Below are 111,555 nucleotides of genomic sequence, written 5' to 3' on the forward strand. Positions count from 1 at the left end.
CGCAGCATCACGCCGAACACCAGGATGAGCAGCATGCCGATGAGAAAGGTGGGCAGCGAGATCCCGACGAGCGACAGGGCCATCAGCCCCTTGGAAATCACGCCACGGCGGCGCAGCGCGGTGTAGATGCCCATGGGGATGCCCACCACCAGCGCGATGATGGCCGAGACGATGGAAAGCTCCAGCGTGGCAGGCAGGCGCTCGGCCAGCAGTTCGCTGACCGGCCGGCGCTGGCGGTACGAGACGCCGAAATCGCCCATGGCAGCATGGGCGGCGAAGCGCGCGAACTGCACGACGAACGGATCGTTCAGGCCGAGGTCCTGGCGCAGCTGGGCGCGCTGCGCATCGGTGGTGTCCTGGCCCACCATGCCCGCGATGGGGTCGCCCACGTAGCGGAACATGGAGAAGGCGATCAGCGCGACCACCAGCATGACGAGCAGCGACTGCAGCAGCCGCCGTGCGACGAAGGAAAGCATGTGCGGTTGCCCTCGGCTGGCCAGCTCAGGCGGCGGGCCGGCCCTGGTTGATTGAACGAAGCAGCCGGCGCCGCGGCGCGGAACCGCCGCGGCTGGCCGGAGCGCAAGCCCCGGCCCGGATGCTTCAGGGCATGACCACGTTGCGCAGGTCCAGCACGTCGTCGGCACGCTGCACGACCTCGACGCCGTCCCTCACGCCCCAGGACATGGGCTGCTGGTGCAGCGGCAGGTAGCCCCAGTCCTGGCGCACCAGGGTGAAGGCCTGCTTGATCAGCTCGTTGCGCTTGGCCTGGTCGGTCTCGGCGCCGACGCGGGATTCGATCTCGTCGACTTCCTTGTTGCAGTAGCCGCCGAAGTTGAACTGGCCATAACCCTTGCCGTCGGGGCAGTGGACCAGGTTGATGAGCGCGTTGTGGGCGTCGATGGAGCTGGGGGTCCAGCCCAGGAGGTACATGCTGGTCATGTTGCCGGCCTGGGGCAGCACCTTGGCGAAGTACTTGGACTTGGTCTGGGCCAGCAGGTCGATCTTGATGCCGATGCGTGCCAGCATGCCCGCCACGGCCTGGCAGACCTTCTCGTCGTTCACGTAGCGATCGTTGGGGCAGTCGAGCGTGACGGTGAATCCCTGGGGATAGCCGGCTTCGGCCAGCAGTTCCTTGGCGCGCTTGGGGTCGGGCTTGATGGGGGCGCCGAAGGCGTCGTCGTAGCCGTTGATGGACGTGGCGATCAGCGAGCCCAGCGGCTGCGCGGCGCCGCGCATGATCTTCTGGTTGATGGCGTTGGTGTCGACGGCGAGCACGAAGGCCTCGCGGACCTTGGGATCCTTGAAGGGGTTCTTGCCCTTGACGCTGGAATACAGCAGTTCGTCGCGCTTCTGGTCGAAGCCCATGAAGATCGCGCGGGCCTCGGGCTTGTTCAGCACCTTCACGCCCGGCGATCCGCTCAGGCGCTCCCAGTCTTGCACGGGCACGGGCTGCACGATGTCCATCTCGCCGGAGATCAGCGCGGCCACGCGGGTGGATTCCTGCGTGATGGGCTGGAAGACGACCTCGGTGACGTTGGTCTTGAGGTCCTTGTTCCAGTAGTCGTCGAAGCGCTTGAGCGTGGTCTTCACGTCGGGCTGGCGCTCGACCAGCATGAAGGGGCCGGTGCCGTTGGCGTGCAGGTTGGCGTAGTTGCCCTGGCCGCCCTTGACGTTGGTGGCCTCGGTGGTGTTGTTCTTCTCGCTCCAGGACTTGCTCATGATGTAGAGCAACGACCACTCGCGCGGGAGGATGGGATTGGGCGTGGGGGTGATGATCTCGATCGTGTGGTCGTCGAGTTTCTTGATGTCGGAGGCCTTGGCGCCGTAGCCCTTCATGTCGGAGCCGGGCGTCATGCTGCGCTTCCACGAGAAGATGACGTCGTCGGCCGTGAAGGGCGAGCCGTCGTGGAACCTCACGCCCTGGCGCAGCTTGACCAGCCACTTGGTGGGTTCGGGATTGCTCCAGCTTTCGGCCAGCACCGGCACCAGCTTGAGGTCGCCGTCGTAGCCGAACAGCGTTTCGTAGATGTTGCCCTGGAAGCCCAGCGTGAAGGTCTCGTTCAGCGCATGAGGATCCATCGAGGTGGCATCGCCCTGGTAGGCCCAGCGCAGGGTCTTGGCGGCGGCCGGCGCCGACAGTGCCGAGGCGGCGATCGCCAGTGCGACTGCAGTGAATCTGAGGGTGGAGGAAATACGCATGGCCTCTGGCTCCGTGGGTGCGCGCGTGGCGCGGCAGAAGTGACGGGGCCCCGGCGTGCCGCGGCTGGCGGCAGCCAGGGTACGGCGTTACGGCTTCGATGCGGCGGGAGGGTGGTGCAGACTGCCTGCGGCGTGGGGAATGCCGCATGACATCGGGCGGCGGGGGAATGCGGTGCTGAAGTGGGGAATCACGATGAACCGACCTTCCGATGATGCGGAGGCACGGCAGGCCCCGCGCCAGTGCAGTGCATCTTATAGAGCCAGTCGTTTAAGCGTCAATCGTTTTGGATTGGGGTTATCACCCGGTTGCGCGGCTCATTTCGCGGCGACACGCGCAAGGTCGACGGCCAATGCGGCCACGCGCTGCTTGCGCCGCTCGTCGTCTTCGTGGCGTTCGCCCAGTGCCGACCATTCCGGGCGGCTGCGGGCCTCCGCCAGCGCATCGGGCAGCGGTCCGCTGCGCCATGCGGCATCGGCCGGCCGGTCCAGGTGCAGGGGGGCGCGCGCCGCGTGGCCACGGCGCTCCAGCGCCTGGATGAGCTGGCGCTGGCGCATGGCCAGCAGGCGCAGCACGGGATCATCCACGCTGAGTTCGCGGTAGCCGCGCAGCTTGCCCGCGACCCGCTTGCCGAAGCGTTCCACGCCCTGCCAGAGGCCGCCGGCCGCCGCACCGATCAGCATGCCCGTTCCCAGGCTCAGCCCGGCGCTGAGGAGGTCCACCGCTGCGCCGGCCATGGCGCCCGCGGCCGCGCCCATGCCCACCTGTATGCCCATGTCCTTCAGGGCCTGCGGATGGAAGAGATCCATGCCGAAGCGCTCGCCCTCGAGGGGCAGCTCGTCGGCGTCGTAGTCGTCGCGGCGGAAGTTGTACAGCGCAAGCAAGGCCTGGACGCAGGCCTGTTCGCGCTGGCGCACGCGATCGCGCAGCGTGGCCGCGGTGAGTTCCAGGGTGGCATCGTCGCTCGGGCTGGCAAGCCGCAGCGCGGCCACGTCGATCAGCAGGTCGGCCGCCAGGCGGTATGCCGCCGCGCGGCGCGCTTCGCGCTGCTGCGCCAGCGCCTGCGCCAGGCGCTGCAGCATGGGCGCATGCGCATCGAGGAGCACGGCCAGCCGGTCGTAGAGTTGCCGTTCGCCGTCCAGCGGCGGCGCGACGGTATCGAACTCCAGCACGGCATGCAGGCCCAGCCGCGACATGGCTTCGCGCCAGGCCTGGGCGCGGTGCGCGGGCGCCTGCACGAAGTTGAGCACGGGAAGCAGGGGCCGGCCGCAGGCGGCCAGTACGGCCAGTTCGTCGCGATGCTTGCCCAGTACGGGATCGCGCGCATCGATGACGTACAGCGCGGCGTCGCAGCGCAACATGCGCGTCAGCACGCGGGCTTCCTGCTCGAAGCGTCCGTGCGCCTCGGGCGAGTCCAGCAGGCGCTGTATGCGGGCCGGGCCGTCGAGCCGTTCGCCCGGCGCATCCATCCGTTCGAGGTACTCCAGCAACGCGATGCCGTCTTCCATGCCCGGCGTGTCGTACCACTCGATTGCCGCGTCGGTGCCCGCAGTCAGCCTGGTGCCTTCCACATGGCGGGTGGTGCCGGGGCTGTCGGCAACCTCGCCGAAGGACGGATCGCGCGTCAGCGTGCGCAGCAGCGAGGTCTTGCCCGTGTTGGTATGCCCCACCACCGCGATCTTCAGGACAGTCTCAGCCATGCTGCCTCTCCAGCCAGCGCAGGGGCTGGTCGGCATCGCGCACGATCGCCTCGGCGGGCAGTCCGGCTGCCTGCAGGCGCTGGCGCCACAGCGGGCTGCGGTCGCCGTCTCCTGCGCCAGCGCCATGCAGCCAGACGCGCGTCTGTGCGGCCAGCTGCGAAAGTTCGGCGATCAGCGCCAGGGATCCGCGGTCCGGCGTCTGGCTGGCGTCGCAGGCCAGCAGCAGGCGGGGCGCGGGCGTGCGCGTCAGCGCGTCGAGCAGCGCATGACGGGTTTCGCGGGTATCGAGATTGCCGGCGTCCACGGCGCCGGCGGGCAGCGGCGCGGGAGGCCATGGCAGGTCGGCCGGCAGCTCGAGCGCCGCCAGCACGGGCCGCTCGCCCAGGTCGGGCAGCATGCGCGTGGCCGATACGGGTGTCGCCGCCTCGGGGCCGGGCGCGCCGTCGGCGCCGAGGGTCCGGGCCGGCGGTTGCAGGCGGTCGTGCAGCGTGGCGTAGCCGGGCAGCGCGGGGTCGATGCGCAGTCCGCGCAGCGCGCGCCCCGTGCGCAGCAGGCAATACAGGCCCGCCGCCAGCCGCGGCAGCACGCCGTAGACCACCACCAGGCCCAGCAGCCAGACGGACCACTGCACCTGCGCCTGGGCAGGCAGGCTTGCGGCATCGCCGCTGGCCCGCACCACCGCGTCATCCGGCGTCGTGAAACCGACCAGCGAAGGCAGCCAGCCCAGGGCCGACGTCAGCCGCACGAAGGCATCGGGCTGCAGCAGCGTGGTGGCCCACACGAAGCGGTAGCTGGCCGTGGACAGCACGACCAGCAGGGTGGCGAGGGCTGCGCATAGTGCAGCGAGCCACAGCAGGTGGCTCACCGTGCCGAAGAGCCAGCGCAGCGCGCCGGCACGCGCCAGCAGGTTGAGCAGGGCCTGGGGAACGAGCGCGGCATCGGGCCCGCGCGCCAGCTTGCGGGTGGCCCATAGCCAGAGCCGCCCCAGGCCCGTGGCATGGCGCGCGCCGAGCGCAAAGCTGGCCAGCCAGCCGAGGAAAGTGAGCGCATGCAGGCCCAGCAGCGCGCCCAGGGCCCACAGCACGTTCACCGGCCGCGCGCCGTTGCCCAGCGCGCCCAGTGCCGTGGCGGTGCCTGCCAATACGGAAGCCAGGATCAGCAGCGCGAAAGTGAGTGCCGCACCCTGGCGCCAGCGCTCGATGAGCGTGTCCAGCCCCTCGCGGCGGCCCAGCAGCCGTGCGCGCACCAGGATGCGCTCGCTCAGGGTTCCTCCGGCCTGGCGCGCTTCGCGCACCGCAGCGGCGTCTTCGAGCGGGCCCCAGTGCTCCTCGCGCAACCGCAACGCTTCGGCCAGCCAGTGTGCGGCGGCGGCATCCGCCAGCGGTGGCGCCATGTCAGCCGGCGTCGGGCCTGGCGTCCGGCGCGCCGGACGCGTCGGGGAACCAGCGGGCCAGCCTGTTGCGCGACTTCGCCTTGACGTCGTCGCTGAGCGTGAATGCCACGGCGGCAAGGGCCGCAGCGAGTACGCCGAGGTCGTCCGTGTAGCCCACCAGGGGCGCCAGGTCGGGCAGCGCGTCGAGCGGCAGGATGAAGTAGCCCAGGGCGCCGTAGATGACCCGGCGGGCCCATTTGGGCGTGGCCGGGTCCTTCACGCCGTAGTAGAGCCACAGCGCTTTTTCCAGGACCTCGCGGCCCGCGCTGGAAGCGTGGCGCGAGACCTTGCGCCAGAAGCGGGGCTCGGAATAGGCCTGTTCATGGCCTTGTTCTGGGGTAGGCGTTGCGAGCGGCATAGGGCGGTTTCCGATGACGGAAGTGACACCCTATTGTAGTCGCCGCGGCGCGCGGCCCACGGGGGCTCTGCGGGCCGGGGGGAGCCCATGTGGACAGGCCCGGGCACCCTCCCGCGGCCGGACGACCTTCGGCGCCTCAAGGCGAAGATGGGCTGGGAACACATACCCTGGTACCCGCTGACCGGCGACCTCCACGCCGACTTCGAAGTGGACCAGAGGCACGGCACGAACGCGTTCATCCGGGATGGCCACCGAGCAGCAGGCAGAGGGGAAGCACGCCATGGATGTGGCGCGGACTACCGTGATCCGTGTCCGTCTTCCTCGGGATCGGTTGTCCTGTAGACAGCATAACGCTCGACGTCCGCGCCGAGGCAGCCGTTTCAGTTCAGATAATCAGCCGCCGTACCTTGTTCGACACCCACTCCGCCACGAACACCGTGACCAGGATCGCGGCGAAGATCACCGTGACCTGGGGCCACGCCAGCGTGTCGACCGAGGCGGCCAGGGGCAAGCCGATGCCGCCCGCGCCGACGATGCCAAGCACGGTGGACTCGCGGATGTTGATGTCCCAGCGGTACACAGCGGTGCCCACCAGCGCCGGCATGACTTGCGGCACGACCGCGTAAGCCAGTACCTGCGGCGGGGAGGCCCCGGTGGCGACGATGGCCTCGACCTGCTTGCGGTCGATTTCCTCTATGGCCTCGTACAGCAGCTTGCCGATGAAGCCTATGGAGCGCAGGGCGATGGCGATGATGCCGGCCAGCACGCCGGGCCCCACCACGGTCACCAGCAGCATGGCCCAGATCAGCGAATTGATGGAGCGCGACGCGACGATGATGCCCAGCGCCAGGGGCCGTACCAGCCAGCGGCTTGGCGTGGTGTTGTGCGCCGCCAGGAAGCCCACCGGAATGGCGACGGCGGCGCCCAGCACGGTGCCCAGGGTGGCGATGTTCAAGGTGTCCCACAAGGGCTGGGCCAGGTCGCCGAGATATTGCCAGCGCGGCGGCCACATGCGTGAGACCAGGTCCCAGCCTGCGGCCGGGGCGTCGCTTACGAAGGCCCATATCGTCGTGTCGCTGATGAGCTTCCAGCCCGCGCCGAACAGCAGCGCGCCAGCCATCCAGCCCAGGAAGGCCCAGCGCTGCGTGCCGGGCGGATGCCGGCGCCAGACGGGGCCCGCGCTCACAGGAACCTCCGCCGCACGTAGCCCGAGACATACTCGCAGGCCATGACGATGGTGATGATCAGCAGCAATATGGCGGCGGCTGTATCGAACTCGTACCGGTCGAAGGCGGTGTTCAGCGTGGCGCCTATGCCGCCCGCGCCCACGATGCCGATGATGGCGGCTTCGCGGAAATTGATGTCCAGCCGGTACATGGACAGGCCGATCAGCCGGGGCATGACCTGCGGCTGCACGGCATAGACGACCCATTGCGGCCAGGACGCGCCGGTGGCGCGCACGGCTTCGAGCTGGGCGCGGTCGGCGGTCTCGATTTCCTCGGCGAGCAGCTTGCCCAGGAAGCCCATGGTGGCGATGACCAGCGTCAGCATGCCGGCCAGTGGTCCGAAGCCGAACATCTTGACCAGCAGCACCGCAATAATGAGCTCCGGAAACGCCCGGGACACGGCGATGAAACCCCGGCACGCCAGGTACACCGGCGTCGGACTGATATTGCGGGCGGCGCCTAACCCGAACGGAATGCTCAGTGCCACGCCGAGCACAGTGGAGGTGATGGTCATGGCCAGGCTTTCCAGCAGGCCCTCGCTGATCTCGCGCCAGCGGTCCGTGAAATTGGGTTCGGCGAACGCCGCAACGAAACGCCAGCCGCGTACCAGGCCTTCGGAAACGCGCTGCCAGTCCACCGATATCGAATACAGCGCCGCGTACAGATAGGCCAGCGCGGCTGCCCAGAGCAGTCCCCGCAGCACGGGCGAGCGCACGAGGCCGGGCCGGCGCCAGGAAACCGCGCGGAATCTTGCGTCGCTCATGGTTCAGGCCGCCGCGGCAGCGCCGTCGAACGACATGTCGCCTGCGTCCTGCCGGGCCTGGGCACCCTGCTGGATCGCGCCGCTGGTATTCCAGTCTTCCTCGCCGTAGATGGCGGTCAGGACTGCCGAATCCAATCCGGCGGGCGAACCGTCATAGACGAGCTGCCCCTTGCGCAGCCCCACGATGCGGTCCGCGAACTGCGTGGCCAGGCCCACGTCGTGGATATTGATGATCGCCGACAGGCCGCGTTCGCGGCAGATCTCGCACACTAGCCGCATGATCTGGCGCGAGGTCTTGGGGTCCAGGCTGGCGGTGGGCTCGTCCACCAGCAGCAGCAAGGGGTCTTGCATCAGCGCGCGGGCAATACCCACGCGCTGGCGCTGCCCGCCCGAGAGCGCGTCGGCCCGCTTGTTCTCGAAACCCGTCAGCCCCACGCGCTCCAGCAAGTGAAATGCCCGCCCGACGTCGGCCGCCGGATAGCGCCGGGCCCAGCTGCGCCAGAAACTGACGTAGCCCAGCCGGCCCGACAGCACGTTCTCCATGACCGTCAGGCGTTCTATCAGTGCGTATTCCTGGAAGATCATGCCCAGTTGCCGGCGTGCATGGCGCAGCGCGCGCGTGCCCAGCGCGGGCAGGCTGCGCCCCTGCAGCAGCACGTCGCCCGACGAAGGCTCCACCAGGCGGTTGATGCAGCGTATCAGCGTGCTCTTGCCGGCGCCCGACGGTCCGATCAGGGCCAGTACCTGGCCCGGTGGCAGGTCCAGGTCGACGTGGTCCAGGGCCAGGTCACCAGTGGGGTAGCGTTTGGCCAGGCCGCGCAGCGACAGCAAGATGGAGTCGGCATCCCGGGCTGCGGGGCGCTCGGCGGTCATTTGCAGGTGTAGGAGATGTTCATGGCCTTGTCGATGTCGCGCACGACGGCCCAGTGTTCTTTGTACGTGATGGGAATGAAGGCTTCCTGCGGCGGCTGCGACTTGCCGAATTCCTTCAGCAGGGCCGAGCCTTCCCAGTTGAACGAGAAGAAGGCTTCCTTGACCTTGGCGGCCAGTTCGGGCTTCAGGTTGTACACGTAGCCGTAGCCCGTGGTCGGGAAGGACTGCGACTTGTAGATGGTGCGTATCTTCGAGCCGTCGACCGCATTGCGGGCCACCATGCGGTTCAGCACCGAATTGGCCACGGCCGCACCGTCGTAGTCCTTGTTGGCCACGCCGATGATGGAATTGTCGTGCTTGCCCGAGAAGGCGGCCTTGAAGTCTTTCCCCGCCTGCATGCCATAGGCGCTGGCCAGGAGGGCCGAAGGCGCCTTGTAGCCCGAGTTGGAGGTCTGCGAGGTGAAGGCAATGGTCTTGCCCTTGAGGTCTTCGACCTTCTGGACCGGGCTGTCGGCCGGCACGATGATCTCCATCTCGTAGCCGTAGACGCCTTTCTTGTCGGCCATCATGGCAAAGGGTACGAAGCCGGCGCAGTTGACCGCCAGCGGGTTGCTACCGGTATTGAATCCCGCCACGTGCAGGCGGCCCGCGCGCATGGCTTCGAGCTGCGCCGCATTCGACTGCACGGGGAAAAACTGCACCCGCTTGTCCGTGACCTTGGCCAAGTGATCCAGGAATTCCTGCCATACGCCGCGATACACCTCGGGGTCTTCTACCGGGGTGTAGGCAAAGATCAGCGTATCGGGGTCAATCCACTGCTTGGGGTCGGTGGGCGCATCGGCCACCATGTCGCCGTCGGCGTCGCAGAACTTCTTGTCGAGTTCGCCCGGCGTGCACGTTTGCGCATGGGCGGCAGCCCCCAGCGAAGAAGCCAGCCCGATCAGGGCAAAACCAAACAGTTTCTTGAGCATGTCGCCCCCCGTCCATCGTAACGGGAAAATTTTGCGACTGCAGCATGACAGTGCTATGACGCAGGGCGCCGGCCTCGCGCAGGCCGGTCCCTGGCGCAGGGCGGCGATGGCGACGTCATCGCCATTCCCAATGGCCGTGTCGCCCGGGCACAGGTGCGAAACTGCCGGCGCTGCCAGTATCGTCCTTCAGGCAGAAGACGTGCGGGTGATGGACGCTGCCTTTCCGCCGCCAGGCTTCATCATCAATGGCCAAGCCTGCGGACAGGATCTGCTGGGCTGGGCGCCGCAGCGCAGAAAAGAAGGTGGCTCCCCGAGCTGGGCTCGAACCAGCGACCTGCGGATTAACAGTCCGTCGCTCTACCGACTGAGCTATCGGGGAACGGGTAGAGGGCCGTGATTATGCACGAAAATTTCCCCGCGTGCAGGAGGAGTGCGGGAGGTGGCAGGCAGGCACAGCAAACCCCGATGCCGCAACAGGGTTTGCCGTTATTGACTTTGTGTCGAATGTAGTCTGGCTATACTTTTCGTCACACCGCGCCAGGTCTGACAGCCAGACTTGCCGTGCATAACCACGCCGGATCTTTCCGGCAAATCGATATATGGGCGATGCGATGCAGGATTCCTTGCCGAACGTATCGCCGCGCCGGGACCAGCCGCCAGCGGGGCGGATACTGGCTGCGATCAGCCGTCTGCTGCAGGCCCCTGCGCATCCCGCCTTCTTCCAGGACCTCGTCGAGTGCGCGGTCCTCGACATCGGTGCAGACTGTGCCTGGGTCGCCTTGAAGGCACCGGATGGAACGATGGCCGTGAGCGCGCTGCGGGCATGCGAGGCAATCCCGCCGGAGCAGGTTGCGCAGGCCGCCGCGGCGCTGCAGGCCGGCCTGGCTGCCGGCCTGGACGTGCTCTGCCCCGAGGGCGCGGCGCAGCGCTGGGCAGAAATCCCGTGGTTCGACGCATTCGGCGCCGTGGCGTGCGCCAGCACTGCCCTGCGGGGCACGGCTGGCGTGGTCGGCCAGGTCACTTTCGTGTTCCGGCATGGCGTGGGCACCGGCGAAGTCCACGCCGATGCGCTGCGCATACTCGGAGCGCATGCCAGCCACGCCCTGATCCGGACCGAGGAACTCGAGCGCCGCCTGGCGCAGGCGCAGGCCGCCGTGGCGCAGTACGAGTTCCTGTTCCACAAGGCGCCGGTCCTGATCAACGCCTACGGCGCTGACGGCAAGCTGCTGCTCTGGAACGAGGAGTGCGAGCGCACCTTCGGCTGGACCCTCCCCGAACTCAACCGGCACGACGATCCGCTGGCGCTGTTCTACCCCGACCCCGCCGCCAGGCAGGCGGCACGCGACAATGTGCGGGCCTCGCCGGTGCCGGCATTCCACGAGCGCAGCCTGGTCGCGCGCGACGGCACCGCCCTGTCGATCATGTGGGCCAACGTGCTGCTGCCAGACGGCATGGCCGTCAACATCGGGTTCGACGTCACCGCGCGCCGGCAGGCGGAGGCCGCGCTGCAGCGGCTTGCGCGGGTGGACAGCCTGACCGGCTGCTGGAACCGGGGCGAAGTCCTCAACCGCCTCGACGACATGGTGCGGCGCGTGCGCGAGGGCAGCCTCGGGCGGCTCGCGGCCATGATGATCGACCTGGACCTCTTCAAGCAGATCAACGACAACTACGGCCATCATGTCGGCGACGCGGCGCTGCGCCACTTCTGCGAATGCGTGCGCCGCTGCGTGCGCGATACCGACGTGGTGGGCCGCCTCGGCGGCGAGGAATTCGTGGTGCTGCTGCCGGAAGCCGACGAGGCCGGCGCGCGCGTGCTGTGGGACCGCCTGCGCACCACCCTGCGCGACACGCCGCTGCCGGTGGGAGAAGCCACGCTGGTGCTGTCGGCCAGTGCGGGCGTAGCCCGCCTTGCCGACGACGATGAGGATGCCTCGGACCTGCTGCGGCGCGCGGACGGCGCGCTCTACGACGCGAAGCGTGCCGGCCGCGACCGCATGGCCCAGGGTTGAGGCTGGCCGGGCCCTTAGCCGCCGAACCTGCGGCGCAGCCGCTGGGACTCGGCCCGGTTCAGGCGCGCCGCTTCCTCTTCGGCATAGTCTTCCTCGTCGGGCTCATAGGGGCCCTCGTACATGCAGCCGCTGCGGTTCCACGTGCATTCGTTGAAGAGCCGGCCGACGCCGCCTGAGCTCGGGCCGGAAGAGCAGCCGGAAGCAAGGGCGGCAAGAAACAGCGCCGCACCACAGCGGCTCAGCGTTCTGATGGACATTTTTTTCCCAGGGTCTGCACAAGTGCCACAGCCATGGTTATAGCAAGCTCCTGCGGCCAGGAGTGCCGTGCCGGCACGTTGCGTGCGCTGGCTGGGAGGGTGGACTGGTGCCGGTGAAAGGAATCGAACCCTCGACCTTCTCATTACAAGTGAGCTGCTCTACCAACTGAGCTACACCGGCGATCCGCCCGGGCGTTTTCGCCGGGGACTGCATTGTAAAGAAAGTCCGTACGGACGTCTTGCGGCCGGCCAAGCGGTTCCGGGCACGGTGCAGGCGCGGCCCATGCCCGGCCGGATCCCGGCGGGCCACGGGCCGCACAGGCGCGTGGCCTATTTGACGATGGTCAGGCGTGGCCGCTTGGGCTCTCCGCCGTCATCGGGCGGGGTGTCCGTGTCGGAGGGCGCTGGCGCTTCCGGGGCGGCGTCGGCTTCGCGGGCCGGCGGTTCATAGGGTTGCACCTCGAATCCCATGCCGGCGCCGGTCTCGCGCGCATAGATGGCGCTGACCGCACCCACGGGCACCACCACGTTCTCGGTGACGCCGTTGAAGCGCGCCTGGAACTCGATGAACTCGTTGCCCAGCGTGAGCTTGTTGGTGGCAAGAGTGCCCACGTTGAGCGTGATCTGGCCGTCGCGCACGTGCGCCGGCGGCACGAGGGTGTGCTCGTCCACCTGCACCGTGATGTAGGGCGTGTAGCCGTTGTCGGTGCACCACTCGTGCAGGGCACGGATCAGGTAGGGTTTGGTCGAGGTCTCACCCATGGTCAGCGGCGCATGACTTTTTCGGACGGCGTGAGCGCCTCGATGTAGGCGGGGCGCGAGAAGATGCGCTCGGCGTACTTCTGGATCGGCGCGGCGTTCTTGGGCAGTTCGATGCCGTAGTGGTCGAGGCGCCACAGCAGCGGCGCGACGGCGACGTCGAGCATGGAGAACTCGTCGCCCAGCATGTACTTGTTCTTGAGCAGCAGCGGGGCCAGCTGGGCCAGGCGGTCGCGGATGCTCTGGCGCGCGGCCACCATCTGCTTGTCGTCGGGCTTGGCCGAGCGGTCTTCGAGGGTGGAGACGTGGACGAACAGCTCTTTCTCGAAGTTGTACAGGAACAGGCGGGTGCGCGCGCGCATGACCGGGTCTGCCGGCATCAGCTGCGGATGCGGGAAGCGCTCGTCGATGTACTCGTTGATGATGTTCGACTCGTACAGCACCAGGTCGCGCTCAACCAGGATGGGCACCTGGCCATAGGGGTTCATGACCGAGATGTCCTCGGGCTTGTTGTACAGGTCGATGTCCCGGATCTCGAAATCCATGCCCTTTTCGAAAAGCACGAAGCGGCAGCGTTGCGAAAAGGGGCACGTGGTTCCGGAGTAGAGCACCATCATGGCGATATGTCCTTATGAAAAGCGAAAGGCCAGCGCCGCTAGTCTAGCGCGGCGCTGGCCCGGAATTCCAGGCTGGCGGCGGGGCGGAACCCGCCGCGTGGACCGGCGGGAGGCAAACTGGCCCCGGCCGGATGTTAACCCAGGAGCCTCAGGCTCCTAGCGTACGTGCTTCCAGTAGGCGGCGTTGAGGCGCCAGGCCACGAAGAGGAACAGCCCCAGGAACAGCAGCACCCACACCCCCAGCTGCTGGCGGAACTGCTGCACCGGCTCGGCCATCCAGGACATGAAGGCGGTCAGGTCGGCCATGTCGCGGTCGTAGGCGGCAGCCTGGGCCGGCGCCAGGGCCTTGAAGCGGTGCTCGACGCTGCCGTGCCCATGGTAGTTGGCCACGGGTTCGGTCTGGACGGTGGCGTAGCCCTGGGCGTCGTAGGTGGTGGTGACGCGTTCCCAGCTTTTGGCGCCGTCTTTCTCGACCTCGTGCAGGGCCACCGTGGTGAGTTCGCGCGGCCCCTGCTGTTCCCAGAGCACGTGCGGCATGCCCACGTTGGGGAAAACCAGGTTGTTCCAGCCGGTGGCCTTGCTCGTGTCGCGGTAGAACGTACGGAGATAAGTATAAATGTAGTCGGCGCCGGACGGTCCGGCGTTGATCGACTTGGCCCGGGCGATCACCGACAGGTCGGGCGGCGTGGTGCCGAACCAGCGCTTGGCATCGGCGGGTTTCATGGCGATGTGCATCATGTCGCCGACCTTCTCGCCGGTGAACAGCAGGTGGTCGCGGATCTGGTCGTCGGTGAGGCCGATCTCCGCCAGCTTGTTGTAGCGCATCGCGTTGGCGCTGTGGCAGTTCAGGCAGTGGTTGACGAACAGCTTGGCGCCGTTCTGCAGCGCGGCCAGGTCGTTGATGCGATGCGGGGCCTCGTCCAGCGGATAACCGCTCTCGGCGGCCTGCACGGCGGTACACGAGAGCAGCAATGCTACGGCACCGATCAGTTTCTTCATCATGGTCGTTCCGGTCAGTGGTAGGCTCAGTGGGCGTGATAGGTGACGCGATCGGGCACCGGCTTGAAGCTGCCGAGGCGGCTCCAGACGGGCATCAGGAAGAAGAAGCCCAGGTAGATCAGCGTGCCTATCTGCGAGGTGAGATTGAACGCATCGCTGGGCGGTTGCGTGCCCAGATAGCCCAGCACCAGGAAGTTGACGATGAAAATGCCGTAGAGCACCTTGTGCCACGTGGGGCGGTAGCGGATGGACTTGACCGGGGAGTGGTCGAGCCAGGGAAGGAAGAACAGGATCACCACGGCGCCGCCCATGGCCACCACGCCCCAGAACTTGGCGTCGATGCTGCGCAGCAGGATGGCCACGACGATCAGGATGGCCGGCACCACGATGCGCAGCAGGCCCCTGAGGCCGCCCTTGAGGAACAGGGCGATGGCGCCCAGCACGCAGGCGCCCGCCAGCACCCAGGTGAACTCGTCGGTGGTGGCGCGCAGCATGGAATAGAACGGCGTGAAGTACCACACCGGGGCGATGTGCGGAGGCGTCTTGAGCGCATCGGCCGGGATGAAGTTGTTGTACTCCAGGAAATAGCCGCCCATTTCGGGGGCGAAGAACACGATGGCGGCGAACACGATGAGGAAGCCCGCCACGCCCATGATGTCGTGCACCGTGTAGTACGGATGGAACGGAATGCCGTCCGCGGGGCGGCCGTAGCGGTCTTTGGGCCCATCCTTGATCTCGACGCCGTCGGGGTTGTTCGAGCCCACCTCGTGCAGCGCCACCAGGTGTGCGGCCACCAGCCCGATGAGGACCAGCGGGATGGCGATGACGTGGAACGAGAAGAAGCGGTTGAGCGTGGCGTCGGATACGACGTAGTCGCCGCGGATCCACACCGAGAGCTCGGGCCCGATGAAGGGGATGGCCGAGAACAGGTTGACGATGACCTGCGCGCCCCAATAGGACATCTGGCCCCACGGCAGCAGGTAGCCGAAGAACGCCTCGGCCATCAGGCAGAGGAAGATGGCCACGCCGAAGATCCAGACCAGTTCGCGCGGCTTGCGGTACGAGCCGTAGAACAGCCCGCGCAGCATGTGCAGGTAGACCACCACGAAGAACATCGAGGCGCCGGTGGAGTGCATGTAGCGCACCAGCCAGCCCCAGGGCACCTCGCGCATGATGTACTCGACCGACTCGAATGCCCGCTGGGCATCGGGCTTGTAGTGCATCACCAGGAAGATGCCGGTGAGGATCTGGATCACCAGCACCAGCAGCGCCAGGGATCCGAAGAAATACCAGAAGTTGAAGTTCTTCGGGGCGTAGTACTCCGACAGGTGCGCTTTCCAGGTGGAGGTCACCGGAAAGCGCCGGTCCAGCCAGCCCAGCAGTCCTGTTGTCTCGACAGTTTTCTCGCCAGCCATGTACGGCTCCTTTTTTATACGTGGCGTTGTGCTTGAGGTCGGTAGAGGCGGCGCCTGACGCTACGCCTTGTTGTCCTCGTCCACACCGACGATGATGCGGTTGTCGTTCAGGTATTGGTAGGGGGGGACTTCGAGGTTGTCGGGCGCGGGCTTGTTGCGGTAGACGCGGCCGGCCATGTCGAACGTGGAGCCGTGGCAGGGGCACAGGAAGCCGCCCTGCCAGTTGGCCGGCATGCCCGCTGCGCTGCCTGTTTCGAGATGCGGCGTGGGCGAGCAGCCCAGATGGGTACAGATGCCGACGCACACGAAGATATCGGGCTTGCGGGACCGGTATTCGTTCTTCGCGTATTCGGGCGTGAAGCCAGGGCGTTCGGACTGGGGATCGGCCACCAGGGGATCCTGGGCCTTGATGCCGGCGAGCTGTTCCTCGGTGCGGCGGAGGATCCAGACGGGCTTGCCGCGCCACTCGACGGTGCGCATCTGGCCGGGCGCCAGGTCGGCGATGTCGACCTCGACGGGGGCTCCGGCGGCACGGGCCCGCTCGGACGGGGCGAACGTGCTGACGAAGGGAACTGCAGTGGCGATCCCGGCGACGCCTCCGGCCGCACAGGCCGTCGTTACCCAGAAGCGCCGCGAGGGGTCGGGCGGCAAATGGGGATCTACTGCGCCATCGTCGTCATGCACCAACGTGTCCTGACTCATCTCTTCCCTTCCTTTGTGATGCGCCTGTTGATTGTTAAGAAGTGTTATCAGGCTTGCCGCATCGGTTTCGTGGAGATTTGTACAACACAGCAACCGCGTATTATAACGCTTGCCTAATCCAGGGCGAGACTTCTCGAGGAGCACGCATGAGCAAAGGGAAAGGATTCCTGCAGGAATTCCGCGAATTCGCGGTCAAGGGCAACGTCATTGACCTCGCGGTCGGCGTGATCATCGGCGCGGCGTTCGGCAAGATCGTCACCTCGATCGTCAACGACCTCGTCATGCCCATCGTCAATTTCCTGGTAGGCGGTTCGGTCGACTTCACCAACAAGTTCCTGGTGCTGTCGATGCCCGAAGGCTACACCGGCCCCATGACGTATGCCGACCTCACCAAGGCGGGCGCCAACGTGCTGGCCTGGGGCAGCTTCATCACCGTGCTCATCAATTTCGTGCTGCTGGCCTTCATCATCTTCTGGATGGTCAAGGCGGTGAATTCCGCGCGCCGCAAGCAGGAAGCCGAACCCGCTCCTGCCGAGCCCGCGCCCCCGCCCGAGGACGTGGCGCTGCTGCGCGAGATCCGCGACCTGCTGCGCAAGTAGGGAGAAGCCGGCTACACCGGGTTGTCGACGTCGACGAACTCCACGCGTATGCCGAAATGCGCCGCCACCGCCTCGCCCAGCGCGCGCACCCCATAGCGCTCGGTGGCATGGTGGCCGGCGCCGATGAAGCCGGTGTTGGTTTCCCGGGCCAGGTGCACCGTGGGCTCCGAGGCCTCGCCCGTGATGTAGGCCTGCGCGCCGGCGTCGATGGCATCGGCCAGCATGCCCTGGGCTGCGCCGGTGCACCAGGCCACCCGGCTTAGCGGCAGGTCCGGGTCGCCCACCACCAGCGGCGTGCGGCCCAGCCGCTGCGCGATCCGGTCAGCCAGCTGGCCCAGGGTGTGCAGGCCGGGGGCAGTGCCGAGCCACACCAGGCCGTCGGGCCCGCAGGTACAGGGCTGGCCGTCGCGCCACGCGGGCTCCAGGCCCAGCACGCGCGCCAGCTGTGCGTTGTTGCCGAGCCGGGGATGGGCATCCAGCGGCAGGTGGTAGGCGTACAGGTTCAGTTCGTGCGCCAGGGCCAGAGCGAGGCGCGTGCGCCGCGGGCCGCGTACGCGGGGGTCTTCGTTGCGCCAGAACCAGCCGTGGTGCACCAGCACCGTGTCCGCGCCGCGCTCGATGGCCGCGCGCAGCAGCGCCTCGGATGCGGTGACCCCGGTGATAATGTGGCCTGTGCGTGCCCGGCCCTCCACCTGCAATCCATTGGGGCAGTAGTCCTTGAACCGCGCCGCCTGCAGCGTGCCGTCCAGCCAGTCGGTGAGCTCGCGGGTGTCGATCGTCGTCATAGCTTGCCTTGTAGAAATCATGCGCCGCCTTTGGCTGATATTCGCCCAGGCCGTTACGGTCAGCCTGGCAATTTTATTCGTCGTGACCACGCTGCGCCCCGACTGGCTGCAGCGCGGCGCCAGCCCGCCCGCTGCCATCGCGCCGGCGCCGCCGCAGGCGCCCGCTGCGCCAGGGGGCGCTTCTTCCTATGCGGACGCCGTGGCACGCGCCGTGCCCTGGGTGGTCAATGTCTATACCACCAAGCACATCGACGTGCCCTTGATTCCGCTGCCCGATGACCCCATGCTGCGGCAGCTGTTCGGCCAGATGCCGGGCATGAGCCGGCGCCAGGCCGCTTCCAGCCTGGGTTCGGGCGTGATCGTGAGCACCGATGGCTACGTGCTCACCAACTACCACGTGGTCGAGGCCGCCGACGCCATCGAGGTGGCGCTTTCCGACGGGCGCCGCAGCGTGGCCAAGGTGGTGGGGGCAGACCCCGAGACCGATCTTGCGGTGCTCAGGCTGCGTGACGACCTGGGGCCGTTGCGCGCGGCCGAACTGGCCGATGGCGCGCCGCGCGTGGGCGACGTGGTGCTGGCCATCGGCAATCCCTTCGGCGTGGGCCAGACCACCACCCAGGGCATTGTGTCGGCGCTGGGGCGCAACGGCCTGGGCATCAACACCTATGAGAACTTCATCCAGACGGATGCCGCCATCAACCCGGGCAATTCCGGCGGCGCGCTGGTCGACGCCCAGGGACGGCTGGTGGGCATCAATACCGCAATCTACTCCGAGACGGGCGGCTCGCTGGGCATCGGCTTCGCCATTCCCATCGACTCGGCCCGGCGCGTGATGGACGAGATCATCCGCACCGGCACCGTGAAGCGCGGCTGGCTGGGCATCGAGCCGCAGGACGTCACGCCCGAACTGGCACGCGCCTTCGGCCTGCCGCGCGATATCCGCGGCGTGGTGATCGCCGGCGTGATGCGCGGCGGCCCGGCGGGGCGGGCCGGACTGCGGGTCGGCGATATCGTGCAGCGCGTGGACGATACGCCGATCAGCGACACCACTGCCATGCTGGCGCTGATCGCGGCGCTGCCGCCGGGCGAGGTGGTGACGCTGCACGTGCTGCGTGGCGGCAAGCCTGCCCAGGTGCGTGTGACGGTGGGGACGCGTCCGGCGCGGCCGCGCTAGGGCCTCTGCCCGGGGCGCGGCTGGCGCGGCACGGCCGCGCCGTCGGCGATGAGCCTCAGCACCGCCACGATCTTGCGCCGCGCATCGGCAGGCAGGCGCGCCAGCGCGGCCTGCAGCTCGGCATCATAGCCGTCGGCGGAGAGCGGAGGCGACCCGGACTCGGGCAATGCGTGCGCGGTGGCGGCTGGGCCCGGTTCGCCGTCGAGCAGCCAGGCCGTGGTGGTGCCGAGCGCCCGGGCCAGGCGCTGGATGGTATGCCAGGTGGGGGAATAGGCATCGCCGCGGGCGAGGATGCGGTGGATGCTGGACTGCGGCACGCCGGATATGCGGGCCAGCTGGTTCTGGCTTTTGATGCCGCGCCATCGCATCTGGGCGCGCAGGCGGTTCGCGAGCGTCATGCCCGCAATGTACCGGCGCCGACATGGCCCTACAAGGGTGAAAGCGTCCCGTTTGAACGGGCCTTATGGGGCCTTATGGGCCCTTATGGCTCTTATGGCTCTTACGGCTGTCGTTCGGTGAGCGCGCCTTCTTCTTCGCTGCGGCCGCCCTTGGGCGTGATGAGGCGCGCGCACAGCAGGCCGACTTCGTACAGCAGGCACAGCGGCACGGCCAGCATGAACTGGCTCACGACGTCGGGCGGCGTGACCACGGCCGCAACGACGAAGGCCCCGACCACCACGTAGCCGCGTGCGGCCCGCAGCTTGTCCAGCTCCACGATGCCGGTGCGCACCAGCAGCACCACGGCCACCGGCACCTCGAAGGTGATGCCGAAGGCCAGGAACATCGTCAGCACGAAGCTCAGGTACGCCTCGATGTCGGGGGCGGGCGTGATCGACTGCGGCGCGAACGTGGCGATGAAATGGAAGACCGTGCGGAACACGAAGAAATAACAGAACGCCATGCCCAGCAGGAACAGCAGGGTGCTGGAGAGAATCAGCGGCAGCGCCAGGCGCTTCTCGTGCTTGTACAGGCCCGGCGCCACGAAGGCCCAGGCCTGGTAGAGCACCACGGGCAGCGCGATCACGAAGGCGGCCATCATGGTGACCTTGACCGGCACCATGAACGGCGTGATGACGCCGGTGGCGATCATGCGCGTGCCCTGCGGCAGCGAGGCCAGCATGGGCTGGGCGAGCACGTCGTAGATGGCCGAGGCGCCGGGATACAGGAACAGCACGATGAACACCGCCAGCATCGCGCCGGCGGCGCGCAGCAGGCGGGTGCGCAGCTCGACCAGGTGCGAGATGAAGCTGTCCTGCTGGTCCTCGGTGTCGTTGAGGGGTTCCTGGCTCACGTTGTTTTACCGGTGGTCGGGGCGGGGGGAGGAGCCTGCGTGGCCGCGGGCGAGGCCGGGGCCTCGGGCGGGTTCGCGGGCGCGGCGGCATCGGAGGCGGCGCCGTCAGGAGCGGCGACGGCGCCGGGAGCCTGGCCGGGCGAGCCGGTCACGGCTGCGCGGGCTTCCCCGGCAGTGGCGTCGAGGTCGGCGCGCAGCGACTGGCCGGCGCTGCGCACGGTCTGTTCGGTGTCGCGCAGCGAGGTCTGCACTTCGCTGGCAGCCGCGTCCATTTCCTCCTTGAACTTGCGCAGCTCGTCGAGTTCGATCTCGCGCCGGATGTCGGACTTGACGTCGTTGACATAGCGCTGGGCCCGGCCCAGGAGGTGGCCGACCGTGCGCGCCACCTTGGGCAGCCGTTCGGGACCGATCACCACCAGCGCAACGACGCCGATGATCATCAGTTCGGTGAAGCTCACGTCAAACATGCGACCAGCCGATGGAAAGGGAAGCGGGAACGGCCGGACCTGCGTCCGGCCGGGAAGAGGGCCGCGCGGGCTCAGGAATTGGTCTTTTCCTTGGCCTGCACGTCGATGGTGTCGTCGGAGGAGCGGTTGGTGGTGACCTGGTCGGCGGGCTTGTCGCCATTGGCTTCCTTCATGCCGTCCTTGAAGCCCTTGACGGCGCCGCCGAGGTCGGTGCCGATATTGCGCAGTTTCTTGGTACCGAAAATCAGGGCAACGATGACCAGGACGATCAACCAATGCCAGATGCTGAAGCTACCCATGGAAATTCTCCGTGAAATTTAGGCGGCGGGGGCCACGCGGCCATGCCAGGGACGCGGACCGCCAATAATGTGGAAATGCAGGTGCGGGACTTCCTGGCCGCCATCGGCGCCGGAATTGGCCACGAGCCGGAACCCGCCCTCGGGGCCGGGCCGGCAGCCGTTTTCCTCGGCCAGACGGGCCGCCAACGTCACCATTCTACCCAACCAGCCCGCGTCGTCGGGCGTGACGTCCTGCAGCGATGCCAGGTGCCGGCGGGGGATGAGCAGCAGGTGCACGGGCGCGGCGGGATTGATGTCGTGGAAAGCGATGAATTCGTCGTCCTCGTACACCTTGCGCGCGGGAATGTCGCCGCGGACGATCTTGCAGAAGATACAGTTGTCGCTCATGACGGTTCAGACGGCAGGGCGCCGCGCTTTTTCCTCCAATCCGGAAAGACCCTCGCGGCGCGCCAGCTCGTCCAGCACGTCCTGGGGCCGCAGATTGTAGTGGGTCAGCATGACCAGACAATGAAACCACAGGTCGGCGGTTTCGGCCACGATGCGGTCGGGCTTGCCGTCCTTGGCGGCCATCACCAGCTCGGTGGCCTCTTCGCCGATCTTCTTGAGAAAGGCGTCGGGGCCCTTGGCCAGAAGCTTGGCGACGTAGGAGGTCTGGGGGTCGCCTCCCTGGTCGGGGCGCCGCGTGGCCAGGGTGTCGGCCAGGCGTGCCAGCAGGTCGGCGGAGGCGGCGTGGCTCATTTGTAGATGTGCTCCGGGTCTTTCAGCACCGGGTCCACGGTTTGCCAGGCGGCGCTGTCGGCAGTGCCCTCGAGGCGGCGGTAGAAGCAGCTGGCGCGGCCGGTGTGGCAGGCGATGCCACCCACCTGGTCGACCTTGAGCAGCACCACGTCGCCGTCGCAGTCGAGGCGCAGCTCTTGCACGTGCTGCACGTGGCCGGATTCCTCGCCCTTGCGCCACAGGCGCTTGCGCGAACGCGACCAGTACACGGCGCGGCCGGTGGCGGCCGTCTCGGCGAGCGACTCGCGGTTCATCCAGGCCACCATCAGGATGCGGCCGTCGGCGGCATCCTGGGCGATGGCCGGGATCAGGCCGTGGTCGTCGAAGACGACTTCGTCGAGCCAGGCGGGAGAGAGATTCGTCATGTCAGTCCAGTCGTACGGCGATGCCGCGCTCGGCCATGTATTGCTTGCACTCGCGCACGGTGTGCTGGCCGAAGTGGAAGATGCTGGCAGCCAGCACGGCGCTGGCGCGGCCGGTGGTGACGCCTTCTGCCAGGTGCTGCAGGCTGCCGACCCCGCCGGAGGCGATCACCGGCACCGGCACGGCATCGGACACCGCGCGGGTGAGTTCCAGGTCGAAGCCCGACTTGGTGCCGTCGCGGTCCATGCTGGTGAGCAGGATCTCGCCGGCGCCGTAGGCGGCCATGCGGCGTGCCCAGGCCACGGCGTCGAGCCCGGTGGCTTTGCGGCCGCCATGGGTGTAGACCTCCCAGCGCGCCGGGGCGCCGGGCTCGGACACGCGGCGCGCGTCGATGGCCACCACGATGCATTGCGAGCCGTGGTAGTCGGCCGCGCTGCGCACCAGCTCGGGATTGGCCACCGCGGCGCTGTTGATGCTGATCTTGTCGGCGCCCGCATTGAGCAGGCGCTGCACGTCGGATACCTGGCGCACGCCCCCGCCCACCGTGAGCGGGATGAAGACCTGCGAGGCCACCTGCTCGATGATGGGCAGGATCAGGTCGCGCCCGTCGCTGGTGGCGGTGATGTCGAGGAAGGTGAGCTCGTCGGCGCCCTGCTCGTTGTAGCGGCGCGCGATCTCGACCGGATCGCCGGCATCGGCCAGGTTGACGAAATTCACGCCCTTGACCACCCGCCCGGCCGTGACGTCCAGGCAGGGAATGATGCGGCGGGTGAGGCCGTTCAGGGCAGCTGCGCCCGCGCCCAGGGCGGTTTCGCCGGCAGGCCGGGCGGGTAGCCGCGGTGCGGGAATGCTATTCATGGCTGCCGGGTTCGACGCCGCTCAGTTCGTCGGCCCGGGCCTGCGCAGCCTGGAAGTCGAGCGTGCCTTCATAGATGCTGCGGCCCAGGATGGCGCCCTCGACGCCCTCTTCTTCCACGGCGCACAGGGCTTCGATGTCCTGGATGCCCGCGATGCCGCCGGAGGCGAACACGGGGATGCGCACGTGCTGCGCCAGGCGCACGGTGGCCTCGACGTTGACGCCGGAGAGCATGCCGTCGCGGCCGATGTCGGTATAGATGATGGCCTCGCAGCCGTAGTCCTCGAACTTCTTGGCCAGGTCGAGCACGTCGTGGCGGGTGAGCTTGCTCCAGCCGTCGGTGGCGATCTTGCCGTCGCGCGCATCCAGGCCCACGATGATGTTGCCGGGGAAGGCGCCGCAGGCGTCCTGCAGGAAACCGGGGTTCTTCACGGCAGCCGTGCCGATGATGACGTAGGAGATGCCGGCGTCGAGGTAGCGCTCGATGGTGTCGAGATCCCGGATGCCGCCGCCGATCTGCACCGGGATCTCGTCGCCGACTTCGTCGAGGATGGCCTTGATGGGCGCTTCGTTGCGGGGCTTGCCGGCCACGGCGCCATTGAGGTCGACCAGATGCAGGCGGCGTGCGCCGAGGTCGAGCCAGTGGCTGGCCATGGCGGCGGGGTCTTCGGAGAACACCGTTGCATCGTCCAGGTCACCCTGGCGCAGGCGCACGCAGCGCCCGTCTTTGAGGTCGATGGCGGGGATCAGCAGCATGGTGGATCGCGAGCTTTGATTGATGAGGGTTGGAAAAGGCCGGGCCGGGGCTCGTCCGGGAGCCGGTTACGGTTGCCAGTCTACAAAATTGCGATAAAGGCGCAAACCGTGGCCGGCGCTTTTCTCGGGGTGGAACTGCACCGCAAAAATGTTAGCGGCGGCCACTGCGCAGGTAAAGGCGACGCCGTAGTCGCTTTCGCCCGCGATGACCGCAGGGTCGGACGGCACGGCATAGTAGCTGTGCACGAAATAGAAATGCGTGGCATCGGGGATGCCTTCCCAGAGGGGATGGGACCGCGTCTGGCGTACCGGGTTCCAGCCCATGTGCGGCACCTTCAGCCGCTCGTCGCCCGGCGCCGGGGCGGCCTCGCCGTCGATGGCGGGCGGCGCATATTGCGGCCCGGCGAAGCGTCGCACCACTCCGGGGAATACGTCCAGGCAGGGGGTATCGCCCTCTTCGCTGGTGCTGAAGAGCATCTGTTCGCCCACGCACACGCCGAGCAGCGGCTTGCTGCGGGCGGCGCGCAGCACGGCATCGCGCAGCCCCGAGGCGTTCAGGGTGCGCATGCAATCGGGCATGGCGCCCTGGCCCGGGAAGACCACGCGGTCGGCCGCGTCGATCTCGTGGGGCTGGTTGCAGATCCGGACGTCGGCATCCGGGGCGGCGTACTGGAGGGCGCGGGCCACGGAATGGAAGTTGCCCATTCCGTAGTCGACAATGGCGATGGTGCTCACGATGGCGGGTGTGTCAGGAGTATGGCGATGGCAGCGGGCAGGCGCGGCCGCCGGTTACAGCACGCCCTTGGTCGACGGAACGGTCCCGCCCATGCGGGGGTCGATCTCCAGGGCCATGCGCAGGGCGCGGCCGAACGCCTTGAAGATCGTCTCGCACTGGTGGTGGGCATTGGCGCCGCGCAGGTTGTCGATGTGCAGGGTGATCAGGGCGTGGTTGACCAGGCCCTGGAAGAACTCGCGGGCCAGGTCCACGTCGAAGCTGCCGATGCGCGCGCGCGTGTAGTCGACGTGGTACTGCAGCCCGGGGCGCCCGGAGAAGTCGACCACGACGCGCGACAGCGCTTCGTCGAGCGGCACGTAGGCGTGGCCGTAGCGGCGCAGCCCGGCCTTGTCGCCGGCAGCCTGGGCGATGGCCATGCCCAGCGTGATGCCGACGTCCTCGACGGTGTGGTGGTCGTCGATGTGCAGGTCGCCTTCGGCCTGGATGTCGAGGTCGATGAGGCCGTGGCGCGCGATCTGGTCGAGCATGTGGTCGAGGAACGGCACGCCGGTGGCCACCGTCTGCTTGCCGGTGCCGTCGAGGTTGATCGCGACGCGGATGCGCGTTTCGTTGGTGTTGCGGGTGATTTCTGCGGTACGCATGTCAGGGGCTCAGGATTTCTTGCAGCGCGGCCAGCAGGGCCGCGTTCTCGGCGGGAGTGCCTACCGAAATGCGCAGGCAGTCGACCAGCAGGGGATGGGCGTCGGAAAAGTTTCTTACCAGTATTTTGCGCGTTTTCAGCGCGCGATGCACGGCGTTGCCCCCCGGGAGGCCGGAAAAGCGCGCGAGTACGAAATTTGCGGCGCTGTCGTAGACCTGCACGCCCGGCAGGGCGGCCAGGTCCCGGGACAGCGGCCCGCGGTCGGCGCGCAGCTGCGCGGCCTGGACATCGAGTTCGGCCTTGTGATGCAGCACCGCGCGCAGCACGGCCTGGGTCAGCACGCCCACGTTGTACGGAGGACGGGCTTTGTCGAGCTGCGCGATCCAGGCCGGGGGACCGGCCAGATAGCCGAAGCGCAGCCCCGCCAGGCCGATCTTGGACAGCGTGCGCAGCACCACCACGTTGGGCAGCGAGGCGGCCCGTGGCATCCAGCTGTGGCCGGCGAAGGGCTGGTAGGCTTCGTCGATCACCACCAGGCCGGGCGCGGCATCCACGATGGCCTGCACCGCCTCGTCGGGCCACAGCCCGCCGGTGGGATTGTTGGGCAGGGCCAGGAACACCACCTTGGGACGGTGCGCCGAGATGGCCTCCAGCATGGCCGGCAGATCGAGCTGCAGCCCCGCGGTGAGCGGCACGCCCACGAAACGGGCGTGGTCCAGGGCAGCCGCCATCTCGAAGTACACGAAGGACGGCCAGGGCGAGAGCACCACGTCGCCCGGCTCGCAACAGGCCTGGATCACCAGGTGGATGAGCTCGTCGGAGCCGTTGCCGCACAGCAGGCCGGCCCCGGCCGGCACGTCGAAGGCCGCGGCCACCTCGGCCTTGAGCTCGTCCAGGCCCGCGCCGGGATAGCGGTTCAGGGGCGTGTCGTGCGCAGCGCGGGCGATGGCCTGGCGCACCGCCTCGGGCAGCGGATACGGGCATTCCATCGCGTCGAGCTTGATGGCGTCCCCGTCGGCGTGGGCCACCGGATAGGCGGCCTGGGCCAGGATGCCGGCGCGCACCGTGCGCGCCGCGCGGTCGGCGGCCGCGTCGCTCATGGCTGGTCGTCGAGCCGGTATTGCGCGCTGGCGGCGTGCGCCTGCAGCCCCTCGCCCAGCGCCAGTTCGGCGGCGATGCGGCCCAGCGTCTGGGCGCCCTGGTGCGACACCTGGATGAGGCTGGAGCGCTTCTGGAAGTCGTACACGCCCAGCGGCGAGGAGAAGCGCGCCGTGCGGGACGTGGGCAGCACGTGGTTGGGGCCGGCGCAGTAGTCGCCCAGCGATTCGGAGCTGTAGCGGCCCATGAAGATGGCGCCGGCATGGCGGATGCGCGCCGTCCACGTCTCGGGGTTCTCGGTGGAGATCTCCAGGTGCTCGGGCGCGATCTGGTTGGCGATGGCGCAGGCCTCGTCGAGGTCGCGCACGAGGATCAGGGCGCCGCGGTTGCCCAGGCTGGTGCGCAGGATGTCGGCGCGCGGCATGGTGGGCAGCAGGCGCGCAATGGCGGCCTCGACCTCGTCGAGATAGGCCGCGTCGGGGCACAGCAGGATGGCCTGGGCCAGTTCGTCGTGCTCGGCCTGCGAGAACAGGTCCATGGCGATCCAGTCGGCGGGCGTCGTGCCGTCGCAGATCACCAGGATTTCGCTGGGGCCGGCGATCATGTCGATGCCGACCACGCCGAACACGCGCCGCTTGGCGGCGGCCACATAGGCATTGCCCGGGCCCACGATCTTGTCCACCGACGGCACGGTGGCGGTGCCGTAGGCCAGCGCGCCCACGGCCTGGGCGCCGCCCACGGCGAAGGCGCGGTCCACGCCGGCGATGGCCGCCGCGGCCAGCACGATGGGGTTGCGCACGCCATCGGGCGTGGGCGTGACCATGATGAGCTCCGGCACGCCGGCGACCTTGGCCGGGATGGCGTTCATCAGCACGGACGAAGGATAGGCGGCCTTGCCGCCGGGCACGTACAGGCCAACGCGGTCCAGCGGCGTGACCTGCTGGCCCAGCACCGTGCCGTCGGCCTCGGTGTAGGTCCAGGTTTCGCTGCGCTGGTGCTCGTGGTAGGCGCGGACCCGGTCGGCGGCCGTCTCGAGCGCGTTGCGCTGGGCGGCGGGCAGGGCCGCGAGGGCGGCATGCCATTCCGAGCGGGGAATTTCCAGGGCCTGCACCGAATCGGCGGCGACGCGGTCGAAGCGGCGGGTGTATTCCAGCAGGGCGGTGTCGCCGCGGCTGCGCACGTCGGCCAGGATGCCGGCGGCGGCGCGGTCGATGGACTCGTCCTCGCCGGCCTCGAAGGCCAGCAGCGAGGACAGGGCGGAGGGGAATCCCGGATCGCGGGAATCGAGGCGATTGATCAGGGCCATGGCGTACGGTGTCTCAGGGCCGGGCGCGCAGGCCCGGCGGGTTCATGCATTGCGCGCGGAAGCGCGTTCGAAGGCGTCGAGCAGCGGCTGCAGGCGGTGGCCCCGGGTTTTCAGGGAGGCCTGGTTGACGATCAGCCGCGAGGAGATCTGCATGATCTCCTCCACCGCCACCAGGTCGTTGGCGCGCAGCGTGCCGCCGGTGGAGACCAGGTCGACGATGCAGTCGGCCAGGCCCACCAGCGGCGCCAGCTCCATCGAGCCGTACAGCTTGATGATGTCGGCGTAGACGCCCTTGGTGGCGAAATGCTCGCGGGCCGACTGCACGTACTTGGTGGCCACGCGCAGGCGCGCGCCCTGGTGCACCGCGGCCTCGTAGTCGAAGCCCTTGCGCACCGCCACGCAGAGCCGGCAGCGGGCGATGTTCAGGTCGATCGGCTGGTACAGCCGGCCCGGCTGCTGGGCCGCATGCTCGATCAGCACGTCCTTGCCGGCGATGCCCAGGTCGGCCGCGCCGTACTGCACGTAGGTGGGCACGTCGGAGGCGCGCACGATGATCAGCCGCAGGCCCGGGTCGCTGGTGGGCAGGATCAGCTTGCGCGAGCTTTCCGGATTCTCGGCCACCTCGATGCCGGCCTCCGCCAGCAGCGGCATGGTTTCCTCGAAGATGCGGCCCTTGGACAGCGCCAGGGTCAGCGGGGAGCCCGGTACCACGTTCATGCCTGCTCCTTGCCGGGGAGGCGCTCGATGTCGGCGCCCAGCGCGCGCAGCTTGAGCTCCATGCGATCGTAGCCGCGGTCGAGGTGATAGATGCGGTCGACTACGGTATCGCCTTCGGCCGCCAGGCCGGCGATCACCAGGCTGGCCGAGGCGCGCAGGTCGGTGGCCATGACGCTGGCCCCGGACAGGCCCTGCACGCCGCGCACCACGGCGGTATGGCCGTCGATGTCGATGTCGGCGCCCAGGCGGCGCAGTTCCTGCACGTGCATGTAGCGGTTCTCGAAGATATTCTCGACGATGACCGCCGTGCCGTCGGCGATGGTGTTCAGCGCCATCAGCTGCGCCTGCATGTCGGTGGCGAAGCCGGGGTACTCGTGGGTGCGCAGGCCTACCGCGCGCGGCCGGCCCTCCATGGCGCCGCGGATCCAGTCGGGACCGGTCTCGATGGTGAGGCCGGCCTCGACCAGCTTATCCAGCGTGGCGCCCATGGTATCGGGGGCCGCATGGCGCAGGGTGATGTCGCCGCCCGCTGCGCCCACTGCGCACAGGAAAGTGCCCGCCTCGATGCGGTCGGGAATGACGCGGTGGCTGGCTCCGTGCAGCGATCCGACGCCGTCGATCACGATGCGGTCGGTGCCGTGGCCCTGGATGCGGGCCCCCATCTTGATCAGCAGCTCGGCCAGGTCCACTACCTCGGGCTCGCGCGCGGCGTTCTCGAGCACGGTCTGACCCTCGGCCAGCACGGCGGCCATCAGCAGGTTCTCGGTGCCGGTGACGGTGACCATGTCGGTGCGGATCGAGGTGCCCTTCAGGCGCCTGGCCCGGGCCACGACGAAGCCGTGTTCGATGCTGATGTCGGCGCCCAGCGCGGCCAGCCCCTTGATGTGCTGGTCGACGGGCCGCTGGCCGATGGAGCAGCCGCCGGGCAGGCTGACGCGCGCTTCGCCGAAGCGGGCCACCAGCGGGCCCAGCACCAGGATGGAGGCGCGCATGGTCTTGACCAGCTCGTACGGCGCTTCCAGGTCGTCGACCTGGTCGGCCTGCAGCGTGACCGTGCCGTCGGCGCCCTGCTCGCTCTTGACGCCCATGCGGCCCAGCAGGCGCAGCATGGTGCGCGTGTCGTTGAGCTGGGGGACATTGTGCAGGCTCAGCGGTTCGGCCGAAAGCAGGCTGGCGCAGAGAATCGGCAGGGCGGCATTCTTCGCTCCCGAAATGGCGACCTCGCCGCGCAGCGGGGTGCCGCCGGTGATGCGTAGCTTGTCCATCAGGCACCTGCCTTGGCGTATTCGCCCGGCGTGAGCGTGCGCATCGAGAGCGCGTGGATCTCGGCCTTCATGCGGTCGCCCAGGGCCGCATAGACCAGCTGGTGGCGCGCCACCGGACGCTTGCCTTCGAAGGCGGAGCTGACGATGACGGCGTCGAAGTGCGAGCCATCGCCCTGCACTTCCAGGTGTTCACAGGGCAGGCCCTGGGCGATGTAGTCGCGCACCTGCTCGGGGGTGGGAAGCATGGTCTATCAGTTCCTGAGTTTGTAGCCGCTGGCCAGCAGGCGCAGGGCATACAGCGACAGCATCGCGAATACGCCCGCCACCACGGCCAGGCTGCGCCAGGGCGAGACGTCGGAGACGGCGAAGAAGCCGTAGCGGAAGCCGTCGATCGTGTAGAAGATGGGGTTCCAGTGCGACACCGCCTGCCAGAACGGCGGCAGCGTGTGGATCGAGTAGAACACACCGGACAGGAAGGTGGCCGGCATGATCAGGAAGTTCTGGAAGGCCGCGAGCTGGTCGAATTTCTCGGACCACAGGCCGGCGATCACGCCGAGCACGCCCATGATGCCGCAGGCCATCACCGCGAAGGCCAGCGTCCAGAGGGGATTGGCCGGCAGCAGGGGCGAGAAGCACATGGCGACCAGCCAGACGCACACGCCCACGGCGAGGCCCCGCACGACGGCGGCCAGCACGTAGGCCAGGAAGATCTCGCGGTGCGACAGCGGCGGCAGCAGCATGAATACCAGGTTGCCCGTGATGCGGCTCTGGATCAGCGACGAGGAAGGATTGGCGAAGGCGTTCTGCAGCATGCTCATCATCATGAGCCCGGGGATCAGGAACGCGGTGTAAGGCACGCTGCCGTACACCACGACCCGGTCTTCGAGCACGTGGGCGAACACCAGCAGGTACAGCAGCGCGGTGATCACCGGGGCGGCGATGGTCTGGAAGCTGACTTTCCAGAAGCGCATCAGCTCCTTGCGCAGCAGCGTGGGGAAGCCGGAACCGGCATCCAGACGGGGACGGACCAGCGGTTCGGCAGGCGCGGGCGCGTTCACGAGGCCACCTCCTCGAGCGGGGCGTCGTCGTGCATGATGCGCACGAAGGCGTCTTCGAGGTCGGCGCCGCCTACGCGGGCCAGCAGGGCCTGCGTGGTGTCCAGCGCCACGATGCGTCCCCGTTTGAGCATGGCGATGCGGCCGCACAGCGCCTCGGCTTCCTCGAGATAGTGGGTAGTGAGCATGATGGTGTGGCCGGCGCGGTTCAGGCGCGAGATGAACTCCCACAGCGTGCGGCGCAGGTCGACGTCGACCCCGGCGGTGGGCTCGTCGAGCACGATGACCGGGGGCCGGTGCACCAGGGCCTGGGCCACCAGCACGCGGCGCTTCATGCCGCCGGACAGGGCGCGCATGTTGGTGTCGGCCTTGTCGGACAGGCCCAGATTGAAGAGGATCTCGTCGATCCAGTCGTCGTTGCGGCGCAGGCCGAAGTAGCCCGACTGGATGCGCAGCGTCTCGCGCACCGTGAAAAAGGGGTCGTAGACCAGTTCCTGGGGGACCACGCCCAGCGAGCGGCGGGCCGCCTTGTAGTCGGCCACCACGTCGTAGCCGCAGACGCTGGCCTGCCCGGCAGTGGCGCGGGCCAGGCCGGCCAGGATGGAGATCAGGGTGGTCTTGCCGGCGCCGTTGGGGCCCAGCAGGCCGAAGAATTCGCCGTGCTCGATGCGCAGGCTGACGTCGTCAAGCGCCTGGAATCCGACCCCTTCGGCCTGGCCGAGGAATCGCTTCCAGCCGCGTTGGCGCGGCGGGTAGATCTTTGAGACGTGTTCGAGACTGACGGCGGACATGACGGCGGGAGCGGCCCGTAAAGAGCGTAGTCCGTCATTATAAGGGCCGCGCGGGGGTGCCCCCGCGCAGCCCTGGCGGCCTGGCGCCGGCCGGTGGATCAGCGATTGCGCTGGTTGAGCGCGTCGATCAGCCCTTCGATGCCGTTCTGGTTGATCTGCTGGGCGAACTGGTTGCGGTAGTTTTCGATGAGCCAGATGTTCTCGACGTTGAGGTCGTAGATACGCCAGCCCTGGGGCGTCTTTTCGAGCCGGTAGTCCACCTGCACCGGCTGGGCATTGGCCTGGCTGATGAGCGAACGCACGACCACGTCGTTGGCGTTGGGATCGCCGCGGAACGGCGCCAGCGTGATCGTGGTTCCCGCATCGACGCGGGTCAGCGCGCCGCTGTAGGTGCGGATCAGGGTGCCGCGGAAGGCGTCGGCCAGGCGGGTGCGCTGGTCTTCGTTGGCCTGGCGCCAGTAGCGGCCGGCCGCCAGGCGGGTGGTCTTCTGGAAGTCGACGTAAGGCAGGATGTATTGGTCTACGACCTGGTTGATGCGGTTCAGGTCGCCCGAGCGGATGCTGCTGTCTGCCTTGATCACGGACAGCGCCTGCTGTGCCGCGGCCAGCACGAACTGGTCGGGCGGGCCGTTGGGGTCCGGCTTGGTCTGGGCCTGCGCCGCAGCTGCCGCGGCCAGCAGGCCGCAGGTGAAGAGCAGGCGGGCGAAAAACGAGCGAATGACGGACTGCATGAACTCTCCTCTCTGTGGGACCTGGCGCGCGCTCATTGCGCGACAGGGGCCGCCGGAGCGGCCGCGGGCGCGGCCGGCGCTGCCGCCTCGCCCGGGTCTGTGCCGTAATCGGGGACGTCGTCGTCACCGTAATCCGGCAGGTTCTGGTCGGCGGGCGCGGCGCCGCGCACCATGGCGGCGCGACGCTGCAGGTAGGCGTCCCGCACGAAGCTGTAGGGATCCAGCGCCACGCGGTCGACCGTGTCGGTGGCGTCCAGCAGGCTGGCCCGGGTGTCCACCACCTGGAGGCCCCACAGCGAGTTGCGCAGGCGCACGTTGTCGATCTGGCCCACCGACACGAAGTTGCCGGTCCAGTCGCCCACGCGGCCCACGCCGTCGCGCACGCTGCTGGAGCCCAGCAGGGGCAGCACCAGGTACGGCCCCTGCCCGAAGCCCCAGACGCCCAGGGTGACGCCGAAGTCGTTGGGGATCTTGCGCGCGCCGTTGGCCGAGGCGACGTCGAAGCAGCCGCCCACGCCCATGGTGGTGTTGAACAGGAAGCGGCCCAGCGTATTGATGAAATCGTGGCCACGCCCCTGCAGCATGCTGTTGGTGGCGGCCCAGAGGTCGCCCAGGTTGCTGAACATGTTGTGCACGCAGCTCTGCACCGGTTGGGGCGTGACGAAGTCGTAGGCCTGCGCCACCGGCTTGAACAGCGCGCGGTCGACCGTGTCGTTGAACTTGTATACCCCGCGGTTGAAGCCTTCCCACGGATCGCGCGGGTCAGGGTTCTGGGGGGCGGCGCAGCCGGCCAGCATCGCGGTGGCGAGCGCGGCGGCAGCGAAACGGGGAGCGGTTTTTCTTGTCATGGAGGGGGCTTCAGGGATGGGCCCTGGCGGCTATTGTTGGGGAGCAGCCGCGGGCGCGGCGGGCGCAGCAGTGCCCTGCTTTTCGGCGGTGCCGTACAGGAACTGGCTGATCAACTGTTCCAGCACCACGGCGCTTTGTGTATAGCGGATTTTTTCGCCGTCCGCAAAGTTGTCATCTTCGGCGCCGGGCACCAGGCCGAGATACTGCTCGCCCAGCAGGCCGGAGGTCAGGATGGAGGCAGAGGAATCCTTGGGGAAGCGGTATTGCTCTTCCAGGTCTAGCGTGACGACGGCCTGGAAGGTCTGGTTGTCGAACGCGATGTCGGACACCCGGCCCACCACCACGCCGGCGCTCTTGACCGGCGCCCTCACCTTGAGGCCGCCGATGTTGTCGAAGTTGGCGCTCAGCTGGTAGGTGGGCGCGAACGAGAAGCTGCTGAGGTTGCCTGCCCGCAGCGCCAGGAACACCAGCGCGATGGCGCCCAGCAGCACGAACAGTCCTACCCAGAAATCGGTTTTTGCGCGTGACATGACGGATCCGTATCAGTTTCCAAACATCAGGGCGGTGAGGAGGAAGTCCAGGCCCAGCACGGCCAGCGACCCCACCACCACGGTACGCGTGGTGGCCCGCGCCACGCCTTCGGGCGTGGGCCGGGCCTGCCAGCCCTCGTAGAGCGCCACCAGCGTCACCGTGAACCCGAACACCAGGCTCTTGAGCACGCCGTTGGCAACGTCCTTCCAGACGTCGACGCCGTTCTGCATCTGCGACCAGAAGGCTCCCGGGTCCACGCCTATGAGCAGCACGCCCACCACCCAGCCCCCGAGGATGCCCACCATGGAGAACACCGCCGCGAGGATCGGCATGGCGATCATGCCGCCCCAGAAGCGCGGCACCAGCACGCGGCGCATGGGGTCCACCGCCATGACCTCCATGGCGGCGAGCTGCTCGCCGGCCTTCATCAGGCCGATCTCGGCGGTGAGCGAGGTGCCGGCCCGCCCGGCGAACAGCAGGGCCGTGACCACCGGGCCGAGCTCGCGCACCAGCGACAGCGCCACGAGCAGGCCCAGGGCCTCCTCGGAGCCGTAGCGGTTCAGGGTGTAGTAGCCCTGCAGGCCCAGCACGAAACCCACGAACATGCCCGATACGGCGATGATGAGCAGCGAATAGTTGCCGATGAAGTGCACCTGCTGCGATACCAGGCGCGGGCGGCGCACCGCGATGCCGCTGCGCGCCAGCAGCGCGCCCAGGAAGCGCGTGAAATAGCCGATGCCGCTGACCTGGGCATGGACCCAGCCGCCCAGGGCACTGACCGGATTGCGGGTGGCGCTCAAGACCGGCCTCCTTGTTGTCGGGCGAGCCAGGTACGGAACGCTGGCGTTTCGGGGTAGTGGAAGGCCACCGGGCCGTCGGGCGCGCCATCCAGGAACTGGCGTACGTAGGGGTCCTGGGAGGCGGCCAGTTCCTGCGGGGTGCCGGCGGCCGCGAGCTTGCCCTGGCCCACCAGGTAGACCCGGTCGGCGATGGCGAAGGACTCCTGCACGTCGTGCGTGATGAGCACCGAGGCGCAGCCCAGGCGGTCGGCCAGGTCGCGGATCAGGCGGGCGGTGATGCCCAGGGAAATCGGGTCCAGGCCGGCGAAGGGTTCGTCGTAGAGGATGAGCTCGGGCTCGAGCACCACGGCACGGGCCAGCGCCACGCGGCGGGCCATCCCGCCGGAAATCTCGCCCACGCGCAGGTGGGCGGCGCTGCGCAGGCCCACGGCGTCGAGCTTGTCGAGCACGCGCTCGAGTATGGCGGCCTCGCCGAGATCGGTGTGCTCGCGCAGCGGGAAGGCCACGTTCTCGAAGACGTCCAGGTCGGTGAACAGGGCGCCCTGCTGGAACAGCACGCCCATGCGCTGGCGCAGCGCCTGCAGCCGTGGGCCGTCTATCCCGGTGAGCGACTGGCCGAACACCCGCACCTCGCCCTGCTGCGCGGCGATCTGGCCCGTGGCCGCGCGCAGCAGCGTGGTCTTGCCGGAGCCCGAGCCGCCCATGATGGCCACGACCTGGCCGGGCAGCACCTGCATGGTGATGCCGCCGAGCACGGTGAAATCACCGTAACCCAGCGCCACGTCATGCAGAGAGAGGGCAAGTTCCGAGCTGTTGCGCGTGGGATCGGGCATAGGCAGGCAAATCGCCGGACGGATTCCGGAATCGTTGCGCGCCATTGTAGCTGCTGCATCCGACATGCCGCAGCCGCCGGCGCGCGGCTACTGTCCTGCTCCTATTGCAGGGTGATGTTGCCGGCCTTTATTACCTGCGCCCATTTGGCGGTTTCCTTCTGGATGAACTCCCCGAACGCCTCGGGCGAACCGCCGGCCGCCTGGCTGCCCGTGTCGGCGATGGCCTTGCTGACCTCCGGATCCTGCAGGATGCGGTTGAGTTCGGCGTTGAGCTTGTCGATGATGGGACGCGGCGTGCCGGCCGGGGCGATGATGCCCTGCCAGTTGTATGACTCGAAGCCGGGCAGTCCGGCCTCCGCCATGGTGGGCACGTCGGGCAGCACGTCCAGGCGCTGGGCGGAGGTCACGGCGATGGGGTGCACTTTCTTGCTCTGGATGGACGGCAGCGCCGCATATCCCATCTCGAACATCATGGTGATGTGGCCGCCCATGAGGTCGGTGGCCGCCAGGCTGCCGCCCTTGTAGGGCACGTGCACGATGTCGATGCCGGCCTGCTCCTTGAACATCTCGCCCGACAGGTGGTGGGCCCCGCCCACGCCGGAGGAGCCGAAGGTGAGCTTGCCGGGCTCTTTCCGGGCCAGGGCAATGAGCTCCTGCAGGTTGCGCACGGGAACGCTGTTGTTGACGCTGAGCACCAGCGGGCTGTTCTCGATGAGCACGACCGGCGCGATGTCTTTCGCGACGTCGTAGGAGATGTCGGGCATCAGCGTGGGATTGACCGACATGGGCGCCAGGTTGCCGGCGCCGATGGTGTAGCCGTCGGGTGCCGCCTTGGCCACCAGGCTGGTGCCGATCACGCCGCCCGCGCCGGCCTTGTTCTCGACCACGACCGACTGCTGCAGCGCGTCGCCGAGCTTGCGCGCCAGCAGGCGCATCCGGGTATCGGCGAAGCCTCCCGGCGCGTAGGGCACGATCAGGGTGATGGGCTTGGTGGGCCAGTTGCCGGAATCCTGGGCGCGGGCCGCGCCCGACACCGCGGCCGAGGCCACGAGGCAGCTTGCCAGGAAGGTACGAACGAATCGCATGCGGGACTCCTCTTATCGTTGGATGTGCTGGAGAACATTATGCCTGCGGCCGCCATGCGGCGCCCTGCGGTTGCAGGCCGCCGGCATCTGGCGCAGTACAAAAGCCGACGGCCGGCTCCGCCTGGGGCGGAACCGGCCGTCGCGGCGCCTGCGTCGTGCGCTCAGCGCGGCAGTTCGCTCGAGCCCATCAGGAACTCGTCGACTGCCCGGGCGCACTGGCGGCCTTCGCGTATGGCCCAGACCACCAGCGACTGGCCCCTGCGCATGTCGCCGGCGGCGAAGACCTTGTCGATGCTCGTGCGGTAGTCGTCGGTGTTGGCGCGCACGTTGCCGCGGCCGTCGCGGTCCACGCCGAAGGCATCGAGCACGCCCTGCACCGGCGAGACGAAGCCCATGGCCAGCAGCACCAGGTCGGCGGCAATCTCGAACTCCGAGCCCTCGACTTCGGCCATCTTCATCTGGCCGGTGGCGTCGTCGCGGATCCACTCGACCCGCGCGCCCACCAGTTTCTCGACCTTGCCGTTGCGGCCCTTGAGCGCCTTGGTGGTGACGCACCAGTCGCGCTGGCAGCCTTCCTCGTGCGAGGACGAGGTGCGCAGCTTGAGCGGCCAGTACGGCCAGACCATCGGCTTGTTCTCGCTTTCCGGGGGTTGGGGCATGAGTTCGAACTGCGTCACCGACGCCGCGCCGTGGCGGTTGCTGGTGCCCACGCAGTCGGAGCCCGTGTCGCCGCCGCCGATCACCACCACGTGCTTGCCCTTGGCGTTGGGCTGCCCGGAAATGCGGTCGCCCGCCACCGCCTTGTTCTGCGGGCGCAGGAAATCCATGGCGAAATACACGCCGTCTAGCTCGCGGCCCGGGACGGGCAGGTCGCGCGGGGTTTCAGCGCCGCCCGACATCACCACGGCATCGAAGTCGGCCAGCAGCGATTCCGGCGTGCGCACCGTAAGGCCCTCGGCCGCCGCGTCGGCAGGCTGGCCCACGTAGGTGGAGGGCGAGAACTCCACGCCCTCCGCTTCCATCTGGGCGATGCGGCGGTCGATCTGCGATTTCTCCAGCTTGAAATCGGGAATGCCGTAGCGCAGCAGCCCGCCGATGCGGTCGCTCTTCTCGAACACCGTGACGGCGTGGCCGGCACGCGCCAGCTGCTGGGCGCAAGCCAGGCCCGCGGGCCCGGATCCCACCACGGCCACCTTCCTGCCGGTCTTGCGGGTGGGCACCTGCGGCACGACCCAGCCCTCTTCCCAGCCCTTGTCGATGATGGCGTGCTCGATGGACTTGATGCCGACCGCGTCATTGTTGATGTTGAGCGTACAGGCCGCTTCGCACGGAGCGGGGCAGATGCGGCCCGTGAACTCGGGGAAGTTGTTGGTGGAGTGCAGCACGTCGAGCGCGCGCCGCCAGTCCTGGCGGTAGACCAGGTCGTTCCAGTCGGGGATGATGTTGTTGACCGGGCATCCGGTGTTGCAGAACGGGATGCCGCAGTCCATGCAGCGCGCCGCCTGCTGCTTGGACTGCTCGTCGGTGAGGCGCACGACGAACTCGCGCCAGTGCTTCAGGCGCTTCTGCGGGGCCTCGGAGGCCTCCTGCAGGCGCTGGTATTCCATAAAGCCGGTGATCTTTCCCATGGTAGTCCTCAGGCGGCCATTTGTTGCGGGTTGGCCGCACGCCACAATTCACCCAGAGCCCGGCGGTATTCCGTGGGCATCACTTTCACGAACTTGCCGCGCGCGGCTTCCCAGTCGCCCAGGATCTCGCGGGCCCGGAAGCTGCCGGTATAGCGGAAGTGGTCTTCGATCAGGCGGCGCAGGATGGTCTCGTCGGTGGCGCGCTCGCCGCCGCGCTGGGCGCTGTGCCACACGTCGATGTTGTTCAGCGCCTGCTGCTCGGAATGCGGCAGCACGGGCTCGAGCTCGACCATGGCCAGGTTGCAGCGCTGGCGGAAGCTGCGGTCGGGGTCCCAGACGTAGGCGACGCCGCCCGACATGCCGGCGGCGAAGTTGCGGCCGGTGGCGCCCAGCACCACCACGGTGCCGCCCGTCATGTATTCGCAGCCGTGGTCGCCGGTGCCCTCGACCACCGTTGCCGCGCCGGAGTTGCGCACGGCAAAGCGTTCGCCCGCCACGCCGTTGAAGAAGGCCTCGCCGGCAAGCGCGCCGTAGAGCACCGTGTTGCCCACGATGATGTGCTCCGGGCCGAAGCCCCGGAAGTCGTTGGGCGAGCGCACGATGATGCGGCCGCCCGACAGCCCCTTGCCGACGTAGTCGTTGCCCTCGCCCACCAGGTCCATGGTGATGCCGTGCGCCAGGAAGGCGCCGAAGCTCTGGCCGGCGGTGCCGTTGCACTGGATGTGGATGGTGTCGTCGGGCAGGCCCTCGTGGCCATGGCGCGCGGCCACGGCGCCCGAGAGCATGGCGCCGATGGTGCGGTTGCGGTTGCGCACCGGCACGATGAAGGAGACCTTCTCGCCGCGCTCGAGGGCCGGCTTGCTGCGCTCGATGAGCTGGTGATCCAGCGCGCCCGCCAGGCCGTGATCCTGGGGCTCGGTGTTGCGCACCTCGGCGTCGATCTGCGGACGATAGAAGATGCGGCTGAAGTCCAGGCCCTGGGCCTTCCAGTGCTCGATGCCGGCGCGCATGTCGAGCAGGTCGGTGCGGCCGATCAGGTCGTCGAACTTGCGGATGCCGAGCTGGGCCATGATCTCGCGGACTTCTTCGGCGACGAAGAAGAAGAAGTTCACCACGTGCTCGGGCTTGCCCTGGAATTTCTTGCGCAGTTCGGGATCCTGCGTGGCCACGCCCACCGGGCAGGTGTTCAGGTGGCACTTGCGCATCATGATGCAGCCTTCGACCACCAGCGGCGCCGTGGCGAAGCCGAATTCGTCGGCGCCCAGCAGCGCCCCGATGGCGACGTCGCGGCCGGTCTTCATCTGGCCGTCGGCCTGCACGCGGATGCGGCTGCGCAGGCGGTTGAGCACGAGGGTCTGCTGCGTTTCGGCCAGGCCCAGTTCCCAGGGCGTGCCGGCGTGCTTGATGGACGACACCGGCGAGGCGCCCGTGCCGCCGTCATGGCCGGCGATCACCACGTGGTCGGCCTTGGCCTTGGCCACGCCGGCCGCCACCGTGCCCACGCCCACCAGCGACACCAGCTTCACCGACACCGAGGCGCGGCTGTTCACGTTCTTGAGGTCGTGGATCAGCTGGGCCAGGTCTTCGATGGAGTAGATGTCGTGGTGCGGCGGGGGCGAGATCAGGCCCACGCCGGGCACGGAGTAGCGCAGCTTGGCGATGTAGTCGGAGACCTTGTGGCCCGGCAGCTGGCCGCCCTCGCCGGGCTTGGCGCCCTGGGCCATCTTGATCTGGATCTGGTCGGCGCTGGCCAGGTACTCGGCGCTCACGCCGAAGCGGCCGGAGGCCACCTGCTTGATGCGCGAGCGCAGGGAGTCGCCCTTTTTCAGGGGCACGTCGGCCGCGATGCGCTCGGCGCCCAGCACGGAGGCCAGCGTGTCGCCGTCCTTGATGGGGCTCTTGCCCTGGCGCATTTCCTCGCGGTAGCGCAGCTCGTCTTCGCCGCCCTCGCCGGTGTTGGACTTGCCGCCGATGCGGTTCATCGCCACGGCCAGCACCGAGTGCGCCTCCGTGGAGATGGAACCCAGCGACATCGCGCCGGTGGCGAAGCGCTTGACGATCTCCTTGGCGGGCTCGACTTCGTCCAGGGGAATGGCGCGGCTGGGATCGACCTTGAACTCGAACAGGCCGCGCAGCGTCATGTGGCGACGGCTCTGGTCGTTGATGATCTGCGCGTATTCCTTGTAGGTGCGGTAGTTGTTGGCGCGGGAGGCGTGCTGCAGCTTGGCGATGGAGTCCGGCGTCCACATGTGCTCTTCGCCGCGCACGCGGAAGGCGTATTCGCCGCCGGCGTCGAGGTCGTTGGCCAGCACCGGATCGTTGCTGAAGGCCGCGCGATGCATGCGCAGGGCTTCCTCGGCCACCTGGAAGATGTCGATGCCTTCGATGGTGGACGCCGTGCCGGTGAAGTACTTGTTCACCAGCGAGCTGTGCAGGCCCACCGCTTCGAAGATCTGGGCGCCGCAGTACGACATGTAGGTCGAGATGCCCATCTTGGACATGACCTTGTTCAGGCCCTTGCCGATGGCCTTGATGTAGTTCTTGAGCGCCTTTTCCGGGTCGGGCATGCGGCCCAGCGATTCCAGCGCGAGGTAGGGGTGGATGGCCTCTGCGCCGTAGCCGCCCAGCAGCGCGAAATGGTGCACCTCGCGCGCCGAGCCGGTTTCCACCACCAGGCCGGTGCTGGTGCGCAGGCCGGCGCGGATCAGGTGCTGGTGCACGGCCGAGGTGGCCAGCAGCGCGGGGATGGCCACGCGCTCGCTGTCGACCAGGCGGTCGGACACGACCAGGATGTTGTAGCCGCTGCGCACGGCGTCAACGGCGCGGGCGCAGAGCGCGGCCACCCGGGCCTCGATGCCTTCGGAGCCCCAGGCCGCCGGGTAGGTGATGTCGAGTTCGTAGCTGCGGAACTTCTTGCCCGTGACCTGCTCGATGCCGCGGATCTGCGCCATGGCGGCGAAGTCCAGCACCGGCTGGGACACCTCCAGGCGCAGCGGCGGGTTGACGTTGTTGATGTCCAGCAGGTTGGGCTTGGGCCCGATGAACGACACCAGCGACATCACCAGCTGCTCGCGGATCGGGTCGATCGGCGGGTTGGTGACCTGGGCGAACAGCTGGCGGAAATAGTTGTAGAACGGCTTGGGCCGGTTCGACAGCACGGCCAGGGGCGTGTCGTTGCCCATGGAGCCGATGACCTCCTCGCCCGTGGCAGCCATGGGCTCGAGGATGAACTTGTAGTCTTCCTGGGTCCAACCGAACGCCTGCTGGCGGTCGAGCAGCGACACCGGCGACTGCGTGGCCGGCGAAGCGGGCTGCTGCGGCGCGGGCAGGGATTCCAGCTTGATCTGCAGGCGCTCGATCCACTGGCGGTACGGCCGGTTGTTCGCCAGCTGCGACTTGATCTCGGCGTCGTCGATGATGCGGCCCTGTTCGAGGTCGATCAGGAACATCTTGCCCGGCTGCAGGCGCCACTTCTTGATGATGCGGTGTTCGGGCACGGACAGCGTGCCGGCCTCCGACGCCATGATGACCATGTCGTCGTCGGTGATCAGGTAGCGCGCCGGGCGCAGGCCGTTGCGGTCGAGCGTGGCGCCGATCTGGCGGCCGTCGGTGAACGCCACGGCGGCGGGGCCGTCCCAGGGTTCCATCATGGCCGCGTGGTACTCGTAGAACGCGCGGCGGCTCTCGTCCATCTGCGTGTGCTGTTCCCAGGCTTCGGGAATCATGATCATCATGGCGTGCGCCAGCGAGTAGCCCGAGTTCACCAGCAGTTCGAGGCAGTTGTCGAACGTGGCGGTGTCGGACTGCCCTTCGTAGACGATGGGATAGAGCTTCTTCAGGTCGTCGCCCAGCACGGCCGACTGCATCATGCCTTCGCGGGCGCGCAGCCAGTTGAAGTTGCCCTTGACCGTGTTGATCTCGCCGTTGTGAGCGATCATGCGGTAGGGGTGGGCCAGCGGCCAGGCCGGGAACGTGTTGGTGGAGAAGCGCTGGTGCACCAGCGCCAGGGCGGACACCGTGCGGGTATCGGCCAGGTCGCGGTAATAGCGGCCCACCTGGTCGGCCAGCAGCAGGCCCTTGTACACCACGGTGCGCACCGACGCCGAGGGCACGAAGTATTCCTTGCCGTGGGCCAGGCGCATGTTCTGGATGGCGTGGCTGGCCGTCTTGCGGATCACGTACAGCTTGCGCTCGAGCGCGTCGGGCACCATGACGTCGGCGCCGCGGCCGATGAACAGCTGGCGGATCACCGGCTCCACCGAGCGCACGGTGGGCGACATGGGCATCTCGGTGTCCACGGGCACGTCGCGCCAGCCCAGCACGATCTGGCCCTCGGCGCGCACGGCGCGCTCGAGTTCCTGTTCACAGGCCAGGCGCGAGGCGGTTTCCTTGGGCAGGAACACCATGGCCACGCCGTATTCGCCGGGAGGAGGCAGGGTGATGCCCTGCTGCGCCATTTCGTCGCGGTACAGCGCATCGGGGATCTGGATCAGGATGCCGGCACCGTCGCCCATGAGCTTGTCGGCCCCCACGGCGCCCCGGTGGTCGAGGTTTTCCAGGATCTTGAGGCCCTGCTGGATGATGGCGTGGCTCTTGCGGCCCTTGATGTGCGCCACGAAGCCGACGCCGCAGGCGTCGTGCTCGTGCTCGGGTCGGTACAGGCCTTGCGCGGCCGGCAGCCCGATACGGCTGGCATCGATGGGTGCCGCCGGGATCTCGGGACGACAGGAGGCTGGAGTAGGAATGTGGGACATGGCGCGCTCCGCAGTGACCTGCGTGGAAATGTTGCAGTGCAGGGGGCGACACGATACTGCGGTGCGGTGTTGCGCGCAAGTTAAACAATAAGGGTGTGTCCCCTATTTATTTTTCGGCTTCTGTGCATTTATATAATTAGGGACGGACAAAAACATGAGATTTTTCCGCAACTTGGCCGGTTTCAGGGAAATCTGCTCCCACGAGCCACATCCACAAAATATAGATATGTCCCCGTTTAAATGGGCCGGATGTCGGGGTTTCAGGCCGGATCGCTCGCGGCGGCGGGAGGCGCCGGCTTCTTGCGGGGACGCCCACGCTGCCCCGGGGCGACGCGTCGGCTGGCGGTGTGCGCCAGGCTGGCAATGAAGGCCGGGCCGCCCAGCGCCCATTGGCCGGACACCGATTGCTCGATGCGCTGGGTTTCGTCGCGCGACAGCCCCTCCTGGAGGAGGCGGCGGTAATTGGCCTGGCGGTCGAACGGCGTGTTGCCGCAGGCCCAGTAGTCGGCGTGGTCGGATTGCCAGTGCGCGGGCGGCTGGCGGGTGTTGCCGGTGTGGCTGCCGGCCGAAGACCATGGCCAGGCGTCGGGTTCGGCAGCGCCGCCGCTGCGCACGGGGTAGGTTTCGAGCCAGATCAGCGCGCGCAGCACCCAGGCGCCCGGCTCGAGCAGCGCCGAACGGTAGCGGCCTGCGAACACCCGGCCGCCACGCAGGCGGGCCGCGAGGTTGCGGCCCAGGGTCTGCATGAGGCGCGGCAGCCCTTCTTCGTCGGCCGGGGTGGCCAGCAGCAGGATGCGGTCGGTGGCGAGCACCCAGCCGTGCACCGCCACGCGATGGCGCTGCGCCGATTCGCCCAGCCATGCCGACAGCTGGTTAAGGATGTCCTGCGGCGCTGGCTGGGACGGGGCGGCAAGCGGCTGAACGAAATTGGCCTGCACCAGTTGGGGCAGCCCGGGGGCATACAAACGGGGCAGTCGGGCCATGAGTTCAGGCTTGCCCGCAGGCAAGGCAGTTTGGTTGGCGGAGTATATAAATAGTGCCGGCGCGAGCGGCGGTCAAGAGGCCGGTTGCGCCGCGAACGCGGCCGTAGGCGCGGCGAAGCTCAGGTTAACATTCCCGTACCCTGTCCCGTATCCGCAGATATCCCTAACCGAAGGAGCCCCATTCATGAAGACCAAAGCCGCCATCGCCTGGAAAGCCGGTGCCCCGCTCACGGTGGAAGAGGTCGATCTCGAGGGCCCGCGGGCCGGCGAGGTGCTGATCGAGGTCAAGGCCACGGGTATCTGCCACACAGACTATTACACCTTGTCGGGGGCCGACCCCGAGGGCATCTTCCCCGCCATCCTGGGCCACGAGGGCGCAGGCGTGGTCATGGAAGTGGGGGCCGGCGTCAGCTCGCTCAAGCCCGGCGACCACGTCATCCCCCTCTATACCCCCGAATGCCGCCAGTGCAAGTTCTGCCTGTCGCGCAAGACCAACCTCTGCCAGGCCATCCGCACCACGCAGGGCAAGGGCCTGATGCCGGACGGCTCCTCGCGCTTCTCGCTCGACGGCAAGCCCCTGTTCCACTACATGGGCACCTCCACGTTCGCCAACCACATCGTGGTGCCGGAGATCGCCGTGGCCAAGGTGCGCGAGGACGCCCCCTTCGACAAGATCTGCTACATCGGCTGCGGCGTCACCACCGGCATCGGCGCGGTGGTGTATACGGCCAAGGTGGAGGCCGGGGCCAACGTGGTGGTGTTCGGCCTCGGCGGCATCGGCCTGAACGTGATCCAGGGCGCCAGGATGGTGGGCGCCGACAAGATCATCGGCGTCGACCTCAATCCCGAGCGCGAAGCGATGGCGCGCAAGTTCGGCATGACGCATTTCGTCAACCCCAAGGAAGTCGAGAACGTCGTCGACCACATCGTGCAGCTCACCGACGGCGGCGCCGATTACTCGTTCGAGTGCATCGGCAATACCCAGGTCATGCGCCAGGCCCTCGAGTGCTGCCACAAGGGCTGGGGCCAGTCCATCATCATCGGCGTGGCCGAGGCCGGCGCCGAGATCAGCACCCGGCCGTTCCAGCTCGTCACCGGACGGCAGTGGAAGGGCTCGGCCTTCGGCGGCGCGCGCGGCCGCACCGACGTGCCCAAGATCGTCGACTGGTACATGGAAGGCAAGATCAATATCGACGACCTCATCACCCATACCCTGCCGCTGGACCGCATCAACGAAGGCTTCGACCTGATGAAGCGCGGCGAGTCGATCCGCTCGGTGGTGGTGTACTGACGCGCCCGGAGACGCCATGAGCCAGCTTGAACTGTTGTCGGAGCACCGGTGCTTCGGCGGGTGGCAGCGCTACTACCGCCACCCCTCCGAAGAGATCGGCCTGCCCATGCGATTCTCGGTGTACGTCCCCGCGCAGGCGGCGCACGGCCCGGTGCCGGTGCTGTTCTACCTGGCCGGCCTCACCTGCACCGAGGAAACCTTCATGATCAAGGCCGGCGCGCAGCGATACGCCGCCCAGCACGGCCTGATGCTGGTCTCGCCCGATACCAGCCCGCGTGGCGCAGGGGTGGCGGGCGAGGACGACGACTGGGATTTCGGCACGGGCGCCGGCTTCTACGTCGATGCCACCGCCGAGCCCTGGCGTGCCCGCTACCGCATGTACAGCTACGTGGTCGACGAGCTGCACGGCATCGTCTGCGGCGAACTGGGCGGCGATGCCCGGCGCGCGGGCATTTTCGGGCATTCGATGGGCGGGCACGGCGCGCTGGTGCTGGCCCTGCGCAATCCGGACAAATTCAGGTCGGTGTCGGCCTTCGCGCCCATCGCCGCGCCGTCGCAGTGTCCATGGGGCCACAAGGCCTTCGGCGGCTACCTGGGCGCAGACACCGCCCAGTGGGCCCGCTATGATGCCAGCGCCCTGATGGCCCAGGCGCGCTGCCCCTTCCCGGCCGGCATCCTGGTCGACCAGGGCCTGAGCGACGGCTTCCTGGAAGGCCAATTGCACCCGGAGGCCTTCGAGGCCGCGTGCCGGCAGGCGGGCCAGCCCCTCACGCTGCGCCGGCACGAGGGCTACGACCACGGCTATTACTTCATCTCCACCTTCATCGAGGATCACATCCGGTTTCACGTAGACCGGCTCGGATAAGGGCCGGCCAGGGGGGCGCCGATATACTGGCCGTTTCCTGGCGGTGCCCGGCCACGGCGCCGCCGCGACTGGTGGAGTTCCGGACCGTGACCCTTGCGTTCGCGCCTTATGCCTGGCTGGCGGTAGCCGCCGTCCTGATCTTCTTCGTGGGGCTGGCCTGGCTGCTGGGCCGGGGCGGCCCGCGCGGCGCCGACGGCCGCCGCAGCTTCCGCCTGCGGCCGGTACGGCGCCTCGTCGGCCTGCTGCTGCTGGCGCTGGCCTGCGTATCGGCCATGCTGGCGTTCTCGCTCGTGCAGTTCCAGCGCCTGGTCAGCGACCGTCCCATCATGGACGTGCGCATGGTGCAGCAGGGCGAGCGCGAATACCTCGTCAGCATCCAGCCCGAAGGCCGCGAGCCGCGCGAATACACGCTGCGGGGCGACCAGTGGCAGGTCGATGCCCGCATGATCCGATGGCGGCTGCCGGCGCTGCTGGCGGGCGTGCCGCCGGTGTACCGGCTGGAGCGCCTGTCGGGCCGCTACCGCGACGTCGAGCAGGAACGTACCGGCGAGCGCTCGGTCCATGACCTGCAGGACGGCTCGATACCCGACCTGGCCGACCTCAAACGGGTATTCCCCAACTGGCTGCCCTTCGTCGACGTGGAATTCGGCAGCGCCGCCTACATGCCGATGCTCGACGGCGCGCGTTATCGCGTGTATCTGGATCCCCGCGGCGCCCTGTTCATCCGGCCGGCCGACGCCGAAACGGAAGCGGCCCTGGCTGGCGGCGCAGGAAAATAGGGACGTATAAAAAGGGGCGGCCGGGACGGAACTCTGCCGCGGTGCAGCAGTCGAATTAGCACTCGATATGCCGGAGTGCTAACATCAATACATGCCCGTATCCAACCGTTCCCTGGAGACCGCAATCATGAAACAACCCAGCAGTTCGTTGGCCTATTCCGGCAACGCCCTGGCGTTGGCCGTTGCCAATCCGGGCGCGCTTGGCACCATCGACGCGTACATCTCCGTCGTGAACCGCCTGCCGGTCCTCAGCGCCGAGCGGGAAACCGAATTGGCGCGCCGTCTGCGCGACCACGGCGACCTCGAAGCAGCGCGCGAACTGGTGCTGTCCCACCTGCGGCTGGTGGTGTCGGTGGCGCGCCAGTACCTGGGATATGGCCTGCCTCACGCCGACCTGATCCAGGAAGGCAACGTGGGCCTGATGAAGGCCGTCAAGCGCTTCGACCCCGAGCGCGGGGTGCGCCTGGTGTCCTTTGCCGTGCACTGGATCAAGGCCGAGATCCACGAATTCATCATACGCAACTGGCGTCTGGTCAAGGTGGCCACCACCAAGGCGCAGCGCAAGCTGTTCTTCAACCTGCGCAGCATGCGGCCCGACGGCCAGACGCTGGACCCCGACCAGGTCGACCACATCGCGCGCGAACTCAACGTGCGCCGCGAGGACGTCAGCGAAATGGAAGTGCGCCTGTCCGGCCGCGACCTCTCGCTGGAGAACCAGGACGACGACGACGAGAGCTTCGCACCGATCTCGTACCTGTCCGATGAAGGCCGCCAGGAGCCTTCCAGCGTGCTCGACCGCCGTGCGCACGACGCGTTGCAGGGCGAGGGTCTGGCCGGTGCCCTGGAGGCGCTCGACCCGCGTTCGCGGCGCATCATCGAAGCCCGTTGGCTGCAGGACGACGGCGGCGCCACGCTGCACGAGCTGGCCCAGGAGTTCGGCGTATCCGCCGAGCGCATCCGCCAGATCGAAGCCGCGGCGCTGAAGAAGATGCGCGGCGCGCTGGTGCCCGCCTGAGCCGCCGCGGCCAACAATTGATACAAATTCCCCCCGCTTTTGCGGGGATCCGCCGAAACTTAATCCGTACGGCCCTGACTAATTCCCTGTAGACGGCGTTGCTCATCCGCGCGCGCAGTCTTGTCATCCGTCTCGGCTTCTCCTCTTTCCCCTCCCCTATGAGGCGGATGCTTGCGGGGCACCTGCATATCGCGGTGCCCCGTTTTTTATGCGCCTGCGCTTGCGCCTCGTTCAGGCGGCGTCGGCCTGCATGCCGGCACGCGCGCGCAGCGACTGCCATACGACGGAATTCAGCCGCTTGATGCCGGTGGCCAGCGAGCCGTCGGGATACAACTTGATCCAGCGGTAGCCGGGCGCGGCGTCGTCCAGCGTGTGACGGCCGTCGCGCACCGCGAACTGGAAGCAGGTGGACGGGGTGGCCAGCATGCGCAGGTGGTGCCGGCGCCGGTCGAACGCCCGGTGCACGTGGCCCCACAGCAGCATGCGCACCGAAGTATGGTCGGCGAGGCGCTGGAACAGCTCGCGGGGATTGTCGAGCATCATGCCGTCGTGCCAGTCGCTGTCGGCCTGCACCGGGTTGTGATGCAGCGCCACGACGACGTGGCGCTCGCCTGCGCCGGCCAGGGCCTGGTCGAGGAGCTGCAGCTGCGCATCGCCGAGGTGGCCCGCATCGGCGCCCGGGACGGTCGAATCCAGCATCACCACACGCCAGTTCCCGACGTCGGTGACGGGCTCGGTCCAGGCGCCCAGCTCGGCCCGCAGGATGCTGCCGTCGTCGTGGTTGCCGGGCAGGCAGCGCACCGGCACGCCGGTGCTGCCCAGCCAGCCGCGCAGGCGCTGGTAGGCGGCGCGGCTGCCGTCCTGGGCCAGGTCGCCGGTGGCCAGCAGCAGGTCGGCCCCCGGATGTTCATGCAGGGCCTGCCGCAGCACGGCCTGCAGGCTGGCTTCCGTATCGACGCCCAGCATCACGGCCTGGGGCGTTTCCAGCAGGTGGGTGTCGGTGAGGTGGATGATCAGGGCCGGACGTTCGGCCTGGGGTGTGGAGGCTGTGGCGGGGACGGGCAAGGACCTCTCCTGCGTACTGTCTGACGCCACCTTACCTAGAAAATCGCCTGTCACGACAGGCAGCACGCGTGCCCAGCCGTAACCAAGTGTGCGGGGCGCCTGTGGAAACCCGCTATTCTTGTGCCTTCGCCATTGCTGGATGGGACGCGGGTTCGCATGGATATCGGTTTTCTCGTATTCGGCCTGGCGGGCCTGCTGACGCTGGTCTGCTTCATGCCGCCGCTGGCGGGCCGCATCAAGTTGCCGTATTCCGTGCTGCTGGCCATCGTCGGCTGCCTGCTGGGCCTGCTGACGCACCTGCCGGGCTGGGCCCCGCCCGTGCTGGCCGACCTGCTGGACACCATAGAGCATTTCGAGATCTCTTCCGAGACCTTCCTCATGGTGTTCCTGCCGGTGCTGCTGTTCGAGACGGCGCTGTCCATGAACGTGCGGCGCCTGATGGACGATATCGGCCCCATCCTCATGATGGCCATCGTGGCCGTGGTGGTGTGCACGCTGGTGGTGGGCTTTGCCGTGAACCTGGCCTCGCCGCACGGCCTGATCGTATGCCTGCTGCTGGGCTCCATCGTGGCCACCACCGATCCCGTGGCGGTGGTGGGCATATTCCGCGAGGTCGGCGCGCCCCGGCGCCTGACCACGCTGGTGGAGGGCGAAAGCCTGTTCAACGACGCGGCCTCGATCGCGCTCTACTCGGTTCTGCTGGCCGCGCTCGGCGGCACGGGCAAGCTCTCGGCCGGCAGCGTGTTCCTGGACTTCCTCTACGCGTTCCTCGGGGGCGGCCTCAGCGGCTACCTGATGGGGCGCGCGGTGTGCTCCCTGTTCGCCTGGCTGCGCGGCTATCCCACCGCCGAGATCACGCTCACCCTCACGCTGGCCTATCTGTCGTTCTTCATCTCGGAGCACTACCTGGGCGTCTCGGGCGTGGTGGCCACCGTGGTCGCCGGCCTGGTGGTGGGTTCGACCGGCCGCACCCGCATGTCGCCGTCCACCTTCGAGTACCTGGCGAGCGCGTGGGGCCAGTTCGGGTTCTGGGCCAATTCGCTGATCTTCCTGTTTGCCGCCATGCTGATCCCGCGGCTGATGGCGGCCGCCAGCTGGCGCGAGCTGCTGCTGGTGGGCCTGGTGTTCGTGGCCACGCTGGCGGCGCGCGCCATCGTCGTGTTCGGGCTGTTGCCGCTGCTGGGCCTGACGCGGCTGGGCACGAAGGTCAGCAACCCCTACAAGACGGTGATGCTCTGGGGCGGCCTGCGCGGCGCCGTCTCGCTGGCCCTTGCCCTGGCCGTGACCGAGCAGGTCCACGTGCCCGAGCAGGCGCGGCAGTTCGTGGCCGTGGCCACCACCGGCTTCGTGCTCATGACGCTGTTCGTCAACGGGATCAGCCTGCGCCCCTTGATCCGCACGCTGGGCCTGAACCAGCTGTCGCCCGTCGAGCGCACCATCCGCAACCAGGCGCTGGCCATCGCGCTCGAGGACCTCCAGGGCAGGGCCGAGCAGATCGCCGAATCCGAGGGCATCAGCCCCGAGGCGCGCGGGCGCATCCACGCCGTGTTCGAAGCCAGCCAGGCCAGTGTGCAGGAAGTCCAGGTGGCGGAGATGAGCCAGGAGCGGCGCGTGGCGATCGGCCTGGCCATCGTGGCGCGGCGCGAGGAGGAAATGTTCTTCGACATCCTCAAGGCCCAGATCGTGGACTGGCGCATGGCCGAATCGCTGCTGGCCCGCGCCGAACGCCTGGACGACGCGATCCGCGCCCGCGGCCTGCGGGGCTTCGAGGCCGGCATCGAGGACGACGTGCGCTATTCCCGCGGCTTCAGGCTGGCCCTGCGCCTGCATTACCTGTTCGGCTTCCAGGGCTGGCTGGCCCACGAGCTGGGCCAGCGCTTCGCCAACCTCATGACCAAGCGCTCGGTGGCGCGCCGCCTGCTGGAATTCGTGCAGGAGCAGGTGGCGCCGCTGCTCGGGCACGAGGCGGCGCAGCGCATCGCCGCCGCGCACCAGCGGCGGCTCGACCTCATCGAGAGCGCGCTGCAGGCGCTGAACCTGCAATACCCCGCGTATGCGACCTGGCTGCAGGAGGCGTACCTGGGCCGTACGGCGCGCGAACTCGAGCGCAGGCGCTATCGCAGCATGCTGGAGCAGTCGCTGATCAGCGGCGAGGTCTATTCCGACCTGGTGAGCCAGCTCAACGCCCGCTGGGCGCACATCGACCGCCATCCCGAACTGGACATCGAGATGGGCGCGGCCGAGCTGATCAAGCGCGTGCCGCTGTTCGAAGGCCTGAGCGCCGATTCGCTGCGTGCCATCTGCCGCCTGCTGAAACCGCGCCTGGCGCTGCCCGACCAGCCCGTGCTGGGGCGGCACGGACGGTCCGACGCCATGTTCTTCGTGGCCTCGGGGGCCGTGTCGGTGCATCTGCCCGACGGCACCACGGCCGAGCTGGGCAGCGGCGAGTTCTTCGGCGAACTGGCCCTGCTGGGCGAGTTCACCAATCCGGAGGTGAACTCGCTGGGGTACAGCAAGCTGCTGATGTTGTCGGCGCGCGATTTCCATGCGCTGCTGGCGCGCGACCCGGATCTGCGCGAACGCATCCAGGCGGTAGCCAAGCAGCGCATGCGCGCCATCGAGGTGTGGCGGCAGTTCTCGCAGCAGCCGCCGCCCGCGGCCTGACGCTCAGGTGGTGGCCCGGCGCACCAGTTCGAAGCCCAGGTCCACGTGGCGCACTGCCGGCGGCGTGCCGTCCAGGTGCTGCAGCAGCAGTTCGGCGGCCGAGCGTCCGATGCCGTAGCGGGGCGTGGCGATGGTGGACAGCGGCGGCGTGGTCCAGGCACTGCCGGCCAGGTCGTGGAAGCCCACCAGCCCGAGCTGCTGGGGTACGGCCAGGCCGCGCCGCGCGCTCTGGAACACCGCCCCCTGCGCCAGGTCGTCGTTGCAGAAGAACAGGCCGTCGCAGTCCGGGTGCGCGTCCAGCATGCGGTCCAGCAGCGCGGCCCCCAGGCCGATGGATGACTTGTCCGGAACCATGATCTCCAGCGCCGGGTCGTAGCAGCCGGCTTCGCGCAGCACGTGGCGGCAGCCCTCGCAGCGGCGCAGCGAGCGGGGATCGAGCTGCGCGCCGATGATGCCGATGCGGCGGTAGCCCTGTTCCAGCAGGTGCGCGCCTGCCGCATGGCCGGAGTCGAACTGGGAGAATCCCACGCTCATGCCCGGGTCGTCGGGCGGCAGGGTCTCGATCGTGTGCACGGCGGGCAGCGCATGGGTGCGCAGCAGCTCCCAGGTGCCCGGCGTGTGGTCCACGCCGGTGAGGATGGCGCCGTCGGGCGCATGCTGCAGGTGGGTGCGCAGCAGGGTCTCTTCCTCGTCTTGCGAGTACCCCGTGACGCCGATCATCAGGTGGTAGCCGCGCGCGTCGAGCACGTCCTTCATGCCGGTGACGATGTCCACGAACACCACGTTGGACAGCGAGGGGATCAGGGCCACGATGGTGCGCGAGCGTGCCGAGGCCAGCGCGCTGGCCGCATGATTGAGTACATAGCCCATTTCCTGGCAGACCTGCAGGATGCGCGCGCGCTGCGCCGGCGACACCTTGTGCGGCTGGCGCAGCGCGCGCGACACCGTGATGGCGCTCACGCCGGCGCGCTGCGCGACGTGCTGCATGGTGATGCGTCCGTCTCGGCCGCTGCGGGGTTTTCTGACCGCCATGAAAGCTTTCCAGGAGATGCGTAGGTGCGGAGCGTGCGGAGGATAGCCCGGAAGCCTGCTCCGGAGGGCTTTACAAGCCCCGGATGTTACCGCTAACATCCGCAGCACTTCAATAAAAATCCTCGGAGACAGATCCATGCGGCCCGACCCTATGCGCGCGCCCGGATCCGGGCGCATCCTGCTGGCACGCTTGGCCGATGCCGCGTACCGGCTGCAGAACGGCCTGATGGTGGCTTGCCTGGCAACCATGGTGGTATTGCTGTTCGGCAACGTGCTGCTGCGCTACGTGTTCAATTCCGGCATCAACGTCTCCGACGAGATTTCCCGGCTGGCCTTCGTCTGGCTGATCTTCCTGGGCGCGGTGCTGGCCATGCGTGACGGCCAGCACATCGCCGTCACGCTGCTGGTCGACCGCTTCGGCTCCGCGGCGCGTCGCATCGTGCACATTGCCTGCCAGCTGCTGACGCTGTGGGCTCTCTGGCTGATGGCGCGAGGCAGCTGGGAGCAGGCCGGCATCAGCCTGGGCACGCGCCTGCCCGTCACCGGCCTGCCCGCCACGGTGTTCGAGGCCGCGGCGCTGTACGCAGCGGTGGCCATGGCGATACTCACGCTGCTGGACCTGGCGCGCACGCTCAGCGGCGCGCCCTTGCCCGTCCCGGCCCAGTCCGACGAAACCCGGAGCTGAACGCCATGTCGCTCGGTCTGTTCCTCGTCGTGCTGCTCGGCCTCGTCATGCTGGGCATGCCGATCGCCTTCGCGCTGCTGCTCTCCGCCGTGGCCCTGATGTTCCAGCTGGATTTCTACGATGCGCAGATCATCGGCCAGAACATGCTGTCGGGCGCCAACAGCTTCGCGCTGATGGCGGTGCCGCTGTTCATGCTGGCCGGGGAGGTCATGAACGCCGGAGGCATTTCGCGGCGCATCGTCAACCTGGCCAGCATGTTCGTCGGCCATATCCGCGGCGGCCTGGGCTATGTGGCCATCTGCGCCAGCGTGTTGCTGGCGGCGCTGTCGGGCTCGGCCGTGGCCGACGCCGCGGCGCTGGGCTCGCTGCTCATTCCCATGCTGCGCGACAAGGGTTACGACGCCGGCCAGGCGTCCGGCCTGATCGCCGCCGGCGGCATCATCGCGCCCATCATTCCGCCGTCGATCTCCTTCATCATCTTCGGCGTGGCCACGAACGTGTCGATCACGCGCCTGTTCTTCGCGGGCATCGCGCCGGGGCTGCTCATGGCGCTCACGCTGGTGGCGGTATGGACATGGGTGGCGCGGCGCCATGGCCCGGCCACCGAGAGCGCCCGGCAGCCGTGGCGCGCGCGCTGGGCAGCCCTGCGCGAGGCGGTCTGGGCGCTGATGTTGCCGGTCATCATCATCGGCGGCCTGCGCGGCGGCGTGTTCACCCCCACCGAAGCGGCCGTGGTGGCCGCGGTGTATGCCATCCTCGTGAGCGTGCTGGTCTACCGCGAGCTGGCGCTGCGGGATCTAGGCAGGCTGTTCGTCAGCGCGGCGCGCACCACCGCGGTGGTGATGTTCCTGGTGGCGGCTGCCATGGTCTCGTCCTACATGATCACCCTGGCCGACCTCCCGCGCGACCTGATCGGCCTGCTCGAGCCCGTGCTGGACCAGCCGCGGCTGCTGATGTTCGCCCTGTTGGTCCTGCTCACCCTGGTCGGCACGGTCATGGACCTGACGCCCACGATCCTGATCCTCGCCCCGGTGCTGATGCCCGTGGTCACCAAGGCCGGCATCGACCCGGTGTACTTCGGCGTGATGTTCGTGATGACGGGTTGCGTGGGCCTGCTCACCCCGCCGGTGGGCACGGTGCTCAACGTGGTCTGCGGGGTGGCCCGCATCCGCTTCGAAACCATCTGCAGGGGCGTGTGGCGCTACGTCGTGGCCTATACGCTGCTGCTGGTTCTATTGGTGATCTTTCCCGAACTGGTCACCGTTCCCGCGCGCTGGCTGCACTGACGGCCCGCCGCACACACGGAGGAGAGCAACATGATCGCAATCTGGAAGAAGACGCTGCTGGCGGTGGCCGCGGCGGCGGCCTGCATGGCGGCAGGGGCGGCGGCGGCCCAGGACATCAAGCCGCGCATGATCCGTTTCGGCTATGGCCTCAACGAAGAAAGCGTGCAGGGGCGCGCGGCGCGTTTCCTGGCCGAGGAAATCGGCAAGCGCAGCGGCGGCAAGCTCAAGATGCGCACGTTCGGCGCCGCCAGCCTGGGCCCCGACGAGCAGATGCAGAACGCGCTGGTGGGCGGCACCCAGGAGATGATGGTGGGCTCGACCGCGCCGCTGGCCACCATGGTGAAGGAATTCGGCGTGTTCGACCTGCCGTTCCTGTTCAACAGCGACAAGGAAGCCGATGCGGTGCTCGACGGCCCGCTCGGACAGCGCCTGCTGAAGATGCTGGAATCCAAGGGCATGGTGGGCCTGGTGTACTGGGAGAACGGCTTTCGCAACATGACGAACTCGCGCCGGCCCATCGCTACCGCCGAGGACATGCAGGGCATCAAGCTGCGCGTGATGCAGAACCAGATCGCCCTGGGCGTCTTCAATGCGCTCGGCGCAAATGCCGTGCCCATGCCGTTCTCCGAGCTGTTCACGGCGCTCGAGACGCGCACCGTCGACGGGCAGGAGAACCCCGTCACCACGATCCAGAGCAGCAAGTTCTACGAAGTGCAGCCCTACCTTACGCTCACGCGGCACGTGTACACCCCCTGGGTGGTGCTGGCCTCCAAGAAGTGGTGGGACACCTTGTCGGCCGACGAGCAGAAGATCATCATGGAGGCGGCGGCCGCCTCGCGCGACTTCGAGCGCAAGGACAGCCGGGCCGATTCGGCCAAGGCCATGAAGGTGCTGGAGCAGGCGGGCATGAAGATCAACACCCCGTCCGATGCCGAAATGCAGCGCATGCGCGAGAAAGTGCAGCCGGTGGTCGACAAGGCCACGCAGGATCTCGGCCCCGAGCTGGTGCGTGAGCTCAACGAGGAGATCCGCAAGGCGCGAGGCTGACGCTGCCGCGGCGCCGGCAATGCCGGCGCCGCACCCGCTTCCCCCGAAATTGCGAGAGATGTCCATGTCACAATCCCCGCGCCGCCTGCGCAGCCAGAAATGGTTCAACGACCCGTCGCACGCCGACATGACGGCGATCTACGTCGAGCGCTACCTCAACTATGGCCTGACCCGCGCCGAACTGCAGTCGGGGCGTCCCATCATCGGCATCGCCCAGACGGGCAGCGACCTGGCGCCCTGCAACCGCCATCATCTCGAGCTGGCCAAGCGCGTCAGGGAAGGCATCCGCGATGCCGGCGGCATTCCCATGGAATTCCCTGTGCATCCGCTGGCCGAGCAGGGCCGCAGGCCCACGGCCGCGCTCGACCGCAACCTGGCCTACCTGGGGCTGGTGGAGATCCTGCACGGCTATCCCCTGGACGGCGTGGTGTTGACCACGGGCTGCGACAAGACCACCCCGGCCTGCCTCATGGCGGCTGCCACGGTCGACATCCCGGCCATCGTGCTGTCCGGCGGCCCCATGCTGGACGGCTGGCACGATGGCCAGCGGGTGGGCTCGGGCACGGTGATCTGGCATGCCCGCAACCTCATGGCGGCCGGCAAGCTCGACTACGAAGGCTTCATGGAGCTGGCCACCGCATCCTCGCCCTCGGTGGGCCACTGCAACACCATGGGCACTGCGCTGTCGATGAACAGCCTGGCCGAGGCGCTGGGCATGTCGCTGCCCGGCTGTGCCAGCATTCCGGCGCCCTACCGCGAACGCGGCCAGATGGCCTATGCCACCGGCAGGCGCATCTGCGAGCTGGTGCTCGACGACGTGCGGCCTTCGCATATCCTCACGCGCGAAGCCTTCGAGAACGCGATCGTGGTGGCGTCTGCGCTGGGTGCGTCCAGCAACTGCCCGCCGCATCTCATCGCGATGGCGCGCCATGCCGGCATCGACCTCAGCCTCGCCGACTGGCAGCGCCTGGGCGAGGACGTGCCGCTGCTGGTGAACTGCGTGCCTGCCGGCGAGTACCTGGGCGAGGGCTTCCACCGGGCCGGCGGCGTGCCGGCCGTGCTGCACGAGCTGTGGGCCGCGGGGCGGCTGCATGAAAACTGCCTCACCGTGTCGGGCAGGCGCATCGGCGAGATCGCGGCCGCTTCGCCCACCTCCGACCGCGCCGTCATCCGCACGTACGAAGCGCCGCTCAAGCATCGCGCGGGGTTCATCGTGCTTTCCGGCAACTTCTTCGACAGCGCCGTGATGAAGATGTCGGTGGTGGGCGAGGATTTCCAGCGCGCCTATCTCTCCACCCCCGGCGACGAGAATGCGTTCGAGGCGCGCGCCATCGTGTTCGAGGGGCCCGAAGACTACCACGCCCGCATCGAGGATCCCGCGCTGGAGATCGACGAGCACTGCATCCTGGTGATACGCGGCTGCGGCACGGTGGGCTATCCCGGCAGCGCCGAGGTCGTCAACATGCTGCCGCCCGCGCACCTGGTCAGGCGCGGGATCGACTCGCTGCCCTGCATGGGCGACGGACGCCAGAGCGGCACCTCGGCCAGCCCCTCCATACTCAACATGTCGCCCGAGGCCGCCGTGGGCGGCGGGCTGGCGTTGCTGCGCACCGGCGACCGGCTGCGCGTGGACCTGAACGCGCGCACCATCACGCTGCAGGTCGACGCCCAGGAGCTCGAACAGCGGCGCGCCACCCAGCACACCGAGATCCCGCCCGCGCAGACGCCATGGCAGGAGATCTACCGGCAGCTGGTGGGGCAGCTGTCGACCGGAGGCTGCCTGGAGCCTGCCACGCTGTATCTGCGGGTGATCGAGACGCGGGGCGACCCACGCCATTCGCACTGACCGGCGCCGCGCCGGCCGTGCTCCGGCTCTCAGGCCAGGAGTCCCGCCGCGCGCCGCTGCATCACATCCTCGACGATCACCAGCGCGGCCTCCAGCGTGAAGTCGCCGGCCTCGATGCGGTCCAGCACCTCGTCGACGCTCGCCGTGGCGATCTCCATGACCTCGCCGTCGCGGTTGGCCGGCTGCGTCCCCTCCGGCAATACGCAGGTGCTGGTGAGCAGGTCTTCTACCTGGTAGCCCTCCGGCAGGCGGCGATGCATGCGCAGGATGCGGCGCAGCGGCTCGCGCTGGCGCAACTGCTCCGGCTCCAGCCCGGCTTCCTCGGCGCATTCCCGCACCAGGGCCAGTTCCAGGTCTTCGCCGCTGCCGGCCAGGCCGCCCACCAGCGTGTCCCACATGCCGGGGTCGGTGGCCTTGCTCAGCGCGCGCCGCGCGATCCACAGCCGGCCGTCGGGCGTCCAGGCATTCAGGTGCACGGCCTGCGTGGGCAGGCCCAGGGGCCGCACGGCAGCGCGTTCGATGACGCCGAGGAGGCTGCCGTCGTCGGCCCGGATGTCGAGCAGTTCGTCGCGCCAGCTGCGCAGGCAGTCGGCCTCGCGCAGCGTGTTCGCCACCCGTGCCAGCGCGGCGTCGAGCATCGGCCCGGGTTCGAGGCCGGGCGCCAGGCGCACGCCCTCGGCGCCGATGTCGGCCAGGCCGGTGCCGCGCAGGGCGTCGCAGGCGGCCTGCGTGACCCAGCCGCAGCAGTGGCCGGCAATGTAGAGCGGCCGGGCCAGGTGCGGCGGCAGTTCATGGGCACGCGCGCCCAGCCGGTCGTACAACTGTGCCAGGCGCGAAGTCTGGTCGAGTGGATCGGGGATTGCGGACATGCCGCGGATTTTAGTGTGAAGTGTGCGCCATGCTGGCAAGATCCGGCCTGGATGCCGCTTGACATAGAATCGCAACGAGGGGGTGTGTCCGCTATAATTCCGCGGTTTCTTTATGATTCGCGCAGGCCCCATGGGCTGTGTCGTATCCTGCGCGTACCCGACGTCTAATTAAAATCGCGCGTTCCAAGCCCCGGCGGCCGGCAATCGGCCGAGAGGAGTCCCGGGTGTCTTCGCGCCGTGTATCGAGGTAAGCATGAAGAAGTGGAGAGGGAGGTTGCTCGGAGCCTGTTCTATGCTCGCCGCCACGCTGGCGTACGGGCAGGTCCAGGACATGCCTGGCGGACCGAAGGTCAATCAGCTGAACCTGCACGAAGGCGTCACGCAGATGACCCGCGACGTCATGTGGCTGCACTGGATGATGCTCACGCTCTGCCTCGTGATCTTCATCGGTGTGTTCGGCGTGATGTTCTACTCGATCTGGGCGCACCGCAAATCCCGCGGCCACCAGCCCGCCACCTTCCACGAGCACGTCGGCGTGGAAGTCGCCTGGACCGTCGTCCCCTTCATCATCGTCATTGCCATGGCGCTGCCCGCCACCCGCACCGTGGTGGCCATGAAAGACACCTCCAGCGCCGATCTCACCGTCAAGGTCACCGGCTACCAGTGGAAATGGGGCTATGAATACCTCGACGGCGAAGCCGCCGGCCTGAAGTTCCTCTCCACGCTGTCCACGCCGCGGGCGCAGATCGAGGGCCGCGAGCCCAAGGGCCAGTATTACCTCATGGAAGTCGACAACCACCTGGTGGTGCCGGTCGACAAGAAAGTGCGCATGGTGGTCACGGCGGCCGACGTCATCCACTCATGGATGGTGCCCGATTTCGGCGTCAAGCAGGATGCCATCCCCGGCCTGCTGCGCGATACCTGGTTCCGCGCCGAGAAGCCCGGCATCTATCGCGGGCAGTGCGCCGAGCTCTGCGGCAAGGACCACGCCTTCATGCCCATCGTGGTTGAGGTCATGGCCCAGCCCGACTACGATAACTGGGTCGCCGAGCAGAAAAAGAAGATGGCCGCCCAGGCCGACGATCCCAACAAGGAATGGACCGAAGCCGAGCTCGTCGCGCGCGGCGAGAAGGTCTATGCGGCGAACTGCGTGGCCTGTCACCAGGCCAGCGGCAAGGGTGTTCCCGGTTCGTTCCCGGCGCTGGATGGCTCCGCCGTCGTGCTCGGCCCCAAGGGCCCGCAGATCGACGTCGTGCTCCACGGCCGGCCCGGCACTGCCATGGCGGCATTCGGCCAGCAGCTCAACGACGTGGAGATCGCCGCGGTGGTCACCTACACCCGCCATGCCTGGGGCAATGCGGGCAAGAGCCAGGAGGCGGTGGTCCAGCCCAAGGATGTGGTCGCGGAGCGCTGAGCGCGCTCCCTTTCCTCGCACTACAGAAGTTTTCCCAGATCGAGACATACTGCCGTTCTCCTGGACACAGGGCGGCAATCTGCAGGAAGGAGTCCTTCATGAGCAGCGTCACTGTAGACCATGTGCCGCCGGGCCATGCCCACGGGCACGACGAGCATCACCACGGCACGCCCACGGGCTGGCGCCGCTGGCTGTTCGCGACGAACCACAAGGACATCGGCACGATGTACCTGATCTTCTCGTTCGTCATGCTGCTCGAGGGCGGCACCCTGGCCCTGCTGCTGCGCACCGAGCTGTTCGAGCCGGGCCTGCAGTTCTTCCAGCCCGACCTCTTCAACCAGTTCACCACCATGCACGGCCTCATCATGGTGTTCGGCGCGATCATGCCGGCCTTCGTGGGCTTTGCAAACTGGATGATCCCGCTGCAGATCGGCGCGTCCGACATGGCGTTCGCGCGGATGAACAACTTCAGCTTCTGGCTGCTGCCGGTGGCGGGCCTCATGCTCACCGCCTCGTTCTTCGTGCCCGGCGGCGCCACGGCGGCCGGCTGGACGCTCTATGCGCCGCTGTCCACGCAGATGGGGCCGGGCATGGACCTGGCCATCTTCGCCATGCACATCATGGGCGCCTCGTCCATCATGGGCGCCATCAACATCATCGTCACCATCCTGAACATGCGGGCGCCCGGCATGACGCTGATGAAGATGCCGCTGTTCTGCTGGACCTGGCTGATCACCGCCTTCCTGCTGATCGCGGTGCTGCCGGTGCTGGCCGCGGCCATCACCATGGTGCTCACCGACCGTCACTTCGGCACGGGCTTCTTCAATGCCGCTGCAGGCGGCGATCCGGTGCTGTACCAGCACGTGTTCTGGTTCTTCGGGCACCCCGAGGTCTACATCATGATCCTGCCCGCATTCGGGATCGTGTCGGCCATCGTTCCCGCCTTCGCGCGCAAGAGGCTCTTCGGCTACGCCTCCATGGTGTATGCCGTGGCCGCCATCGCCGTGCTGTCATTCCTGGTGTGGGCGCACCACATGTTCGCCACCGGCATGCCGGTGGTGGGGCAGCTCTACTTCATGTACGCCACCATGCTGATCTCCGTGCCCACGGGGGTGAAGATCTTCAACTGGGTGGCCACCATGTGGCGCGGCTCCCTGACCTTCGAAACGCCGATGCTGTTCGCCATCGGCTTCATCTTCGTGTTCACGATCGGCGGCTTCACGGGCCTGATCCTCTCCGTGGCCCCCATCGACATCCAGGTCCACGACACCTACTACGTGGTGGCGCACTTCCACTACGTGCTGGTGGCCGGCTCGCTGTTCGCGCTGTTCGCCGGCGCCTATTTCTGGGTGCCCAAATGGACGGGCCGCATGTACAGCGAGAAGCTGGGCAAGGTGCACTTCTGGTCCACGCTGATCTCGTTCAACGTCACGTTCTTCCCGATGCACTTCCTGGGCCTGGCCGGCATGCCGCGCCGCTATGCCGACTACGCCGCGCAGTTCACCACCTTCCACCAGGTTGCCACCATCGGGGCGTTCTGGTTCGGCCTGTCGCAGCTGCTGTTCCTGTGGGCCATCCTGCGCTGCTATGCGGGCAAGGGCGAGCCCGCGGCCGCCAAGGCCTGGGAGGGCGCCGAAGGCCTGGAGTGGACCGTGCCGTCGCCGGCGCCGCACCATACCTTCGAAACGCCGCCCGAGGTGAAATAAGCCGCGATGGCCGCCCGCAGCGAAGCCGCCATGACTCCCGAACAACGACGCCGCAACCGCCGGGCAGGCTTCGTCCTGCTGGCCATCGTCCTGGCGGTATTCGCCTGGACGCTGCTGCGCGGCGCCGTGCTGCTTTCCGGCATGGGGGCTGCGCCATGACCCAACCGCCCCAGGGGCCGCAGCCACGGGCCGGCTTTGTCCGCGTGATGAAGGCCGTGCTGTGGGGGCTACTGGGCGTGCGCAAGGGAGAGGGCTCGCGCGACGACGCGGCCCGCCTGAACCCGGTGCACCTCATCGTGGCGGGAGTGCTGGCCGCGGCGGTATTCGTGCTGGGGCTGTTGCTGATCGTGCGCTGGGCGGTGTCCAGCCTGAGCTGAAATGGGCGTGCAGAGAGGCCCGAATCGAACCACAGATCCATCCTCACCAGGGAGAAGACCATGAGTGCAAGCCACTCGGTACAAGATAAAGAGGCTCCGTACTACTACGTCCCCGCCATGTCGGGACACCCGGTGCGCACGGCCCTGGCGCTGCTGGCCATGGGCGTGGGCGCGGCGTGCTGGGTGAATGGCGTGGGCGTCGGCAAGTGGCTGGTGCTGGCCGGCCTGGTCAGCCTGATCGCGGTGCTGTACTTCTGGTTCGGCGATGCCATCCAGGAATCCGAGAGCGGCCTCTACGGCAAGCGCATCGACGTCTCGTACCGCTGGGGAATGAGCTGGTTCATTTTCTCGGAGGTGATGTTCTTCGGCGGATTCTTCTTCGCCCTGTGGTACGTGCGCACCATCACCACGCCCACGCTGGGCGACCTCGACCACAGGCTGCTGCTGTGGCCCGACTTCCAGGCCGTCTGGCCCAATTTCGGGCCGGCCGGCGTGGTCGAGCACTTCCAGACCGTGGGCCCGTTCTGGCTGCCCACCATCAATACGGCGCTGCTGCTGTCGTCGGGCGTGACGCTCACCATCGCCCACCATGCCCTGCGTGCCGACCATCGCAGCAAGGCCATCCTGTGGCTGGCCGCCACCGTCGTGCTGGGCTTCCTCTTCGTGGGCTTCCAGGCCTACGAGTACATGCACGCCTATTCCGAGCTCAATCTGAAGTTCAATTCGGGCGCGTACGGGTCGCTCTTCTACATGCTCACGGGCTTCCACGGCTTCCACGTGCTGATGGGCGCCACCATGCTCACCGTGATCCTGGTGCGCCTGCTGCGCGGCCACTTCACGGCGAACCACCATTTCGGCTTCGAGGGCGCGGCCTGGTACTGGCACTTCGTGGACGTGGTGTGGCTGGGTCTGTACCTGTTCGTGTACTGGATGTAGCCGATTCGCGCCTGCGCGGCGCGCATGTCAAAATGATGCCCCCGCGAGGGGGCATTGTCTTGTTGCGATCCTGCCGGCATGTGGGCGCGCGCAGGCATGCACCGCCCGCACGGGATTGCCGGCTGGCACTATCTGAGGCCGGTGCTGTCTATCCAGCCCAGGTGGTGCGCCAGCAGCACGAACAGGAAGAGCGCCACCGACAGGCCGATGCGCACGGTGAGGGCGTTCACCGTGCGGTTGGTGCCGCCCTTGTCTTTCATCAGGTATACCAGCGCCGAGGCCAGGCTGGCCAGGATGCCGACGAACGCCAGCATGACGATGATGCGCATATGGGCCTCCTTCGGGATTCCCCGCGAAACGGAAATTATGGCAGACATGGCGAGACCGCACTCCATCCGGCTGACCCTGGCAGCGCTGCTGCTGCTGGGCGCAGCCGTGGCGATCCTGGGCTCGCTGGGGCGCTGGCAGCTGCATCGCGCCGATGAGCGCCGCGCCCTGCGCGCCGCCATCGAGGCGGGGCGCAAGCAGGCGCCGCTGACGCTGTCGGCCGGCATGCCGGCCGGGGAACTGGTTCCGTGGCGGCCCGCCGTGGCGCACGGCGTGTGGCTGCCCCAGGCCAGTGTGCTGCTGGAGAATCGCAACCAGGACGGCAGGCCGGGCTACTGGCTGGCCACGCCGCTATTGCTCGACGCGGCATCCCGGCAGGCCGTGCTGGTGCTCAGGGGCTGGCTGCCGCGCTCGCTGGAGGGCAGCGCGCCGGCGCTGCCGTCCACGCCGGCCGGCGCCCATGCCGTGGAGGGCGAGCTGGCGGCGCGCGTGCCGCGGCTGTTCGAGCTCTGGTCGCCCGGCGGCGCAGGCGCGCCGGGATTGCCCCCGCGCCTGCCTGCCGACGGCCCGCCGCCGGCCGTGCAGAACCTGGAGCTGGCCGAATACGCACGCAGCACCGGCCTTGCGATGCTTCCGGCAGTGCTGATGCAGACGCGCGGAGACGACGGCCTGGTGCGCGACTGGCCGCAGCCCTCGGTCGATGCCGACCAGAACATCGGCTATGCCCTCCAATGGTTTGCGTTTGCGGCGATCGCCGCCGGCGCGTGGCTGGTCGTGGCCGTGCGCGCCCTGCGCCGTGCCCGCCGTTCCTGAGATCCTTTCCATGACCCCATCCTCCGCCCGTTCCGGCAAACATTCCCTGGCCCCGCTCGTGCTGGTGCTCCTGTGCTGCCTCGCGCCCCTCGTGGCGGCGGTGGTGGTGTACCTGAACCCGCAATGGTGGCCCGACTCGGGCAGCAACTACGGCGAGCTGGTGCAGCCGCAGCGCCCCGTGCCCGCGCCGCAGGCGCTGCCCCTGACGACGCTGGACGGCCAGCCCTTCGACCTGCGTTCGCTGCAGGGCAAGTGGCTGCTGATCACCGTGGACCAGGCCGCCTGCCCCGAATCCTGCGCCCGCAAGCTGTTCATCGTGCGCAACACCCACGCCAGCCAGGGCAAGAACGTGGATCGCCTCAAGCGGGTATGGCTGATCACCGACGACGGGCAGGTGCCCGACAAGGTGCTCGAGGCCTATCGCGGCACGCTGATGCTGCGGGCCAGCCCCGAAGCCCTGCAGCCGTTCCTCCTGCCGAAGCAGGCCGGCGATCCGGCAGCCCTGCTCGGGCCCATCTGGGTGGTGGACCCGCTGGGCAACCTGATGCTGCAGTTCCCGGCCCAGGCCGATGGCGTCGAGGTGCGGCAGGACATCAGCAAGCTTCTCTACAACTCGCGCATCGGCTGAATCCATGGACCGCATCACGCAGCGCTATCGCAGGCTCGTCTTCCTCACCTGGTTCCTCACGCTGGACCTGATCATGTTCGGGGCCTTCGTGCGCCTCACCGACTCCGGCCTGGGGTGCCCCGATTGGCCGGGCTGCTACGGCAGCGTCACGCCGCTGGGCGCCATGCAGGACATCCACCAGGCCTCGCAGGCCATGCCGTTCGGCCCGGTCACGCTGTCCAAGGCGTGGATCGAGATGATCCATCGTTATGTCGGCGCCTTCCTGGGGCTGCTGATCATCGCCATCGTCGTCATGGCCTGGCGCCACCGCCGCCAGCTGGGGCGCACGCCGACGCTTGCCACCGTGTCCCTCGTGGCGGTCTGCGTGCAGGGCGCCTTCGGCGCCTGGACCGTGACGCACCGGCTGATGCCGGCGGTCGTCACGGCCCATCTCGTGCTGGGGCTGTTCCTGCTGGCCCTCATGACCTGGCTGGCCGCCCGCGAGCGCCCGCACGCGCCGCTCGCCGCCGCGGCCGCGCGCTGGCGGCCGTGGGCGGCGGGAGGGCTGGCCCTGCTGGCGGTGCAGGTGACGCTGGGCGGGTGGGTCAGCACCAACTATGCCGCCCTGGCCTGCATGGACTTCCCCACGTGCCATGGCGCCTGGGTGCCGGAGATGGATTTCCACGGGGGCTTCTCGGTGATCCGCGGGCTGGGCGAACTGCCGACCGGCGAGATGATCTCCCAGCATGCCCTCACCGCGATCCACTGGGTGCACCGGAACTTTGCCTTCGTGGTGCTGGTCTACCTGGGCGTGCTGGCGGCGCGGCTGCGCGCCGAGCCCGGGCTGCGCGCCCCGGCCACGCTGACGCTGGCCCTGCTGGCCGCCCAGCTGCTCACCGGCCTCACCACCATCTTCTTCCAGTGGCCCCTGCTCATCGCCGTGCTGCACACCGGCGGCGCGGCCGGACTCGTGCTGGCGCTGGTGGTGATCCTGGTGCGCCTGGCCACGGCGGGCGGCCCGCCGGCCAGGGCCGCCTGACCCCTCGTTTAAAATACCGCTCATGACCAGCCTTGCCGCCCCTCGTTCCGGACTCCTGCGCCAATACCTCGTGCTGACCAAGCCGAGGGTCACGCAGCTGGCCGTCTTCTGCGCGGTGATCGGCATGTTCCTGGCCGTTCCCGGCCTGCCCGACCTCGAACGCGTGGTGTTCGGCACCCTGGGCATCTGGCTGCTGGCCGCGGCCGCCTTCGCCATCAACTGCCTGATCGAGCAGGAGGTCGATGCCCGCATGGCGCGCACGGCGCGCCGCGCCACGGCCCAGGGCACGATCTCCGCCATGCAGGTGCTGGGGCTGTCGGGCCTGCTGGGCGGCGCCGGCATGCTGGTGCTCTACCACCTGGTGAATCCGCTCACGATGTGGCTCACCTTCGCCACCTTCGTCGGCTACGCCGTCATCTACACCATCATCCTGAAGCCCCGCACGCCGCAGAACATCGTGATCGGCGGGCTCTCCGGCGCCATGCCGCCGGCACTGGGCTGGGCCGCCGTGGCCGACGCCGTGCCGGCCGAAGCCTGGGTGCTGGTGCTCATCATCTTCATCTGGACCCCGCCGCACTTCTGGGCACTGGCCCTGTACCGCAGCCAGGACTACGAAAAATCGGGCCTGCCCATGCTGCCCATCACGCATGGCCGGCGCTTCACGCAGCTGCACATCCTGCTCTACAGCCTGGCGCTCTTCGGCACCACCATCCTGCCCTATGCGATGCGCATGAGCGGCCCGCTCTACCTCGCGTGCGCAGTGGTGCTGGGCGGCATGTTCGTGGCCCATGCCTGGCGCCTCTACCGCAACTACAGCGACGCGCTGGCGCGCCGCCTGTTCCGCTTTTCCATCCTCTATCTGTCCCTGCTGTTCGGCGCCCTGCTGGTGGACCACTGGGTCCGGCTGCTCTAGCGCCCACAGGCCCGGCCCATGCCGCGAGCCTGCCTTCCGGAGATCCGCATGTCCCTGCAATTCCCGTCCCGCCGCATGCTGCTGCGCGCGGCGGCAGCCGGCGCGGCCGCGCTGGCCCTGTCCGCCTGCGGCAAGGAGCCGCCCGCCTTCAAGGGCAGCGACATCACCGGGACACAGCTGGGCAAGGACCTGGCGCTCACCGACCACAACGGAACGCGGCGCACGCTGCAGGATTTTGCGGGCAAGGTCCAGGTGGTGTTCTTCGGCTTCACCCAGTGCCCCGACGTGTGCCCCACGGCCCTGGCCGAGCTGGCGCAGGTCATGCAGAAGCTGGGCGACGACGCCGGCAAGGTGCAGGTGCTGCTGATCACCGTGGACCCGGAACGCGACACCCCCGACGTGCTGAAGCAGTACGTGACCACCTTCGATCCGCGCTTCCTGGGCCTCACCGGCACGCCGGACGAGATCCGCAGGGCGGCGGCTTCCTTCAAGGCCTATTACGCCAAGGTGCCGCGCGACAACGGCGACTACACCATGGACCATACCGCGGCGTTCTACCTGTTCGACGCCAAGGGCCAGCCCAGGGTGCTGGCCAACAGCACCCTGGGCGGCGAGGCGCTGGCGCACGACATCTCGGCCCTGCTCGCCCAGGGCTGAAAGGCGGGGTGCGCGGCACCGCGCCGCATCGCGTGATTCAAGGCTTGCGCGGATCCGGCAGGGCGGCCCGCCAGCCTTCGTAGGCGGCGCGGGCGGCCGGGTCGAGTTCCGCCAGCGCGATGTCGGGCTGGTGCGCCACGATCATCCGGGCATAGGGCGTGGCCAGCGCCGCGGCCGGCGCGCACAGCCGGCAGTCTTCGCCCTGGGCCGGCAGGCGGTTGCGCCAATAGTTGATGGCGGCTTCGAGGTCGGTGATGCGGATGCGGGCGTCCATGCCCCATTGTCCCAGAATGCGCCGGCGCGGCGTTGCCCTGTCTTGCAAAGGGTCACCATCGCAATACGCCGAAATGGCGCCCGGGTGCTATACCAGCGCCGGTGTGTTTTCGCGAGACCCCTACATGACAAGCCCTTCCGATCCCTCAGCGGGCCGCCGTGCCGGTCGCGGCCTGCATCCGCTCATTGCCGCCGCGGCGGTATCGGTCATCGTGCTGTGTGCCGTGGCCACGGGCGCCATTCTCGGCTGGCTGCCCGGCCCGTGGGCAGGGAACCCGCCGGACGCCGTCGCCACGTCCGATCCGCAGGATGCCGGGGAGGCCGCGCCGTCGGGCGATGCACCCGTCGACCCGCCTGCCGACCCGGCGCCCATCGACGCCGCTGGCGGATTGCCGCCGGAGCCGCCCCAGCCTTCCTCGTCCGCGCCGGCCGCCGCGCCGCCTGCATCGCAGGACGCGCCGCTCGCGCAGCCTCAGTGTTCCGACTGCGGCGTGGTTGAATCCATCCGCCAGGTGCAGGTGCCGGCGCAGGGCGGGGGCGGCAGCAACATCGTCGGCACCGTCGCGGGCGGGGTGGTCGGCGGGGTCGTCGGGAACCAGTTCGGCGGCGGCAACGGCCGTGACGCGCTGACCGTGCTGGGCGCCGTGGGCGGCGCTTTGGCAGGCCGCGAAATCGAGCGTAATATCAGGGGACGGCAGACCGTCACGCACTACGAGCTCACGGTACGCATGGATGACGGCGGCGAGCGCGTGTTCCGCAGCGCCCAGCCTTTTCCATTCGCGTCGGGCGACCACGTGCGGGTCGAGAACGAGCAACTGCTGCCCCGGTGAGCGCGCCGCCCGCCGGCGCCTCCAGGAGACCGAATGAGCGATTCCAGCACCAATCCCTTCGTGTTGCCCGGCATGGGCCAGACCGGCGAGCTGTCGGGCAACCCGCTGCTGGCCAGCATGGAGATGATGCGCCAGGCCTGGAGCGGCCTCATGGGGCCGGGCGGTCTCGCCCAGTCGGTGCCCATGGCGCCTCCCATGAACCTGGAGGAACTCGACCGCCGCATTGCCGAATTGCGCACGGTGGAGGGCTGGCTGCGCATGAATCTATCCATGCTGGGCAGCGCCATCCAGGGCATGGAGGTGCAGCGCGCCACCATCGCCACGCTGCGTTCCTTCGTCGACACCGCGGGCTCGGCGGGCCGGGCCAGCGCCGAGGCCGGCGAAGCCTCGCCCCTCGAGATCGTGCTGGGCCTCAAGCCGGCCCCCGCAAACAAGCCCGCTCCCGCAGAGAAATCTGCGTCCGAAGACACCGGTGCGCCGGCCTCCGGTGAGGCTGCCCCGCAGGGTGGATACGGCGCTGCGCATGCGGCGTCCCAGGCCTGGTGGGAGATGCTGCAGCAGCAGTTCAACAACATCGCCTCGGCCACGGCGGCCAGCATGGCAGGCATGGCGCCCCAGGGCGATGCCGCGCCGGCCGACCAGCCCGCGGCGCCTGAAGCCGGCGCCCATGCGGCCGCGCAGGCCGCCGCCAAACCCGCCGCCAGCCCTGCCGCCCCGGGCGCCAAGCCGGCGCGCAAGACCGCCCGCCGCACCGCCGCGCCGGCCAAGCGCGCCCGCAAGCCCGCGGCGCGCAAGCCGCCGGGCGGTTCTGCGTAGCCTGTTTTTCCGCGGCGGGCGCCTCGCGGCGCCCGCTCTCGTTTTTCCATGAAGTTCTCTCCTATGCTCAATGTCGTCATACTCGCCGCCGGACTCGGCAAGCGCATGCAGTCGGACCTGCCCAAGGTGCTGCATACCCTGGCGGGCCGCCCGATGCTGGCCCACGTGCTCGACAGCGCGCGTGCGCTGGAGCCGGCCCGCATCGTGGTGGTGGTAGGCCACGGCGCCGAACGCGTGCAGGCCGCTTTCGCCGGCCGTCCGGACGTGCAGTTCGCGCTGCAGCAGCCCCAGCAGGGCACGGGCCATGCCGTGCAGCAGGCCGTGCCCCGGCTGCTGGAGGGCGACGGCGCCGACGACGTCACGCTGGTGCTGTATGGCGACGTGCCGCTGGTGCAGCCCGCCACGCTGCGCGCCCTGCTGGCCGCGCGCCAGGGCGGGATGGCCGTGCTCACGGAAGTGCTGGACGACGCCACCGGCTATGGCCGCATCGTGCGCGATGCGCAGGGGCGCGTGCAGCGCATCGTCGAGCACAAGGACGCCACCGAGGCCGAGCGCGCGATCCGCGAGGTGAACACCGGCATCCTGGCCGCGCCTACCGCGCGCCTGAAGGACTGGCTCGGCCGCATCGGCAACGACAACGCCCAGGGCGAGTACTACCTCACCGATGTGGTGGGGCTGGCAGTGGCCGACGGCGTGCCCGTGGGCGCGGCCCAGCCCGGCGCATCCTGGGAAACGCTCGGCGTGAACAGCCGCGCCCAGCAGGCCGCGCTGGAACGCAGCTGGCAGCGCGAACAGGCGCGGCGGCAGCTCGAGGCCGGCGTCACGCTGGCCGATCCCGAGCGGTTCGACGTGCGCGGCACGCTGCGCTGCGGGCGCGACGTGTTCATCGACGTGGGCTGCGTCTTCGAGGGCGAGGTCACGCTGGGCGACGGCGTGCGCATCGGGCCTTTCTGCGTGCTGCGCGACGTCAGCGTGGCGGCCGGCGCCCAGGTCGAAGCCTACAGCCACCTGCAGCAGGCCAGCGTGGGGCGCGAGGCCCGCGTCGGCCCCTATGCGCGGCTGCGCCCCGGCGCGGCGCTGCACGACGGCGCGCACGTGGGCAATTTCGTCGAGATCAAGAACACGGTGCTGGGCGAGGGCAGCAAGGCTAACCACCTGGCCTACCTCGGCGATGCCGACATCGGCCGCAACGTCAACGTGGGCGCCGGCGTGATCACCTGCAACTACGACGGCGTGAACAAGCATCGCACCGTCATCGAAGACGACGCCTTCATCGGTTCGGATTCGCAGCTGGTGGCGCCCGTGCGCGTCGGGCGCGGCGCCAACCTGGGCGCGGGCACCACGCTTACCGACGATGCACCGGCCGATCGGCTCACCCTAGGCCGCGCGCGCCAGGTCACCATCGAACACTGGCGCAGGCCGGCCAAGAAGTCGTGAGCGCCGAGCGCTCCGCCCCGGGCAGCCCTGCGCCGGCAGCGCCGGACGGGCTGCCGGTGCCGCGCCGCTACTGGGCCGCGGCCACCGTGCTCACCGGCATGAGCGCGGCGGTGCTCGACACCACCATTGCCAACGTGGCGCTGCCCAGCATCGCCGCCGACCTGAACGCGTCGGCGTCGCAGGCGGTGTGGGTGGCCAATGCGTACAACCTCTCGGTCGTCACCATGCTGCTGCCGATGTCGGCCCTGGCCGAGCGCATCGGCTTTCGCCGCATGTTCGCCATGGGGCTGCTGCTGTTCACCGTGGCCTCGCTGGGCTGCGCCCTGTCGGCCAGCCTGTGGCATCTCAGCCTGGCGCGGGTCGTGCAGGGCGTGGGGGCGGCCACGCTGATGTGCATGTTCGGCGGCCTGGTGCGCAATATCTATCCGCTGCATTTGCTGGGGCGCGGCATCAGCATCAATGCCACCACGGTGGCGCTGATGTCGGTGCTGGGGCCGGCGCTGGGCTCGCTGATCCTGTCGGTGGCCCACTGGCGCTGGATCTTCGCGGTGAACCTGCCCATCGGCATGCTGGTGATGTGCGGCCTGCGCTTCCTGCCCGAGGTGCCGCGCAGCAACACCCGCCTCGACGTGCCCAGCGCGCTGCTTTCGATGGTGACGCTGGGCACCTTCATCAGCGGGGTCAATTCTCTGGGCCATCACATGGGGCGCGGCCTGCTGCTCATCCTGATGGCTGCGCTGGCCGGCGTGCTGCTGGTGCGGCGCGCGCGCGGCCAGACCGCGCCGCTGGTGCCCGTGGACCTGCTGCGCATCAAGACGGTGGCCTATGCCGTGGCGGCCTCGGCTAGCACCTTCGCCGCACAGATGGCGGCCTACGTGACCTTGCCCTTCTACCTGCAGCAGTCGCTGGGGCGGCCGTACCTGGAAGTGGGCATGCTGATGGCCGGCTGGCCGCTGGGCACGGCCGTGGTTGCGCCCCTGGCCGGCAAGCTGTCCGACCGCTACACTGCCGCCACCCTCAGCGGCATCGGCGCCGGCACCATGGTGCTCGGCATGCTGTGGCTGGCGGCGCTGCCGCTGGATGCGTCCAATGCCTGGATCATGACGGGCATGTTCGTGGCCGGCATGGGCTTCGGTTTTTTCCAGACGCCCAACAACCGCGCCCTGCTGTCCGCCGCGCCGCGCCAGCGCAGCGGGGCGGCGGGCGGGCTGCAGGCCACCACCCGGGTATTCGGTCAGAGCTTCGGCACCGCGCTGGTGGCCATCGCCTTCAGCGCGAGCACGCGCCATGGCCCCACCCTGGCCCTGGCGCTGGGCACGCTGTGCGCGGCCATGGCCGTGGCCGTGAACACCGTGCGCTTCACCCGCCAGGGCCGTCCGCCGCCGTCATGATCTACTTCTATAATCCTCGCACCGGCGCCGTCGCGCCGCGCGACGAGGCATACGAGCATGAAGATCACGGTGGTCGGTACGGGCTATGTAGGGTTGGTGTCCGGCGCCTGCCTGGCTGAAATGGGCAACCAGGTCCTGTGCCTGGACACGGATCCCGCCAAGGTGGCCCTGCTGCGCGCCGGGGGCGTTCCCATCTACGAGCCCGGGCTCGAGGAGCTGGTGAAGCGCAACGTGGCCGATGGCCGGCTGCACTTCACCGACGACGTGGCCGAGAGCGTGGCCTTCGGCGACCTGCAGTTCATCGCGGTGGGCACGCCGCCCGGCGAGGACGGCTCGGCCGACCTGCAGTACGTGCTGGCCGCGGCGCGCAACATCGCCCGCCACATGACCACGCGCCGCATCATCATCGACAAGTCCACCGTGCCGGTGGGCACCGCCGACCGCGTGCGCCAGGCCGTGGCCGAGGTGCTGGCCGAACGCGGCGTCGACATCCCCTTCAGCGTGGCCTCCAATCCCGAGTTCCTCAAGGAAGGCGCCGCCATCAAGGATTTCATGGGGCCCGACCGCATCATCGTCGGCGCCGACGACGACTACACCGTGGGCGTGATGCGCCGGCTGTATGCGCCGTTCCAGCGCACCCACGAGCGGCTGATGGTCATGGACGTGCGCTCGGCCGAACTGGCCAAGTATGCCGCCAATGCCATGCTGGCCACGCGCATCTCCTTCATGAACGAGATGGCCAACCTGGCCGAGGCGCTGGGCGCCGACATCGAGCAGGTGCGCCGCGGCATCGGCGCCGATCCGCGCATCGGCCACCACTTCCTGTATCCCGGCGCGGGCTATGGCGGCTCGTGCTTCCCCAAGGACGTGCAGGCCCTGATGCGCATGGCCCAGGACCACGGCGTGCCCATGCGCGTGATCGCCGCCACCGAGGAAGCCAACCAGGCGCAGAAGCGCCGCCTGGCCGGGAAGATCGTGGCCCGCTACGGCGAAGACCTCTCGGGACGCACCTTCGCCCTGTGGGGCCTGGCCTTCAAGCCCAATACCGACGACATGCGCGAGGCGCCCAGCCTCACCACCATTGCCGAACTCACGGCGCGCGGCGCCCGGGTGCGCGGCTACGACCCCGTGGCCATGCCGCAGGCGGCGAAGGTGCTGGCAGGCAATGCCGGCTTCGAACTGGCGGACGATATGTACCTGGCCCTGGACGGCGCCGACGCCCTGCTGATCGCCACCGAATGGAAGGTGTTCCGGGCGCCGGATTTCGCCCGCATGAAGTCGCTGCTCAAGAGCCCCGTCATCGTCGACGGCCGCAATCTCTACGCTCCCGAAGACCTGGCCGAGATCGGCCTGCAGTACCAGGGCATCGGCCGGGCGTGAGGATACTGCAGCTCAATTTCGAGAAGGGCTGGCGCGGGGGCGAGCGCCAGACGCTGTACTGCATGCGCGCCTTCCGCAAGGCCGGCCACGATGTCGAGCTGCTGTGCCGCGCCGGCGCGCCGCTCGAAGCCCGGGCCCGCGACGAAGGCTACGCCACGCACGGCCGGCGCAACGTGCCCGGCCAGCTGGCTTTTCTGGCGGGGGCGGGCCGCCGCTACGACATCATCCATGCCCAGACCGCCAATACCGTGACCTGGGCCGTCCTGACGCGCGCGCTGCATCGCCGTCCGGTGGCGTTCTCGCGGCGCACTTCCTTCGAGGTGGCGCCAAACGAGGAATGGAAGACCGGCTACAAGTGGCGGCGCGTGGACCTCTTCGTGGCCATCAGCGAGATGGCCGCGCGCGAGCCGCGGCGGCTGGGCATCGAGCCGGTCATCATCCGCAGCGCCGTCGAGCCCCACGCGGTGGACGCCGCCAATGTCGAGCGCCTGTCGGCCGAGTTCGGGCTGGCGGGCCGCAAGGTGCTGGCCACCTCCGCCGCGCTGATCCACGACAAGGATCCGCTCACGCTGGTGCGCGCCGTGGCGGAACTGGCGCGCACCCGCCGCGACTTCGTGTTCGTGCATTTCGGGGCGGGCGGCGACCAGGAGGCCGAGGCCCGCGCCGAGGCCACGCGGCTGGGCGTGGACGACGTCTACCGCTTTGCCGGTTTCCGCCGCGGCGTGGAAGATTTCTACAGCATCATGGACGTGTTCGTCATGGCCTCGCGCGAGGAAGCGCTGGGCAGCAGCGTGCTCGATGCCTTCCTGCAGCGCGTGCCGGTGGTGTCCACCGATGCCGGCGGGCTGAAGGAAAGCCTGGCCGACGGCCGCGGCGTGCTGTGCCCGGTGGGCGATGCCGGCGCGCTGGCCCGCGGCATGGCACGCTGCCTGGATGATGCGGCCTTCCGCAGCGAGATCACCGGGCGCGCCTACGCCTATGTGCGCGCCGAGCACGACGTGACCGAAATGGGCCGGCGCTATCTGCGCCAGTTCGAGCGCCTGCTGGCGCAAGGCTGAGGTCCTAGGCGGCCTCGGCCGGGATCCGCGTCTCGAACTTGCTCCGGTGCACCGAGAAGAACGTGCGCACGTTGCGCACATTGGCCTGCGCCGTGAAGGCGCGGTGCACCAGCGCGTGATAGGCCGGCATGTCGCGCACCTGGGCGATCACCACGAAATCCGGGCCGGTCGATACCCGGTAGCACTGCAGCACCGCCGGTTCCGCCTGCATGGCCTCTTCGAAGGCCGCCAGCGCCTCGGCGGCCTGCACGTCCAGCGTGATCTCCACGATGGCGGTGAGGGTGCTGCCCAACTTCTCCGGCGCCACGATGGCCACCTGCCGCGCAATCACGCCGGTTTCCACCAGGCGCCGGACGCGCCTCAGGCAGGTGGGCGGGGACGCATGCACCCGCGCGGCCAGCTCCTGGTTGGTGAGGGAGCAATCCCCTTGCAGCTGGGTCAGGATGCGGTGATCGAGCTCGTCGAGCGGCGGTGTCTGTACGATTTCCTGCATTATTTGTTCATATTTCCATGTTCAATGAACGAATATTTAATCACTAATCTGTAAGGAAATAATCCTTCATCGTGAAATAAACAAAGAAATCCAATTTCCTGTATCGGCGGGCACAATGCGGGCATATCTTTCAATCAGGAGCCCCATCATGTGCGGCATCGTAGGCGCCGTCGCCCAGCGCGATATCACCCCTGTACTCATCGAAGGCCTCAAGCGCCTGGAATACCGCGGCTATGACTCCTGCGGCGTCGCGCTCTACATGGACGGCGCCCTGCGCCGCACCCGCAGCACGCAGCGCGTATCGGAGCTGGCCGAGCAGGTGGCCCAGGACAAGCTCGCGGGCTACACCGGCATTGCCCACACGCGCTGGGCCACCCATGGTGCCCCCGCCACCCACAACGCCCATCCGCATTTCTCCGCCATGGGCAAGGACGAGCCGCGCATCGCCCTGGTGCACAACGGCATCATCGAGAACCACGACGAGCTGCGCGAGGAACTGCAGGCAGCCGGCTTCGTGTTCGAGAGCCAGACCGACACCGAGGTGATCGCCCACCTCGTGAACCATCTCTACCAGGGCGACCTGTTCGAGGCCGTGCAGCAGGCCGTGCGCCGCCTGCAGGGCGCCTACGCCATCGCCGTGTTCTGCCGCGACGAGCCCCATCGCGTGGTGGGCGCGCGCCAGGGCTCGCCGCTGGTGGTGGGGGTGGGCCGCAACGAGAACTTCCTGGCTTCCGATGCCCTCGCGCTGGCCGGCACCACCGACCAGATCATCTATCTCGAAGACGGCGACGTGGTCGACCTGCAGCTCTCGCGGGTGTGGGTCGTGGACCAGGACGGCAAGCAGGCCGAGCGCAAGGTGCACGCGGTACAGGTGCACAGCGGCGCCGCCGAGCTGGGGCCCTACCGCCATTTCATGCAGAAAGAGATCTTCGAGCAGCCGCGCGCCGTGGGCGATACGCTGCAGGACATCGAATCGATTACGCCCGAACTGTTCGGCGACGGCGCCTACAAGGTCTTCAAGCAGATCGACTCGCTGCTCATCCTGGCCTGCGGCACCAGCTACTACGCCGGCCTCACGGCCAAGTACTGGATCGAGGCCGTGGCCAAGATCCCGGTGGCCGTGGAGATCGCCAGCGAATACCGCTATCGCGAAAGCGTGCCCAATCCCAATACCCTGGTGGTGACGATCTCGCAATCCGGCGAAACCGCCGATACGCTGGCGGCCCTCAAGCATGCGCGTTCACTGGGCATGACGCACACCCTCACCGTGTGCAACGTGGCCACCAGCGCCATGGTGCGCGAATGCGAACTCGCCTACATCACGCGCGCCGGCGTCGAGATCGGCGTGGCCTCCACCAAGGCCTTCACCACCCAGCTCACCGCCCTGGCCTTGCTCACGCTGGCGCTGGCGCAGACGCGCGGGCTGCTGACGGACGAGGAAGAGCAGGCCCAGCTCAAGGCCCTGCGCCACCTGCCGGTGGCCATCGGCGCGGTGCTTGCGCTGGAGCCGCAGATCATGGCCTGGGCCGACCGCTTCGCCACCAAGGAGAACGCACTCTTCCTGGGGCGCGGCATGCACTACCCCATCGCCCTCGAAGGCGCGCTGAAGCTGAAGGAAATCAGCTACATCCACGCCGAGGCCTACCCGGCCGGCGAACTCAAGCACGGCCCGCTGGCGCTCGTCACCGAGCACATGCCTGTGGTCACCATCGCGCCCAACGACGCCCTGCTGGAAAAGCTCAAGTCCAACATGCAGGAAGTGCGGGCCCGGGGCGGCGAACTCTACGTGTTCGCCGACGCCGACAGCAGGATCACCTCCGGCGACGGCATGCACGTGATCCGTATGCCCGAGCACTACGGCCGGCTCTCGCCCATCGTGCACACCATCCCGCTGCAGCTGCTGGCGTATCACACCGCCTGCGCCCGCGGCACCGACGTGGACAAGCCGCGTAACCTGGCGAAGAGCGTGACGGTGGAGTAGGTTGTGCCGAGACGGTAGCTGCTCTGAACTTCTATCGGCAGGTGCCTACTTGATAGGGGTGGCTACGTAATCGTCCACCACATTCAAACACCGGAACCGACGTCCGTAGGCCAGCCCATCAGCCACAAAATCCATCGACCAGCTCTGGTTCGGACCTGTCGGCTGGGGCCGAACCACGCGCTCGACGGCGGTAATGCGCTTATGTATTGACCCAGTGAAATCCTGCTCACGTCATAATCGAGGAAACGACGTTGAGCACGAAGATGGAAGAAGACATCAAACGCTGGACGGCCAAGCGCAAGAGTGCGCTGGTGCTGGACATCATTCAGGGCAAGACCACCGTGGCTGAGGCAAGCCGTCAGTACGACCTATCACCGTCGGAGGTCGAACAGTGGATCGATGACGGCAAGCGGGGCATGGAGAACGCCCTGCGCGCGAATCCGCAGGACGTGCGCGAACAGTACGAACGCCAGCTCAAGGACCTGCAAGAGGCCTATGGCGAGGCGATGCTGGAGCTGCGCGCCAGAAAAAAATTGCAGTCCCTGCTGGGCGAGGACGAGAAGTGATCGAGACGATCCGCCAGGGACTGCAAGCCGACGGTATCACCGTCTCGATCGCCAAGTTGTGCCGCTGGTTCGGTGTGCCGCGCCGTACGGTGTACTACAAGCCGGTGAAGTCCGCACCCAAGGTCGATCCCAAGTTCGCCGTGCCGATCAAGGCGATGATCGAGGAATCGCCGTCGTTTGGGTACCGGACGGTGGCGCACCTGCTGGGGTTCAACAAGAACACCGTGCAGCGCGTGTTCCAGTTGATGGGCTGGCAGGTTCGCAAGCGGCCGATCGGGTTCAGGCCTCGCATCCAGGCTCTGCCTTCGGTAGCGACGATGCCCAATGAACGCTGGTCTACGGACCTGTGTCGCGTGTGGGCCGGACGGGACGGCTGGGCAACGCTGGCGCTGGTGATCGACTGCCACACACGTGAGTTGCTTGGCTGGCATCTGTCGCGAAGCGGTAGGGCCTGCACGGCGGGTGCTGCTCTGGAACACGCTCTGATCGCTCGCTTCGGGACGCTGGGGCGAGTACCGATGCCGTTTCTGCTGCGCTCGGACAACGGCTTGGTTTTTACCTCGCGCAGCTACACCGCCCTGGTGCGTAGCTACGGCTTGCGCCAGGAGTTCATCACGCCGCACTGCCCGCAGCAGAACGGCATGATCGAACGGGTGATCCGCACGCTCAAGGAACAGTGCGTGCATCGGCACCGCTTCGAGACGATCCAACACGCCAGCCGCGTGATCGGAGACTGGATACGCTTTTACAACGACCGGCGCCCGCACCAGGCGCTTGGAATGAAGACGCCGGCTGAGGCATTTGCATTAGCCGCTTAACCTGAGCAGGTTCTGCTGGGTCAATACAACCCCGGCGAGCAAGCTCGTGACCAGATTGATCCGCTGCTCTCGTTCGTCCGCAGTCGTCGCCTTATCCAGCTTCTCCAGCAAGGCAGCGACAACTGTTGCCGACGCCGCACCTATGGCAGAGGCGCTGCAGGACCCAGTCATGGCGCCGCCGGCACATCCCACCACCGCATGCAACGCTGCCCGCGCGGCCGTTCCGACGTCGTCGTCTCCCAGAGAGGCAGTCAGCTCCTTCACTTGCTGCGCAGCCAGACCTTGCAGATATCCAGCCGCACCAGCACGGGCCATATCGACCAGGCTCGCGGAGACGTTGCCAGAGACACCGCCGATGATCGCCGTCGCAATCAAGCGATAGTCACCACCTGGCGCCCAACGTCCCAGGGCTTCGTATCGCTGCGTCAGCTGGGCGATCTTGTCAAAATTTGCGTTCTCGCCCTTCTTCAGTTCGATCGCCAGTTCGTTGCCGATCCGCGCCTGCTCCGCCTCCGCCTCTCTCGCCCGATTCGCGAGGAATGTGCCGCCCTGTTTCTGCAGCTCCAGCGCAATCTCCAACCCCGCCTCGATCTTCTCCTTATCAAAGATCGGCTTCAGCGCGTTCAGCGTGTCGCTCGTATCGCGATTCAAGTTCGCGATGGTCTCCGACACGGTCATGCCGGTCAGGTCTTGCTGGGCGACGGCGTCGCGGATGATGATGGTGCCGCCGCTGATGGCGCTATCCGTTGTCGATTTGGACTTGTCGAAGGCCACAGCCGCGCCCGGGGGGCTGATGCGGGTCTTGCCCAACGTCGGGCTCAGGCCCAGCGACGCCTGTGCCGCCTTGTACTCGGCCTCGTTCTTGATGTCCTTGGTGATGAGCGTGCCGGTGGCGAGCTGGTTCAGGCGGTTTGCGACGGCCTGTTCACTGCTGCCAATGACCGCGCCGACGAGCGAGGTGTTGCCCTTGACGTCGATCTGGAAGCCGCCGTCTCCGGCCCACAGGCCGGCCTGCTGGGTCACCGAGTCGAAGTTGCTCTTCATGTAGCCCGCGCCCACGTTGAGCGAGCCGGAGCTCGAGCCGTAGCAGAGGGGCGGAATGCAGAGCGAGATCGAGAAGCCCGCGTTGCTCTGCGAAGACTTGAATCGGCTGGAGTCCTGCAGGCTTTCGAGCAGCAGGCTGCCGCCCACCGAAGCGATGATCTGGTCAGCCCGGCCCGCGGCGCCACTGAACGTCGTGTTGCCGGCGGACTCGATCGCCAGCATGTTGCCTGCGACGATGTTGCTGTTGGTCCAGCTGTTGTCCTTGCCGTCTTCCTTGCTGCGGGACATGTTCATGCCCGCTTCGATAGAGATGTCGTTTTGTTGGCCGGTGCTGAGGCCAATCCCGATGCTGCTGCCCGAGCTCTTGCTGCGGGTCTTCTCCTCGTAGAAGTTCTTTGCCGCCTGCAGCAGGATGTCGCCGTCAGCTTTCAGGACGGCGTTGTTGCCGGCGGCCAGCGTCGAGCCCGTGACCGTGATGTCGGACTCGCTGCCCGCGCCACGGGCGATGATGGTCAGGTCGTTGCCCGCCGTGACGGTGGAGCCGGCCGAGGTGACGGACGAGCGGTCCGTGGTCGTTTTGCTCTTGCTGCTGCCGTAGCTGATCTTGATGCTGCCGCCGCCGGCTTTGTCGATGGCGGAGACGGCGTCCTCGCCCGTAGGGCCAGGCGTGGGAGCCGGCTGGCCCGCGGCCTTCGCTGCGTCGGCGGCATACTTGTTCTTTGCGTCAGCCGCCGCCATGGCAGCGCCCGGCGCAGCCATGAGCTCGTCATACGCGTTGCTCGCCGCCAGGCCGGTGGTCACCCCCGCCAGTCCCGCCATCACGGCGTTGTCCGACTTGCCGGCGGCTTCGGCCATGCGCACGCCGGTCTTGGCCGCATCGATGATGGGGCTGCTTGCCGTCAAGGTAAAGCCCGACTGCTTGGTCTCGAACACCTCACGTTGGCGCATGGTGTTGTCGACCGAGCCGATGGTGATATCCCGAGCCACGAGCGATACGTCGCCCTGGCGCGCGATGATGTCGCTGCCCATGACCTGCAGCGAACCGCCCGCGTTGATGAGCACGTCGCCTTCGACGCTGCCGAGCGTGCTGCCGGTGTTCAGGCCGCGCTGCGTGTCCACGGTGCGCGTGGTCTGGCTGCTGCCGTAGCTCAGGCCGCCCAGGCCGCCGAAGCCCGACTTCTTCGTCTTCTCGTAGTACTGGTCCTTGGAGCTGTTCTGTGCCGTGACGATGTTCACGTTGCGGTCGGCGGAGACGATCATGTCGTTCTGCGCGGCCGCGTTCGAGCCGGTGATGTTCACGTCCTGGCCGGCCATCATGACGAGCATGTCGCCCGTGAAGGTGGTGGACAGCGAGTCCGTCCAGTCCGACTGCTCGCGCGTGTGGCGGCTGCGGCTGGACATGAAGCCCTTCTTCTTGAAGTAGGTCTCGACGTAGGTGTGGCTGGTCTTCTGACCGGCCTGGAGGTTGATGTCGCGCCCGGCACCCACCGACAAGCGGCCCTCCGCCGACACATCGGCGGCGCGCGCGTTCACGTCGCGCCCGGCGATCATCGTGAAGTCGCCACCCGCCGAAAACTGCGACCCGATCTCCGACGTCACGTCGAGATTGCTGCTGTTCTTTTTCTTCCGGTAATAGTCCTCGGCATACGCCGTCTGCGTGGTCGTCAGGTTGATGTCGTTGCCGGCCTGCAGGCGCGCGTCCTCCTCGGCACGGATCACGGCGGTTTGCGCGTTGATGTCGCGCCCGGCCTGGACCTCGAGGTTCTTCGCGTCGATGCGGGCCACGCCATCGACCACGGTGCCGCTCGCGCCGCGCAGGGCGTCGCCGGACTGGAACGATTGCGTGGTGGCGAGCAGGTTCACATCGCGCCCTGCCTCGAGCGACACGTCGTCGCCTTTGATTAGACCGGCCACGTTGGTGATGTCGGTACGCGCGGCGAGGTCGACGGTTTCGGCCTGCACGGTGCCGATGGTGTTGTTGATGTTGTCGGCGGCCACGACCAGCGCTTCGCGCGCGCCCAGCGTGCCGCTGTTGTTCACGTTGCCGTTGACGTCGACCACGGTGTCGCGGCTGGCGATCAGGGTGCCGTCGCCTTTCAGGTCACCGGGCTTGACCGACAGATAGACCTGCGGTGCCAGCACTTTCTGCTGCGTGCCGTCGGGCAGCGTGACGGTCTGCTCCACCATCCAGACGATGTCGGAGGTCAGATGCTTCATCTGCTCTTCGGACAGCGCGCTGCCGATGGTGAGGCCGTATTCCTTGGCGAAGTCGGCGCCGGCCTGCATCAGGCCCTTGTACTGGGATTCGTTGTCGGTGTAGTCGCCCACGAAGCGCTGGCCCGTGCCCAGGCGGATCTGCTCGGCGATCTGGTTCTGTTCGTAGAAGGCGTCGCCCAGGCGCTTGAGTACGTGGCCGGGATCCTGGTTCAGTGCGTTGAACAGGAAGTCGCTCGACAGCACGTTGCGCTGGCCGATGAACTGCGTGTCGGTGGCGATGAGGTACGGCGCACTGGGCGCGCTCACCACGCGGTAGAGCGAGCTTGTCGGGATCACCGGCGGCAAGGTAACGACCGAGATGCTGCGGCCGCCGGGCATGGTGACGCGTACGACTTGCGCAGGGGGCAGCTGCGCGGTGGCGCCCGGACTCACGTTGGTGGGCATCGCGCCCGTGTTCTGCGTGGTCGCGCCCAGGCCCACGTCGATGCGTTCGGCCGCCACGATGGCGTCGTACGGCGAGCGGCTGTGTTTGCGGCCGTCCGAGTCGTAGGTCCATACCGCCTCGCCGACGAGCTGCGTGACGCGTTCGCCGGCAGCGCCGATGTTGTCGAGCTGGCCGCCGGTGACGGCGAGCGTGCCCCCCGCCACGATCTGGCTCTTGTCGTTGACCACGTTGCCGGCCAGGCGCGCGTCGCCACCCACCAGGATCTTGCCGGGATCGCTCGACGTAATGCGGGTTTCCCGCTTGATCTCGACGACTTCGTAGTAGTAGAAGTCCTTGACCATGCGGTTATTGAAGAAGTCGCTGTTGAAGGCGCGGATCTCCGCGTTCAGCGCTTCGTAGAGCGCGATGTCACGGTCGTATGCGGCCTTCTGGGCCTGCAACGCTTCGCAGTTGCGGACGCACTCATCCAGACCGACCGGCTCGGGCACGCCCGAGGGGCGCTCGATGCCGAACACGTCCCAGATCTTGGCATCGGCCGGATACAGGAACCGTGCGGGCCAGGAGGTTGGCATGTCCGCATCGCCACCGAGATTTAGGTCGAATGTCTCGGCCGGTTCCCGCGCAATGGAGCGGACCGGCACGGGTAAACCCCGATCAGGCTAGGGAATTGCCGGGGGCAAGCGTGCAGACTGCACTGGGGGAGGTGGTCTGCTCTGTGAAATTCGTGCCAATGGCAAGCTAAGCGGATGGCACCTAAAAGGAGCCCCGTACCCGCCGCCCATCCGGCGCGCCTGCTTCGGGGTCCTGGTCGCGTGGCAGGCATACGAGCACCAGCAGCGAACAGGCTCCCGCGCAGAGGAAGGCATAGGTGTATCCGCCGCCCGCTGCCACGAACGCTGCGAAGGCCGTAGGCGCGATCATGTTGGTCAGATTGACCAGTATGCTGGACCCGCCCGCCGTTTCGGCGATGAGGTGCGGGGGTGACCGCCGCGCCACTTCCGCGATCTGCACGCCGTTCCAGCTGGCGGCCGAGCAGCCCGCGACAAACGCCAGCACGATGACGGCCCACAGCGGCCATTGCGGGCTGGTCAGCCCCAGCAGCGCCGTCGTCACCGCCGAGAGCACGGCCGCGATGGACAAGGTCGCGGTGGCCGACTGCAGATGATCGGACACGCCGCCCAGCACGATGCGGCCGATCACGCCGCCGGCCTGCATCACGGCGAACACCGCGCCGGCCAGGCCGAGGGAGTAGCCCAGGCCATCGATGAGGTAGATCACGGTGAACGTGAACCAGCAGCTCTGCGACACCGCGAACAGGCTGCCCACGATGGACATCTTCAGCAGGCCGGGGTTGTGTCCCAGCGCCGTCAGCGGCACGCTGAGCGTGCGCAGCGACCGTAGCGTCGGCATGTGCAGGGCGCGGCGCTTCTTCGCGGGCGTTGCATCGAGGCCGGCGCTCAGCCGCCAGGTGTAGAGGGTAGGCAGCAGCACGATCAGCGCGCAGACGAGCAGCGCCATGCGCCAGCCGGCCAGCGCGACCACCACGGGCACCAGCAGCCCCGCCAGTACGCCGCCGACGGGGACGCCGGCCTGCTTGATCGAGAACATCAGGTTGCGCTTGCCCGGCGGCGAAAAGCGTTGCAGCACTTCGCTGCCGGCCGGGTTGGCCGCGCCGTTGCTCAGGCCCATGATGAAGCACGCCGCCAGGGCGATGCCCAGGCTCGGATACAACAGGAGCGCCATGCAGACGGCGCCCAGGAACAGCGTGAGCTGCAGCGTGCGCATGCCGCCTATCTGCTTGAGCAGGCCCGAGCCCGCAACCAGAATGGCGAGTCCTCCCAGGGAGTTGCTTGCCGTGAGGTAGCCGATGGAGCTGCCGCTCCAGCCGAATTCGGTGGACATCGCCGGGGCGACGATGGGAATGAGCCGGCTCAGGAACGAGGAAGTGGTCTGCAGGGTGAAGATGGCCACGACTGGCATCAGCCAAGCGGGTGCTGCACGGGTCATTGCGTCTCTTGCGTCGTTCTTGTTCGGGGGAATGGGGAAGTACCCGGCCGCTCGGCCTGCCAGGCTTGGCTTTCCCATTCATGATACCCCTGCGGCGCACGCCCCTTGACCTGCGGGCCATTGCCCGGGTTGCCGGCGTTGGGCGATGCCGGCAGCGGAAAGGCTAGAAAGCCTGCCAGATCATGTGCAGGCTGACCGCGGTCATCACGATCTTGAAGCCCAGGCGGAAGGTGGCCTCGGGCAGGTTGTCCAGCGTGCGGGTGCCTATCCAGGTGCCGGCCACGCCGCTGGCGATCATCGCCGCGATGAGCGGCGCCCACTGTGCGTAGGCGAAGCCCAGCGTGCCGAACACCAGGATCTTCATGCCATGCTGGATCACCATGCATGCGGCGTGCGTGGCCACCAGCGGCTGCTTGACCAGGCCGGTGCGGGCCAGCAGCGCGGCCACCAGCGGGCCGGTGGCGCCCACCAGCATGGTGCAGAAACTCGATACGGCGCCGCTCAGGATGAAATAGCGCTTGCCGTGCGGCCGTGCCGTGCCGGCTGGCACCTTGCGGTACACCGACCACAGGATGAACAGCGCCAGCGCCACCTTGGCCAGCGCATCGGGGATGCTGACCACCACCGAGGCGCCCAGCGCGATGCCGGCCACGCTGCCCAGCGCAAACCACAGCAGCAGCGGGGCCACCAGGTGGCGGCGCTGGATGATGACGCGCCCGCTGTTCGAGCCCAGCTGCACCACGCCGTGCACGGGAAGCACGCTGGTCACCGGCAGGCCCAGGCTCAACACGGCCAGCATGGCCACGCCGCCGCCCAGGCCCATGGCGGCCGTCAGCGCCGAGGTGAGGAAGCTGGCGACCACCAGAACGGCGGCAAAGGCAGTCGTGATCTCGGGAGGGACGAAGGACATGGTGCTCTCGGATGGTCGGACGGCAGTGTAGCGCGCCCTGGATCGGGGCACTGGTGAATCCCGTTCATCACTGAACTGATCCGCAGCCAATAGATACGCCCGGGCATCGCTCCTATCATCGAGGCATCGGGGCCGGCAGCGGAAGGCCGGCCCGCACGTGTCAACGAGGAGCGGCAAGGGTGGACGATCTGGAGGCGTGGAAGAAGCTGGCGCGCGAGCATCGCGGCGTGACGCAGGAGCTCGCAGCGTTCATCGCCGGGCTCAGGTCCGGCGACATTCCCCAAAAAACCCGGGAAATCCTTGGCCATGCCCTGGTGGACGCGCTGGGCTGCGGCCTGTATGGCCTGACCACGCCATGGGGGCGCATTATGGCCGAGTTCGCCCGCGAGCAGCAGGGCCCGGCCGAGGCCGCCCTGTGGGGCGGCGGCACGCGCGTCAGTGCGGTCAACACCGTGCTGGCCGGCTTCGCCACGCCGGGCATCGCCATCAATCCCAGCCTGTACGCCAAGGTCCCGTACAAGCTCTCGGACTTCAAGGCGATTTCGCTGGTCGGCGAAGCGCCTCTCGTCCTCCTGGCACGACCCTCGCTGGGCGTGAAATCGATCGACGACCTCGTGAAGATGAGCAGGAAGGCGCCGGACGCCATCCGCTTCGGCAGCTCGGGCAACGGCAGTTCGTCGCACCTGGCCGCCGAAGTGCTGCGCGCCATGACGGACCTGCAGTACCTGCACGTGCCCTACAAGGGCGGCGGAGCCGCCATGGCCGACGTGGTGGGAGGCCAGACCGACATCACCGTGCTGCCGATCTCCGAAAGCCTGCCGTTCATCCGCGAGAAGCGGCTGCAGGCCATGGGTCAGACCGGCCGCGTGCGTTCGCCGATCGCCCCGGACATCCCCACCATCGAGGAGGGCGGCGTGAAGGGTTATGCCTCCACGACCTGGTATATGCTGGCTGCGCCGGCCAAGGTGCCCCAGAACGTGGTCGACACGCTGGCCGGCAGGTTCGCCGAAGCGCTGCGCCAACCGGACCTGCGCGAAAAACTGCAGAATGTCGGCGTGACCACCATCAATGGCGGCCCCGACCAGGCCGGCGAATTCATGGCCAGCGAAGCCGTGCGCTGGGAAAAGCTGATCACGGCCGCCAAGATCCGGCTGGAATGACGCCGTGTCAACGTATTCAATGAGGGAGACCCCGATGGGCAAGTCGACGAAGCAAGTCCTGCGTGAAAAAGTGGCGCGCCGCAACGGCCTGATCGTGGCCGGGGCATTCAACGCGATGAGCGCCAGGGTGGTGGCGGACCAGGGATTCGAAGCCGTCTACCTGACGGGCGCCGGGCTGACCAACATGCACTACGGCGCGCCGGACCTGGGCATCATCGGCCTGCGCGACGTGGCCGACGCCACCCTGCGCATCCGCGAGGCGGTGGAAGACCTGCCGCTGATCGTCGACATCGACACGGGATTCGGCAATGCGGTCAACGCCTGGCACACCGTGCGCGCCCTCGAGCGCGCCGGCGCGGACGCCATCCAGATCGAGGACCAGGTGTTTCCGAAACGGTGCGGCCACTTCGCCGGCAAGGCGGTGGCGCCGCTGCAGGAGATGCTCGACAAGATCCGCGCGGCCACCGACGCGCGCAAGGATCCCGATTTCCAGATCATCGCGCGCACCGACGCCCGGGCGGTCGAGGGCTTCGAAGGGGCCATCGAGCGGGCGCAGAAGTTCGCCGAGGCGGGCGCCGACATCCTGTTCGTCGAGGCCATGACCAGCCTCGAGGAAATCCGCAGGATCCCCCAGCTACTGAAAGCGCCCTTGCTGATCAACATCGTGGTCGGAGGCAAGACGCCCACACTGACGGCCCAGGAACTGGGCGGCCTCGGCTACAGCCTGGTGCTGTATGCCAACGCGGCGCTGCAGGGGGCGGTGCTGGGCATGCAGCAGGCGCTGTCCGCGCTCAAGCGCGACGGCAAGCTGGACGAGGATCCTGCGTTGCTCGCGCCCTTCAATGAGCGCCAGCGGCTGGTGAACAAGCCGCTGTACGACGAGCTGGAAAAGCGCTACGCCGAGCGCTGACGGCCTGGCGGCTGGAGGGCCTCCTTTGCGGCCCCCTTGCTGCTACGCGGTTTTGGTTTGTCGGAAGCAGGCAGGGCGCCGATGAGAGGCATCTTCGTGATACGCCGCGTCCCGTCGGGAGTGTCATGGCCTTCGCTATTTGCTCGACGCGTGGGAGCGTTAATCGTTGCACTACCTCACGGAAAGAATATTGGACGGACGGGCAGTCCCGCCAAGACTTTCGGCCTACCAGGCAGTCCAAGCTCGGAGAGCCCACGGGGAAGCGCAGGCGCCTTCTCTCGCAAACCCTGTCTATTTTCTTTACCTGCATACGATCCTGGGCCCCAGGACTCAGGTTAGTACCTCAAACTTGACCCCTTGCCGGGTGGCGTAACCGCTGGAATCCATCATCGGCATGCGCGTGCCACCCGCTTGAAAGGCGGCCAGGCTTCGGCCAGGCTCATAAGTATTTGCCGCTCGGCTTTCGGTTCAAGGGATCATTCATGAAATTTCTCGCCAGCAATCTCGCATGCCTCCTTGCGTGTTCGGTCGTCGCGGCCATTCCTGTCTCATCGCATGCACAAAGCTATCCCGAGAAGCCGATCAAGCTCATTGTTCCATTCCCCCCAGGGGGCACCACTGACATCTTGGCCCGTCTCATGGCTGAGGGCATGGGGAAGCAGCTGGGCCAAGCCGTCATCGTCGAGAATCGGGCAGGCGCTTCGGGCATGATCGGCTCGGAGTACGTGGTCAAGGCCAGGGATGGTGGCTACACGATAGGCATGGCTACGGTCACCACGCACGCCATCAATCCTTTCGTCCACAAGCTGCCGTACGACATCAAGACTGATCTGGCGCCGATCACCAATCTGGCGTTCGTGCCCAATGTTCTGACGGTCAATCCCACGCTTGGCGTCAAGACTGTTGCTGAGCTCACCGCTTTGCTGAAGAAGGATCCCGGAAAGTACGCCTATGCATCGTCCGGCACGGGTGCCGAAGGCCATGTGGGAATGGTCGGATTCACGAAGGTGACTGCGACCGAAGCGCTGCACGTTCCTTACAAGGGCAGCGGCCCTGCGATTACCGACACTGTCGCAGGCCACACTCAGATCATGCAAGGCAACCTGCCCAGTCTTCTGCCGCAGATCAAAGCCGGAAAGCTGCAAGCGCTGGCAGTCACCTCCCCCCAGCGGCTGGATGTTCTTCCGGACGTTCCTACCTATGCGGAAGCCGGGCTTCCCAATCTCGCCCGCTCGGGCTGGTTTGGCCTTGTCGCTCCTGCGAATACTCCGGCGGACGTGGTGGAGAAGCTCAATGCCGCAGCCACCGCAGTGCTAACGCAGCCTGAGACGCAGGTGGCCATCGAAAAATTGGGCGCTACTGCCGCGCCAGGCAGTGCCGCGGACTTCGCAAGGCTGATGGACGATGAGATGCGAGTGCAAAAGGAAGTGGTTGAGTGGGCCAACATCAAGCCCTGACAGCCGGGCTGTACGCATCAGCCTTCACTCAGACATCCGACAAGTACGCAATGATGACCAATTTGATCGGCGATGTATCAAGCAGCGCCCGCATTCTTCCAGACCTCGACGGCACCAGGCTTTTTATCGAACGTGCCAAGGGCCCCTATGTATGGGATGATCAAGGCAAACGTTATATTGATACGGCCCTCGGTTTTGGCGCAATCCTGATCGGACACAGTCCGGATCCGGTGCTTGATGCAGTCACGGAGGCGTTGCATGCCGGGGCGGCGCCGTCCTTCGCTCATGTCCGCGAACACGCGGCAGCCACCGCGCTAGCCGGCCACACGGGGGATCTCACCCGGGTCATGTTCACCAATTCAGGCAGCGAGGCGGTACACCTGGCCTGCCGCGCTGCACGCGCGTTTACCGGAAAGCCAGTGATCGCCAAAATGGCAGCAGGCTTCGACGGCTGGTTTGACGAAATTACGCTGGGCAATGTCGGTACGGACGAAGCACTGTTTCCGGATTCCGAACGGCCCATGGTGGGACGCACGACGCTCCTGCGATTCAATGATGAGGATGACCTGGATCGCTTGTTCGCCACGCGCAGCGATATCGCGGCCGTAATCTTCGAGCCCATGCTGGCCAACGCGGGATGCATTCTTCCGAAAGCGGGTTATCTGGAAAAACTGCAGACGGTGGCACGCAGGCATGGTGCATTGCTCATCTGCGATGAAGTGCTGATGGGATTCCGACTGCACGCGGGGCTGACAAGCCAACTTTGGGGGTTGCAGCCGGATATCGCAACAGTCGGGAAGGCGATTGGCAGCGGCGTGCCCGTTGCTGCGGTGGTAGGGCGCCCCGACGTGCTGGCGCCATTTGCAGAAGGAAAAGTCGCGCGTGGTGGTACATACAGCGGCAACCCGATGGCATGTGCTGCGCTGACCAGCACGCTAGAGATTCTCGGCGGGGCTGACTACGCCGCACTGTGCTCACGGGGAGACAGCCTTCGGGATGCAATGCAAGCCACTTTCCGAAAGCATGGTTTGCTGATTGGCACTTCGGGGTTCGGTTCTGTCTTCAGCATCTGGCCGAAAAATCTTGCGCCGACTCGCTACGAAGATGCCGCCCGCCAGGCCAGCATGCAGTTCTCCACCGAGCTGCATCTGGCGTTGCGCAAGCATGGGGTGCTTGTCATGCCATCGCCCTATGGCCGGCTATACATCTCCTTCGCCCACGACGCTGCGATCATCGATGAGATGTTGCACGCAGTAGAGCTGGCAGCGTCGGACCTGAGCCGTACGCTTGAGCCGCTGCTTGCATGACCGATGGATCCAGTGAGTGCCTCTAGGCACTCCATGGGTGCTCCGCGAACTTCCCTTCGTAGAAGTCGCGGAATGCCCTGAGCCTGGCGCTCATGTGCCGCTTCGACGCGTGGACCATATAAATCGGCTCGACCCGGGCCGTGTCAAAGTCGGCAAGGACACGTTTCAAGCGCCCCGCCTTGAGGTCCGTGCCGACGTGAAAATCGGCAAGGCGGACAATACCGGCACCGGCCAAGGCCATCTCGCGCAGCAAGTCTCCCTGGCTGAAAGCCGCCCTGGACGGCAGCTGAACCACCTGGGTCTGGCCGTCCTGGGTGAATGACCACTCGTTCCATGAACTGTTGAAGTTGAAATTGAAGCACTGGTGCAATGGGAGATCTTCCGGCTTGTCCAGCCTGGGAGCATGTTGCAGATATGCGGGCGACGCACAGCATATCCAGCGTGCTTGCCCGATCTTCCTTGCGACGCGCGAGGACTCAGGTAATACGCCACTATGAATGGCGACATCTACGCCCTGGTCGAAGAGGTCGACAAAACGAGGGCCTACCCGAATCTCAACATTGACCTTGGGATAAGTGGCCAGGAACTCGGATAGCCATGGCACGATCTGATGTTTCGCGAAGGTCGCCATCGTATGAACAACAAGAAGACCGGAGGCTTCGCCGCTCAGCGCGTCTGCCGCCAGGCTGGCTTTTCGGACAGCAGCTTGTACCTCCCGGGCGACGTTCGCGTATGTCGTCCCTTCGTCGGTCAGAACCAAAGTACGGGCACCACGGATAAAAAGTCGAACCTGTAGCCGTTCCTCGAGCTTCGCGACCAGCCTGCTGATTGCGGAGGGCGTCATGTCGTGGGCTCGGGCTGCGGCGGAGAAGCTGCCAGCCTCCAGCGTCCAGGCAAACGCCATCAATTGGGCATAGTGGCCCGGATCCATCGAGTACTCCTGCATCTTGGTTACCTTCGGCAGCATGATAGAACTGGCCGCTATGTGGAAGCCCGCCGCGCGTCACACGGCCAGCCATGTGGTGAGTATATTGACCAAATCGCGCGCGACACGGGCCAGGTTCGGGGCGTGGACGTATTCTCTCGGCGTCGATGAGAACCGTACTGGTTGCCGCGTCCGGCCCGTTCAGTGAGCCGTTCATACCGGGAGCTAAAGATGTCCAAAATTGGAGTGAAACTGCGCGAACTACGTCGTCGACGGGATCTCGGCGTCAGGGAGCTCGCCATCCGATCGGGCGTGTCGCATTCATCGATCTCGCTGATCGAGCGGGACAAAATCAGTCCGTCGGTGGATACGCTGAGTGCCATCCTCGATGCGTTAGGGACGACGCTGGTCGGCTTCTTTTCAGAAGTACAGACGATGACCGCCTATTCACCGTTCTATAAGGCCGATGATTTCGTTGAAATCGGTCGCATAGGCCGGGTCTCGTACCGGATGTTGGGGATCAATCATCCCAATCGTGAACTCCTGATGCTCCACGAGACCTATGCACCAGGCAGCGAATCGGGCGATGCGTTCTCTCACTCCGCGCAGGAAGCGGGCGTGGTCATCAAGGGAGCGATAGAACTTACCGTGGGTGACGACGTGCAGGTCTTGATGCCCGGTGATGGCTATTACTTCGATAGCAGGCGACCGCACCGCTTCCGCAATGTCGATAAAGGCGAGAGCCAGATCATCAGCGCAGTCACTCCTCCGACGTATTAGGAGCGCTCAGGCTGAAGGGGAGGGCGGCAGCTTACGTAAACACGCAGCATCAGCTGTCAACAAAGATCACCAGCAGCCCGGACGCCGCTGCAATTGGGCTCCAGCAACATAGAATTTTCCTTGATATACATCGACAAACTAACAAGGGGTTTCCATGTTCCGTCTTGCAGCATGCCTGGTCGCGGCGACATCCGCAGTATTCTCCGCCGGCACCCACGCCGCGGAGTCGTTCCCGCACCGGCCGATTCAGATTGTCGTGCCCTTCGCTACCGGTGGAACCACCGACATTCTGGCCAGGATCATGGCCGATGGAATGAGCAAGGCGCTTGGCACTTCCGTAGTGGTGGAGAACCGGGCTGGGGCTACCGGCATCATCGGATCAGAATACGTGGCAAATGCGAAGCCGGACGGTTATACCCTCGGCATCGCCACGGTCTCGTCGCACTCCGTGAATCCCGTCGTTCGCAAGCTCCGGTTCGATGTTCAAAAGGACTTGGTCCCGGTCGTCAACATTGCAAATTCGCCGACCGTACTGGTCGTAGGTTCGAGTTTTCCGTCTCCTGATTTTCGAAAAATCATAGAGGCCGCAAAGAAGGAGCCAGGCAAGTACACCTTCGGTATGTCGGGGTTGGGCAGCGGTGGCCATCTGAAAATGGAACTCCTCAAAATCAAGACAGGTGCCGAGTTCCTCGGCGTGCCCTACACGGGCATCAGCCCCGCATTGCAGGACGCCATGGCCGGCCGTGTTGACGTGGTGTCGGATGACCTCCCTTCCTCCCTGCCATTCATCCAGGTGGGCCGCCTGAAGGCCGTAGCGGTAGCCAATCCCAGGCGGTTGGCCGAACTGCCCGACGTGCCCACTTACGAGGAACTGGGGATTCCTGAGATGAATCTGCGCTCATGGTTCGGTATGGTCGCACCGGCTGGAACGCCTATCGAAGTGATCGAGAAGCTCAACGCAGCCGCCAACGAAGCACTCAAGACAGAGAAGGTAGACACTGCGATTCGCAAGCTGGCTATCGAACCTGCGGGGGGGAGCGCGGCGGATTTCGGAAAAACCTGGGCAAACGATATGGCGATACAGCGTCAAATTGCCAGACAAGTAAACATCCAGCTTGACTGAGGCCAAGCATGTGCGCCGGCTTTATACGCCAGCATGGTCAACCTAATGAGCGACGATCACAATGAAAACCAGGATTCTTTGTGGGGCCATCTATCACGAGGCCCACAGCTTCAACCCCATCGTCACCGGTCGCAGCAGCTTCGACATCACGTTCGGCGACGATGCATTGGACAAGAATCGGGGGACCAATACGATAACGGGAGGCATCATCGACGCGGCGGAGGAACTGAATCTTGCCGTTACGGTTCCAGCTTCCTTTCGTACCCTGCCGGCAGGGCCGGTAGACCACAGGGTTTTCCTCGAGTTTCAAGACTGCATGCTCGAGGCGGCTCGCAGTGGGGACTTTGACGCCATCGTCCTGTCCCTGCATGGTGCCATGATGACGACCGAATGTTCGGATCCTGAGGCCGAGCTGATGCGCAATTTGCGCAAGATAGTCGGACCTTCCATGCCCTTGACGGCCGGTATGGACTTGCATGCCCACGTGACGCCGGAGACTCTCGCGCCGTGTGATTTCATCACCGCCTTCAAGACCAATCCACACTCCGACATGGCGCTCACAGGACGACGTGCATTGCACGCGGCCAAGGGCATGTTGGATGGGACGTTCATGCCGGTCTGCGCTTCGGTTCACATCCCCATGCTGACGCTGGGCCGCGACCGTACCGACGAACAGCCGCTGCTGGGTTTGCACGAGCTAGCAGCCTCGTATGTGAAGGACGGGGGGCTGTGGGACATGAGTATCTTCAATGTTCAGCAGTTCCTGGACATTGCCGGGATGGGCCAGACGATACTGGCCTATAGCAACGGGGACCCGGACAAGGCACGTGAAGCCGCCGACGATATTGCGCGGCGTCTGTGGGATCTCCGCGCAGAGACCATCGGGTCGTATCCCGGCATCGAGGAGGTACTGACGATCGCGTCGCAGGCAGGCCGTACTCGGCCGGTCATCATCGGCGATCAGGGCGATCGAGTGGCTGCCGGGGGGCCCGGCGATAGTACATATATCTTGCGCGCTCTGAAGGATGACTTCAATTCGCTTCCCGCCGCGTTGCCGATTCGTGATCTGGAGGCAGTACGCGCATGCATGCGTCACAGGCCCGGAGATCCCGTCACGGTGGTCGTAGGAGGCAAGCACAGCGTGGAAACAGCACCGGTGCAATTGTGTGGGACGCTGCTGGAATGGGGGGAAAACAGGACAATCACCCTTAAAGGGCCGGCCCATGCCGGTGTTCAGGTCAGTACGGGCGCATATGCCGTGGTTCAGGAAGGGCCGGTGTCGGTGATCCTGACCGAAAAGCCGCTGAATTTCATGGATCCCAACTTCTATACAGGCTTCGGAGTCAATCCGGGCGATGTGCGTGTGCTGGTTGCCCGATCCGGTTACCACTACACCTTGAACTATGCGGACACTGGCGATTGCTTTACGACGGATACGCCGGGAATGACTGCCTACCATCCGGAGCAGCAACCGTTCACGGTCGCACGGCCATTCTGGCCGGTGGATGACATCCCATACCGCCCGCGGACGACTCTGACCGTCCGCCGTTCCTAGACTTTCCTCGGTTTCCGCAGGCTTGGCTGCCGTCGCAGCCAAGCTATCCGATCCGGCGCCGACTGCGCCTAGCGGATGAACTTCTCGATGTAGTCGTCCGGGAGCCCGATCGCCTTGTAATGGGCGCGGGCGGCCTCCAGCTTGGTAAAGACGTCCTCGTACGCCAGGGCATTGCCTTGTGGATCGACGTAGGTATAACCGCCTGTCACGTGGAACCAAGTGATCATTTCATCCACCCCCTCCGGCACTACGAGCGTATGCGTCTCGCCGGCCGGTTCATGTGCGTAGGATCCTTCCTCAGCGATCCAGTCGTGCTCCAGGTAGCGCCAACGCCCTTTCAGCACGATGGCATGCACGGCCCCTGTGTGGCGATGACGCGAGAGGACGCCAGCCTTCCGCACGCGCAACAGGTTCACGTAGTAGCCGCCCGTCGTGCAGAGCAGCAGCGGCTTGAACGAGACGGAATCGGTCACGGGGACCCAAAAGGTGTCATTCTCAAGCCACTCGCCGAGTACGCCGAGATGCACCAGGTCTGGCGACATGTACGGGACCTGGGGTAAGGCATAGGGAATAGGCAACGCGTCGGGCTTTGTGCGGGTATTCATGGAAGCAGCTCTTTCGAGGTTCGGTGGAGGGTTGAGTGACGAAAATTCTAGGGTTGCGTCGGACTACTGCCCATGCCTCTGCACGCAAACCGGCTGTTCCATCCGGGCAAAGCACGTCCTGGCGCCCTGGGCACCGGTAGACTAGGAAACAGGGAGACTCTCTACCGGTACATAAAATGAAGCTTGATCCCGTGTCGCTTAGGCTTTTCGTCGCAGTGGTGGAAGAAGGCAGCATCGCCAAGGCGGCGCAGCGGGAGCACATCGTTGCGGCGGCGATCAGCAAACGCATCGCGGAACTCGAGGCCATATTCCGCGCGCCGCTGCTGAATCGCAGTCATCGTGGTGTCGTGCCCACGGTTGCCGGCCTTACCCTGCTGCGCCTGGCCCGGCATGTCGTTCATGTCCTCGACGACACATATGCGCAGATGGTCGACTATGCCGTGGGCGCGCGCGGGCAATTGCGGGTGTATGCAAACATCTCGGCAATCACCCAGTTCCTGCCGGAAGACCTCGCTTCGTTCAGCAAAGCGCATCCCCAGATCCAGATCCTCCTGGAAGAAAGAAACAGCGCCATCACGACCAAGGCCGTTGCCGATAATGAAGCCGATGTGGGCATCTACACACTGCAGCCGCACAGCGATCCGATCGAAACGCTCGAGTACGAACACGACGATCTGGTTGTGGTTCTCCGCAACGATCATCCGCTGGCACGGCGCAGCAGCGTGAAGCTATCAGAGCTGCTGGACTGGGATTTTGTTGGCCTCAGGGAAGGTAGCGCCATAAACAGGAAGCTTGAGGAAGCCGCCTCTGCGTCGGGGCAAGCCTTGCGGCTACGGGTGCATGTCACCAGTTACGATGCCCTGTGCCTGATGGTAGGCGCAGGTATGGGCATCGCTGTGGCGCCTAGGCGATCCACGCGCTTTTATTCGTCCGAATTGGGCCTTGGCGAAGTGCAATTGGCGGAGCCCTGGGCAAAGCGGCAATTGGGTATATGCGTTCGCTCTGTGAGTACGCTGCCCGTGGTGGCCAAGATGCTGGTGGAGCACCTCCAGGCCTGTGCCGCCCGCCGCCGCGGGATCGAACCTGCTGCGCAAGGGGGGCAGGGACCGGGTCATCACCTTTCGTGACGCCCCCCCAACCACTTATTGCTTCTCAGGGATTCGCGGACGCCAGATGATTCCAGCACGCTACACGAACGATGTGGCCGCTGGAGAATCCGATGAGCAATGCCAAATACAAGATCGTGCTGCTTCCAGGAGATGGAATCGGCCCTGAAGTGACCCATGCCGCAGTCGAGGTGCTCAATGCCGTAGCCGGCTCGCATGGGCTGGATCTCGAGTACATCACTTATCGTGCGGGAGCCGGCCTCTATCGCGAGACTGGCGAATCGATGGCGGAGGCCGATATGGCGGCCTTGCCGCAGGCCGACGCAATCCTCCTGGGAGCAATGGGCTTGCCCAGCGTACGCAAGCCCGACGGCACCGAGATCGCGCCTCAGATCGACATCCGGGAACGCTATGGCTTGGTGGCAAGCCTGCGACCGTGCAAGTATTTCCCGGGCGTGCCGACGCGGATCAAGGCCGACCAGGTAGACATGCTGGTCATCCGCGAGTTGACCGAAGGCCTGTTCGCCGGCCGCCACGACGTGCTGCGGCCGAGCAACGAGTCTGCCAGCGACCGCCTCGTCATCACGCGCGCCGGTTGCGAAAAGCTCTTCAAGATCGCATTCGAGCAGGCCCGCTTCCGTCGACGCGCCTATGGAACGCCGGGCCATGTGACGCTGCTCGACAAGGCAAATGTCTTGCGCAGCAACGCCTTCATGCGCAAGGTCTTTGACGAGGTCGCCCTGCAGTATCCGGATATCGCAACCGACCGCTTGTATATCGACGCCGGTTCGATGATGTTCGTCACCAACCCGGAACGCTACGACGTCGTGGTCACCGAAAATGTCTTTGGCGACATTACTTCGGAGATCGGGGCTGGCGTGGTCGGCGGGCTGGGCGTAGCGCCCTCGGCCGATGTGAACGATGAAATGGGGGTATTCCAGCCCAGCCACGGGACTGCGCCCGACATAGCAGGCAAGGGCATTGCCAATCCCGTCGCGATGATTCTTTCGGCGGGAATGATGCTGGACTGGCTTTCCGACAAGCACAAGGACGAACGTTGCGCCAAAGCTGCTGCCGCCCTGCGTGCGGCCGTGGGGGAGGTTCTGCTGAATGGCCCCAAGACGGGGGACATTGGCGGGCATGCGTCAACCGGCGAGGTGACGGCGGCCATCGTCGGTGAACTGAGCAAAGTCCTGGCTTGAGGAGTCCGTCATGGCGAAAGTAGCGATTGTCGGGTGCGGCGCCATGGGCTCGGTATACGCCGGCCTCATGGTGAGCGCGGGCCATGAGGTTCACGCGGTGTGCCTGTGGGAAGACCACGTGGCGGCCATGAACCAGAATGGCCTTCGGGTGGAAGGCGCGAGCGGCGACCGTACCGTTCCCATCAAAGCAAGCCTGACCACCGATGGGATCGGCCATTGCGACGTGGTCATCATTGCCACGAAGGCCTTTGATGTCGAGGCGGCGGCGAAGTCATCACTGCCGCTGATCGGCGCCAGTACGGTGGTCCAGACCATACAGAACGGTCTGGGCTCGCCGGAAAGGGCTGCCGCAATACTGGGAAGCGAGCGCATCGCCGTTGGTGTCGTGGGCGGATTTGGCGCATCCATCAAGGCACCCGGCCACGCGCATCACAACGGCATGGAAATGATCCGATTCGGATCCTATGGATCGCTGCCGCGTGCTGACCTGGAGCGCTCTGCCGATGTATGGAGATCCTCCGGCTTCCAGGTGGCGCTCTTTGACGATGTCGGTCAGATGGTCTGGGAGAAGCTGATCATGAACGTCGCTTTCTCCGGCACCACGTGCGCCACGGGGTTGACGATCGGCGGCGTGATGTCCCATCCGGACGCCTGGCGTGTCGCCGAAAGCTGCTCGCGCGAAGCCATTGCCGTTGCGCGGGCCATGAACATCCGCCTCGATGTCGGCGATGACCCCGTCGAGCATGTCAGGAGGCTGGGGAGCAAGATTCCCAATGCGCGCCCATCGATGCTGCTGGATCATCTGGCCAGGCGGAAATCGGAGGTCGACGCCATCAATGGGTATATCCCGCTGCTGGGTGCGAAATACGGCGTGCCCACACCGGTGAATGAGACCCTGGTAGGGATCATCCGTGCGCGGGAGAGCCACTTCGTCACAGCCTGACAGCCTGCGACCCTCGGGGCCGGCTGGCGTCGGCACCCAGATAATCACTAGAAAGGAGACAGAGATGAGAAAGCTACATAGGGCAGTGGTGGGTGTCGTCGCTGCGCTGGCCTGCAGTACGGCCATGGCGCAACAGTACCCTGACAAACCCATCCGCATCGTCGTTGGATACGCGCCGGGCGGATTCACCGATGTGGCCGCACGGCTGGTGGCCGGCGATCTGCAGAAGCGCCTCGGCCAGCCCGTCGTCGTCGAGAACCGTCCCGGCGCCACCGGAACGATTGGTGCGGACGCGGTCGCGAGGGCAGCGCCGGACGGATATACGCTGTTGCTGGCGCACCAGAACTCAAATGCCGTGGCGCCCGCCCTCTTTCCCAAGCTTCCCTATGACGTGAATACCGATTTCACGCCTATCGCGCGGATCGCCAGCACGCCTCTCCTGCTTGTGGTGGGCCCGGCGGCTAATGCAAACTCCGTGAAGGACGTAATCGAGGCTGCCAAGAAGAACCCCGGCGGATTGAAGCACGGCTCCTCAGGCGTAGGGAGCTCGCAGCACTTCGGGGCAGCGATGTTCATGCAGGCAACGGGCACCCAGATGCTGCACGTGCCTTATAAGGGAAGCACGCAGGCAATTACCGATCTGCTTTCCGGGCAGATCGAGCTGAACTTCGATTCCCCACCCCCCACACTCAGTTTCATACAGGCGGGCAAGCTGCACGCCCTGGCGATCACCAGCGACGAACGTTCCCCTTTGCTTCCCGATGTTCCCACCATGGCTGAAGCCGGTGTTCCCGGCTTCGAGTTCAGCCAGTGGTTCGGGCTGGTCGGGCCGGCGGGGCTCGCACCCGAAGTCGTCCAGACGCTCAACAAGGCCGTGAATGAGTCGCTCAACGATCCGGTAGTGCGCGACAAGCTGGTGTCGCTGGGCGCAACGCCTCTGGGCGGGACGCCGGGGCAGTTTGCTGAGGTCATTAAGAAAGACTCGGCCAGGTTCGCGGCTCTGGCGAAGGAGCTTGGGATAGCGCTGGAGTAGGGCGCTGCCACATCCGTGGCCGCGCAGCCGCGAATTGATATCAGTGCCGATGGCGGTGCCAGTTGCCGCGATGACGGTCGTGATCCCGGTACCCCGCCCGCTTGTAGGCGTGATGATGGCGGCCGCGGTCGCGGTTCCAGTGGCGGCGGCCACGGTCGTCGTCGTCGGTGATCACGTGCCCCAGTACGCCGCCGGCCGCGGCGCCACCCAGCGTGACCCAGGGATCGCGATCAGAGAGCAGTGCGCCGGCCACGCCGCCCAGGCCGGCGCCGATGATCGTGTTGCGCCCCTGGTCGTCGGCCAATGCCGTGGTGCTGATGCCCAGCGCCAGCAGGGTTGCGGAAAAAGCGTGAACCAGTCGTTTGGTGAGGGTCATGATTGTTCTCCTGTGGCGGGGTGCCGCTGCGTATGCGGCCATGCATGCGTTCGGATGAACCGGAATCGCCCGCCTGGAGGACAACTTAGCACTTCAGGTCTGTGTCAGTCAGGCAGACAGGGATACGGTATGTTTAAGCTGTTTCAGTCGCTTTCTTTACCTGGGGCCTCGATGGGCGCGATGATTGCCGCGGAATGGTCCGGGCCTTGAATTGCACGCGACATGACCGTACTGTCCGCCCTGCTCTACTTTCTCAGCCACCACCCGTTTCTTTCGATGCTGCTCCTGGCGCTGGCCGCCCTGGCAGTAGGCGCGGCGATTGCGCGCCGGCGCAGGAACGCCGCATGGTGCGCGCTGGGCGTGGCGGGCCTGGTCCTGGGCATGGTCAACATGTTTGCCGGCTCGATGGCGAATGCCCTCTTCCTCAATGCTTTCGGCACATACGGCACTGCGGTCATCACGCATGCCGAGGAAACCAGCTCCCAGCTCAACGAACGGAACATCTGGGCCTACGACGCGGTGATGAAGACCGCCGACGGCCGCGACGTGGAGATCCATTTCGATACGCTCTCGGCCAGCCTCTATCCGGTGCGCAACAGGATCGACATCCCGCCCGTCGGCGAGCGCTTCGTGATCAAGTATGTGCCAGGCTTCGAGCGCAATGTGGCTATCATGCGGGACGAGTCGCCGTTCGGCAGGCGGCTGCTCGTTGCGCAGGCGCGCGCACCGGTGGAGCGTGCGGCTGCCCGGCTTGCCGCCAGTCCGGATAACGACGTCTTCAGGCAGGAATACCGCGCGGCCCTGCGGGCATTCCTGGAGCGCCACGGAAGCGACGCGGAGCCAGGGGTGGTCGAGCGTTACCGCGAGGCGTTGCAGGCGCTGGCGCCGCACGGCGCCAGATAGCCTGAAAGGTCCGGGCGAGATGGGCGCAGGGATCCGTACGCAAGCCACTTACAGCCGTTTTCCGGGTAGCCGCGCCGTGGCCAGCCCAGCGACGGCATGCCAGACATTGCGCCAGCCGTCGAGGGCGGGCCGGGCGCCGCTCAGCGCTGCCGGGCGCCCAAGGTGGCGGCCAGCTGGCGGTCCAGCGCTTCCTCGGCCCTGCGGCCGTTCTCCGCGCCCACGCGTTCGGCCAGCACCTGGCCGAGCTGGCGCAATTGCGCGGCGGTGAGACCCACGTTCATGCTGATGCGCATGTGCGCCTGCAACTGGGACTCGGCCCCGGGAATGGCCGACAGCATTCCCAGCGTGGCGAGTTCCCGGCTCTGCCAGTCGAGGTTGTCGCGCTCGAATATGTCGCCGAACAGATGGGTCTTGAGATACTCGTCGATGGCGGGCGCGAAGTCGAACAGCGCGCCTTTCACCGGTCCGCCGGACAGCTTGGTCTGGTTGGCGGTGCCGGCCTGCAGCAGCGCCTCGCCGGTCGGAATGGGCCGGCCCGGAAGACGTCCGGGCGCATCGGCGATGCCGCGCTGCCTGCGGGATTCGAGCACCTTCATCAGCTCGCCCAGTGCGTTCAGGCTGCGCGGGAAGCCGGCGTAGGCGTAGAGCTGCACGAGGATTTCCTTGGCCTCGTTCACGGCCAGGCCCGCATCCAGGCCCTGGTTCAGGGCTTCGCCCAGCCCGGCGAGGTCGCCGGCCGCGGCGAACGCGGCGATCGGCACGATGGCCTGCTGGCGGGCGGTCAGCGTCTCGGATGCGGCAGCAGGGGCTGCCTGGGTCATGGTTCCCGGCTGCGTTGCGGGCGCGTGGCCTGCGGCCATGGCGCAGTCCAGCGACAGGGCAAGGGCGCCGGCCAGCAGTGCCCTGCTGCGCCGATTAGCGGGCGTTGTATTGTTCATCGCTGACTTTCTCCATCCAGGTGACGTTCTTGCCATCGAGCGTGCCGGTCACGGTCAGGTGGGTCATGGCGGTATGGGGCGCCGCGCCGTGCCAATGCTTGACGCCCGGCGGGCACCAGACCACGTCGCCCGGCCGGATTTCCTGGATGGGCTTGCCCCATTCCTGGGTGAGGCCCACTCCCGAGATCACCACCAGCTGCTGGCCGGCCGGATGGGTATGCCAGGCCGAGCGCGACCCGGGCTCGAACGTGACGAGTCCGCCCGAGGCATTGATATGTTCGTTGGCCGGCCAGACCGGGTCGATGCGCGCCCGGCCGGTAAAGAAAGTCTCGGGCCCGGCAATGGAATGCTGGGCGCCCGCGCGCGTGATCTGCGCACCCTGCATTTGCGCCTGCGGCTCGGCCGCGCCGGCAGTCGATGCCAGCGTGGAGAGGGCGCACACCAAGAGCTTCAGTGTGTGTGTCTTCATGAGAGAGGATCCCCGATAGTGATGTCAGGCCGGACCGGCCAGGTACTGCGCATCGGTGACGTGTTCCAGCCACTCGACGTTCCTGCCGTCCAGGGCTTCCTGTACGGCGATATGGGTCATGGAAGTGGTGAGCGTTGCGCCATGCCAGTGCCGGTGTCCCGGCGGGCACCAGATGACGTCGCCTGCCCGGATCTCGACTATCGGCTCCCCCTCGCACTGGGTCCAGCCGCAGCCCGCGGTGACGATGAGCGTCTGGCCCAGGGGATGCGTGTGCCAGGCGGTGCGCGCGCCGGGCTCGAAAGTGACGCTTGCGCACGACACGCGTGCGGGCGCAGGAGGACTGTTGAGCGGGTCGATCCGGACGTTGCCGGTGAACCACGCTGCCGGGCCCTTTACCGAGGGCTGGGAGCCCGCGCGTTTCAGTTCCATGATTGGCTCCAGTGATGGACGGTTGTTTGCCGAGGCATTGCTTGCGCGACCTGCCTCAAGGTGTGGTGGCGATTTCTATGCGGACGTCCAGCGGACCGGGCGCCTCCAGCATCCGGGCGTCGCCCCGGATGCGGCCCAGCTTGACCAGCCCGCGGGAATGGCCGAAGTCGCGGTAGAAGAGGGCGAGATTGCCCCAGGGCGCGTAATAGGCGATGTCGCCAGGAGCCGGCGTCATGCCGGCCGGCGCGCCGGCCGTGGACAGCCGCCCGGGCAGTTGCGCGATCTTCTCGGTGCGGCTGTAGTCCTCGAGGTCGAGCGTGAGCGGCAGCATGGCGATGAAGTCGCGCGCGGCCGCGTTGTCTTCCAGGGTGGCCTGGAGCGCCTTGCCGGCGATGGTGATGCGGACTTCCATGGGGGGCCTCCGGGATTGCATTCGGGCCGCATGGGCGTCGCCCGCGGCTTACACGAAACTGTAGAGACCCGGGATTTGCGTGAGAAGACCGTAAAATCCGTATGCTCTAGTGCACGGAATTCACCAATGTCCAGGGAGAACCTCAACGACCTGCGGGCTTTCGTGGTGGTGGCGCGCGAACGCAGCTTCACGCGGGCGGCTGCCCAGCTCGGCTTGTCGCGCTCGGCGCTCAGCCATGCCATGTCTGCGCTGGAGTCCAGGCTGGGCATGCGGCTGCTGACCCGCACGACGCGCAGCGTTTCCACGACCGAGGCAGGCGCAAGGCTGTTCGAAACCCTGGCGCCGCGGCTGGACGAGATCGATCAGCAGCTGGAGTCGCTCAGCGACCTGCGCTCGCGGCCCGCCGGCACGGTGCGCATCACGGCGCACGACCACGCCATTTCCACGGTGCTCTGGCCGCGCCTGCTGCCACTGCTGCGCCGGTATCCGGACATCAATGTCGAGTTCAGCGTGGACTACGCCTTCACCGACATCGCGGCTGGCCGGTTCGACGCGGGCGTGCGCGTGGGCGACCGGGTAGACAAGGATATGGTGGCGGTGCGCATCGCGCCCGACCTGCGCATGGCGGTGGCGGCATCACCCGGGTACCTGGTGGGCAAGCCGCTTCCCGTCACGCCGCACGACCTCACGCGCTACCGCTGCATCAACCTGCGCCTGCCCACGCATGGCGGCCTGTATGCGTGGGATTTCGAGAAAGACGGGCAGGCCATCAACGCGCGCGTGAATGGCCAGACCATTTTCAACAACACCTACCTGATGCTCCAGGCGGCGCTGGACGGCATGGGCCTGGCCTACGTGCCATTCGACCTCGTGCAGCCGCACATCGAGGCGGGCCGGCTGGTTCCGGTACTGGAAGACTGGTGGCCCTCGTTTCCGGGGTACCACCTCTATTACGCCAACCGGCACCACACTTCCCCGGCATTGGGGCTGGTGATCGAGGCCCTGCGCTATCGCACCCCCTCGGCGTAACTTCTTGTCATTTGCCGATACGAACGTGAAAATCACGGTGCGGTGGCGTGCGGCCGGGTTTTCGCCGCTGCGGCTGCAGCAGGGCAGTCATTGGCAGCGCGGCAGCGCATGGCGATACGCCGGCGGCCGCAAGGGGAACCGACGTGACGGACGCTGGCAAATACAAGATCCACAACCCCATCGGCCTGGAGACCGGGCCTGCACGAGACTGGCTTTATCGCTGCGCGATGAACCTGCTCAAGTATCCGGTCGACCAGGCCATCTCGGAGCAGCTCGCGCACATGGGCGAGACGTCAGACGTGGACAGGGCATGGATGATCGAGTACCGGCCCGACATGCTGCGGTTCCGCAATACGCATGAATGGTGCAGGGGCCATACCCGGCCTTTCGTGGCGGAGCTGCAGGATGTCCCGACCACGCTGATCGCCTGGCTGCACCGGTACATGGTGAAGGGGCAGGCGGTGGCCGTGCACGACGTGACGGGCCTGCCGCGTACCGCAAGGGTGCTGCAGGTGGAGTTCCTGCGCCAGGGCGACAAGAGCGTGCTCAGCGTGCCGGTGTTCCACGAGAACAGGCTCCACGGCATCATCGGCTTCGATACCACCGTGAAGCACCGGACCTGGTCTGCAGCCGAGGTCGGCGCGCTGTATCAATGCGCGAACCTGATCGGGCAGGCCAGGTACTCGGACAGCCGCAGCCACGAAAGGATGGCGACGTACGAGAGCACCACGCCGCTGATCTACCTGAGCCGGCGCGGGGTGGTGCAGGGCGTGCAGCCCGAGTCCATCGTGGGGGTGCGGTCGGCGGGGAACTACAGCGAGATATGGCTGGAAAACGGATCCATGGTGCTGGATTCGCGGGCGTTCGGGGTGTGGTCGACCCTGCTGCCGGAGAAGATCTTCTTCCGCATACACAGAACTGCCATCGTCAACGCCCTGCATGTCGTGGACGTGGATCGCAGAAGCGTGGACAAATGGCTGATCCGGATGCGGTCGGCCGACCGAGACTGGCCCGTGTCGCGTTCCTACCGGAGATGCCTGCGCGAGCGCATGGGGATCTGAGCGCAACAGCGGGTTGTGGTCTGCCAGGCAATGTGCAATTCGTCACGCCGGCATGTTGGTTCGTCCTGGCGATGTGGTCATTCTCCGGGGTTTTGGGATGATCGCGCTTGCGGCGGAATCGCCGCTCCGGATTCCCCAGGAGAATCGGCATGCCGGCGTCCCGCCTCCTCTCGCGCTTTACCCGTATTGCACTGGCCTCAGCCTGCGTGCTGGGCGGCCACCAGGCGGCCGCCGCCGACCTGGCCCTGGAGGATTCCGTCTCCATGGCCGGCATGCAGCTTTACCTGAACTCCGGTGCGCCGGGCCTGATCATCGCGGTGGTACGCGGGGATGACAGCGTCATCCAGGCGTACGGCGAGACGGCGCCGGGCAGTGGCATCGAGCCCGACGCCCATTCGATCTTCCGGATAGGGTCGGTGTCGAAGGTGTTCGCCACCGATGTGCTGGCGTCGCTGGCCGCGCAGGGCAAGCTCAGGCTCACCGACCCGCTGTCCAAGTACGCGCCTGGGCAGGCCCGGGTGGAAGTGAACGGGCGTCCGATCACGCTGCTGGATCTTGCCACGCATTCCGCGGGGCTGCCGCGCGAACTGCCGGACCCCGATGCCGCGCCGTCCGACAACCCTTTCTCCGCATTCCAGCGCGACTATTACTGGAAATGGATCGGAAGCAACAAGCCGGCCTATGCGCCCGGCACCACCACGCTTTACTCGAACCTGGGTTTCGGCCTGCTGGGCGACGCGCTGGCGAAGGCGGGCGGGGCGGATTATCCGGCGGTGCTGGCCAAAGAGGTGCTCAGGCCGGCCGGCCTCACCGATACGGCCATCACGCTCGACGACGCACAGAAGAAGCGCCTCATGATCGGGCTCGACCCTTTCGGCCAGCCCGATCCCAACGTCGAGGTGACCGACGTGATGCATGCCAGCGCGGGCATCTACTCCACGGCGGCCGACATGGTGAGCTGGATGCGCTGGCACCTGGACGGCGCCCGGCAGGCGAAGGAAGCCTTCGCGCTGGATCATGCCCTCTGGCTGCCTTACGACGGGCTGGCGTCCGCCGTGGGCACCGAAGTCACGGACGCCGACGGCATGGGGCTGGGCTGGGTCGTGACCCTGCCGCGCAACGGAACGCCGCTGCTGCTGGGCAAGAGCGGCGGGCTCGGCGGATTCATGAGCTACGCGGTGCTGTCGCCGAATCGCCGGCTGGGAATATTCGTCGTTGCAAGCCGCGTGAACTTCGCCATGTTCGACAACATCCACGCGCAGGTGCGCGAAGTGGCAGCCGAGCTGGCGCGGTGAGTGGTTCTGGGCAACTCATGACGCGCGGCTCCATCGGCCCGTTGTGGCGGCGCGCGGCGCGCCTGGCCCCGGCTGGCATGAGCACGGCCGTGACGCTGTTGGCCATGGGCATGCAGGGCGCGTTGGCGCAGGACGCCCCGGACATCTTCAAGACCGAGATATTCCTCACGCCCTACAGCCAACTGGGGGAAGGGGAAGACCACTATCCACGGCTGAACGGCCGGTTCCTGCTGCTCAACGAATATACGGGCTACTTCGGCATCCGCGACGACAATGGGCAGATCCCGCGCTCGCACTGGAGGAGCGTGCAGCCCACGGTGGAGGCCGCGCTGGTATGGCAGCTGACACAGCGATTCTCGATCCGCTCCAAGGCCACGCTGGATTCGGCCAGCAACGAAACGAAGGACAGCGCCTATTCCGACCTCGGAGTCGGCATGAAGAACCTGTTCGCCGCCTACACCGCCGACAGCTATGCGCTGTATGGCGGCAAGATGGACCTGGGCTTCGGCGATGCCTGGCACATCATCGACGGCCTGTACAGCGGCTTCACCGAGGGCTCGGAGTACCGCGGATCCATCGGAGTGGGCGGGCGGCACACCTTCGGCGCCGCCGGCCATGGCACGCACTCCCTGGCCGCGGTGCTGTTCAAGCGCGACGACACCCGCCTGAACCGGCGGCTCAGCTTCGACCGCGGCTTCGTCCGTCCCGACGCGCCGCCGCCGTTCAGCAACCAGCTTGAGTCCTTCATCGTCTCATACGATTTCCGCGATCTGCCGGGATGGGAAGGCATCTCCGGCGGGGTCGACGCAGGCCGGCTGCATGCCGAGCCCGGCCAGGGCGAAAGCGCCAATACGGTTTCCGCCAGGCTGCGCTACGACGCGACGCTGGCCGGCGGATGGAACCTGGGCTGGTTCAACGAAGCCACGTTCTCCAGCGCCTTCCTGGGCATCCCGGTTTCCAACGGAAATGGCGTGACGTCGATTTCGCTGTCCCGCGATCGCTGGCAGATCACGACGACGGCCGCCGTCCGCAAGCTGTCGGGCAACGACGACAGGCTGGCGCGCTACGGGCTCAAGGACGGCTGGGACTGGGGCGTGTCGGGCGCCGTCACGTACGTGACCCCGATCGGCATCATCGTGCAGGCCGGGCTGACGCACCAGACGGACCAGGCGCTGCGCATCAACCAGGGCGTTTTTCGCATCGCCTATCAAGCGGGATTCTGAGGTCACCATGTCAATCAAGAACAAGAGAGCGCTCATGCCATGGGCATGCCTGTTGGCGCTGGGCTGCTCGATGACGGCCTGGTCGCAGACCGTCTCCATCGAGAGCCGGCCCAGCCCGCCGGCCGATGCCATCGCGATCCCGCAGGGCAGTCGGGAACGCGCAGTCGAGGACCTGCCGCGGATCGTCGCCGACATCATGCAGCGCAGCCGCGTGCCGGGGATGGCGGTTGCCGTGGTCATCGATGGCAAGACGGTATTTGCGCAGGGCTATGGCACGCGGGAGCTCGGCAAGCCGGCCGCCGTGGACGCGCAGACGGTGTTCCAGGTCGCATCGGTTTCCAAGTCGATCTCGGCCACCGTGGCGGCGATCGAAGTGACCCACGGCGTGGTGGCATGGGACGATCCCGTGTCCCTCTACCTGCCGGGATTCCGGCTGAGCAATGCGTATGTGTCGGCGCATGCCACGATCGGCGACTTCTTCGCGCATCGCTCGGGGCTGCCCGCCACCGCCGGCGACGACCTCGAAGACCTGGGATACACGCGCGATGACGTCATTGCCCGCCTGCAGGCGCTGCCGCTGGACGATTTCCGGACTTCCTATCACTACGCCAACTTCGGCACGACGATAGCCGCGGAGGCGGTTGCCAGGGCAGCGGGCCGCCCCTGGGAGCAACTGGCCGATGAACGCCTGTTCAAGCCGCTGGGCATGAAGGCCACGAGCTATCGCCACGACGACTTCATCGCTCGCGGCAATCGCGCCGCGCTGCACGGCTACCAGAAGGGCGCGTTCCTGCCGCTGGGGCAGCGCGACGCCGACCAGCAGGCGCCTGCCGGCGGCGTCTCCTCCAATGTCGTGGACCTGGCAGAGTGGCTGAAGCTGCTGCTGGCCGACGGCAGACATAAGGAGCGTGAACTGGCGTCCCCCGGGGCGCTGCTGCCGGCCTTGTCGCCGCAGTCGTTCAGCGCCCGCGCGCACGAGGTCGCGGCGCGCTCGGGCTTCTACGGTTATGGCTTCAACGTCAACACCGAACTGGGCGGCCGCCCTTCCATGGGGCATTCCGGCGCCTTCCTGCTGGGTGCCGGCACGTCGTTCAGGATCGTGCCGTCGGCCGGCATCGGCATCGTGGTGCTGACCAATGGCGCGCCGGTGGGGGCGGCGGAATCCGTGGTGGCGGCGTTCATCGACACCGCCCTCTACGGCAAGCCCACGCGCGACTGGTTCGCGGCCTACAACGGGGCGATGCTGGGCTTTTTCGAGCCGCAGGCGGACCTGTCGGCGCAGCAGAGGCCCGCGCAGCCCGTGCCGGCCAGGGCGCCGGGGCAGTACACCGGCCGTTTCGACAATCCCTATTACGGCGCTGCCGAGATCGTGCAGGTCGATGGCGCCCTGACGCTCGTCCTGGGGCCCGGGAAGATGCGGTTTCCGATGCAGCACTGGGATGGCGATACCTTCGCCTTCGTGCCGGCCGGGGAAGCCGAGCTGGTCGACTCCCTGGCCTCCATCGTCTTCACCATGGAGCAGGGGAAGGCCCGCGGCTTCGACATAAAGTTCTACGATGCGGACGGCCTGGGCCGCTGGACCCGGAAGTAGCGGCCCGCTTCAGAAGCGATAGGCTGCGCGCAGGGTCAGCGACTGGTCGCGATAGTGCCCGGCCGCGCGCAGCGCATATTCCGTCTTGAGTTCCAGCCCGCCGCGTGCGAGATACTCGAGGCCGGCCGACAGGTTGCGGTAGCTTGCCGGCATTCCGGATTTCAGCGAGAACGGCGCGGCATCCAGCGCGCTGAGCTGCACCGTCGTCACGACCTCGCCGCCTTTCAGGAAGCTCATCCCGCCGGCGACATAGCCGCGCAGCGTCGAGCCATCGGCCAGGTCCCGGCGTCCGCCGGCTTCGAGCATGGGCGTGACCATGAAAGAAGTGGTGTCGCTGCCGTGGACCTGGAGGTCGAACAGCCCGGCGCCCTGTTCGCGATAGCCCTTCTGGCGGATGTGGTTCACGTCGAGATCCACGTAGGGACGCAGATACCAGGAAGGCCGGCTGAACTCGTAGGCCGCCCGCACCCGGCCCGCGAGGAAGGACGATTCGGGCTCGCTCTTGGCGACACCGCCGAGCGTGCCGCGCGACATCCTGCTCTTCTCCAGGCCGCCATGCGCCGCAAACGTGAGTTGCCAGGGCGCGTGGTTGTACTTGAGGGCGAGGCCGCCGGAGAACGTGTCGCTGTTGCCCGACAACCCGGATGACGTGGTCTTCCCGTAGGCGTAGCTCAGCGACCCGGCCACGAACCAGTCGCGGCGGATCTCGCGCTGCGCGCCGACCGTCAGCGTGTTCTGGCGGATGCGGTAGCCTTCGTCATCGGCGGTGGCGTCTCGCCGCGTCCAGTTGGTGTCCGCCCGCGTCCAGGCGCAGTTCCCTTCCCGCAGGATGGTGCCTTCCCCCACGAAGGCGGGGCAGCTCATCATGCGGCTCATCGAGGCGTAGGAGGCATGCATCTGATTGGCGGCGCGGGCAAACTGGCCGTCGTGGGCGATGCTGTCCAGCGCATCGTGGTACTGGTCTTCCGTCTGGATGCCGGTGAGCTTGTCGAACAGCGCTGCGCTCTGCTTGCTGCCCTGGTTCCACAGGCCCTGCAGCGATCCGGCGATATTCGCGTGGTCCTGGCTGGCGGAGAAGGCGTCGGGGGTGAAGTCGGCGTCCACCGAGATCAGCGGGTCGCGCAGGCCCTCGCTGTTGTTGTTCTTCAGCGTATAGCTGAACAGCGGCGTGTCGCTTGCGGTGGCCGGTACGCTGGTCTGCGGCGCGTCGAAGTGGCCTATCCCCAGCCAGACGCCTTTCACGGGATTGTGCAGCACCGGATGCACCGTACCCGAGAACGTAGACGGGCCCGAGACGGAAATGAAGTCGCTGTTGTGGCCCGCAAAATCCAGATCCGGCCGGTAGGCGCCCTGGTTGTCCAGCGTGCCCTGTATCCGCGTGGCCACGTAGGCGCCCGGCCCGCCGGGGTTCAAGGCGCCGGCGTTGTGCAGGGCGCCCTGGAATTGCGTACCGCTGTACAGGCTGGCGCCGGCGCGGTTGTCGAAGGTGCTGCCGCTGCCCATCAGCACGTCGCCCGCCACGGTGCCGCTGTTGCTGACGGCAGTCGGGCCGGATGTCTGGATCGCGGTCTTTGCCTGGATGGTGCCGGCATTGGTGATCGTCGTGCCGGATCCGGGCGTCACGGCGAGAATGCCCGTCCCGGACGTGCGGCTGGCGCTTACCCATGCCTGGGATGCCAGGGCGATGGAGATGGCACGGCCGCCTCCGTTGGCGCCATTGCTCACGGCCACGATGGCCGGCGCGCCGGCGCCGGTGGCCAGCACCGCGGCTTGCTGGCCGATCGAGATGCCGATGGGGCCGCCATACGCCAGCTGGTTGCCGGGCGTGCCGTACTGGTAGAGGGCGCCGTCCTTGAAGACCCCGCCGCCGCCCACGCTCATTGCCAGGATGGCGGGCGCATTGGCGCCATGGGTCTGGACGGTTCCTCCGATGCCGATGTCGATGTTGACGCTGTTGCCGTTGCCCAGGCCGGCGGTGAGGCCCGCGGTCTGTAGGACGCCCGGCGTGTACCGGGCGGAAGACTGGTCTCCGGCCAGCCCGCCCCCGCCGCCCACGCTTTGCGCGAGCAGGCCGATGGCGCCGTCGCCGGAGGTGGCTACGGATCCGGCGATGGAGAGGCGTACCGCGCCGCCATCGCCTCCGTAGGCCGGGGACGCCACCGGCTTCAATGCGACCAGGCCGGGCCGGGTTGCCAGGCCGGCAATGCCGCCGCCGCCGCCCACGCTCTGGGCAACGATGGCATGGGCATTGGTGCCCGATGTCGAGATGCGGCCGCCCACGTCCTGGATCACCGAAACGAGACCCCCCAGGCCGTTCATGTGCGTGTTCGAGCCGAACGTGACGTTGGCGGGGCCGGCTGCGGGCCGGGCGCCGTCGTCGAGGGTGGCGTAGCCGCCGCCCCCACCCACGCTTTGCGCCAGGATGCCGAATGACAGCACGCCTTGCGTGGCGATGGTGCCGCCGGTGTTCGCGACGGCGACGTCGCCGCCGTTGCCGATGACGCGGGCAAACGGCAGGCCGCCGCCGGTGGTGGCGACGTTGCCGAGATGGATACGGGTCTCGTCCAGCGATGCGCTGGACGAGATGGCTGCCGTTCCCCCGCCGCCGCCGACGCTCTGCGCGAGGATGCCGGGAGAGAATGGCCCCTGCGTCGCGATGCTGCCGGCGTTGTTTGCCACGTTGACTGCGCCGCCGGAGAGGCGGACGTCCCCCCAGGCGCCGGCGCCCTTGAATTCGCCCCCGAGGGTGACCGCCAGGCTTGCTGTCTGCCGCAGCGCGGCCGGGCTGGCGTTGCGCAGGCCGAGCGTGGCGAGTCCGCCGCCACCGCCCACGCTTTGCGCCAGGATGCCGGCCGAAGTGCCGCCGCGGGTGGAGAGCGCACCGCCATGGATCACGCTGCTCGCACCGCCGGTATTTGCCGCGGCAGCCGGCATCTGCGTGCCCGCGGCGCCCAGCGCGATGGCGGCAGTGGAGTTGCTCCCGAAGAACAGCGGCTGGTCCACCGCCGACACGCCGCCGCCGCCCCCCACACTCTGCGCAAGAATGCCGGGGGCCTGGTAGCCCTGGGTGCCGATCCGGCTGGCCGAGGCGCCGGCATCGACCATGACCACGCCACCGGCGCCGCTTGCCCCGTCCAGGCCGCCATTGCGCAGGTTGATCGAGCGCAGGGCGGAGCCGCCTTTGCTCGCAAGAATCTCGACCACGCTGGCGATCTTCTCGATGATCTCGGGGGCGGCATTGCCCGCGGCTGCCTCCACCGCGTCCTGCAGGTCCTGGCCGCTGGCCGTGCTGCGTCCGCCGCCGCCGCCCACGCTCTGCGCCACGATGCCGGCCGAACCATCGCCCCGGGTCGTGACGATGCCGGTGATGCGGACGA

The 111,555-nt window shown here is 67.2% G+C and carries 108 protein-coding genes and 2 tRNA genes (2 of these 110 only partly in view); 48 read left to right on the top strand and 62 right to left on the bottom strand.

What is annotated here, in order from left to right:
- The 10 genes from ACYBYQ_RS00510 to ACYBYQ_RS00555 form a co-directional block, all read right to left on the bottom strand.
- A protein-coding gene (locus ACYBYQ_RS00510) for an ABC transporter permease (RefSeq protein ID WP_459616418.1) crosses the window boundary here: on the bottom strand, positions 1-476 show its 5' end (the start). 496 nt of this gene lie to the left of the window's left edge; 476 of the gene's 972 nt are visible here — the first part of the coding sequence; it begins with the start codon at positions 474-476; its stop codon lies off the left edge, out of view.
- 124 nt (positions 477-600) lie between these two features.
- On the bottom strand, positions 601-2,199 hold the full coding sequence (locus ACYBYQ_RS00515; protein ID WP_459616419.1) for an ABC transporter substrate-binding protein: 1,599 nt from the start codon (positions 2,197-2,199) through the stop codon (positions 601-603).
- 315 nt (positions 2,200-2,514) lie between these two features.
- On the bottom strand, positions 2,515-3,897 hold the full coding sequence (locus tag ACYBYQ_RS00520) for a GTPase/DUF3482 domain-containing protein (RefSeq protein WP_459616420.1): 1,383 nt from the start codon (positions 3,895-3,897) through the stop codon (positions 2,515-2,517).
- Positions 3,890-5,290, bottom strand: a complete 1,401-nt coding sequence (locus tag ACYBYQ_RS00525; protein WP_459616421.1) for a DUF2868 domain-containing protein — start codon at positions 5,288-5,290, stop codon at positions 3,890-3,892. Before ACYBYQ_RS00525 ends, ACYBYQ_RS00520 begins: the two co-directional genes overlap by 8 nt.
- Position 5,291: 1 nt before the next feature.
- Positions 5,292-5,687 (bottom strand): YkvA family protein, encoded by a 396-nt coding sequence (locus tag ACYBYQ_RS00530; protein WP_459616422.1) that lies wholly within the window; start codon positions 5,685-5,687, stop codon positions 5,292-5,294.
- 385 nt (positions 5,688-6,072) lie between these two features.
- Positions 6,073-6,873, bottom strand: coding sequence for a phosphonate ABC transporter, permease protein PhnE (gene phnE / locus ACYBYQ_RS00535; protein WP_459616423.1), 801 nt, complete (start codon positions 6,871-6,873; stop codon positions 6,073-6,075).
- Complete coding sequence (gene phnE, locus ACYBYQ_RS00540; RefSeq protein ID WP_459616424.1) at positions 6,870-7,676, bottom strand: phosphonate ABC transporter, permease protein PhnE; 807 nt, start codon at positions 7,674-7,676, stop codon at positions 6,870-6,872. Before phnE (ACYBYQ_RS00540) ends, phnE (ACYBYQ_RS00535) begins: the two co-directional genes overlap by 4 nt.
- Positions 7,677-7,679: 3 nt before the next feature.
- Positions 7,680-8,549 (bottom strand): phosphonate ABC transporter ATP-binding protein, encoded by an 870-nt coding sequence (gene phnC, locus ACYBYQ_RS00545; protein WP_459616425.1) that lies wholly within the window; start codon positions 8,547-8,549, stop codon positions 7,680-7,682.
- On the bottom strand, positions 8,546-9,520 hold the full coding sequence (gene phnD / locus ACYBYQ_RS00550; protein WP_459616426.1) for a phosphate/phosphite/phosphonate ABC transporter substrate-binding protein: 975 nt from the start codon (positions 9,518-9,520) through the stop codon (positions 8,546-8,548). Before phnD ends, phnC begins: the two co-directional genes overlap by 4 nt.
- 303 nt (positions 9,521-9,823) lie before the next feature.
- Positions 9,824-9,899: transfer RNA gene (locus ACYBYQ_RS00555), tRNA-Asn, on the bottom strand.
- Positions 9,900-10,131: 232 nt separating this feature from the next.
- Between ACYBYQ_RS00555 and ACYBYQ_RS00560 the strand changes: the two genes are divergently transcribed.
- A complete protein-coding gene (locus tag ACYBYQ_RS00560; protein WP_459616427.1) occupies positions 10,132-11,529 on the top strand; it encodes a GGDEF domain-containing protein in 1,398 nt (465 codons plus the stop codon).
- A 14-nt stretch (positions 11,530-11,543) separates the two neighbouring features.
- Here ACYBYQ_RS00560 and ACYBYQ_RS00565 read toward each other — a convergent pair whose 3' ends face one another.
- The 7 genes from ACYBYQ_RS00565 to petA all read right to left on the bottom strand — a co-directional run bounded on the left by ACYBYQ_RS00565 (position 11,544) and on the right by petA (position 16,278).
- Positions 11,544-11,786, bottom strand: coding sequence for a hypothetical protein (locus tag ACYBYQ_RS00565; protein WP_459616428.1), 243 nt, complete (start codon positions 11,784-11,786; stop codon positions 11,544-11,546).
- 105 nt (positions 11,787-11,891) lie between these two features.
- Positions 11,892-11,967 (bottom strand) — tRNA-Thr (locus ACYBYQ_RS00570).
- Positions 11,968-12,116: 149 nt separating this feature from the next.
- Positions 12,117-12,548 (bottom strand): ClpXP protease specificity-enhancing factor, encoded by a 432-nt coding sequence (locus ACYBYQ_RS00575; RefSeq protein ID WP_459616429.1) that lies wholly within the window; start codon positions 12,546-12,548, stop codon positions 12,117-12,119.
- A 2-nt stretch (positions 12,549-12,550) separates the two neighbouring features.
- On the bottom strand, positions 12,551-13,162 hold the full coding sequence (locus tag ACYBYQ_RS00580; protein ID WP_459616430.1) for a glutathione S-transferase N-terminal domain-containing protein: 612 nt from the start codon (positions 13,160-13,162) through the stop codon (positions 12,551-12,553).
- A 156-nt stretch (positions 13,163-13,318) separates the two neighbouring features.
- Positions 13,319-14,164, bottom strand: coding sequence for a cytochrome c1 (locus ACYBYQ_RS00585; protein WP_459616431.1), 846 nt, complete (start codon positions 14,162-14,164; stop codon positions 13,319-13,321).
- 23 nt (positions 14,165-14,187) lie between these two features.
- The gene (locus tag ACYBYQ_RS00590) at positions 14,188-15,576 is read right to left on the bottom strand and encodes a cytochrome b (protein ID WP_459616432.1); all 1,389 of its coding nucleotides are present in this window, start codon (positions 15,574-15,576) and stop codon (positions 14,188-14,190) included.
- A 60-nt stretch (positions 15,577-15,636) separates the two neighbouring features.
- Positions 15,637-16,278, bottom strand: coding sequence for a ubiquinol-cytochrome c reductase iron-sulfur subunit (petA, locus tag ACYBYQ_RS00595; RefSeq protein WP_459616434.1), 642 nt, complete (start codon positions 16,276-16,278; stop codon positions 15,637-15,639).
- A gap of 146 nt (positions 16,279-16,424) precedes the next feature.
- On the opposite strand from petA, the gene mscL reads away from it, so the two are divergent.
- Positions 16,425-16,877 carry a large conductance mechanosensitive channel protein MscL gene (gene mscL, locus ACYBYQ_RS00600; protein WP_459616435.1) on the top strand — a complete coding sequence of 151 codons (453 nt, stop codon included), beginning with the start codon at positions 16,425-16,427 and terminating at the stop codon, positions 16,875-16,877.
- An 11-nt stretch (positions 16,878-16,888) separates the two neighbouring features.
- Here mscL and ACYBYQ_RS00605 read toward each other — a convergent pair whose 3' ends face one another.
- Positions 16,889-17,662, bottom strand: coding sequence for a Nif3-like dinuclear metal center hexameric protein (locus ACYBYQ_RS00605; RefSeq protein WP_459616436.1), 774 nt, complete (start codon positions 17,660-17,662; stop codon positions 16,889-16,891).
- 19 nt (positions 17,663-17,681) lie between these two features.
- Between ACYBYQ_RS00605 and ACYBYQ_RS00610 the strand changes: the two genes are divergently transcribed.
- Positions 17,682-18,836 (top strand): trypsin-like peptidase domain-containing protein, encoded by a 1,155-nt coding sequence (locus ACYBYQ_RS00610; RefSeq protein ID WP_459616437.1) that lies wholly within the window; start codon positions 17,682-17,684, stop codon positions 18,834-18,836.
- On the opposite strand, the gene ACYBYQ_RS00615 is transcribed toward ACYBYQ_RS00610, so the two are convergent.
- The 27 genes from ACYBYQ_RS00615 to ACYBYQ_RS00745 all read right to left on the bottom strand — a co-directional run bounded on the left by ACYBYQ_RS00615 (position 18,833) and on the right by ACYBYQ_RS00745 (position 43,447).
- Complete coding sequence (locus ACYBYQ_RS00615) at positions 18,833-19,234, bottom strand: helix-turn-helix domain-containing protein (protein WP_459616438.1); 402 nt, start codon at positions 19,232-19,234, stop codon at positions 18,833-18,835. The genes ACYBYQ_RS00610 and ACYBYQ_RS00615 overlap by 4 nt on opposite strands.
- A 101-nt stretch (positions 19,235-19,335) precedes the next feature.
- Positions 19,336-20,127, bottom strand: coding sequence for a twin-arginine translocase subunit TatC (gene tatC / locus ACYBYQ_RS00620; protein ID WP_459616439.1), 792 nt, complete (start codon positions 20,125-20,127; stop codon positions 19,336-19,338).
- Entirely contained in the window at positions 20,124-20,594 is a 471-nt protein-coding gene (tatB, locus tag ACYBYQ_RS00625; protein ID WP_459616440.1) for a Sec-independent protein translocase protein TatB, read from the bottom strand. The genes tatC and tatB overlap by 4 nt, the downstream gene beginning before the upstream one ends.
- A gap of 71 nt (positions 20,595-20,665) precedes the next feature.
- Positions 20,666-20,893, bottom strand: a complete 228-nt coding sequence (gene tatA / locus ACYBYQ_RS00630; RefSeq protein ID WP_459616441.1) for a Sec-independent protein translocase subunit TatA — start codon at positions 20,891-20,893, stop codon at positions 20,666-20,668.
- 18 nt (positions 20,894-20,911) lie between these two features.
- A complete protein-coding gene (locus ACYBYQ_RS00635) occupies positions 20,912-21,280 on the bottom strand; it encodes a histidine triad nucleotide-binding protein (RefSeq protein WP_459616442.1) in 369 nt (122 codons plus the stop codon).
- A 6-nt stretch (positions 21,281-21,286) separates the two neighbouring features.
- Complete coding sequence (locus tag ACYBYQ_RS00640) at positions 21,287-21,631, bottom strand: phosphoribosyl-ATP diphosphatase (RefSeq protein ID WP_459616443.1); 345 nt, start codon at positions 21,629-21,631, stop codon at positions 21,287-21,289.
- Positions 21,628-22,035 (bottom strand): phosphoribosyl-AMP cyclohydrolase, encoded by a 408-nt coding sequence (gene hisI / locus ACYBYQ_RS00645; protein WP_459616444.1) that lies wholly within the window; start codon positions 22,033-22,035, stop codon positions 21,628-21,630. The genes ACYBYQ_RS00640 and hisI overlap by 4 nt, the downstream gene beginning before the upstream one ends.
- Before the next feature lies 1 nt (position 22,036).
- Entirely contained in the window at positions 22,037-22,891 is an 855-nt protein-coding gene (hisF, locus tag ACYBYQ_RS00650; RefSeq protein WP_459616445.1) for an imidazole glycerol phosphate synthase subunit HisF, read from the bottom strand.
- Positions 22,884-23,645 (bottom strand): 1-(5-phosphoribosyl)-5-[(5-phosphoribosylamino)methylideneamino]imidazole-4-carboxamide isomerase, encoded by a 762-nt coding sequence (gene hisA / locus ACYBYQ_RS00655; RefSeq protein ID WP_459616446.1) that lies wholly within the window; start codon positions 23,643-23,645, stop codon positions 22,884-22,886. Before hisA ends, hisF begins: the two co-directional genes overlap by 8 nt.
- Positions 23,646-23,711: 66 nt before the next feature.
- Positions 23,712-24,380, bottom strand: a complete 669-nt coding sequence (gene hisH, locus ACYBYQ_RS00660; protein WP_459616447.1) for an imidazole glycerol phosphate synthase subunit HisH — start codon at positions 24,378-24,380, stop codon at positions 23,712-23,714.
- A gap of 54 nt (positions 24,381-24,434) precedes the next feature.
- Complete coding sequence (gene hisB / locus ACYBYQ_RS00665) at positions 24,435-25,022, bottom strand: imidazoleglycerol-phosphate dehydratase HisB (RefSeq protein ID WP_459616448.1); 588 nt, start codon at positions 25,020-25,022, stop codon at positions 24,435-24,437.
- A 1-nt stretch (position 25,023) separates the two neighbouring features.
- The gene (gene hisC, locus ACYBYQ_RS00670) at positions 25,024-26,121 is read right to left on the bottom strand and encodes a histidinol-phosphate transaminase (protein WP_459616449.1); all 1,098 of its coding nucleotides are present in this window, start codon (positions 26,119-26,121) and stop codon (positions 25,024-25,026) included.
- Entirely contained in the window at positions 26,118-27,425 is a 1,308-nt protein-coding gene (gene hisD / locus ACYBYQ_RS00675; RefSeq protein ID WP_459616451.1) for a histidinol dehydrogenase, read from the bottom strand. Before hisD ends, hisC begins: the two co-directional genes overlap by 4 nt.
- Before the next feature lie 42 nt (positions 27,426-27,467).
- A complete protein-coding gene (gene hisG, locus ACYBYQ_RS00680; RefSeq protein ID WP_459616452.1) occupies positions 27,468-28,142 on the bottom strand; it encodes an ATP phosphoribosyltransferase in 675 nt (224 codons plus the stop codon).
- A complete protein-coding gene (gene murA / locus ACYBYQ_RS00685; protein WP_459616453.1) occupies positions 28,139-29,407 on the bottom strand; it encodes a UDP-N-acetylglucosamine 1-carboxyvinyltransferase in 1,269 nt (422 codons plus the stop codon). Before murA ends, hisG begins: the two co-directional genes overlap by 4 nt.
- On the bottom strand, positions 29,407-29,652 hold the full coding sequence (locus tag ACYBYQ_RS00690) for a BolA family protein (RefSeq protein ID WP_459616455.1): 246 nt from the start codon (positions 29,650-29,652) through the stop codon (positions 29,407-29,409). The genes murA and ACYBYQ_RS00690 overlap by 1 nt, the downstream gene beginning before the upstream one ends.
- Positions 29,653-29,658: 6 nt before the next feature.
- The gene (locus ACYBYQ_RS00695; RefSeq protein WP_459616456.1) at positions 29,659-30,465 is read right to left on the bottom strand and encodes an ABC transporter permease; all 807 of its coding nucleotides are present in this window, start codon (positions 30,463-30,465) and stop codon (positions 29,659-29,661) included.
- Positions 30,462-31,253: an ABC transporter ATP-binding protein gene (locus ACYBYQ_RS00700; RefSeq protein WP_459616457.1), complete on the bottom strand. Its 792-nt coding sequence runs from the start codon at positions 31,251-31,253 to the stop codon at positions 30,462-30,464. Before ACYBYQ_RS00700 ends, ACYBYQ_RS00695 begins: the two co-directional genes overlap by 4 nt.
- Positions 31,254-31,351: 98 nt before the next feature.
- Positions 31,352-31,984, bottom strand: coding sequence for an MlaC/ttg2D family ABC transporter substrate-binding protein (locus ACYBYQ_RS00705; RefSeq protein ID WP_459616458.1), 633 nt, complete (start codon positions 31,982-31,984; stop codon positions 31,352-31,354).
- Between the two features lie 32 nt (positions 31,985-32,016).
- Positions 32,017-32,832, bottom strand: a complete 816-nt coding sequence (locus ACYBYQ_RS00710; RefSeq protein WP_459616459.1) for an MlaA family lipoprotein — start codon at positions 32,830-32,832, stop codon at positions 32,017-32,019.
- A 30-nt stretch (positions 32,833-32,862) separates the two neighbouring features.
- Complete coding sequence (gene mlaD / locus ACYBYQ_RS00715) at positions 32,863-33,363, bottom strand: outer membrane lipid asymmetry maintenance protein MlaD (protein ID WP_459616460.1); 501 nt, start codon at positions 33,361-33,363, stop codon at positions 32,863-32,865.
- Between the two features lie 12 nt (positions 33,364-33,375).
- Positions 33,376-34,164 carry a lipid asymmetry maintenance ABC transporter permease subunit MlaE gene (gene mlaE / locus ACYBYQ_RS00720; protein ID WP_459616461.1) on the bottom strand — a complete coding sequence of 263 codons (789 nt, stop codon included), beginning with the start codon at positions 34,162-34,164 and terminating at the stop codon, positions 33,376-33,378.
- Positions 34,161-34,997, bottom strand: a complete 837-nt coding sequence (locus ACYBYQ_RS00725; RefSeq protein WP_459616463.1) for an ABC transporter ATP-binding protein — start codon at positions 34,995-34,997, stop codon at positions 34,161-34,163. The genes mlaE and ACYBYQ_RS00725 overlap by 4 nt, the downstream gene beginning before the upstream one ends.
- A gap of 101 nt (positions 34,998-35,098) precedes the next feature.
- Positions 35,099-36,082 (bottom strand): tripartite tricarboxylate transporter substrate binding protein, encoded by a 984-nt coding sequence (locus tag ACYBYQ_RS00730; protein ID WP_459616465.1) that lies wholly within the window; start codon positions 36,080-36,082, stop codon positions 35,099-35,101.
- 161 nt (positions 36,083-36,243) lie between these two features.
- Positions 36,244-37,710, bottom strand: a complete 1,467-nt coding sequence (locus tag ACYBYQ_RS00735; protein ID WP_459616466.1) for a glutamate synthase subunit beta — start codon at positions 37,708-37,710, stop codon at positions 36,244-36,246.
- Between the two features lie 8 nt (positions 37,711-37,718).
- On the bottom strand, positions 37,719-42,464 hold the full coding sequence (locus tag ACYBYQ_RS00740) for a glutamate synthase-related protein (protein WP_459616468.1): 4,746 nt from the start codon (positions 42,462-42,464) through the stop codon (positions 37,719-37,721).
- A 260-nt stretch (positions 42,465-42,724) separates the two neighbouring features.
- Positions 42,725-43,447: a transposase gene (locus ACYBYQ_RS00745; protein WP_459616469.1), complete on the bottom strand. Its 723-nt coding sequence runs from the start codon at positions 43,445-43,447 to the stop codon at positions 42,725-42,727.
- A 184-nt stretch (positions 43,448-43,631) separates the two neighbouring features.
- Between ACYBYQ_RS00745 and ACYBYQ_RS00750 the strand changes: the two genes are divergently transcribed.
- The 4 genes from ACYBYQ_RS00750 (at position 43,632) to rpoH (ending at position 47,397) form a co-directional block, all read left to right on the top strand.
- Positions 43,632-44,738, top strand: coding sequence for an S-(hydroxymethyl)glutathione dehydrogenase/class III alcohol dehydrogenase (locus ACYBYQ_RS00750; protein WP_459616471.1), 1,107 nt, complete (start codon positions 43,632-43,634; stop codon positions 44,736-44,738).
- A 16-nt stretch (positions 44,739-44,754) separates the two neighbouring features.
- Positions 44,755-45,603 (top strand): S-formylglutathione hydrolase, encoded by an 849-nt coding sequence (gene fghA, locus ACYBYQ_RS00755; RefSeq protein ID WP_459616472.1) that lies wholly within the window; start codon positions 44,755-44,757, stop codon positions 45,601-45,603.
- Between the two features lie 86 nt (positions 45,604-45,689).
- Positions 45,690-46,382 carry a hypothetical protein gene (locus tag ACYBYQ_RS00760; RefSeq protein WP_459616473.1) on the top strand — a complete coding sequence of 231 codons (693 nt, stop codon included), beginning with the start codon at positions 45,690-45,692 and terminating at the stop codon, positions 46,380-46,382.
- Positions 46,383-46,473: 91 nt separating this feature from the next.
- Positions 46,474-47,397 (top strand): RNA polymerase sigma factor RpoH, encoded by a 924-nt coding sequence (rpoH, locus tag ACYBYQ_RS00765; RefSeq protein ID WP_459616475.1) that lies wholly within the window; start codon positions 46,474-46,476, stop codon positions 47,395-47,397.
- 231 nt (positions 47,398-47,628) lie between these two features.
- On the opposite strand, the gene ACYBYQ_RS00770 is transcribed toward rpoH, so the two are convergent.
- Positions 47,629-48,462, bottom strand: coding sequence for a phosphodiesterase (locus ACYBYQ_RS00770; protein ID WP_459616476.1), 834 nt, complete (start codon positions 48,460-48,462; stop codon positions 47,629-47,631).
- Between the two features lie 156 nt (positions 48,463-48,618).
- Between ACYBYQ_RS00770 and ACYBYQ_RS00775 the strand changes: the two genes are divergently transcribed.
- Entirely contained in the window at positions 48,619-51,126 is a 2,508-nt protein-coding gene (locus tag ACYBYQ_RS00775; protein WP_459616477.1) for a cation:proton antiporter, read from the top strand.
- 3 nt (positions 51,127-51,129) lie between these two features.
- On the opposite strand, the gene gntR is transcribed toward ACYBYQ_RS00775, so the two are convergent.
- Positions 51,130-52,158 (bottom strand): HTH-type transcriptional regulator GntR, encoded by a 1,029-nt coding sequence (gene gntR, locus ACYBYQ_RS00780; RefSeq protein WP_459616479.1) that lies wholly within the window; start codon positions 52,156-52,158, stop codon positions 51,130-51,132.
- A 136-nt stretch (positions 52,159-52,294) separates the two neighbouring features.
- Between gntR and ACYBYQ_RS00785 the strand changes: the two genes are divergently transcribed.
- The 4 genes from ACYBYQ_RS00785 to ACYBYQ_RS00800 all read left to right on the top strand — a co-directional run bounded on the left by ACYBYQ_RS00785 (position 52,295) and on the right by ACYBYQ_RS00800 (position 57,022).
- Positions 52,295-52,843 carry a TRAP transporter small permease gene (locus tag ACYBYQ_RS00785; protein WP_459616480.1) on the top strand — a complete coding sequence of 183 codons (549 nt, stop codon included), beginning with the start codon at positions 52,295-52,297 and terminating at the stop codon, positions 52,841-52,843.
- A gap of 5 nt (positions 52,844-52,848) precedes the next feature.
- Positions 52,849-54,129 (top strand): TRAP transporter large permease, encoded by a 1,281-nt coding sequence (locus ACYBYQ_RS00790; protein ID WP_459616481.1) that lies wholly within the window; start codon positions 52,849-52,851, stop codon positions 54,127-54,129.
- Between the two features lie 30 nt (positions 54,130-54,159).
- Complete coding sequence (locus ACYBYQ_RS00795; protein WP_459616482.1) at positions 54,160-55,176, top strand: TRAP transporter substrate-binding protein; 1,017 nt, start codon at positions 54,160-54,162, stop codon at positions 55,174-55,176.
- A 64-nt stretch (positions 55,177-55,240) separates the two neighbouring features.
- Entirely contained in the window at positions 55,241-57,022 is a 1,782-nt protein-coding gene (locus ACYBYQ_RS00800) for an IlvD/Edd family dehydratase (RefSeq protein WP_459616483.1), read from the top strand.
- 29 nt (positions 57,023-57,051) lie between these two features.
- On the opposite strand, the gene ACYBYQ_RS00805 is transcribed toward ACYBYQ_RS00800, so the two are convergent.
- Positions 57,052-57,891 (bottom strand): NUDIX hydrolase, encoded by an 840-nt coding sequence (locus ACYBYQ_RS00805; protein ID WP_459616484.1) that lies wholly within the window; start codon positions 57,889-57,891, stop codon positions 57,052-57,054.
- A gap of 253 nt (positions 57,892-58,144) precedes the next feature.
- On the opposite strand from ACYBYQ_RS00805, the gene coxB reads away from it, so the two are divergent.
- From coxB to ACYBYQ_RS00830, 5 genes are all read left to right on the top strand, one after another.
- Positions 58,145-59,305, top strand: coding sequence for a cytochrome c oxidase subunit II (gene coxB, locus ACYBYQ_RS00810; protein WP_459616485.1), 1,161 nt, complete (start codon positions 58,145-58,147; stop codon positions 59,303-59,305).
- A 98-nt stretch (positions 59,306-59,403) separates the two neighbouring features.
- Positions 59,404-61,011, top strand: coding sequence for a cytochrome c oxidase subunit I (gene ctaD, locus ACYBYQ_RS00815; protein ID WP_459616486.1), 1,608 nt, complete (start codon positions 59,404-59,406; stop codon positions 61,009-61,011).
- A 30-nt stretch (positions 61,012-61,041) separates the two neighbouring features.
- Complete coding sequence (locus ACYBYQ_RS00820) at positions 61,042-61,170, top strand: cytochrome oxidase small assembly protein (protein WP_459618672.1); 129 nt, start codon at positions 61,042-61,044, stop codon at positions 61,168-61,170.
- Complete coding sequence (locus tag ACYBYQ_RS00825; RefSeq protein WP_459616487.1) at positions 61,167-61,388, top strand: DUF2970 domain-containing protein; 222 nt, start codon at positions 61,167-61,169, stop codon at positions 61,386-61,388. Before ACYBYQ_RS00820 ends, ACYBYQ_RS00825 begins: the two co-directional genes overlap by 4 nt.
- Positions 61,389-61,448: 60 nt before the next feature.
- Positions 61,449-62,324, top strand: a complete 876-nt coding sequence (locus ACYBYQ_RS00830; protein ID WP_459616488.1) for a cytochrome c oxidase subunit 3 — start codon at positions 61,449-61,451, stop codon at positions 62,322-62,324.
- A gap of 128 nt (positions 62,325-62,452) precedes the next feature.
- On the opposite strand, the gene ACYBYQ_RS00835 is transcribed toward ACYBYQ_RS00830, so the two are convergent.
- On the bottom strand, positions 62,453-62,653 hold the full coding sequence (locus tag ACYBYQ_RS00835; protein ID WP_459616489.1) for a twin transmembrane helix small protein: 201 nt from the start codon (positions 62,651-62,653) through the stop codon (positions 62,453-62,455).
- 46 nt (positions 62,654-62,699) lie between these two features.
- Between ACYBYQ_RS00835 and ACYBYQ_RS00840 the strand changes: the two genes are divergently transcribed.
- Genes ACYBYQ_RS00840 through ACYBYQ_RS00860 form a run of 5 tightly spaced genes read left to right on the top strand, consistent with a single transcriptional unit; the run spans position 62,700 to position 66,680 of the window.
- Entirely contained in the window at positions 62,700-63,464 is a 765-nt protein-coding gene (locus ACYBYQ_RS00840; RefSeq protein WP_459616491.1) for an SURF1 family protein, read from the top strand.
- 10 nt (positions 63,465-63,474) lie between these two features.
- Entirely contained in the window at positions 63,475-64,092 is a 618-nt protein-coding gene (locus ACYBYQ_RS00845) for an SCO family protein (protein WP_459616492.1), read from the top strand.
- 4 nt (positions 64,093-64,096) lie between these two features.
- The gene (locus tag ACYBYQ_RS00850; RefSeq protein WP_459616494.1) at positions 64,097-65,110 is read left to right on the top strand and encodes a COX15/CtaA family protein; all 1,014 of its coding nucleotides are present in this window, start codon (positions 64,097-64,099) and stop codon (positions 65,108-65,110) included.
- A gap of 22 nt (positions 65,111-65,132) precedes the next feature.
- Positions 65,133-66,023, top strand: coding sequence for a heme o synthase (gene cyoE / locus ACYBYQ_RS00855; RefSeq protein ID WP_459616495.1), 891 nt, complete (start codon positions 65,133-65,135; stop codon positions 66,021-66,023).
- A gap of 48 nt (positions 66,024-66,071) precedes the next feature.
- Positions 66,072-66,680: an SCO family protein gene (locus tag ACYBYQ_RS00860; protein WP_459616496.1), complete on the top strand. Its 609-nt coding sequence runs from the start codon at positions 66,072-66,074 to the stop codon at positions 66,678-66,680.
- Between the two features lie 37 nt (positions 66,681-66,717).
- Here ACYBYQ_RS00860 and ACYBYQ_RS00865 read toward each other — a convergent pair whose 3' ends face one another.
- On the bottom strand, positions 66,718-66,954 hold the full coding sequence (locus ACYBYQ_RS00865; protein ID WP_459616498.1) for a DUF3717 domain-containing protein: 237 nt from the start codon (positions 66,952-66,954) through the stop codon (positions 66,718-66,720).
- Between the two features lie 124 nt (positions 66,955-67,078).
- Between ACYBYQ_RS00865 and ACYBYQ_RS00870 the strand changes: the two genes are divergently transcribed.
- The 6 genes from ACYBYQ_RS00870 (at position 67,079) to ACYBYQ_RS00895 (ending at position 73,865) form a co-directional block, all read left to right on the top strand.
- Complete coding sequence (locus tag ACYBYQ_RS00870) at positions 67,079-67,783, top strand: glycine zipper 2TM domain-containing protein (RefSeq protein WP_459616500.1); 705 nt, start codon at positions 67,079-67,081, stop codon at positions 67,781-67,783.
- Between the two features lie 33 nt (positions 67,784-67,816).
- A complete protein-coding gene (locus tag ACYBYQ_RS00875; protein ID WP_459616501.1) occupies positions 67,817-68,599 on the top strand; it encodes a PhaM family polyhydroxyalkanoate granule multifunctional regulatory protein in 783 nt (260 codons plus the stop codon).
- Positions 68,600-68,662: 63 nt separating this feature from the next.
- Positions 68,663-70,036, top strand: a complete 1,374-nt coding sequence (gene glmU, locus ACYBYQ_RS00880; RefSeq protein ID WP_459618673.1) for a bifunctional UDP-N-acetylglucosamine diphosphorylase/glucosamine-1-phosphate N-acetyltransferase GlmU — start codon at positions 68,663-68,665, stop codon at positions 70,034-70,036.
- On the top strand, positions 70,033-71,427 hold the full coding sequence (locus ACYBYQ_RS00885) for an MFS transporter (protein WP_459616503.1): 1,395 nt from the start codon (positions 70,033-70,035) through the stop codon (positions 71,425-71,427). Before glmU ends, ACYBYQ_RS00885 begins: the two co-directional genes overlap by 4 nt.
- Before the next feature lie 57 nt (positions 71,428-71,484).
- The gene (locus ACYBYQ_RS00890; protein WP_459616504.1) at positions 71,485-72,807 is read left to right on the top strand and encodes a UDP-glucose dehydrogenase family protein; all 1,323 of its coding nucleotides are present in this window, start codon (positions 71,485-71,487) and stop codon (positions 72,805-72,807) included.
- Complete coding sequence (locus ACYBYQ_RS00895) at positions 72,804-73,865, top strand: glycosyltransferase family 4 protein (protein WP_459616505.1); 1,062 nt, start codon at positions 72,804-72,806, stop codon at positions 73,863-73,865. Before ACYBYQ_RS00890 ends, ACYBYQ_RS00895 begins: the two co-directional genes overlap by 4 nt.
- 4 nt (positions 73,866-73,869) lie before the next feature.
- On the opposite strand, the gene ACYBYQ_RS00900 is transcribed toward ACYBYQ_RS00895, so the two are convergent.
- The gene (locus ACYBYQ_RS00900) at positions 73,870-74,358 is read right to left on the bottom strand and encodes an Lrp/AsnC family transcriptional regulator (protein WP_459616507.1); all 489 of its coding nucleotides are present in this window, start codon (positions 74,356-74,358) and stop codon (positions 73,870-73,872) included.
- A gap of 148 nt (positions 74,359-74,506) precedes the next feature.
- On the opposite strand from ACYBYQ_RS00900, the gene glmS reads away from it, so the two are divergent.
- The 3 genes from glmS (at position 74,507) to ACYBYQ_RS00915 (ending at position 77,723) form a co-directional block, all read left to right on the top strand.
- Positions 74,507-76,339 carry a glutamine--fructose-6-phosphate transaminase (isomerizing) gene (gene glmS / locus ACYBYQ_RS00905; RefSeq protein ID WP_459616508.1) on the top strand — a complete coding sequence of 611 codons (1,833 nt, stop codon included), beginning with the start codon at positions 74,507-74,509 and terminating at the stop codon, positions 76,337-76,339.
- Between the two features lie 251 nt (positions 76,340-76,590).
- A complete protein-coding gene (locus ACYBYQ_RS00910; RefSeq protein ID WP_126624673.1) occupies positions 76,591-76,905 on the top strand; it encodes a DUF1153 domain-containing protein in 315 nt (104 codons plus the stop codon).
- Entirely contained in the window at positions 76,902-77,723 is an 822-nt protein-coding gene (locus ACYBYQ_RS00915) for an IS3 family transposase (RefSeq protein ID WP_126624674.1), read from the top strand. The genes ACYBYQ_RS00910 and ACYBYQ_RS00915 overlap by 4 nt, the downstream gene beginning before the upstream one ends.
- On the opposite strand, the gene ACYBYQ_RS00920 is transcribed toward ACYBYQ_RS00915, so the two are convergent.
- The 3 genes from ACYBYQ_RS00920 to ACYBYQ_RS00930 all read right to left on the bottom strand — a co-directional run bounded on the left by ACYBYQ_RS00920 (position 77,712) and on the right by ACYBYQ_RS00930 (position 84,346).
- Positions 77,712-82,001: a hemagglutinin repeat-containing protein gene (locus ACYBYQ_RS00920; RefSeq protein WP_459616509.1), complete on the bottom strand. Its 4,290-nt coding sequence runs from the start codon at positions 81,999-82,001 to the stop codon at positions 77,712-77,714. The two genes, ACYBYQ_RS00915 and ACYBYQ_RS00920, sit on opposite strands and share 12 nt — an antisense overlap.
- A gap of 181 nt (positions 82,002-82,182) precedes the next feature.
- Positions 82,183-83,436 (bottom strand): MFS transporter, encoded by a 1,254-nt coding sequence (locus tag ACYBYQ_RS00925; RefSeq protein ID WP_459616510.1) that lies wholly within the window; start codon positions 83,434-83,436, stop codon positions 82,183-82,185.
- 163 nt (positions 83,437-83,599) lie between these two features.
- Positions 83,600-84,346, bottom strand: a complete 747-nt coding sequence (locus ACYBYQ_RS00930) for a sulfite exporter TauE/SafE family protein (RefSeq protein ID WP_459616511.1) — start codon at positions 84,344-84,346, stop codon at positions 83,600-83,602.
- Positions 84,347-84,525: 179 nt separating this feature from the next.
- Between ACYBYQ_RS00930 and ACYBYQ_RS00935 the strand changes: the two genes are divergently transcribed.
- The 4 genes from ACYBYQ_RS00935 (at position 84,526) to ACYBYQ_RS00950 (ending at position 89,180) form a co-directional block, all read left to right on the top strand.
- Complete coding sequence (locus ACYBYQ_RS00935) at positions 84,526-85,506, top strand: tripartite tricarboxylate transporter substrate-binding protein (protein WP_459616512.1); 981 nt, start codon at positions 84,526-84,528, stop codon at positions 85,504-85,506.
- Positions 85,507-85,540: 34 nt separating this feature from the next.
- Positions 85,541-86,416 carry an isocitrate lyase/PEP mutase family protein gene (locus tag ACYBYQ_RS00940; protein ID WP_459616513.1) on the top strand — a complete coding sequence of 292 codons (876 nt, stop codon included), beginning with the start codon at positions 85,541-85,543 and terminating at the stop codon, positions 86,414-86,416.
- A gap of 482 nt (positions 86,417-86,898) precedes the next feature.
- Positions 86,899-87,873 carry a Bug family tripartite tricarboxylate transporter substrate binding protein gene (locus ACYBYQ_RS00945; RefSeq protein WP_459616514.1) on the top strand — a complete coding sequence of 325 codons (975 nt, stop codon included), beginning with the start codon at positions 86,899-86,901 and terminating at the stop codon, positions 87,871-87,873.
- A 50-nt stretch (positions 87,874-87,923) separates the two neighbouring features.
- Positions 87,924-89,180 (top strand): aspartate aminotransferase family protein, encoded by a 1,257-nt coding sequence (locus ACYBYQ_RS00950; RefSeq protein WP_459616515.1) that lies wholly within the window; start codon positions 87,924-87,926, stop codon positions 89,178-89,180.
- A gap of 22 nt (positions 89,181-89,202) precedes the next feature.
- Here ACYBYQ_RS00950 and ACYBYQ_RS00955 read toward each other — a convergent pair whose 3' ends face one another.
- A complete protein-coding gene (locus ACYBYQ_RS00955) occupies positions 89,203-90,147 on the bottom strand; it encodes a LysR family transcriptional regulator (protein WP_459616516.1) in 945 nt (314 codons plus the stop codon).
- Positions 90,148-90,336: 189 nt separating this feature from the next.
- On the opposite strand from ACYBYQ_RS00955, the gene ACYBYQ_RS00960 reads away from it, so the two are divergent.
- The 3 genes from ACYBYQ_RS00960 to ACYBYQ_RS00970 all read left to right on the top strand — a co-directional run bounded on the left by ACYBYQ_RS00960 (position 90,337) and on the right by ACYBYQ_RS00970 (position 93,563).
- On the top strand, positions 90,337-90,885 hold the full coding sequence (locus tag ACYBYQ_RS00960) for a cupin domain-containing protein (protein ID WP_459616517.1): 549 nt from the start codon (positions 90,337-90,339) through the stop codon (positions 90,883-90,885).
- Between the two features lie 154 nt (positions 90,886-91,039).
- Positions 91,040-92,008 carry a Bug family tripartite tricarboxylate transporter substrate binding protein gene (locus tag ACYBYQ_RS00965; RefSeq protein ID WP_459616518.1) on the top strand — a complete coding sequence of 323 codons (969 nt, stop codon included), beginning with the start codon at positions 91,040-91,042 and terminating at the stop codon, positions 92,006-92,008.
- A gap of 61 nt (positions 92,009-92,069) precedes the next feature.
- The gene (locus tag ACYBYQ_RS00970; RefSeq protein ID WP_459616520.1) at positions 92,070-93,563 is read left to right on the top strand and encodes a M81 family metallopeptidase; all 1,494 of its coding nucleotides are present in this window, start codon (positions 92,070-92,072) and stop codon (positions 93,561-93,563) included.
- A gap of 68 nt (positions 93,564-93,631) precedes the next feature.
- On the opposite strand, the gene ACYBYQ_RS00975 is transcribed toward ACYBYQ_RS00970, so the two are convergent.
- Positions 93,632-94,168 (bottom strand): 2,4'-dihydroxyacetophenone dioxygenase family protein, encoded by a 537-nt coding sequence (locus ACYBYQ_RS00975; protein WP_459616521.1) that lies wholly within the window; start codon positions 94,166-94,168, stop codon positions 93,632-93,634.
- Between the two features lie 176 nt (positions 94,169-94,344).
- On the opposite strand from ACYBYQ_RS00975, the gene ACYBYQ_RS00980 reads away from it, so the two are divergent.
- The 4 genes from ACYBYQ_RS00980 (at position 94,345) to ACYBYQ_RS00995 (ending at position 98,452) form a co-directional block, all read left to right on the top strand.
- Positions 94,345-95,295, top strand: a complete 951-nt coding sequence (locus ACYBYQ_RS00980; RefSeq protein WP_459616522.1) for a LysR family transcriptional regulator — start codon at positions 94,345-94,347, stop codon at positions 95,293-95,295.
- Between the two features lie 92 nt (positions 95,296-95,387).
- Entirely contained in the window at positions 95,388-96,476 is a 1,089-nt protein-coding gene (locus ACYBYQ_RS00985; protein ID WP_459616523.1) for an isocitrate/isopropylmalate dehydrogenase family protein, read from the top strand.
- 10 nt (positions 96,477-96,486) lie between these two features.
- Complete coding sequence (locus tag ACYBYQ_RS00990) at positions 96,487-97,419, top strand: ketopantoate reductase family protein (protein ID WP_459616524.1); 933 nt, start codon at positions 96,487-96,489, stop codon at positions 97,417-97,419.
- A gap of 64 nt (positions 97,420-97,483) precedes the next feature.
- Entirely contained in the window at positions 97,484-98,452 is a 969-nt protein-coding gene (locus ACYBYQ_RS00995; protein ID WP_459616525.1) for a Bug family tripartite tricarboxylate transporter substrate binding protein, read from the top strand.
- A 40-nt stretch (positions 98,453-98,492) separates the two neighbouring features.
- Here ACYBYQ_RS00995 and ACYBYQ_RS01000 read toward each other — a convergent pair whose 3' ends face one another.
- Entirely contained in the window at positions 98,493-98,828 is a 336-nt protein-coding gene (locus ACYBYQ_RS01000) for a glycine zipper 2TM domain-containing protein (RefSeq protein ID WP_459616526.1), read from the bottom strand.
- 222 nt (positions 98,829-99,050) lie between these two features.
- Here ACYBYQ_RS01000 and ACYBYQ_RS01005 point away from each other — a divergent pair, with 222 nt between their 5' ends.
- Positions 99,051-99,731, top strand: a complete 681-nt coding sequence (locus tag ACYBYQ_RS01005) for a hypothetical protein (protein WP_459616527.1) — start codon at positions 99,051-99,053, stop codon at positions 99,729-99,731.
- A 140-nt stretch (positions 99,732-99,871) separates the two neighbouring features.
- Here ACYBYQ_RS01005 and ACYBYQ_RS01010 read toward each other — a convergent pair whose 3' ends face one another.
- Genes ACYBYQ_RS01010 through ACYBYQ_RS01025 form a run of 4 tightly spaced genes read right to left on the bottom strand, consistent with a single transcriptional unit; the run spans position 99,872 to position 101,979 of the window.
- Positions 99,872-100,669 carry a carboxymuconolactone decarboxylase family protein gene (locus ACYBYQ_RS01010; RefSeq protein WP_459616529.1) on the bottom strand — a complete coding sequence of 266 codons (798 nt, stop codon included), beginning with the start codon at positions 100,667-100,669 and terminating at the stop codon, positions 99,872-99,874.
- Positions 100,647-101,138 carry a (R)-mandelonitrile lyase gene (locus tag ACYBYQ_RS01015; RefSeq protein ID WP_459616531.1) on the bottom strand — a complete coding sequence of 164 codons (492 nt, stop codon included), beginning with the start codon at positions 101,136-101,138 and terminating at the stop codon, positions 100,647-100,649. Before ACYBYQ_RS01015 ends, ACYBYQ_RS01010 begins: the two co-directional genes overlap by 23 nt.
- A 24-nt stretch (positions 101,139-101,162) precedes the next feature.
- Positions 101,163-101,567 (bottom strand): (R)-mandelonitrile lyase, encoded by a 405-nt coding sequence (locus ACYBYQ_RS01020; protein ID WP_459616532.1) that lies wholly within the window; start codon positions 101,565-101,567, stop codon positions 101,163-101,165.
- Positions 101,568-101,622: 55 nt separating this feature from the next.
- A complete protein-coding gene (locus ACYBYQ_RS01025) occupies positions 101,623-101,979 on the bottom strand; it encodes a cyclophilin-like fold protein (RefSeq protein ID WP_459616533.1) in 357 nt (118 codons plus the stop codon).
- 126 nt (positions 101,980-102,105) lie between these two features.
- Between ACYBYQ_RS01025 and ACYBYQ_RS01030 the strand changes: the two genes are divergently transcribed.
- The 5 genes from ACYBYQ_RS01030 to ACYBYQ_RS01050 all read left to right on the top strand — a co-directional run bounded on the left by ACYBYQ_RS01030 (position 102,106) and on the right by ACYBYQ_RS01050 (position 108,178).
- Positions 102,106-103,008: a LysR family transcriptional regulator gene (locus ACYBYQ_RS01030; protein ID WP_459616534.1), complete on the top strand. Its 903-nt coding sequence runs from the start codon at positions 102,106-102,108 to the stop codon at positions 103,006-103,008.
- Between the two features lie 143 nt (positions 103,009-103,151).
- Positions 103,152-104,069: a GAF domain-containing DNA-binding protein gene (locus ACYBYQ_RS01035; protein ID WP_459616535.1), complete on the top strand. Its 918-nt coding sequence runs from the start codon at positions 103,152-103,154 to the stop codon at positions 104,067-104,069.
- Between the two features lie 149 nt (positions 104,070-104,218).
- A complete protein-coding gene (gene ampH / locus ACYBYQ_RS01040; RefSeq protein WP_459616536.1) occupies positions 104,219-105,364 on the top strand; it encodes a D-alanyl-D-alanine-carboxypeptidase/endopeptidase AmpH in 1,146 nt (381 codons plus the stop codon).
- Positions 105,365-105,381: 17 nt separating this feature from the next.
- Positions 105,382-106,587 (top strand): hypothetical protein, encoded by a 1,206-nt coding sequence (locus ACYBYQ_RS01045; protein ID WP_459616537.1) that lies wholly within the window; start codon positions 105,382-105,384, stop codon positions 106,585-106,587.
- A gap of 34 nt (positions 106,588-106,621) precedes the next feature.
- The gene (locus tag ACYBYQ_RS01050) at positions 106,622-108,178 is read left to right on the top strand and encodes a serine hydrolase (RefSeq protein WP_459616538.1); all 1,557 of its coding nucleotides are present in this window, start codon (positions 106,622-106,624) and stop codon (positions 108,176-108,178) included.
- Between the two features lie 9 nt (positions 108,179-108,187).
- Here ACYBYQ_RS01050 and ACYBYQ_RS01055 read toward each other — a convergent pair whose 3' ends face one another.
- Positions 108,188-111,555, bottom strand: partial view of an autotransporter outer membrane beta-barrel domain-containing protein gene (locus ACYBYQ_RS01055; protein ID WP_459616540.1) — the 3' portion only. 2,800 nt of this gene lie beyond the right edge of the window; the window shows 3,368 of its 6,168 coding nt (coding positions 2,801-6,168); its start codon lies beyond the right edge, outside the window; it ends in the stop codon at positions 108,188-108,190.

The organism is Bordetella sp. 2513F2, from assembly GCF_054642735.1.

Bases quoted from the DNA above. Each gene is read 5' to 3' on its own strand.
- ACYBYQ_RS00515 (WP_459616419.1), bottom strand. From the start codon at position 2,199: ATGCGTATTTCCTCCACCCTCAGATTCACTGCAGTCGCACTGGCGATC.
- ACYBYQ_RS00520 (WP_459616420.1), bottom strand. From the start codon at position 3,897: ATGGCTGAGACTGTCCTGAAGATCGCGGTGGTGGGGCATACCAACACG.
- ACYBYQ_RS00525 (WP_459616421.1), bottom strand. From the start codon at position 5,290: ATGGCGCCACCGCTGGCGGATGCCGCCGCCGCACACTGGCTGGCCGAA.
- ACYBYQ_RS00530 (WP_459616422.1), bottom strand. From the start codon at position 5,687: ATGCCGCTCGCAACGCCTACCCCAGAACAAGGCCATGAACAGGCCTAT.
- phnE (WP_459616424.1), bottom strand. From the start codon at position 7,676: ATGAGCGACGCAAGATTCCGCGCGGTTTCCTGGCGCCGGCCCGGCCTC.
- phnC (WP_459616425.1), bottom strand. From the start codon at position 8,549: ATGACCGCCGAGCGCCCCGCAGCCCGGGATGCCGACTCCATCTTGCTG.
- phnD (WP_459616426.1), bottom strand. From the start codon at position 9,520: ATGCTCAAGAAACTGTTTGGTTTTGCCCTGATCGGGCTGGCTTCTTCG.
- ACYBYQ_RS00560 (WP_459616427.1), top strand. From the start codon at position 10,132: ATGCAGGATTCCTTGCCGAACGTATCGCCGCGCCGGGACCAGCCGCCA.
- ACYBYQ_RS00565 (WP_459616428.1), bottom strand. From the start codon at position 11,786: ATGTCCATCAGAACGCTGAGCCGCTGTGGTGCGGCGCTGTTTCTTGCC.
- ACYBYQ_RS00575 (WP_459616429.1), bottom strand. From the start codon at position 12,548: ATGGGTGAGACCTCGACCAAACCCTACCTGATCCGTGCCCTGCACGAG.
- ACYBYQ_RS00580 (WP_459616430.1), bottom strand. From the start codon at position 13,162: ATGATGGTGCTCTACTCCGGAACCACGTGCCCCTTTTCGCAACGCTGC.
- ACYBYQ_RS00585 (WP_459616431.1), bottom strand. From the start codon at position 14,164: ATGATGAAGAAACTGATCGGTGCCGTAGCATTGCTGCTCTCGTGTACC.
- ACYBYQ_RS00590 (WP_459616432.1), bottom strand. From the start codon at position 15,576: ATGGCTGGCGAGAAAACTGTCGAGACAACAGGACTGCTGGGCTGGCTG.
- petA (WP_459616434.1), bottom strand. From the start codon at position 16,278: ATGAGTCAGGACACGTTGGTGCATGACGACGATGGCGCAGTAGATCCC.
- mscL (WP_459616435.1), top strand. From the start codon at position 16,425: ATGAGCAAAGGGAAAGGATTCCTGCAGGAATTCCGCGAATTCGCGGTC.
- ACYBYQ_RS00605 (WP_459616436.1), bottom strand. From the start codon at position 17,662: ATGACGACGATCGACACCCGCGAGCTCACCGACTGGCTGGACGGCACG.
- ACYBYQ_RS00610 (WP_459616437.1), top strand. From the start codon at position 17,682: ATGCGCCGCCTTTGGCTGATATTCGCCCAGGCCGTTACGGTCAGCCTG.
- ACYBYQ_RS00615 (WP_459616438.1), bottom strand. From the start codon at position 19,234: ATGACGCTCGCGAACCGCCTGCGCGCCCAGATGCGATGGCGCGGCATC.
- tatB (WP_459616440.1), bottom strand. From the start codon at position 20,594: ATGTTTGACGTGAGCTTCACCGAACTGATGATCATCGGCGTCGTTGCG.
- tatA (WP_459616441.1), bottom strand. From the start codon at position 20,893: ATGGGTAGCTTCAGCATCTGGCATTGGTTGATCGTCCTGGTCATCGTT.
- ACYBYQ_RS00635 (WP_459616442.1), bottom strand. From the start codon at position 21,280: ATGAGCGACAACTGTATCTTCTGCAAGATCGTCCGCGGCGACATTCCC.
- ACYBYQ_RS00640 (WP_459616443.1), bottom strand. From the start codon at position 21,631: ATGAGCCACGCCGCCTCCGCCGACCTGCTGGCACGCCTGGCCGACACC.
- hisI (WP_459616444.1), bottom strand. From the start codon at position 22,035: ATGACGAATCTCTCTCCCGCCTGGCTCGACGAAGTCGTCTTCGACGAC.
- hisF (WP_459616445.1), bottom strand. From the start codon at position 22,891: ATGAATAGCATTCCCGCACCGCGGCTACCCGCCCGGCCTGCCGGCGAA.
- hisA (WP_459616446.1), bottom strand. From the start codon at position 23,645: ATGCTGCTGATCCCCGCCATCGACCTCAAAGACGGGCGCTGCGTGCGC.
- hisB (WP_459616448.1), bottom strand. From the start codon at position 25,022: ATGCGTACCGCAGAAATCACCCGCAACACCAACGAAACGCGCATCCGC.
- hisC (WP_459616449.1), bottom strand. From the start codon at position 26,121: ATGAGCGACGCGGCCGCCGACCGCGCGGCGCGCACGGTGCGCGCCGGC.
- hisD (WP_459616451.1), bottom strand. From the start codon at position 27,425: ATGGCCCTGATCAATCGCCTCGATTCCCGCGATCCGGGATTCCCCTCC.
- hisG (WP_459616452.1), bottom strand. From the start codon at position 28,142: ATGAACGTGGTACCGGGCTCCCCGCTGACCCTGGCGCTGTCCAAGGGC.
- murA (WP_459616453.1), bottom strand. From the start codon at position 29,407: ATGGACAAGCTACGCATCACCGGCGGCACCCCGCTGCGCGGCGAGGTC.
- ACYBYQ_RS00690 (WP_459616455.1), bottom strand. From the start codon at position 29,652: ATGCTTCCCACCCCCGAGCAGGTGCGCGACTACATCGCCCAGGGCCTG.
- ACYBYQ_RS00700 (WP_459616457.1), bottom strand. From the start codon at position 31,253: ATGTCCGCCGTCAGTCTCGAACACGTCTCAAAGATCTACCCGCCGCGC.
- ACYBYQ_RS00705 (WP_459616458.1), bottom strand. From the start codon at position 31,984: ATGCAGTCCGTCATTCGCTCGTTTTTCGCCCGCCTGCTCTTCACCTGC.
- ACYBYQ_RS00710 (WP_459616459.1), bottom strand. From the start codon at position 32,832: ATGACAAGAAAAACCGCTCCCCGTTTCGCTGCCGCCGCGCTCGCCACC.
- mlaD (WP_459616460.1), bottom strand. From the start codon at position 33,363: ATGTCACGCGCAAAAACCGATTTCTGGGTAGGACTGTTCGTGCTGCTG.
- ACYBYQ_RS00725 (WP_459616463.1), bottom strand. From the start codon at position 34,997: ATGCCCGATCCCACGCGCAACAGCTCGGAACTTGCCCTCTCTCTGCAT.
- ACYBYQ_RS00730 (WP_459616465.1), bottom strand. From the start codon at position 36,082: ATGCGATTCGTTCGTACCTTCCTGGCAAGCTGCCTCGTGGCCTCGGCC.
- ACYBYQ_RS00735 (WP_459616466.1), bottom strand. From the start codon at position 37,710: ATGGGAAAGATCACCGGCTTTATGGAATACCAGCGCCTGCAGGAGGCC.
- ACYBYQ_RS00740 (WP_459616468.1), bottom strand. From the start codon at position 42,464: ATGTCCCACATTCCTACTCCAGCCTCCTGTCGTCCCGAGATCCCGGCG.
- ACYBYQ_RS00745 (WP_459616469.1), bottom strand. From the start codon at position 43,447: ATGGCCCGACTGCCCCGTTTGTATGCCCCCGGGCTGCCCCAACTGGTG.
- ACYBYQ_RS00750 (WP_459616471.1), top strand. From the start codon at position 43,632: ATGAAGACCAAAGCCGCCATCGCCTGGAAAGCCGGTGCCCCGCTCACG.
- fghA (WP_459616472.1), top strand. From the start codon at position 44,755: ATGAGCCAGCTTGAACTGTTGTCGGAGCACCGGTGCTTCGGCGGGTGG.
- rpoH (WP_459616475.1), top strand. From the start codon at position 46,474: ATGCCCGTATCCAACCGTTCCCTGGAGACCGCAATCATGAAACAACCC.
- ACYBYQ_RS00775 (WP_459616477.1), top strand. From the start codon at position 48,619: ATGGATATCGGTTTTCTCGTATTCGGCCTGGCGGGCCTGCTGACGCTG.
- gntR (WP_459616479.1), bottom strand. From the start codon at position 52,158: ATGGCGGTCAGAAAACCCCGCAGCGGCCGAGACGGACGCATCACCATG.
- ACYBYQ_RS00785 (WP_459616480.1), top strand. From the start codon at position 52,295: ATGCGGCCCGACCCTATGCGCGCGCCCGGATCCGGGCGCATCCTGCTG.
- ACYBYQ_RS00790 (WP_459616481.1), top strand. From the start codon at position 52,849: ATGTCGCTCGGTCTGTTCCTCGTCGTGCTGCTCGGCCTCGTCATGCTG.
- ACYBYQ_RS00795 (WP_459616482.1), top strand. From the start codon at position 54,160: ATGATCGCAATCTGGAAGAAGACGCTGCTGGCGGTGGCCGCGGCGGCG.
- ACYBYQ_RS00800 (WP_459616483.1), top strand. From the start codon at position 55,241: ATGTCACAATCCCCGCGCCGCCTGCGCAGCCAGAAATGGTTCAACGAC.
- ACYBYQ_RS00805 (WP_459616484.1), bottom strand. From the start codon at position 57,891: ATGTCCGCAATCCCCGATCCACTCGACCAGACTTCGCGCCTGGCACAG.
- coxB (WP_459616485.1), top strand. From the start codon at position 58,145: ATGAAGAAGTGGAGAGGGAGGTTGCTCGGAGCCTGTTCTATGCTCGCC.
- ctaD (WP_459616486.1), top strand. From the start codon at position 59,404: ATGAGCAGCGTCACTGTAGACCATGTGCCGCCGGGCCATGCCCACGGG.
- ACYBYQ_RS00820 (WP_459618672.1), top strand. From the start codon at position 61,042: ATGACTCCCGAACAACGACGCCGCAACCGCCGGGCAGGCTTCGTCCTG.
- ACYBYQ_RS00825 (WP_459616487.1), top strand. From the start codon at position 61,167: ATGACCCAACCGCCCCAGGGGCCGCAGCCACGGGCCGGCTTTGTCCGC.
- ACYBYQ_RS00830 (WP_459616488.1), top strand. From the start codon at position 61,449: ATGAGTGCAAGCCACTCGGTACAAGATAAAGAGGCTCCGTACTACTAC.
- ACYBYQ_RS00835 (WP_459616489.1), bottom strand. From the start codon at position 62,653: ATGCGCATCATCGTCATGCTGGCGTTCGTCGGCATCCTGGCCAGCCTG.
- ACYBYQ_RS00840 (WP_459616491.1), top strand. From the start codon at position 62,700: ATGGCGAGACCGCACTCCATCCGGCTGACCCTGGCAGCGCTGCTGCTG.
- ACYBYQ_RS00845 (WP_459616492.1), top strand. From the start codon at position 63,475: ATGACCCCATCCTCCGCCCGTTCCGGCAAACATTCCCTGGCCCCGCTC.
- ACYBYQ_RS00850 (WP_459616494.1), top strand. From the start codon at position 64,097: ATGGACCGCATCACGCAGCGCTATCGCAGGCTCGTCTTCCTCACCTGG.
- cyoE (WP_459616495.1), top strand. From the start codon at position 65,133: ATGACCAGCCTTGCCGCCCCTCGTTCCGGACTCCTGCGCCAATACCTC.
- ACYBYQ_RS00860 (WP_459616496.1), top strand. From the start codon at position 66,072: ATGTCCCTGCAATTCCCGTCCCGCCGCATGCTGCTGCGCGCGGCGGCA.
- ACYBYQ_RS00865 (WP_459616498.1), bottom strand. From the start codon at position 66,954: ATGGACGCCCGCATCCGCATCACCGACCTCGAAGCCGCCATCAACTAT.
- ACYBYQ_RS00870 (WP_459616500.1), top strand. From the start codon at position 67,079: ATGACAAGCCCTTCCGATCCCTCAGCGGGCCGCCGTGCCGGTCGCGGC.
- ACYBYQ_RS00875 (WP_459616501.1), top strand. From the start codon at position 67,817: ATGAGCGATTCCAGCACCAATCCCTTCGTGTTGCCCGGCATGGGCCAG.
- glmU (WP_459618673.1), top strand. From the start codon at position 68,663: ATGCTCAATGTCGTCATACTCGCCGCCGGACTCGGCAAGCGCATGCAG.
- ACYBYQ_RS00890 (WP_459616504.1), top strand. From the start codon at position 71,485: ATGAAGATCACGGTGGTCGGTACGGGCTATGTAGGGTTGGTGTCCGGC.
- ACYBYQ_RS00900 (WP_459616507.1), bottom strand. From the start codon at position 74,358: ATGCAGGAAATCGTACAGACACCGCCGCTCGACGAGCTCGATCACCGC.
- glmS (WP_459616508.1), top strand. From the start codon at position 74,507: ATGTGCGGCATCGTAGGCGCCGTCGCCCAGCGCGATATCACCCCTGTA.
- ACYBYQ_RS00920 (WP_459616509.1), bottom strand. From the start codon at position 82,001: ATGCCAACCTCCTGGCCCGCACGGTTCCTGTATCCGGCCGATGCCAAG.
- ACYBYQ_RS00925 (WP_459616510.1), bottom strand. From the start codon at position 83,436: ATGACCCGTGCAGCACCCGCTTGGCTGATGCCAGTCGTGGCCATCTTC.
- ACYBYQ_RS00930 (WP_459616511.1), bottom strand. From the start codon at position 84,346: ATGTCCTTCGTCCCTCCCGAGATCACGACTGCCTTTGCCGCCGTTCTG.
- ACYBYQ_RS00940 (WP_459616513.1), top strand. From the start codon at position 85,541: ATGGGCAAGTCGACGAAGCAAGTCCTGCGTGAAAAAGTGGCGCGCCGC.
- ACYBYQ_RS00945 (WP_459616514.1), top strand. From the start codon at position 86,899: ATGAAATTTCTCGCCAGCAATCTCGCATGCCTCCTTGCGTGTTCGGTC.
- ACYBYQ_RS00950 (WP_459616515.1), top strand. From the start codon at position 87,924: ATGATGACCAATTTGATCGGCGATGTATCAAGCAGCGCCCGCATTCTT.
- ACYBYQ_RS00955 (WP_459616516.1), bottom strand. From the start codon at position 90,147: ATGCTGCCGAAGGTAACCAAGATGCAGGAGTACTCGATGGATCCGGGC.
- ACYBYQ_RS00960 (WP_459616517.1), top strand. From the start codon at position 90,337: ATGTCCAAAATTGGAGTGAAACTGCGCGAACTACGTCGTCGACGGGAT.
- ACYBYQ_RS00965 (WP_459616518.1), top strand. From the start codon at position 91,040: ATGTTCCGTCTTGCAGCATGCCTGGTCGCGGCGACATCCGCAGTATTC.
- ACYBYQ_RS00970 (WP_459616520.1), top strand. From the start codon at position 92,070: ATGAAAACCAGGATTCTTTGTGGGGCCATCTATCACGAGGCCCACAGC.
- ACYBYQ_RS00975 (WP_459616521.1), bottom strand. From the start codon at position 94,168: ATGAATACCCGCACAAAGCCCGACGCGTTGCCTATTCCCTATGCCTTA.
- ACYBYQ_RS00980 (WP_459616522.1), top strand. From the start codon at position 94,345: ATGAAGCTTGATCCCGTGTCGCTTAGGCTTTTCGTCGCAGTGGTGGAA.
- ACYBYQ_RS00985 (WP_459616523.1), top strand. From the start codon at position 95,388: ATGAGCAATGCCAAATACAAGATCGTGCTGCTTCCAGGAGATGGAATC.
- ACYBYQ_RS00990 (WP_459616524.1), top strand. From the start codon at position 96,487: ATGGCGAAAGTAGCGATTGTCGGGTGCGGCGCCATGGGCTCGGTATAC.
- ACYBYQ_RS00995 (WP_459616525.1), top strand. From the start codon at position 97,484: ATGAGAAAGCTACATAGGGCAGTGGTGGGTGTCGTCGCTGCGCTGGCC.
- ACYBYQ_RS01000 (WP_459616526.1), bottom strand. From the start codon at position 98,828: ATGACCCTCACCAAACGACTGGTTCACGCTTTTTCCGCAACCCTGCTG.
- ACYBYQ_RS01005 (WP_459616527.1), top strand. From the start codon at position 99,051: ATGACCGTACTGTCCGCCCTGCTCTACTTTCTCAGCCACCACCCGTTT.
- ACYBYQ_RS01010 (WP_459616529.1), bottom strand. From the start codon at position 100,669: ATGAACAATACAACGCCCGCTAATCGGCGCAGCAGGGCACTGCTGGCC.
- ACYBYQ_RS01015 (WP_459616531.1), bottom strand. From the start codon at position 101,138: ATGAAGACACACACACTGAAGCTCTTGGTGTGCGCCCTCTCCACGCTG.
- ACYBYQ_RS01020 (WP_459616532.1), bottom strand. From the start codon at position 101,567: ATGGAACTGAAACGCGCGGGCTCCCAGCCCTCGGTAAAGGGCCCGGCA.
- ACYBYQ_RS01025 (WP_459616533.1), bottom strand. From the start codon at position 101,979: ATGGAAGTCCGCATCACCATCGCCGGCAAGGCGCTCCAGGCCACCCTG.
- ACYBYQ_RS01030 (WP_459616534.1), top strand. From the start codon at position 102,106: ATGTCCAGGGAGAACCTCAACGACCTGCGGGCTTTCGTGGTGGTGGCG.
- ampH (WP_459616536.1), top strand. From the start codon at position 104,219: ATGCCGGCGTCCCGCCTCCTCTCGCGCTTTACCCGTATTGCACTGGCC.
- ACYBYQ_RS01045 (WP_459616537.1), top strand. From the start codon at position 105,382: ATGACGCGCGGCTCCATCGGCCCGTTGTGGCGGCGCGCGGCGCGCCTG.
- ACYBYQ_RS01050 (WP_459616538.1), top strand. From the start codon at position 106,622: ATGCCATGGGCATGCCTGTTGGCGCTGGGCTGCTCGATGACGGCCTGG.